Origin of the sequence: Deinococcus sp. AB2017081 (genome assembly GCF_034440735.1) — a bacterium.
GTDB lineage: Bacteria > Deinococcota > Deinococci > Deinococcales > Deinococcaceae > Deinococcus > Deinococcus rufus.
Genome location: NZ_CP140098.1, coordinates 1,942,778 through 2,057,823, shown reverse-complemented (window position 1 = coordinate 2,057,823; position 115,046 = coordinate 1,942,778). Strand labels below are relative to the sequence as shown.

The 115,046-nt window shown below is 69.9% G+C and carries 96 protein-coding genes, 2 tRNA genes and 1 riboswitch (2 of these 99 running past the window's edge); of the genes, 43 read left to right on the top strand and 55 right to left on the bottom strand.

Going from position 1 to position 115,046, the window contains the following annotated elements:
- Positions 1-1,481 carry the 3' portion of a signal peptide peptidase SppA gene (gene sppA, locus U2P90_RS09880; protein ID WP_322471965.1) on the top strand. It extends 133 nt beyond the left edge of the window, so only the last 1,481 of its 1,614 coding nucleotides appear in the window; its start codon lies off the left edge, out of view; the stop codon is at positions 1,479-1,481.
- A gap of 70 nt (positions 1,482-1,551) precedes the next feature.
- On the opposite strand, the gene U2P90_RS09875 is transcribed toward sppA, so the two are convergent.
- Positions 1,552-3,342 (bottom strand): M3 family oligoendopeptidase, encoded by a 1,791-nt coding sequence (locus U2P90_RS09875; RefSeq protein ID WP_322471964.1) that lies wholly within the window; start codon positions 3,340-3,342, stop codon positions 1,552-1,554.
- A gap of 80 nt (positions 3,343-3,422) precedes the next feature.
- The gene (locus tag U2P90_RS09870; protein WP_322471963.1) at positions 3,423-4,088 is read right to left on the bottom strand and encodes a phosphate signaling complex PhoU family protein; all 666 of its coding nucleotides are present in this window, start codon (positions 4,086-4,088) and stop codon (positions 3,423-3,425) included.
- A gap of 126 nt (positions 4,089-4,214) precedes the next feature.
- On the opposite strand from U2P90_RS09870, the gene U2P90_RS09865 reads away from it, so the two are divergent.
- The 4 genes from U2P90_RS09865 to U2P90_RS09850 all read left to right on the top strand — a co-directional run bounded on the left by U2P90_RS09865 (position 4,215) and on the right by U2P90_RS09850 (position 8,056).
- Positions 4,215-5,771 (top strand): ABC transporter ATP-binding protein, encoded by a 1,557-nt coding sequence (locus U2P90_RS09865; RefSeq protein ID WP_322471962.1) that lies wholly within the window; start codon positions 4,215-4,217, stop codon positions 5,769-5,771.
- Positions 5,771-6,823 carry an ABC transporter permease gene (locus tag U2P90_RS09860; protein WP_322474689.1) on the top strand — a complete coding sequence of 351 codons (1,053 nt, stop codon included), beginning with the start codon at positions 5,771-5,773 and terminating at the stop codon, positions 6,821-6,823. Before U2P90_RS09865 ends, U2P90_RS09860 begins: the two co-directional genes overlap by 1 nt.
- Before the next feature lie 72 nt (positions 6,824-6,895).
- Positions 6,896-7,789: an ABC transporter permease gene (locus tag U2P90_RS09855; RefSeq protein WP_295818513.1), complete on the top strand. Its 894-nt coding sequence runs from the start codon at positions 6,896-6,898 to the stop codon at positions 7,787-7,789.
- 69 nt (positions 7,790-7,858) lie between these two features.
- A complete protein-coding gene (locus U2P90_RS09850) occupies positions 7,859-8,056 on the top strand; it encodes a DUF2945 domain-containing protein (protein WP_295818515.1) in 198 nt (65 codons plus the stop codon).
- Here the strand turns inward: U2P90_RS09850 and U2P90_RS09845 are convergent.
- Both U2P90_RS09845 and msrP read right to left on the bottom strand, forming a co-directional pair.
- On the bottom strand, positions 8,053-8,709 hold the full coding sequence (locus U2P90_RS09845) for a protein-methionine-sulfoxide reductase heme-binding subunit MsrQ (RefSeq protein ID WP_322471961.1): 657 nt from the start codon (positions 8,707-8,709) through the stop codon (positions 8,053-8,055). The genes U2P90_RS09850 and U2P90_RS09845 overlap by 4 nt on opposite strands.
- Positions 8,709-9,662 (bottom strand): protein-methionine-sulfoxide reductase catalytic subunit MsrP, encoded by a 954-nt coding sequence (gene msrP / locus U2P90_RS09840; RefSeq protein WP_295818518.1) that lies wholly within the window; start codon positions 9,660-9,662, stop codon positions 8,709-8,711. Before msrP ends, U2P90_RS09845 begins: the two co-directional genes overlap by 1 nt.
- 196 nt (positions 9,663-9,858) lie before the next feature.
- Here msrP and U2P90_RS09835 point away from each other — a divergent pair, with 196 nt between their 5' ends.
- Both U2P90_RS09835 and U2P90_RS09830 read left to right on the top strand, forming a co-directional pair.
- A complete protein-coding gene (locus U2P90_RS09835; RefSeq protein ID WP_295818520.1) occupies positions 9,859-11,025 on the top strand; it encodes a BMP family ABC transporter substrate-binding protein in 1,167 nt (388 codons plus the stop codon).
- A gap of 89 nt (positions 11,026-11,114) precedes the next feature.
- The gene (locus U2P90_RS09830; RefSeq protein WP_295818522.1) at positions 11,115-11,678 is read left to right on the top strand and encodes a peroxidase-related enzyme; all 564 of its coding nucleotides are present in this window, start codon (positions 11,115-11,117) and stop codon (positions 11,676-11,678) included.
- 24 nt (positions 11,679-11,702) lie between these two features.
- Here the strand turns inward: U2P90_RS09830 and U2P90_RS09825 are convergent, their stop codons facing one another.
- The 9 genes from U2P90_RS09825 to U2P90_RS09785 form a co-directional block, all read right to left on the bottom strand.
- The gene (locus tag U2P90_RS09825; RefSeq protein WP_322471960.1) at positions 11,703-12,548 is read right to left on the bottom strand and encodes a hypothetical protein; all 846 of its coding nucleotides are present in this window, start codon (positions 12,546-12,548) and stop codon (positions 11,703-11,705) included.
- A gap of 67 nt (positions 12,549-12,615) precedes the next feature.
- Positions 12,616-13,734, bottom strand: coding sequence for a M50 family metallopeptidase (locus U2P90_RS09820; RefSeq protein ID WP_322471959.1), 1,119 nt, complete (start codon positions 13,732-13,734; stop codon positions 12,616-12,618).
- The gene (gene dxr / locus U2P90_RS09815; RefSeq protein ID WP_322471958.1) at positions 13,731-14,891 is read right to left on the bottom strand and encodes a 1-deoxy-D-xylulose-5-phosphate reductoisomerase; all 1,161 of its coding nucleotides are present in this window, start codon (positions 14,889-14,891) and stop codon (positions 13,731-13,733) included. The genes U2P90_RS09820 and dxr overlap by 4 nt, the downstream gene beginning before the upstream one ends.
- 42 nt (positions 14,892-14,933) lie before the next feature.
- The gene (locus tag U2P90_RS09810) at positions 14,934-15,767 is read right to left on the bottom strand and encodes a phosphatidate cytidylyltransferase (RefSeq protein WP_295818529.1); all 834 of its coding nucleotides are present in this window, start codon (positions 15,765-15,767) and stop codon (positions 14,934-14,936) included.
- An 88-nt stretch (positions 15,768-15,855) separates the two neighbouring features.
- A complete protein-coding gene (gene frr, locus U2P90_RS09805) occupies positions 15,856-16,407 on the bottom strand; it encodes a ribosome recycling factor (RefSeq protein WP_295818530.1) in 552 nt (183 codons plus the stop codon).
- A gap of 93 nt (positions 16,408-16,500) precedes the next feature.
- Positions 16,501-17,208: a UMP kinase gene (pyrH, locus tag U2P90_RS09800; protein WP_322471957.1), complete on the bottom strand. Its 708-nt coding sequence runs from the start codon at positions 17,206-17,208 to the stop codon at positions 16,501-16,503.
- 130 nt (positions 17,209-17,338) lie between these two features.
- Positions 17,339-18,133, bottom strand: a complete 795-nt coding sequence (tsf, locus tag U2P90_RS09795) for a translation elongation factor Ts (protein WP_295818533.1) — start codon at positions 18,131-18,133, stop codon at positions 17,339-17,341.
- Between the two features lie 105 nt (positions 18,134-18,238).
- Positions 18,239-18,988 carry a 30S ribosomal protein S2 gene (gene rpsB, locus U2P90_RS09790; RefSeq protein ID WP_322471956.1) on the bottom strand — a complete coding sequence of 250 codons (750 nt, stop codon included), beginning with the start codon at positions 18,986-18,988 and terminating at the stop codon, positions 18,239-18,241.
- 140 nt (positions 18,989-19,128) lie between these two features.
- Complete coding sequence (locus U2P90_RS09785) at positions 19,129-19,935, bottom strand: aminoglycoside phosphotransferase family protein (protein WP_322471955.1); 807 nt, start codon at positions 19,933-19,935, stop codon at positions 19,129-19,131.
- Positions 19,936-20,000: 65 nt separating this feature from the next.
- Between U2P90_RS09785 and U2P90_RS09780 the strand changes: the two genes are divergently transcribed.
- The 4 genes from U2P90_RS09780 (at position 20,001) to U2P90_RS09765 (ending at position 22,787) form a co-directional block, all read left to right on the top strand.
- Entirely contained in the window at positions 20,001-20,837 is an 837-nt protein-coding gene (locus tag U2P90_RS09780) for an undecaprenyl-diphosphate phosphatase (RefSeq protein WP_322471954.1), read from the top strand.
- A gap of 84 nt (positions 20,838-20,921) precedes the next feature.
- A complete protein-coding gene (locus U2P90_RS09775; RefSeq protein ID WP_322471953.1) occupies positions 20,922-21,920 on the top strand; it encodes a heme-dependent oxidative N-demethylase subunit alpha family protein in 999 nt (332 codons plus the stop codon).
- Positions 21,921-21,939: 19 nt separating this feature from the next.
- The gene (locus tag U2P90_RS09770; RefSeq protein WP_322471952.1) at positions 21,940-22,392 is read left to right on the top strand and encodes a ribonuclease domain-containing protein; all 453 of its coding nucleotides are present in this window, start codon (positions 21,940-21,942) and stop codon (positions 22,390-22,392) included.
- A complete protein-coding gene (locus U2P90_RS09765; RefSeq protein ID WP_295817031.1) occupies positions 22,389-22,787 on the top strand; it encodes a barstar family protein in 399 nt (132 codons plus the stop codon). The genes U2P90_RS09770 and U2P90_RS09765 overlap by 4 nt, the downstream gene beginning before the upstream one ends.
- Positions 22,788-23,588: 801 nt before the next feature.
- Here the strand turns inward: U2P90_RS09765 and U2P90_RS09760 are convergent.
- Positions 23,589-23,897 carry a hypothetical protein gene (locus U2P90_RS09760; protein WP_322471951.1) on the bottom strand — a complete coding sequence of 103 codons (309 nt, stop codon included), beginning with the start codon at positions 23,895-23,897 and terminating at the stop codon, positions 23,589-23,591.
- 154 nt (positions 23,898-24,051) lie between these two features.
- On the opposite strand from U2P90_RS09760, the gene U2P90_RS09755 reads away from it, so the two are divergent.
- Both U2P90_RS09755 and U2P90_RS09750 read left to right on the top strand, forming a co-directional pair.
- Positions 24,052-26,787: a PxKF domain-containing protein gene (locus U2P90_RS09755; RefSeq protein WP_322471950.1), complete on the top strand. Its 2,736-nt coding sequence runs from the start codon at positions 24,052-24,054 to the stop codon at positions 26,785-26,787.
- 268 nt (positions 26,788-27,055) lie between these two features.
- Positions 27,056-28,057, top strand: coding sequence for a hypothetical protein (locus tag U2P90_RS09750; RefSeq protein ID WP_322471949.1), 1,002 nt, complete (start codon positions 27,056-27,058; stop codon positions 28,055-28,057).
- Between the two features lie 54 nt (positions 28,058-28,111).
- Here U2P90_RS09750 and U2P90_RS09745 read toward each other — a convergent pair.
- Both U2P90_RS09745 and ffh read right to left on the bottom strand, forming a co-directional pair.
- Positions 28,112-28,187: transfer RNA gene (locus tag U2P90_RS09745), tRNA-Lys, on the bottom strand.
- 70 nt (positions 28,188-28,257) lie between these two features.
- Positions 28,258-29,595, bottom strand: a complete 1,338-nt coding sequence (gene ffh, locus U2P90_RS09740) for a signal recognition particle protein (protein WP_295817082.1) — start codon at positions 29,593-29,595, stop codon at positions 28,258-28,260.
- A gap of 49 nt (positions 29,596-29,644) precedes the next feature.
- Here ffh and U2P90_RS09735 point away from each other — a divergent pair, with 49 nt between their 5' ends.
- The 6 genes from U2P90_RS09735 to U2P90_RS09710 all read left to right on the top strand — a co-directional run bounded on the left by U2P90_RS09735 (position 29,645) and on the right by U2P90_RS09710 (position 34,259).
- Positions 29,645-29,926, top strand: coding sequence for a nucleoside triphosphate pyrophosphohydrolase (locus U2P90_RS09735; RefSeq protein ID WP_322471948.1), 282 nt, complete (start codon positions 29,645-29,647; stop codon positions 29,924-29,926).
- 33 nt (positions 29,927-29,959) lie between these two features.
- The gene (locus U2P90_RS09730; protein ID WP_322471947.1) at positions 29,960-31,141 is read left to right on the top strand and encodes a thiolase family protein; all 1,182 of its coding nucleotides are present in this window, start codon (positions 29,960-29,962) and stop codon (positions 31,139-31,141) included.
- Positions 31,142-31,145: 4 nt separating this feature from the next.
- The gene (locus tag U2P90_RS09725; RefSeq protein ID WP_322471946.1) at positions 31,146-31,460 is read left to right on the top strand and encodes a YciI family protein; all 315 of its coding nucleotides are present in this window, start codon (positions 31,146-31,148) and stop codon (positions 31,458-31,460) included.
- 451 nt (positions 31,461-31,911) lie between these two features.
- A complete protein-coding gene (locus U2P90_RS09720; RefSeq protein WP_322471945.1) occupies positions 31,912-32,748 on the top strand; it encodes a 3-hydroxyacyl-CoA dehydrogenase family protein in 837 nt (278 codons plus the stop codon).
- Positions 32,749-32,865: 117 nt separating this feature from the next.
- A complete protein-coding gene (locus tag U2P90_RS09715; RefSeq protein ID WP_295817097.1) occupies positions 32,866-33,114 on the top strand; it encodes a hypothetical protein in 249 nt (82 codons plus the stop codon).
- Positions 33,115-33,203: 89 nt separating this feature from the next.
- Positions 33,204-34,259, top strand: a complete 1,056-nt coding sequence (locus U2P90_RS09710) for a hypothetical protein (protein WP_322471944.1) — start codon at positions 33,204-33,206, stop codon at positions 34,257-34,259.
- 3 nt (positions 34,260-34,262) lie between these two features.
- Here U2P90_RS09710 and U2P90_RS09705 read toward each other — a convergent pair whose 3' ends face one another.
- Both U2P90_RS09705 and U2P90_RS09700 read right to left on the bottom strand, forming a co-directional pair.
- Positions 34,263-35,162 (bottom strand): rhodanese-related sulfurtransferase, encoded by a 900-nt coding sequence (locus tag U2P90_RS09705; protein WP_322471943.1) that lies wholly within the window; start codon positions 35,160-35,162, stop codon positions 34,263-34,265.
- Between the two features lie 9 nt (positions 35,163-35,171).
- A complete protein-coding gene (locus U2P90_RS09700) occupies positions 35,172-35,621 on the bottom strand; it encodes a hypothetical protein (protein WP_322471942.1) in 450 nt (149 codons plus the stop codon).
- Positions 35,622-35,733: 112 nt separating this feature from the next.
- Between U2P90_RS09700 and U2P90_RS09695 the strand changes: the two genes are divergently transcribed.
- Complete coding sequence (locus U2P90_RS09695) at positions 35,734-37,812, top strand: ABC-F family ATP-binding cassette domain-containing protein (protein ID WP_322471941.1); 2,079 nt, start codon at positions 35,734-35,736, stop codon at positions 37,810-37,812.
- 70 nt (positions 37,813-37,882) lie between these two features.
- Positions 37,883-38,338 (top strand): hypothetical protein, encoded by a 456-nt coding sequence (locus U2P90_RS09690; protein ID WP_295819035.1) that lies wholly within the window; start codon positions 37,883-37,885, stop codon positions 38,336-38,338.
- Between the two features lie 69 nt (positions 38,339-38,407).
- Here the strand turns inward: U2P90_RS09690 and U2P90_RS09685 are convergent, their stop codons facing one another.
- Complete coding sequence (locus tag U2P90_RS09685) at positions 38,408-48,223, bottom strand: translocation/assembly module TamB domain-containing protein (RefSeq protein ID WP_322471940.1); 9,816 nt, start codon at positions 48,221-48,223, stop codon at positions 38,408-38,410.
- 148 nt (positions 48,224-48,371) lie between these two features.
- Here U2P90_RS09685 and U2P90_RS09680 point away from each other — a divergent pair, with 148 nt between their 5' ends.
- On the top strand, positions 48,372-48,635 hold the full coding sequence (locus tag U2P90_RS09680; protein ID WP_322471939.1) for an acylphosphatase: 264 nt from the start codon (positions 48,372-48,374) through the stop codon (positions 48,633-48,635).
- Here the strand turns inward: U2P90_RS09680 and U2P90_RS09675 are convergent.
- The 3 genes from U2P90_RS09675 to U2P90_RS09665 all read right to left on the bottom strand — a co-directional run bounded on the left by U2P90_RS09675 (position 48,629) and on the right by U2P90_RS09665 (position 50,289).
- Positions 48,629-49,165 (bottom strand): AAA family ATPase, encoded by a 537-nt coding sequence (locus tag U2P90_RS09675; RefSeq protein ID WP_322471938.1) that lies wholly within the window; start codon positions 49,163-49,165, stop codon positions 48,629-48,631. The two genes, U2P90_RS09680 and U2P90_RS09675, sit on opposite strands and share 7 nt — an antisense overlap.
- 11 nt (positions 49,166-49,176) lie before the next feature.
- Positions 49,177-49,731 carry an AAA family ATPase gene (locus tag U2P90_RS09670; protein WP_295819042.1) on the bottom strand — a complete coding sequence of 185 codons (555 nt, stop codon included), beginning with the start codon at positions 49,729-49,731 and terminating at the stop codon, positions 49,177-49,179.
- Between the two features lie 120 nt (positions 49,732-49,851).
- On the bottom strand, positions 49,852-50,289 hold the full coding sequence (locus tag U2P90_RS09665; protein ID WP_322471937.1) for an OsmC family protein: 438 nt from the start codon (positions 50,287-50,289) through the stop codon (positions 49,852-49,854).
- Between the two features lie 93 nt (positions 50,290-50,382).
- On the opposite strand from U2P90_RS09665, the gene U2P90_RS09660 reads away from it, so the two are divergent.
- The gene (locus U2P90_RS09660) at positions 50,383-51,213 is read left to right on the top strand and encodes an alpha/beta hydrolase (protein ID WP_322471936.1); all 831 of its coding nucleotides are present in this window, start codon (positions 50,383-50,385) and stop codon (positions 51,211-51,213) included.
- 139 nt (positions 51,214-51,352) lie between these two features.
- Here the strand turns inward: U2P90_RS09660 and crtI are convergent, their stop codons facing one another.
- The 3 genes from crtI to U2P90_RS09645 all read right to left on the bottom strand — a co-directional run bounded on the left by crtI (position 51,353) and on the right by U2P90_RS09645 (position 54,739).
- The gene (gene crtI, locus U2P90_RS09655; protein WP_322471935.1) at positions 51,353-53,023 is read right to left on the bottom strand and encodes a phytoene desaturase family protein; all 1,671 of its coding nucleotides are present in this window, start codon (positions 53,021-53,023) and stop codon (positions 51,353-51,355) included.
- 58 nt (positions 53,024-53,081) lie between these two features.
- Positions 53,082-53,969, bottom strand: coding sequence for a phytoene/squalene synthase family protein (locus U2P90_RS09650; RefSeq protein WP_295819064.1), 888 nt, complete (start codon positions 53,967-53,969; stop codon positions 53,082-53,084).
- Positions 53,970-54,049: 80 nt separating this feature from the next.
- Positions 54,050-54,739: a class I SAM-dependent methyltransferase gene (locus tag U2P90_RS09645; RefSeq protein WP_380103401.1), complete on the bottom strand. Its 690-nt coding sequence runs from the start codon at positions 54,737-54,739 to the stop codon at positions 54,050-54,052.
- 79 nt (positions 54,740-54,818) lie between these two features.
- Between U2P90_RS09645 and U2P90_RS09640 the strand changes: the two genes are divergently transcribed.
- From U2P90_RS09640 to U2P90_RS09620, 5 genes are all read left to right on the top strand, one after another.
- On the top strand, positions 54,819-55,628 hold the full coding sequence (locus U2P90_RS09640; RefSeq protein ID WP_322471933.1) for a phage holin family protein: 810 nt from the start codon (positions 54,819-54,821) through the stop codon (positions 55,626-55,628).
- On the top strand, positions 55,625-56,275 hold the full coding sequence (locus U2P90_RS09635; protein ID WP_322471932.1) for a hypothetical protein: 651 nt from the start codon (positions 55,625-55,627) through the stop codon (positions 56,273-56,275). Before U2P90_RS09640 ends, U2P90_RS09635 begins: the two co-directional genes overlap by 4 nt.
- Before the next feature lie 79 nt (positions 56,276-56,354).
- Positions 56,355-56,750, top strand: coding sequence for a Fur family transcriptional regulator (locus tag U2P90_RS09630; RefSeq protein ID WP_295819060.1), 396 nt, complete (start codon positions 56,355-56,357; stop codon positions 56,748-56,750).
- Positions 56,751-56,929: 179 nt separating this feature from the next.
- A riboswitch (SAM riboswitch) is annotated at positions 56,930-57,039 on the top strand.
- 122 nt (positions 57,040-57,161) lie between these two features.
- Entirely contained in the window at positions 57,162-58,487 is a 1,326-nt protein-coding gene (locus tag U2P90_RS09625) for an O-acetylhomoserine aminocarboxypropyltransferase/cysteine synthase family protein (RefSeq protein WP_322471931.1), read from the top strand.
- A gap of 50 nt (positions 58,488-58,537) precedes the next feature.
- On the top strand, positions 58,538-59,482 hold the full coding sequence (locus tag U2P90_RS09620) for a homoserine O-acetyltransferase family protein (protein ID WP_322474688.1): 945 nt from the start codon (positions 58,538-58,540) through the stop codon (positions 59,480-59,482).
- Positions 59,483-59,558: 76 nt separating this feature from the next.
- Here the strand turns inward: U2P90_RS09620 and U2P90_RS09615 are convergent, their stop codons facing one another.
- On the bottom strand, positions 59,559-60,167 hold the full coding sequence (locus U2P90_RS09615) for a TetR/AcrR family transcriptional regulator (protein ID WP_322471930.1): 609 nt from the start codon (positions 60,165-60,167) through the stop codon (positions 59,559-59,561).
- Between the two features lie 309 nt (positions 60,168-60,476).
- Between U2P90_RS09615 and U2P90_RS09610 the strand changes: the two genes are divergently transcribed.
- The 5 genes from U2P90_RS09610 (at position 60,477) to U2P90_RS09590 (ending at position 67,449) form a co-directional block, all read left to right on the top strand.
- Positions 60,477-60,881 carry a VOC family protein gene (locus U2P90_RS09610; protein WP_322471929.1) on the top strand — a complete coding sequence of 135 codons (405 nt, stop codon included), beginning with the start codon at positions 60,477-60,479 and terminating at the stop codon, positions 60,879-60,881.
- Between the two features lie 102 nt (positions 60,882-60,983).
- A complete protein-coding gene (locus U2P90_RS09605; protein ID WP_322471928.1) occupies positions 60,984-61,460 on the top strand; it encodes a GNAT family N-acetyltransferase in 477 nt (158 codons plus the stop codon).
- A 223-nt stretch (positions 61,461-61,683) separates the two neighbouring features.
- Positions 61,684-62,394: a DUF1175 family protein gene (locus U2P90_RS09600; protein WP_322471927.1), complete on the top strand. Its 711-nt coding sequence runs from the start codon at positions 61,684-61,686 to the stop codon at positions 62,392-62,394.
- Between the two features lie 43 nt (positions 62,395-62,437).
- Positions 62,438-66,850, top strand: a complete 4,413-nt coding sequence (locus U2P90_RS09595) for an alpha-2-macroglobulin family protein (RefSeq protein ID WP_322471926.1) — start codon at positions 62,438-62,440, stop codon at positions 66,848-66,850.
- Between the two features lie 5 nt (positions 66,851-66,855).
- A complete protein-coding gene (locus U2P90_RS09590; RefSeq protein WP_322471925.1) occupies positions 66,856-67,449 on the top strand; it encodes a hypothetical protein in 594 nt (197 codons plus the stop codon).
- Positions 67,450-67,487: 38 nt separating this feature from the next.
- Here U2P90_RS09590 and U2P90_RS09585 read toward each other — a convergent pair whose 3' ends face one another.
- Positions 67,488-68,075, bottom strand: a complete 588-nt coding sequence (locus U2P90_RS09585) for a hypothetical protein (RefSeq protein ID WP_322471924.1) — start codon at positions 68,073-68,075, stop codon at positions 67,488-67,490.
- A 180-nt stretch (positions 68,076-68,255) separates the two neighbouring features.
- On the opposite strand from U2P90_RS09585, the gene U2P90_RS09580 reads away from it, so the two are divergent.
- Complete coding sequence (locus tag U2P90_RS09580; protein ID WP_322471923.1) at positions 68,256-68,687, top strand: hypothetical protein; 432 nt, start codon at positions 68,256-68,258, stop codon at positions 68,685-68,687.
- 28 nt (positions 68,688-68,715) lie between these two features.
- Here the strand turns inward: U2P90_RS09580 and U2P90_RS09575 are convergent, their stop codons facing one another.
- A complete protein-coding gene (locus U2P90_RS09575) occupies positions 68,716-71,859 on the bottom strand; it encodes a DEAD/DEAH box helicase (protein WP_322471922.1) in 3,144 nt (1,047 codons plus the stop codon).
- A 121-nt stretch (positions 71,860-71,980) separates the two neighbouring features.
- On the opposite strand from U2P90_RS09575, the gene U2P90_RS09570 reads away from it, so the two are divergent.
- The 3 genes from U2P90_RS09570 (at position 71,981) to U2P90_RS09560 (ending at position 74,529) form a co-directional block, all read left to right on the top strand.
- Positions 71,981-72,799, top strand: a complete 819-nt coding sequence (locus U2P90_RS09570) for a hypothetical protein (RefSeq protein WP_322471921.1) — start codon at positions 71,981-71,983, stop codon at positions 72,797-72,799.
- Between the two features lie 128 nt (positions 72,800-72,927).
- The gene (locus U2P90_RS09565) at positions 72,928-73,824 is read left to right on the top strand and encodes a C39 family peptidase (protein ID WP_322471920.1); all 897 of its coding nucleotides are present in this window, start codon (positions 72,928-72,930) and stop codon (positions 73,822-73,824) included.
- 51 nt (positions 73,825-73,875) lie between these two features.
- Positions 73,876-74,529 carry a DUF1345 domain-containing protein gene (locus tag U2P90_RS09560; RefSeq protein ID WP_295822066.1) on the top strand — a complete coding sequence of 218 codons (654 nt, stop codon included), beginning with the start codon at positions 73,876-73,878 and terminating at the stop codon, positions 74,527-74,529.
- Positions 74,530-74,598: 69 nt separating this feature from the next.
- On the opposite strand, the gene U2P90_RS09555 is transcribed toward U2P90_RS09560, so the two are convergent.
- From U2P90_RS09555 to U2P90_RS09505, 11 genes are all read right to left on the bottom strand, one after another.
- On the bottom strand, positions 74,599-75,393 hold the full coding sequence (locus U2P90_RS09555) for an FAD binding domain-containing protein (RefSeq protein ID WP_322471919.1): 795 nt from the start codon (positions 75,391-75,393) through the stop codon (positions 74,599-74,601).
- Between the two features lie 77 nt (positions 75,394-75,470).
- Entirely contained in the window at positions 75,471-77,861 is a 2,391-nt protein-coding gene (locus U2P90_RS09550) for a xanthine dehydrogenase family protein molybdopterin-binding subunit (protein ID WP_322471918.1), read from the bottom strand.
- Between the two features lie 105 nt (positions 77,862-77,966).
- Positions 77,967-78,464, bottom strand: coding sequence for a (2Fe-2S)-binding protein (locus tag U2P90_RS09545; RefSeq protein WP_295822057.1), 498 nt, complete (start codon positions 78,462-78,464; stop codon positions 77,967-77,969).
- 217 nt (positions 78,465-78,681) lie between these two features.
- The gene (locus U2P90_RS09540) at positions 78,682-82,590 is read right to left on the bottom strand and encodes a VWA domain-containing protein (RefSeq protein WP_322471917.1); all 3,909 of its coding nucleotides are present in this window, start codon (positions 82,588-82,590) and stop codon (positions 78,682-78,684) included.
- A 25-nt stretch (positions 82,591-82,615) separates the two neighbouring features.
- The gene (locus U2P90_RS09535; RefSeq protein ID WP_322471916.1) at positions 82,616-83,491 is read right to left on the bottom strand and encodes a DUF58 domain-containing protein; all 876 of its coding nucleotides are present in this window, start codon (positions 83,489-83,491) and stop codon (positions 82,616-82,618) included.
- 4 nt (positions 83,492-83,495) lie between these two features.
- Positions 83,496-84,512 carry an AAA family ATPase gene (locus tag U2P90_RS09530; protein ID WP_322471915.1) on the bottom strand — a complete coding sequence of 339 codons (1,017 nt, stop codon included), beginning with the start codon at positions 84,510-84,512 and terminating at the stop codon, positions 83,496-83,498.
- Positions 84,509-85,993: a hypothetical protein gene (locus tag U2P90_RS09525; protein WP_322471914.1), complete on the bottom strand. Its 1,485-nt coding sequence runs from the start codon at positions 85,991-85,993 to the stop codon at positions 84,509-84,511. Before U2P90_RS09525 ends, U2P90_RS09530 begins: the two co-directional genes overlap by 4 nt.
- Entirely contained in the window at positions 85,990-86,556 is a 567-nt protein-coding gene (locus tag U2P90_RS09520; RefSeq protein WP_322471913.1) for a hypothetical protein, read from the bottom strand. The genes U2P90_RS09525 and U2P90_RS09520 overlap by 4 nt, the downstream gene beginning before the upstream one ends.
- On the bottom strand, positions 86,553-87,281 hold the full coding sequence (locus U2P90_RS09515) for an ABC transporter ATP-binding protein (protein ID WP_322471912.1): 729 nt from the start codon (positions 87,279-87,281) through the stop codon (positions 86,553-86,555). Before U2P90_RS09515 ends, U2P90_RS09520 begins: the two co-directional genes overlap by 4 nt.
- Positions 87,278-88,099 carry an ABC transporter permease gene (locus tag U2P90_RS09510; RefSeq protein WP_322471911.1) on the bottom strand — a complete coding sequence of 274 codons (822 nt, stop codon included), beginning with the start codon at positions 88,097-88,099 and terminating at the stop codon, positions 87,278-87,280. Before U2P90_RS09510 ends, U2P90_RS09515 begins: the two co-directional genes overlap by 4 nt.
- 28 nt (positions 88,100-88,127) lie before the next feature.
- Complete coding sequence (locus U2P90_RS09505; RefSeq protein ID WP_322471910.1) at positions 88,128-89,096, bottom strand: ABC transporter substrate-binding protein; 969 nt, start codon at positions 89,094-89,096, stop codon at positions 88,128-88,130.
- 328 nt (positions 89,097-89,424) lie between these two features.
- Between U2P90_RS09505 and U2P90_RS09500 the strand changes: the two genes are divergently transcribed.
- The 3 genes from U2P90_RS09500 (at position 89,425) to U2P90_RS09490 (ending at position 92,738) form a co-directional block, all read left to right on the top strand.
- Positions 89,425-90,672 (top strand): helix-turn-helix domain-containing protein, encoded by a 1,248-nt coding sequence (locus tag U2P90_RS09500; protein WP_295821970.1) that lies wholly within the window; start codon positions 89,425-89,427, stop codon positions 90,670-90,672.
- A 50-nt stretch (positions 90,673-90,722) separates the two neighbouring features.
- Positions 90,723-91,886, top strand: a complete 1,164-nt coding sequence (locus tag U2P90_RS09495) for an MFS transporter (RefSeq protein ID WP_322471909.1) — start codon at positions 90,723-90,725, stop codon at positions 91,884-91,886.
- A gap of 78 nt (positions 91,887-91,964) precedes the next feature.
- On the top strand, positions 91,965-92,738 hold the full coding sequence (locus U2P90_RS09490) for a methyltransferase domain-containing protein (RefSeq protein WP_322471908.1): 774 nt from the start codon (positions 91,965-91,967) through the stop codon (positions 92,736-92,738).
- Between the two features lie 9 nt (positions 92,739-92,747).
- Here the strand turns inward: U2P90_RS09490 and U2P90_RS09485 are convergent, their stop codons facing one another.
- The 6 genes from U2P90_RS09485 to U2P90_RS09460 form a co-directional block, all read right to left on the bottom strand.
- On the bottom strand, positions 92,748-93,242 hold the full coding sequence (locus tag U2P90_RS09485; protein WP_322471907.1) for a hypothetical protein: 495 nt from the start codon (positions 93,240-93,242) through the stop codon (positions 92,748-92,750).
- A gap of 102 nt (positions 93,243-93,344) precedes the next feature.
- On the bottom strand, positions 93,345-95,843 hold the full coding sequence (hrpB, locus tag U2P90_RS09480) for an ATP-dependent helicase HrpB (protein WP_322474687.1): 2,499 nt from the start codon (positions 95,841-95,843) through the stop codon (positions 93,345-93,347).
- 14 nt (positions 95,844-95,857) lie between these two features.
- Positions 95,858-96,484 (bottom strand): HAD family hydrolase, encoded by a 627-nt coding sequence (locus U2P90_RS09475; RefSeq protein WP_322471906.1) that lies wholly within the window; start codon positions 96,482-96,484, stop codon positions 95,858-95,860.
- The gene (locus U2P90_RS09470) at positions 96,481-97,431 is read right to left on the bottom strand and encodes an NAD(P)/FAD-dependent oxidoreductase (protein WP_322471905.1); all 951 of its coding nucleotides are present in this window, start codon (positions 97,429-97,431) and stop codon (positions 96,481-96,483) included. Before U2P90_RS09470 ends, U2P90_RS09475 begins: the two co-directional genes overlap by 4 nt.
- On the bottom strand, positions 97,428-98,123 hold the full coding sequence (locus U2P90_RS09465; protein WP_322471904.1) for an SDR family oxidoreductase: 696 nt from the start codon (positions 98,121-98,123) through the stop codon (positions 97,428-97,430). Before U2P90_RS09465 ends, U2P90_RS09470 begins: the two co-directional genes overlap by 4 nt.
- Before the next feature lie 82 nt (positions 98,124-98,205).
- Positions 98,206-98,817: a hypothetical protein gene (locus U2P90_RS09460; RefSeq protein WP_322471903.1), complete on the bottom strand. Its 612-nt coding sequence runs from the start codon at positions 98,815-98,817 to the stop codon at positions 98,206-98,208.
- 777 nt (positions 98,818-99,594) lie between these two features.
- On the opposite strand from U2P90_RS09460, the gene metH reads away from it, so the two are divergent.
- Positions 99,595-103,293, top strand: coding sequence for a methionine synthase (gene metH, locus U2P90_RS09455; protein WP_322471902.1), 3,699 nt, complete (start codon positions 99,595-99,597; stop codon positions 103,291-103,293).
- A complete protein-coding gene (locus tag U2P90_RS09450; protein ID WP_322471901.1) occupies positions 103,290-104,045 on the top strand; it encodes a methylenetetrahydrofolate reductase in 756 nt (251 codons plus the stop codon). The genes metH and U2P90_RS09450 overlap by 4 nt, the downstream gene beginning before the upstream one ends.
- A gap of 325 nt (positions 104,046-104,370) precedes the next feature.
- Here U2P90_RS09450 and U2P90_RS09445 read toward each other — a convergent pair whose 3' ends face one another.
- The 7 genes from U2P90_RS09445 to secG all read right to left on the bottom strand — a co-directional run bounded on the left by U2P90_RS09445 (position 104,371) and on the right by secG (position 112,475).
- Positions 104,371-105,654 carry a DUF4139 domain-containing protein gene (locus U2P90_RS09445; protein ID WP_322471900.1) on the bottom strand — a complete coding sequence of 428 codons (1,284 nt, stop codon included), beginning with the start codon at positions 105,652-105,654 and terminating at the stop codon, positions 104,371-104,373.
- 102 nt (positions 105,655-105,756) lie between these two features.
- Positions 105,757-106,782 (bottom strand): ABC transporter ATP-binding protein, encoded by a 1,026-nt coding sequence (locus U2P90_RS09440; RefSeq protein ID WP_295823065.1) that lies wholly within the window; start codon positions 106,780-106,782, stop codon positions 105,757-105,759.
- Positions 106,779-107,825, bottom strand: a complete 1,047-nt coding sequence (locus U2P90_RS09435; protein WP_322471899.1) for an ABC transporter ATP-binding protein — start codon at positions 107,823-107,825, stop codon at positions 106,779-106,781. The genes U2P90_RS09440 and U2P90_RS09435 overlap by 4 nt, the downstream gene beginning before the upstream one ends.
- A gap of 63 nt (positions 107,826-107,888) precedes the next feature.
- Positions 107,889-109,034 carry an ABC transporter permease gene (locus U2P90_RS09430; RefSeq protein WP_322471898.1) on the bottom strand — a complete coding sequence of 382 codons (1,146 nt, stop codon included), beginning with the start codon at positions 109,032-109,034 and terminating at the stop codon, positions 107,889-107,891.
- A gap of 4 nt (positions 109,035-109,038) precedes the next feature.
- The gene (locus U2P90_RS09425; protein WP_322471897.1) at positions 109,039-110,019 is read right to left on the bottom strand and encodes an ABC transporter permease; all 981 of its coding nucleotides are present in this window, start codon (positions 110,017-110,019) and stop codon (positions 109,039-109,041) included.
- Between the two features lie 79 nt (positions 110,020-110,098).
- Entirely contained in the window at positions 110,099-111,862 is a 1,764-nt protein-coding gene (locus tag U2P90_RS09420) for an ABC transporter substrate-binding protein (protein WP_322471896.1), read from the bottom strand.
- Positions 111,863-112,250: 388 nt separating this feature from the next.
- A complete protein-coding gene (gene secG, locus U2P90_RS09415; protein ID WP_295821026.1) occupies positions 112,251-112,475 on the bottom strand; it encodes a preprotein translocase subunit SecG in 225 nt (74 codons plus the stop codon).
- Positions 112,476-112,937: 462 nt separating this feature from the next.
- Here secG and U2P90_RS09410 point away from each other — a divergent pair, with 462 nt between their 5' ends.
- A complete protein-coding gene (locus tag U2P90_RS09410) occupies positions 112,938-113,138 on the top strand; it encodes a hypothetical protein (RefSeq protein ID WP_322471895.1) in 201 nt (66 codons plus the stop codon).
- Between the two features lie 130 nt (positions 113,139-113,268).
- On the opposite strand, the gene U2P90_RS09405 is transcribed toward U2P90_RS09410, so the two are convergent.
- From U2P90_RS09405 to U2P90_RS09395, 3 genes are all read right to left on the bottom strand, one after another.
- A tRNA-Leu gene (locus U2P90_RS09405) sits at positions 113,269-113,350 on the bottom strand.
- 65 nt (positions 113,351-113,415) lie between these two features.
- Positions 113,416-114,663, bottom strand: coding sequence for a phosphoribosylamine--glycine ligase (gene purD / locus U2P90_RS09400; protein WP_322474686.1), 1,248 nt, complete (start codon positions 114,661-114,663; stop codon positions 113,416-113,418).
- Positions 114,663-115,046 carry the 3' portion of an MBL fold metallo-hydrolase gene (locus U2P90_RS09395; RefSeq protein ID WP_322471894.1) on the bottom strand. It continues 543 nt past the right edge of the window, so only the last 384 of its 927 coding nucleotides appear in the window; its start codon lies off the right edge, out of view; the stop codon is at positions 114,663-114,665. The genes purD and U2P90_RS09395 overlap by 1 nt, the downstream gene beginning before the upstream one ends.

The window sequence follows — 115,046 nt, the reverse complement described above, 5'->3', positions numbered from 1 at the left end:
CGCTCCTGAACCGCACCGACACGCTGGAGGCGCTGGAGGCCCGCATCGAGAAGCTGCGCGGGGCGGACTGGCTGCATGGTGTCCTGGTGAAGATCAGCGAGTTCACGGCGTCCCCCGCGACCGCGCACGCCATCCGCAATCTGCTGGCCTCCCTGAACGAGACGAAGCGCGTGGTGGCCTTCGTGCCGCAGCTGACCATGACCAGCATGATCGCGGCCAGTGGCGCGAAAGAAATTGCTGCGCCCGAGTCGGCCGACGTGATGCTGGGCGGCTTCGCGGTCGAGCCCACCTTCCTGGGCGAATTCCTGAAGAAGCGCGGCATCGAGTTCGAGAATCTGCGTATCCGTGAGTACAAGGCGGCCCTGACGCGCTTCTCGCAGGAGCACATGGACGACGCCAATCGCGAGCAGCTCCAGGCCTATCTGGACGGGCTGGAGGGCGCGTGGGTGCAGGACATGGCGCAGGCGCGAGGCGTGGAGGCCAGCGTGGCAGCCGGGTGGCTGTCGGGCACCATCACCAGTGCCCAGGGGGCGCTGGACGCCGGCCTGATCACCCGCGTGGCCTACGAGGACGAACTGGTTGGCCCGGCCACGCAGCCCATGATGGCGATCGTGGACTGGCTGGTGCCCGCGAGGCCCAGCAACCCTAAAGCCGGGCGGGTGGCGGTCGTACCTGTGATCGGTACCATCGTGACCGGTAAGAGCCGCACCAACCCGCTGCCCCTGCCACTGCTGGGCGGCCCGCAGGCCGGGTCAGATACCGTGGTCGCCGCCCTGAAGCGGGCCGTGGACGACAAGGCCACGAAGGCGATCGTGCTGTATGTGAACTCCGGCGGGGGCAGTGCCCTGGCGAGCGACCTGATGTGGCGCGAGGTGCAGCGCAGCAGTAAACCCGTGGTCGTCGTGATGGGCGAGTACGCCGCCAGCGGCGGATACTACGTCGCCACGCACGCGAAGCACATCGTGGCCAGCCCGTACACCCTGACCGGCAGCATCGGCGTGGTCACGGGCAAGCCGGTGCTGACCGAATTCAACCGCCGCCACGGCCTGAACCCCGAGCGGGTCGGCCGCAGCAGCGCCCTGCTGTACTCGGCCAGCCGGAAGTACACCGACGAGGAGCGCAATCACGTCGAGCGCGGGATCGAGGAGGTCTACGACCGCTTCACCTCCCGCGTGGCGGAAGGCCGGGGGCTCACGCAGGAGCGTGTGAACGAACTGGGCCGGGGCCGCATCTGGAGCGGCGCGGACGCCCTGGAACGCGGTCTGGTGGACGAACTGGGCGACCTCCGGCTGGGCCTCCAGCGGGCACGCGAACTGGCGGGCCTGCCCCACGACGCCCCCACCTGGAACGTCACCCCGAAGAACCGTGGCCCCCTGCCGGAATTCGTACAGGAGGCCGCCCAGGCCGCCACCGTGCAGGTCTGGCCGTTTGGCCGCGAGCGCGTCCTGACGTGGCTGGATCAGGATCTCAAGGTGCGATAGGGCGCCGACGCGCCCGCAGAGGGCAGAGAGCAGAGGGTGACGATCACAGGCGTCCTCTGCTGTCTGCTGTCTACGCCGTCAGCGCCTCGTACGCCGCGATCTGGCGCCGGATCACGTCCAGGCTGCCCTCCCAGAAGTCCGGGGCGTGCAGGTCGATACCGAAGGTGGCGGCGAGTTCCAGGGGGGTCGCCTGACCGGTGCTGGACAGCAGGTCGTCGTAGCGGCGCTGGAAGTCCCGCACGGCGGCCTCGCCCTGCTGGCGCGCCGCGTGGTACTGGGCATACAGGCCCAGACCGAACAGCAGGCCGAAGGTGTACGGATAGTTGTAGAACGGCAGGCCGTAGTAGTGGCCCTTGACCGCCCACATGTACGGGTGCAGGGTGCCGACCGCGTCGCCGTAGGTCTCGCGCTGTGCCCAGGTCATGAGTTCCACGAACTCCTGCGGGTTCAGGTCACGTTCGGCCCGCTTCTCGTACACGGCCCGCTCGAACAGGAAGCGGCTGTGGATGTCCACGACGACCTGCGCGTGCCCGAGCAGCTGCGTCTCCAGCGCGTACAGGCGCTCCTCGCCGCTGGCGCGCTCCAACGCGGCGTTCTGGATGATGGTCTCGCAGAAGATGCTGGCCGTTTCGGCCAGGGTCATGGGGGTCTCGCGCTGCAGGGGGGGCAGGTGGGCCAGCTGCACGTTGTGGTACGCGTGCCCCAGTTCGTGTGCCAGGGTACTCACCGAGTCCAGGCTGGGGTCGTGGTTCATCAGGATGCGGCTGCGGTCACCGTCCCAGCGCATACAGAATGCGCCGCTGCGCTTGCCGTCGCGGGGGCCGGCGTCGATCCAGCCCTCCCGGAAGGCGCGGGCCGCGAAGTCGCCCAGGGTCACGCTGTACGCGCGGAACTGCTCCTCGACGAAGCGGGTGCCGGCGTCGTAGGCCCAGTGCGTGTCGCTGCGGCCCACCGGAGCGAACAGATCCCACCAGTCCAGGGCTGGCTTGCCCAGGACGCGGGCCTTGGCGGCAAAGTAGCGCCGGAAGTCCGGCAGCGAGCGCACGACCGCCCCCTGCATGGCGGCCAGCGTCTGGGCATCGATGCCGTGGCTGAGCAGGCTCGGCCCGACCGGATCGGTGAAGCCGCGCCGCGCGGCCAGGGTGCCCTCCTCGCCCTTGACCCCATTCAGGCACGCGGCCATGACGACCTCGGTTCCCTTCCACGCCGCGATCTCGGCCTCGAAGGCGTCCTGGCGCACCGTTCCGTCCGGGTCGGTCGCCAGGGCACGCAGGGCCGTCACCGGCAGCGTCTGTCCACGGAACGTCCCGGTGAGCACAGAACTGACGTTGCCGTGCAGTTTCGCCCAGCCGCCGGCCCCACAGGGCCGCAGCCGGGCCGCGAGATCCTCCTCGTCTGGCGTCATCTGGTGGCGGGCATAGTCGGCCGAGCGGCGCAGCAGGTGCGCGTGCTCCCGCGCCGTGTCCGAGGCCCCGGCCAGGGCGTCCAGCGCGTCACCGTCCAGCGCCCCGATCCACGCCGTCACGCGCGAGCGCAGCGGGCCGAGCGGCAGCGTGGTGGTGGTCAGGGCGGACATCAGGCCCTGGGCCGGCGCGTTGCGGCTGTCGGTCGAGACGAAGGCGGAGAGGTACGCCCGGATGGTGGCCCCACGGCTGTACACGCCATTCATGGCGTTCAGGGCCGCGTCCAGACGATCCGGCGTGACTGCGGCCCCGTCCTTGCGGATCTCGAGCGTGTCCAGGAGCGTGCCGAGGGCCTCGACGTCGGAGGAAAGCGCTTTCAGATCGGCCGCGAGCGCCGGGTCATCCAGACCGCTGTACAGGTCGGTCGTCCGCCAGCGGGGCAGGTCGGTGAGGGTCATGCCCGGCAGTCTAGCGCCGGGCCGCTACACGGACGTTTCCGGCAGGACGGCTCCGCGGCGCGGGTCTCGCCCCGGCCGGTTCAGTGCAGCGGCAGCGTGGGCCGCACCACCAGGGTCTCCAGCCGCTCCGCGACGTTCACGAGGTGGTCGCCCAGCCGCTCGAGATTGCGGGCCATGCGGCCGGCGATCAGGGCGACCTCGGTGTCCTCGGGGCGCTCCAGCAGGCGGGTCAGGCTGGCCCGCTGCATCTGCTCGTACAGGGCGTCGACCTGCTCGAAATCCAGGTGCATGACCTCACGGGCCGCCGCCACGTCGCGCTCGGCAAACGCATACGACAGCCGCTCGACCATCTGTGACAGCAGCCGCACGATGGGCAGCGCGTCCTGCAACGTGGCTGAGCGCACACGCGGCGCGAAGGTCTCCAGGTCGCGGGCCACGGTGAAGGCGTAGTCACCGACACGTTCCAGGTTGGTCAGCGACCGGAAGACCATCAGGTGGAAGGCGAGTTCCGGTTCACTCAGGCCGGCGGCGAAGGCGTGCAGGCAGGTGTCCTCGATCTCGCGCTCCAGGGCGTCCGTCTCCCGTTCCAGCACGCGGGCCCGTGCGGTGAGGCCGGCATACTCGGCCCGCACATCGGCGTCGCGCACGGCGTCGAGCTGCTCCAGCACGATGCTGAGCATCCTGAGAAAACGGGCCGTAACCAGGGCCGTGCTGGCCTGGCCGGCCGGGGTGGTGCCGGACGTCATGGCCCCAGTATCGGCCGTCCGTGTGACGGTCCGGTCAGGGAACCTTCGGGGGGGCTTCACGCCGGAGGTCGCCCCCGGTCGTCATGGGCCTGTGCGCCGGGCGAAAGTGCTGTCAGGATACATGGCATGAGCGCCGCCCCCCCTCCGGCCCTGCACCTGCGGGGCATCACGAAACGCTTTCCGGGTGTGGTCGCGAACGACAGTGTCGATGTGATCCTGCACGCCGGCGAGGTGCTGGCCCTGCTCGGCGAGAACGGGGCCGGCAAGAGCACCCTGATCTCGATCCTGTACGGCCTGTACCAGCCCGACGAGGGCACCGTCGAACTGGCCGGGAAGCCCGTACGGATCGGCAGCCCAGCCCAGGCCCGCGCCCTGGGGATCGGGCTGGTGCCGCAGCACCCGCTGCTGGTGGCGCGGCACACGGTCGCGGAGAACCTCGCGCTGGGCAGCGGCGCGGCGCTGTTCCCGGCGCGCGGCGTGGCGGCCCGGATCCGCGAGCTGTCCGGCCGCTACGGGCTGGAAGTCGATCCGGCGGCGCGGGTCTCGGAGCTGTCGCCCGGCGAGAAGCAGCGGGTCGAGATCGTCCGGGCGCTGCTGGGTGGGGCGCGGGTGCTGATCCTGGACGAGCCGACCTCGGTGCTGACGCCCCAGGAGGCGCAGGGCCTGTTCCGCGTGATGCGCGAGCTGCGACAGGACGGCCGCTCGCTGATCTTCATCTCGCACAAGCTGGACGAGGTGCTGGACATCGCGGACCGCGTGACCGTGCTGCGGCGCGGCAAGGTCGTGGGCGGCGTGCCCACGGCGGGCGCGACCCGCGAGAGCCTGGCCGAGCTGATGGTCGGGCGCTCGGTGGACTTCACGCGCAAGCGCGGCACCGGGACGACTGGCAGGGACACGCTGCTGGCCGTGCGCGACCTGGCGGCGACCGGATCACGCGGCCTGCCCGCGCTGCGCGGCGTGAGCTTCGACGTGGCGCGGGGCGAGGTGCTGGGCGTGGCGGGCATCGCCGGGAACGGCCAGAGCGAGCTGGTCGAGGTGCTCGCGGGTCTGCACCCGGCCACGGGCACGGTGTCCCTCGACGGCGTGCCGCTACCCGCTGGTGCTCAGGCCCGCTTCCGCGCCGGCGTGGCCCACATCCCAGAGGACCGCATCCACTCGGGCACCGTGCCCAGCATGACCGTGGCCGAGAACGTGGCGCTGCGGCAGTACGACCAGCCGCCCCTGGCGCGCGGGCTGGCCCGTGACCTGGGGCAGGTGGACGACCTGGCCCGGCGCGAGGTCGCGGCCTACGACGTCGCCACGCCCGGCATCCACACCCCCAGCCGGCTGCTCAGCGGCGGCAACATCCAGAAACTGATCCTGGCGCGGGAACTGGCCGGGTCACCGAAACTGATCCTGGCCGTGCACCCAACCTACGGCCTGGACATCGGCGCGACCGATCAGGTGCACCGCGTGCTGCTGGAGCGTACGCAGGGCGGCGCGGGCGTGCTGCTGGTCAGCGAGGATCTGGACGAACTGCTCAGCCTGTCGGACCGCGTCGGCGTGATGGTCGGCGGGTCGCTGCTGGGGCCGTTCCCGGTACACGAGGTCACGCGCGAGTCGCTGGGTCTGCTGATGGGCGGAGCACACCCGCACTCGCTGCCCGGCGCGGAGCCGGGCGTGGTCGGCGGGGGCGCGGCGTGATGCGCTTTGTGGCGCTGCCCGCAACCACGGCCGCGCGGTCAGCGCTGGTCACGCTGGGCGCGGTGGTCGTGGCGCTGGCCGTGTGCGCTGTGGTCTTCGCGGTATACGGCGTGTCTCCCGGCGCGGTGTACGGCTCGATGCTGCGCGGCACCCTAGGCGACGCGACCGGCCTGGCCGAGGTGGGGCGACGCACCATCCCGCTGCTGCTGATCGGCTCGGGGCTGGCGCTGGCCTTCCGCGCCCAGTTCTTCAACATCGGCGCAGAGGGACAGCTACTGCTGGGCGCGGTGTCCGCGGCGGGCACGGCGCTGTTCTTGCCGCTGCCGGGGCCGCTGCTCGTGCCTGCCATGTTCGTCATGGGAATCCTGGGCGGAGGGCTGTGGGCCGGGATCGCGGCGTGGCTGCGCCGCCTGAACGTGAACGAGATCCTGTCCACCCTGATGCTGAACTACGTGGCGGTGGCACTGGTCACGTACCTGATCGCCGGGCCCTGGAAGGGAAAGGACGTGCGCGGGTATATCTACACCGACACCATCCCGCAGGCGGGGTATCTGCCGACCCTGCCGGGCACGCAGGTGCACTGGCCGACCCTGCTGCTGGGGATCGCCGTCGCGCTGGGGCTGCAGTGGCTGCTGTCGCGCTCGACGCTGGGCTACGCGCTGCGGGTCGTGGGTGAGAATCCGGGCGCGGCCCGCTATGCCGGCCTGAACGCAGCCGGCATTGCCACCGTGGTCGCCCTGATCACCGGGGGCGCCGCCGGACTGGCCGGCGCGGGCGAGGTGGCGGGCATCCACCACCGCCTGCTGGAAGCCGGGCAGCTGTCGCTGGGCTACGGCTTCACCGGCGTGATCGTGGCGTGGCTGGCGCGGGGCAACCCGGCCCTGTGTCTGGTCACCGCCCCGCTGATGGGCGTGATCCTGGCCGGCGGCGACCTGCTCAAAATCGACCTGAACATGCCCTTCCGCGTGGTCGATGTGTTCAGTGGCGTGATCCTGCTGTGCCTGATCGCCTCCGAGGTCTTCGTACGGCACCGCGTGGTGTGGGGGAAGTGATGCAGAGGGTAGAGGGCAGACAGCAGATGGCAGACGGCAGACGGCAGGGCACCGGGAACCGGGAGCGTCAGCATGGATAACGTCGTGGTCGAGGCGCTGGTGCGGGCGCTGGCGGTGGGGACGCCGCTGCTGCTGGCCAGCCTGGGAGCGGTGGTCAACGAGCGGGCAGGCATCGTGAACCTGGGTATGGAGGGGGTCATGGCCGTGGGGGCGCTCGCGGCCTTCGCGGTGGCGAGCAGCGCTCCGGACGCGAGCCTGTGGGCCGCCGTGGGCGCGTCCATGCTGGCCGGCGCGGCCCTGTGCGCGCTGCACGCGCTGGCGACCGTCACGCTGCGGGCCAACCAGTTCGTGTCGGGCCTGGCGCTGGCCCTGATCGGCACCGGTGCGGCGGGGCTGCTGGGCAAGAAGTACGAGGGCCTGCCGCTGTTCAACAAGGTGCCGGACTGGACGCTCGGCAGCTTCACCATCAGTCCCTTCACGGTCGGAGCGCTGCTGCTGGCGGGACTCCTGGCGTTCTACCTGAATTCCACCCGCGCCGGCCTGACGCTGCGGTCCGTGGGCGAGAACCCGGCCGCCGCCGACGTGCTGGGCGTCAATGTCGGCCTCGTGCGGGCGCTGGCGGTGCTGGGCGGCGGGGCGCTGGGCGGACTGGGCGGCGCGTTCCTGGCGCTGTCGTACCGCTCCTCGTGGACCGACAACATGGTGGGCGGGCTGGGCTGGATCGCGGTGGCGCTGGTGATCTTCGTCGCGTGGAATCCGCTGCGGGCCGTGGCCGGCGCCCTGTTCTTCGGTGTCCTGTACTACCTCCAGTTCCGCCTGCAGGGCAACAGCCCCATCCCGACCGAGGTCTTCAGCGCCATGCCCTTCGTGCTGGTGCTGATCGTCCTGGCCCTGGCCGGACGACGCGGACAGGCGGGATCAGCCCCGGCCGGCCTGGGCCGGGCATACGTTCGCGGCGAGCGGTAGCAGCAAGCCTCAAGGCCGTCTCAAGCGCCGTTGGTGCCGTCCATGCCGCCCCGAACCTATGCTCGGCGCATGACGATCAGGGTCGGGGACACGGTGCGCTGGCAGAGCCACGGCTCACACGCCGAGGGCAGGGTCGTGAAGATCGCCCACGAGGACGGCGAGGTCAGCGGCTTCCACTACCGCGCCAGCAGGGATGATCCGAGGTACATCGTCGAGGTGGACGGCAAGAGAACCGCCCACACCGAAGGCGCGCTGAGCAAGGTCTAGCCTGCTGCCCGCCCCGCTCCCGCCCTCCCCTGCCGACGGGGCCGGCGGGCCACCCAGCGGATCACGAACAGGACGGCGATGACCGCTGCGTAGATCAGCGGCGGCGTGTGATCCTTCTTCACGCCCCAGTAGTAGTGCAGCGTTCCCACGCTCACCGCCGCATAGACCAGACGGTGCAGACGCGTCCAGCGCTCGAACCCCAGCCGCCGCACCGAATCCCTGCGGCTCGTCAGTGCCAGCGGCACGAGCAGCAGCAGGGCGGTGAACCCGGCCGTGACGAAGGGGCGCTCCAGCACGTCTTCCGTGATCTGGCCCAGGTTGAAGCCGTGGTCGAGCAGATAGATCCCGAAGTGCAGGACGCCGTACCCGAACGCGAGCAGCCCCAGCGCCTTGCGGATCCGGGCGGGCCAGGTCCAGCCGGTCACGAGCCGCAGCGGTGTACATGCCAGCGACAGCACCAGCAGCGCCAGGGTCAGCAGACCGGTCTGCAGGGTGGCGCGCTGGATCGGGTTGGCCCCCAGGGCTCCGGTCAGCGCGTCCTGCACGAGCATCACGGCCGGCACCAGTCCACCCACGGTGACGGCCGGCACCAGCCACGGCAGGGGCCGGGCCGGGCGGGCGGTGGCGCGTGGGCCAGGCGACCGCGCCGACATCAGAAGTTCCGGCGCAGATCCATGCCCCTGTACAGTCCGGCCACCTGATCCGCGTAGCCGTTGAAGGGCAGGGTCGGACGGCGGCCCAGTTCCCCGATCCGCCGTTCGGTCGCCTGGCTCCAGCGGGGATGCGGCACGGCCGGGTTCACGTTGGCGTAGAAGCCGTATTCGTCCGGCGCGGCCAGGGCCCACGTGGTCTTCGGCTGCTGCGCCGTCAGCGTGATCCGCACGATGCTCTTGATGTTCTTGAAGCCGTACTTCCACGGCACGACCAGGCGCAGCGGCGCACCGTTCTGACCCGGCAGCACCCGGCCGTCCAGGCCGACCGCCATGAATGCCAGCGGGTGCAGCGCCTCGTCCAGCCGCAGCCCCTCCACATACGGCCAGTCAAGGACAGTGCCGCGCTGACCGGGGAACTGTTTCGGGTCGTACAGCGATGTGAACTGCACGTACTTCGCCTTGCTGGTGGGCTCCAGCCGGCGGATCAGGGCCGCCAGCGAGAAGCCCAGCCACGGCATGACCATGCTCCAGCCCTCCACGCAGCGCATGCGGTACACCCGGTCTTCCAGCGGGAACCAGCCCTGCAGGGTGTCGATGTCGACCGTCTGGGGCCTCTTGACCTCACCGTCGATCTTCACCGTCCAGGGCCGGGGCTTCAGACTGGCCGCCATCCGGGCCGGATCGCCCTTGTCGGTGCCGAACTCGTAGAAGTTGTTGTAGGTGGTCGCCTGTTCCCACGGTGTCACGGCCTCGCTCGTGTCGTATGGGCCCAGCGGGCGCTTCGGTCGGACAAAGGCGGTGCCCTGCGCCTCGGCGCTGCCGGCACCGGGGCGGCGCGTCAGCAGCTCCAGACCGCCCCCGAGGCCAGCAGCCGTGACGGTGAACAGGCCTGCGTTGCGCAGGAAGGCGCGGCGACCGGTGGTGGTGTCCTTCGGATCATCGGATTCGGGCATGGCGTTCTCCTGTCGATCAACTCGTGGCGTGAACGGAACCTCTCGTGAAGGTATACGGAGTCTGGCGCGGTTTGGATCAGCTCACCGTCGTCTCGGGCACGTCTGCGCTCTTGGCCGGCGCGCCTGCTCCTTGCCCTTTGCGTTTCGGCTGCCGCACGGCACAATGAAAGCGTCCCCACGCACCCGGAGGCTTTTCATGAACAAGACCCTGCTGACCGCCCTGCCCGTGACCCTCGCCCTGCTCTCGACCGCCGCCGCTCCAGCCCGTGCCCAGACCGACGCCAAGCTCCGCGCGTGCTTCGTGTACGTCGGCCCGGTCGGCGATATCGGCTGGACCTATGCCCACGACGTCGCCCGCAAGAGTGCCGAGAAGGCGCTGCCCTGGCTGGAGACCCGCTACGTCGAGAGCGTGGCCGAGGGTCAGGCCATGCCCGTGATCGACAAGCTGGTCAAGGACAGCTGCAAGGTGATCTTCACGACCTCCTTCGGCTTCATGGATCAGACGCTGGAGGCCGCCAAGAAATATCCGAACGTGATGTTCCTGCATGCCAGCGGCTTCAAGCGGGCACCCAACATGGGCACCTACATGGCCGACTTCTACCAGCTGTACTACCTCAACGGCATGATGGCCGCGGCCGTGAGCAAGTCGCCAAAACTGGGCTACGTGGCGGCCTTCCCCGTGCCCGAACTCAAGCGCCACATCAGCGCCTTCGCCCTGGGGGCACGCGCCGTGAACCCGGCCGCGACCGTCAGTGTGAAGTGGATCAATGCGTGGTTCGATCCCAACAAGGCCCGCGAGGCCGCCGAGGCCCTGATCAGTGAGGGCGCGGGGGCACTGGCCTTCACCGAGGACACCGCGACGGTGGTGCAGACCGCCGGGGCCCGCAAGGTGCCGGTGTTCGCGCACTACACGCCCATGTACAAGTTCGCGCCGGACTACGTGGTCAGCGGTCAGCTGGTGCACTGGGACAAGATCTACATCGACGTCCTGACCAAGGTGCGCAACGGCACCTATACCACCAAGAACCTCGACAAGGTGGACTACTGGAACCTGCTGCGCGGCGGCAGCGTCGAGCTGGGTGCCCAGGACGGCATGGCGATCAATCCCAAATGGGTGCCGGCCCTCAAGGCGAAGACCATCACCGTGGCGGGCAAGCAGGTCAGCGTGTATGACCGTGTCATGCAGCTCAAGGCCACCATGGAATCCGGCGGGAAGTTCGATCCCTTCACCGGCCCGATCAAGGATCGCAACGGCTTCCTGCGCGTGCCGGCCGGCAAGGTCGCCAGCATCGGTGAGCTGAACAGCATGGCCTGGGTCGTGCCCGGCGTGACCGGCGCGGTGGCCGACGAGCCGAAGAAGTAAGGACGGACCACACGGCGGCTCCCGGAGGCGATTCCGGGAGCCGCGTCTGCGTGCCTGTGGCCTGCCCCGTGTCGTAGGCTGTGGGCCTCATGACCGACATCTCCTGGCTGGCCGTGCCGGACACGTCGTCCGCGCCCGAGGGTGTGCTCAGACTGTGGCAGAAGTCCAGTGAAGCCCTGGGCTTCGTGCCGAACGTCTTCCGGGCGCAGGCGCTGAACGGTGAGCAGTTTCTCGCGTGGTGGGCGTACTTCAACCTGCTGGTCAACCGCGAGGGTCACCTCAGTCCGGCCGAGCGGGAGATGCTGGCCGTGGTGGTCAGCGCCGCCAACCGCTGCGTGTACTGCGAGGTCTCGCACGGGGCTGCGCTGCGCGGCCTGCTGGACGATCCGCTGAAAGCCGACACCATCGCCGTGAACTGGCGGCATGCCCGGCTGGACGCCCGGCAGACCGCCCTGTGCGCGTATGCCGAGAAACTGACGCTCCGGCCGGCCGAGATGACCCAGGACGATCTGGAGACGCTGCGGCAGGTCGGCCTGGACGACCACGCGATTCTGGAACTCGTGCAGGTCGTCGGGATGTTCAACCTGACCAACCGGGTGAGCGGCGCTCTGGGATTTGTCCCGAACGCCGAGTATCACACCCAGCACCGCTGACGCGACGTGCCGGGGCGGCAGCCCTCAGCTGCGGGTGTAGCCGGTTGCCCGCCACCCACAGCCGTCACGGACGAGGCTGACCGTGCCGCCGTACGTCCCGCTGACCCGCTCTCCGGTCGACCGCTGGGTGGCGCTGACCTTGACCTGGCCCGCGACCCGCGCCGAGTTGCCGTTGATGCTGACGTTCGTGATCGTCACCGTGTAGGAGATATCGCTGTACGCCGCCCGCACCGAGTTCGCGGCCGCCGACAGCCCCTCGTTGGCGGCCCCTGACGCAGTCGCCCGCGCCGAGGCGATGTCCTGCTCCTGCGTCAGCTTGCATTCTGCGGGGGCGGCGCCGGAGTAGGTGTCGGGCGTCGTGCCATCGTCCAGCGTGAGCGGCGCAGGAACGCTGCCCTGGACGTCGCCGAGGTTCATGCGGTACGTGACCCCCAGCGCGATACGGGGCCCGAGCACCGGGCCCAGGGCCGTGGTCGTCCGCTGCACTCCGGCTTCCAGGTACCCCTCCACGGGAAACAGGGCGACGCCATAGCGCAGGCCCAGGTCGCCGTGCAGCACCGCATTGCCGTCCTGGACATCGCCGCCAACCAGGGCATAGGTGGTCACATTGGACGTCGTGAACACGTCGAAGCTCACGCCACCGCCGAAGGTGGCACTGCCGCTCTGGCCCTGCACGTTGCTGGAGCAGTAGCCGACCTGTCCGTACACGCCGAACCTATCCGCCTGAATGCCGAGCCGACCGGCCACGACCGGGCAACCCAGCCCGGCCGAGGTGTTCAGACCCAGCTTGAGCTCTGCCGCGCCGGCCAGTCCGGTCGCGGCGAGACCCAGGGAGAAGACGGAGGTGAGCAGTCGGCGCAGTGTGGGCATCAGGGCCTGTTGTAACACACGGCTCGGCCAACTGTGATTTCACTCTCATGAGCCGTGCCACACGGGATCAGAAAAAGCGGCTCACGTCCCGGACGACCACGAAGACCATCAGGAGCATTACGAACGCGAACCCGGCCAGATTGATGGCCTGCTCCTGGGCGAAGCTCAGCGGGCGGCCCCGCAGTGACCCCACGAGCACCAGCAGGATGCGGCCACCGTCCAGGCCAGGAATCGGCATCAGGTTGAAGAAGGCCAGCGACAGGTTCAGCAGCGTGGCGACCTGTACGAGCGCCCACGGGCTCACACGGGCCGCCTGACTGACGATCTCGGCGGTGCCGATGGGCCCACTGACGTTCTCGTCGCGCGACAGATCCAGGGTCAGGAACCGGCTGAACAGACCGGCGAAGGACTGCACGACCTGCGGCACCGCCTGCGCCGTCACCTGCCACGACCGGACGAAGGCGGCCGGCAGCGTGGCCGGCATGACATCTGGCCCATACCGGATGCCGAGCAGCTGCCGCTCGCCGTTCACCGTGGGCGTCCACTCAAAGGTCAGGTCGACCTGTTGTCCAGCGCGGTCCACCGTGAACACGTGCGTCCCGGCACGCGTCAGCGTGTCGCGTACGGACTCCCAGCCCGCCGCCGGACGCCCCTGGACGGTCACCGTCTGCGGGATGTCACGCCCATCGATCGCCGTGATGACGTCGCCAGCGCGCAGTCCCAGGCGCTGGGCCGCCGAATCCGCGACGACCGACTCGATCCGTGCGCGGTCTGGGGCCGGCACGCCCTGGGCCGTGAAGGTCATCGTCATGAGCCCGATGGCGAGGAGCAGGTTCATGAGCGGCCCTGCAAGGAGTACCGCGATCTTGCCCCACGCGGGCAGCCGGGCGAAGCCGCGCTGGGGGGGCCGCGCCACACCGTCCTCGCCGGGTTCCGGGGCCATGCCGTCGATCTCGACGTAGCCGCCGATGGGCAGCAGGCTCAGGCGCCACTCGGTGCCGCGCCACTCGCGCCGGAAAACGACCGGCCCCATGCCCACGCTGAATGACTTGACCGCCACGCCCTGCCAGCGGGCCAGCGCGTAGTGCGCGAGTTCGTGCAGGAAGGTGGCGATCCCGATGATCAGGAGGGTCCAGATCAGCCCGGCGGGCGTCAGGACGGCGGCGAGGCTCTGGAAGAAACTCACGCCCTCACCCCGCACAGTTCACCCGCACGGATGCGGGCCCAGGCGTCGGTGGCGTGCAGCGTGTCCCACGTCAGGTCGCCGGCCGGGGTCTCGTCCAGCACGCCCCCGATCACGCGGGGGATGTCCAGGTAGCCGATTCTCCCGGCCAGGAAGGCGTCCACGGCGACCTCGTCGGCGGCGTTCAGGGCCACCGGCAGCAGGCGACCCCCGGTACCGGCGCGGTACGCCAGCGCCAGGCACGGGAACCGATCCAGATCCGGGTCACGGAACTGCCACTCGCCGCGCAGAGGCCACGCCACGTGCCCGGCGACCTCTGGCCCACGCCGCGTTCCCCGCACGTCGCCGGGGTGGGTCATGCCGGTCGGGGCGGCGTCCATGGCGTAGGCGATGGGCAGACGCATGTCGGTGGGGCCGAACTGCGCTTTCAGGCTGCCGTCCCGGAAACGCACGGCCGCGTGCATCAGGCTCTGCGGGTGGATCACCACGCCCACCTGCGTCATGGGCAGCCCGTACAGGCTGGCGCACTCCATGACCTCCAGCCCCTTGTTCATCAGGGTCGAGGAATCGATGGTCACCTTCGGCCCCATCGTCCATGACGGGTGCTTCAGCGCCTGCGCGGGCGTGACGCGCGACAGGTCGGCCGGGCCGTCGCGGAAGGGGCCGCCGGACGCGGTCAGGATCACCTCGGCCACGTCGCCGATGTGCTCGCCGGTCAGGCACTGGTACACGCCGGTGTGCTCGGAATCGACCGGCACGACGCGGCCCCCGCCCGCCGCGGCCGCCTCCCACATCAGGTGCGCGGCGGTGACCATGGCCTCCTTGGTCGCCAGCGCCACGGCCTGTCCGGCCAGCAGCGCGGCGCGCGTCGGTTCCAGCCCGATCAGGCCGCTCATGGCGTTCACGACCACATCGGCAGGCCGGACGGCGGCCCCGGACACGTCCGAGGTCACGATCACGTGCGGCAGCCGGTCGCGGGCGGCGGCATACACGCTGGCATCCACACTCACGACCTCCGGCCGGAACTCGCGCACCTGGGCGGCCAGCAGCTCCAGATTGCGCCCGGCCGCGAGCGTGCCCACGCTCCAGCCGCGTTCCCGCACGACGTCCAGCGCCTGCGTGCCGATACTTCCCGTACTGCCCAGAACCGTGACCTTCATGTGCCTCCCAGCATGCCGCACGCCGCCCCGGCAGAGTGTGCCCTACCGCGAGAACACGCTGATGTTCAGGAACAGGTACGTGGCGGGCACCGCGAAGAGCAGCGAGTCCAGCCGGTCGAGGAAGCCCCCGTGCCCCGGCAGGCTGCTGCCCGAGTCCTTGGTGCGCAGCGCCCGCTTGATCAGGCTCTCGGACAGGTCACCGAGTTGCGAGGCGCTCGCCACCAGGATCGAGTACAGCAGGCTCTCCAGCGGCGACCAGATGTGCGTCAGCGAACTGATCACGAGCACCGTCAGGAAGCTCAGGGCCAGGCCGCCCACCGCGCCCTCGACGGTCTTGCCGGGGCTGACCTCCGGCGCGAGCTTGCGCCGGCCGAAATAGTGCCCGCCGAAGTACCCGCCGATGTCGGCCGCGAAGGTCGCCAGGAGCGGAAGCGCGAAGTACAGCAGTCCGTCCCCGGCGTCCGGGCTGTAGCGCAGCAGCAGGAAATAGCCCAGCAGCCACGGGATGTACAGCAGCCCGAACAGCGAGTACACGATGCGCTCCAGCGGGCGCTCGCCGGGCCGCATGACCTCCATGACCAGCAGGTAGCCCAGCGCGACGGTCAGCACGACCTCACGCCACGAGCCGCCCGGCCACGGCGGCGTGGCCTGGATGGCCGGCAGGCTGGCGACGATGATCGCGCTCCCGAACACCGCCAGCGAGATCCGGCGCACGTCGATGTCGTTGCGGTCGAGCATTCGGATGTACTCGTACAGGCACATCACGGATACGAAGATCAGCGCCGGCAGCATGGCGTATGCGCCCAGCCACACCAGCACGCTGATGACCGAGAAGGCCACCACCGAGGTCAGGACGCGGGTGCTCAGACTTTCCATGCGGCTCCGTCGGCGGGCGGCGCGCACAGTGCGGCGCGGGCGTGGCTCGCCCGTGCCGCACTGCCGTGATGGCGCTCCCCGTGGATCGTCACCCGAGGATGTCCTGCTCCTTCTTCTGCAGGATCTGATCGACCTTCGCGATGAACTCGTCGGTGATCTTCTGGACGTCGGCCTCGCCGCGCTTGATCTCGTCGTCGCCCAGGCCCTCGACCTTCTTGACCTCGTCCAGCGCGTGCTTGCGCAGGTTCCGCACGGCGATCCGGGCGTCCTCGGCGTAGCCCTTGGCATTCCTGACCATCTCCTTGCGGCGCTCCTCGGTCAGCATGGGCACGGTGATGAAGATGGTGTCGCCCTTGTTGTTCGGGTTCAGGCCCAGGTCGCTGTCGCGGATGGCCTTTTCGATGGGGTTCAGGGCTCCACGGTCCCACGGCGTGATGACCAGCGTGCGGGCGTCCGGCGTGGTGACGCTGGCGACCTGATCGAGCGGCATCGTCGCGCCGTAGTAGTCCACGACGATCTTCTTGAGGATGCCGGGGTTGGCGCGGCCGGTGCGCAGGATGCCCAGATTGCTGTCGAGCGATTCGAGGGCCTTGCCCATGCGTTCGCGGGTATCGGCCTGAATGGATTTCATGTCAGCCATGGCGTGGCCTCCGGAGGGGATGAGGGGTGAGGAGCTGAAGCGATTGTACCGCCCGGCCCGGTCACAACGCGCAGCCGGGCCGTTGAGTGCCGCTCAGCTGTGGATCAGGGTACCGACGCGCTCGCCTGCAAACAGACGCTGCAGGTTGTCTCTCTTGAACAGGTCGAACACCACGATGGGCAGGCCCTTGTCCATGCACAGGGTCAGGGCGGTGGCGTCCATGACCTCCAGCCGCCGCTCCACGACCTCCTGATGCGTGGCCTCGGCGATGAACTTCGCGTCCGGGTTCCTGCGCGGGTCGCTGTCGTACACGCCGTCCACCTTGTTCTTCGCCATGAGCACCACGTCCGCGCCGATCTCCATGGCCCGCAGCGTGCTCGTCGTGTCGGTCGTGAAGAAGGGGGCGCCGTTCCCCCCACCGAAGATGACGACCCGCCCCTTTTCCAGGTGACGGATGGCGCGGCGGCGGATGTACGGCTCGGCCACGGCGGCCATGGGAATGGCGCTCATGACGCGGGTGGGCGACCCGGCGGTCTCCATGGCGTCCTGCAGGGCCATGGCGTTCATGACGGTGCCCAGCATGCCGATGTAGTCGGCCGTGGCCGGATCCATGCCCTGGCCGTTGCGAGCCCCGCGCCACAGGTTGCCCCCGCCGATCACGATGGCGAGCTGCACGTCCGTGCCCGTCAGGGCGGTGGTGATCCGCCGGGCGAGCTGGGCGGTGGTGTCCGGGCTGATCCCGAAGCCGTTCTCGTTGGCCAGGAACTCACCGGAGAGCTTGAGCAGGACGCGTTTGAACATGCATGACCTCGTTTGACAGGAAGCAGCGTCCGGCGGGGTGTGGGCCGCCAGACGCTGGGGGTGGTGCGGCCTGACTGTTCACGTCAGCAGGTTGGGCAGGAAAAAGGGCGGCCACGCCGCCCCGGGTGATTTATGCGCCGATCTCGAACCGGACGAATTTCTGTACCTTCGCGTCGCCCAGGTACTTCGCGACGGTCAGGGCGTTGTCCTTGACGAAAGCCTGCTCGGGGAGCACCTTCTCGGAGTAGAACTTGCCGATCTGGCCCTCGACGATCTTCTCGACGATCTGCGCGGGCTTGCCCTCGTTGATCGCCTTGTTCGTCAGGATCTCGCGCTCCTTGTCGATGTCGCCGCTGTTGACCTCGTCGCGCGACAGGTACTGGGGGCGCTCGGCCGCAACGTGCAGGGCCACGTCCTTGGCCTTCTGGCTGTCGCCGCCCGCCAGATCCACCAGCACGCCGATCTTGCCGTTGCTGTGGACGTACCCGGCCACGGTGTCGCCTTCCACGTAGGCCACACGGTTGAGCACCAGGTTCTCGCCGATCTTGCCGGCGGCGGCGGCCACGACGTTGCCCACCGTGTCGCCGTCGAGCGCCGCATTGCGGAATTCCTCGATGTCGCTGGTCTTCGCGCTCAATGCGGCCTGCGCGAGCTTCTCGACCAGGGCCTGGAAGTCGGCGTTGCGGGCCACGAAGTCGGTCTCGCTGTTCACCTCGACGATGGCGGCGCGGTTGCCGTCGACGACAAAGCGCACCAGTCCCTCGCGGGCTTCACGGTCGGCCTTCTTGGCGGCCTTCACGATGCCGCGCTCGCGCAGCAGGGCCACCGCCTTGTCCTCGTCGTTCCCGGCGTCGGCCAGGGCCTTCTTGACGTCCATCATGCCCGCACCGGTCAGTTCGCGCAGCTTCTTGATCGATTCCATCATGGGAGTGACCTCCTGGGTCGTGAGTGGTGAGCGTCAGGCGTGGCTCGGAAAAAAGGGAAGTCCGCGACTCGCGCCGGACTTCCCTCCCCTCCGGCTGGCTCTGTGTTAGTTGCTTTCCGCGAGTTCCGCGTCGTCGGCCTGATCGGCCGGGACTTCGGCGGCCACGTCCTCGCCGCCGCCACGCGCCTCGACCAGCAGGTCGCCGATGCGGTGCGTGATCAGCTGGATGCTGCGGATCGCGTCGTCGTTGCCGGGCACGATGTAGTCGATGACATCGGGGTCACTGTCGGTGTCGGCCAGGGCGATCACGGGGATGCCCAGACGGTTGGCCTCCTGCACGGCGATGACTTCCTTGGTCGGGTCGACCACGAAGATCGCGTCGGGCAGGCGGTTCATCTTGCGGATGCCACCCACGAAGCGCACCAGACGCTCGCGCTGGTTGCCCAGCTCGATGCGCTCGGCCTTGGGCCGGTCGTTGATGCGGCCGGACTCGAACAGGTCGTCGAGTTCGTTCAGACGATCCACCCGCGTGCGGATGGTCTTGAAGTTGGTGAGCATCCCGCCCAGCCAGCGGCTGGTGACAAAGGGCATGCCGGTGCGGCGGGCTTCCAGCTCGACGATCTCCTGGGCCTGCTTCTTGGTGCCGACGAACAGGATGACGCCGCCACGCTCGGCCAGATCCTTGATGAAGTCGAAGCTGCGGTCGACCTGCTTGAGGGTCTTCTGGAGGTCGATGATGAAGATGCCGTTGCGCTCGGCGAAGATGAAGCGCTTGAACTTGGGGTTCCAGCGCTTGGTTTCGTGGCCGAAGTGCACGCCGGCCTCGAGGAGCTGCTTCATGGAGATGTACGACATGTGGACTCCTGAACGTTGAAGATGGGAAGAAGTCTGCCGTCACTGTGCCAGCCCCGCGTCAGCGACACGTTCCGGGCCAGGCCGGGTGCGACGTTCCAGCACGCCCGGCGGGTCACAGGGGCACCCAAACGTGAAGTATATCAGTTCTGCCGGGCGCTGAGGAGACCTCCCGCGAGCCGCGACAGTTCCAGCGTCCGCGACGCGTGCCCGGTGTGCCCGTCCTGCGCCGACCACGCCGCCGACAGGCCCGCGTAGGCCTGCACCCACCCGAGCAGCTGCTCCGGCGGGGGGCCGCCCGCCTGCGCGACCACCGCGACCTGCCGCTCCAGCCGACCCGGACGCAGCGAGACCTCCAGCGACGGATTGCACAGCATGTTGGCGTAGTCGTAGCCGCTATCCCCAATCAGGCCCTTGGGGTCTATGACCACCCAGCCGCGCTCCCCCGACCACAGCACGTTGCCGTGGTGGATGTCGCCGTGCAGCGGGCGCACGTCCCTGGGGTCGTCGAGCAATGAGCGGGCCACCGCCCACGCCTCGGCCCACGCTCCCCCGCCGGGCGCGGCGGCCTCCAGTGCCCGGAACCACGGCCGCAGCGTGGGCAGTTCGGGCCACGGCGCGGGGCGGTCACGGTGCACGGCCTGGGCCGCCTGCACGAGAATCCGCGACGCTCCGTCGTCATCAGAGCGCACCATATCCACCAGCGAGGGCTCGGCATCCAGCCGTTCCATCAGCAGGGCGTCTCCCTCACGGCGGTACACCCGCGCCGCACCCTCGCCGTCCAGCCACATCATCAGATCGTGGCCGCGCGTCTCCTCGTCCACACGGGCGACCTTCAGCATGGCGGGGCGGCCCCCAGCGATTACCGGATAGACCTCGCTGGAGGCAGTGTGAATCGCGTCTCCATCGAGGTTCAGCTGCCAGCCGGCCATCAGGGCAGTTACATCCACCTCTCCAGTCTGCCCCTTTGGGCTGACGCCGCGCCCTGACATGGCAGTGTTAAGCTCCCCCCTGCATGGACGCTCTGTACTCGATCATCCTGGGCATCGTCGAGGGAATCACGGAATTCCTCCCGATCAGCTCGACCGGCCACCTCATCGTCGCAGGCGAGCTGCTGCGGGGCTCGCTGGCCCCGAACTGGACGAAGGAGATGAGCAGCGCGTTCGAGGTCATCATCCAGGGCGGCGCGATCCTGTCGGTGCTGGTGTACTACTGGAAGGACTTCCTGAAGGTGCGCGACATCCCCACCGACGCCACACAGCGCCAGCTGTGGACGAGCGTGATCATCGGCTGCATTCCGGCCGTCGTGCTGGGAGTGCTGTTCGGCTCGACCATCAAGCGGCTGCTGTTCACTCCCAGCGTGGTCGCGTGGGCGCTGATCGTGGGCGGCATCCTGATCTGGCTGGTCGAGAGCCGCCGCGTCACGCCGCGCGTGCACCGCGTCGAGGAGATCACGCCCATCAAGGCGCTGGGCATCGGGGCCGTGCAGTGCCTGGCGCTGCTGTGGCCGGGCTTCTCGCGCTCGGCCAGCTCGATCCTGGGCGGCATGATGATGGGTCTGGATCGCCCCACCGCCACGCAGTTCAGTTTCTACCTGGGCTTCCTGACCCTGGGCGGCGCGGCCCTGCTCGACCTGGTCAAGAGCCGCGAGGTGCTGGCCCAGATCGGCGTGCTGAACATGGCCCTGGGCATCGGCGTGAGCTTCATCGTGGCGTACCTGTCGATCGGGTGGCTGCTGCGCTTCGTGTCCACCAACGATTTCAAACCTTTTGCCGTGTACCGCGTCGTGGTCGGCGTCATCATCCTGGCCCTGATCGCCACGGGTGTGCTGAGCAACGCCAGCCTGGCATAAGGCGCGGCGCGCCGCAGAGGGCAGAGAGCTGACCGCAGAGCACGAAAGAGCTCAAGCTCCTCTGGTCTCTGCTCTAATTTGCCCATGCGCCCGCCCGTCATGTACCGCCCCTTCGCCAGCGGCAGGTACGAGGTCGCTGCGGGGCTGTACCGGCTGGGCGTACAGCCGATTCCGTGGCGTGAGGACGGCGCGGCCGAACACCACACTTTCGCGCTGGACAATACGTTTTCGCAGTTCGTGGCGAGCAAGGTCGCCGCGCACCGCCGTGCCCTGCACGAGTACGCGGGCGAGGCGAACCTGCGCCCGGCGCTGCGAGAGGCGGCGCTGTCGTTCATCGCACGGACACTTGCGGCCGACAGTGGCGGGGCAATCACCTGGGACGGCGCGTACCTCCACCACGCCCCGCTGGGCTGGACGGCGCGGCTGGATGTCGTGCGGGGCACCGTGGAGGGCCTGACCCGTGCTCCCGCACCACACGCGGCGCTGGTCGAGGACACCCGGCCGGTCAACGCGCTGGATGTCCTCGGCCTGTGCGCCCAGGAGGATCTGGCAATTATCTCGCGGGGGGAATCCGGCGACTGGCTGGCCGCCACTCACGTGCTGAGCCCGCAGCACTGGGATCCGCGCGACAAGCTGGGACGGGACTTCGTGGCCGTGCACGCGCCGGTGGCGGGCAGCGGCCCTATGAACGCCACCGCGCCACGTCTGGTGGACGCCGTGATCACGCGCGGCCCCTTCGTGCGCTTCGCGTGGGGCATCAGCATGACGGACCGCCTGGATCACCACCCGGCCGCGCCGCCCGACGCCGACCGGCACGCGGCCACCACCTTCGATGCGGCCCGCGCCTTCGTGCGCGTGGAACGCCAGACGCTGACCGGTTTCGCGGATGCCGACGGCGCGCTGTTCACCATCCGGCCCTACACGTACCCGCTGACGGCGGCGGTGCGGGAGCCGGCACAGGCCCGTGCCCTGGCCGCCGCGATCCGCACGATGACGCCGGAGCAGGTGGCGTACAAGGGCCTGAGCGGCCTGCGCCACGATCTGCTGACGTGGCTGGATGGCCGTGCTCAGACCCCGGCGTGAGCACCCTATGCTGAGCACCGTGTCCCGACTGCCGATAATCCTGGCCGCCCTGCTGCTGACGCTGTGCGCCTGTGCCGACCCCAGCGAGGCCAGACCGACCCAGACCACCGTTCAGACGCCTACCCAGACATCTGGGCAGACCGCCGGGCAGACGGCCCAGCCGACCCGTGATCCGCACAGCGGCCTGCGGTACATCCGGGCCAGCGACCTCCCGCGCGAGGCCCCACCGGTGCTCACGCAGATCGCGCGGGGCGGGCCCTTCCGCTACGAGCGGGACGGCGTGACCTTCGGCAACCGTGAGGGCATCCTGCCCCGCCAGCCCCGGGGCACGTACCGCGAATACACCGTGCCCACCCCCGGCAGCCGCGACCGTGGTGCCCGGCGGATCGTGTGCGCCGGGGCCAGCCGCAGCACCGACGAGTGCTACTACACCGCCGACCACTACGCCAGCTTCCGGAGAATCCAGCCATGATCCAGGTCTTCGACTCGGCCCCAGCCGGCCTGCAACCCGCCCCCAAGGATCCCCGGATGCTCGCCGCCGGCTACCAGGTCAGCGTGCGCGAGGTGAACTTCGGCACCGTGACGGATCGGGAGTCCCTGATGCTCGCCTTCCTGGGTGGGCTGGCACTCACGCAGTCGTTCGGGCGCAACTGGGACGCGCTATATGACGTACTGACTGACCCCGAGACGCGTCCCGCCCGCTTTGCGCTGCTCCTGTGCGGCTACGCACGATTCCGGAGCCGCCACGCGACCCTCGCCGCACCGCTCGAGGCGACCCTGATCGACGCGCAGGCCGAGGCGACCCGCCTGGGCCGCCAGCTGTGGCTCCTGATCGAGGAAGCCGACAGCGACCCGGACGCGTGGTGAGCTGACCACCCTCCTGAGCACGCCAACCCAGTTGCGGGCGCTCACAGACGCTCACAACCCATACCACGGCGATTCAGCGCTGACGACAGCTTTTTTCAGAATTGTCGTCAGCGCCCTGAACCGGCTGCCCCCCACCGGGCGAGTATGAGAACCCTGAACTGCACTTTAAGATGAACGTACCATGACATATCGTTCGACATAGAACCCAGATCGGCGTTCGACACCCCAATTCAGGCGTTCAAGCGCCTCCATGGGCCGCGACGACCTGTGTCCTGCAATGCCGGTCACCTCGGACACAGTGAGCGAGTGGTGAGACCCGCCCAGGAAAGGAGCCTCCATGAGGACAGGTAGACCCCTGGTTCCGATTCTTGCCCTGCTGGCCCTGGCTGGATGTGCACAGCAGACGGGCCCAACCCCAGCCGCCGGCCCAGCTGCCGTTTCGGAACCGGGAACGTTCGCGGCCCTGTCGACCGCAAATACGGTGAGTGGTGCAGGTGGCAGCAATACCGCGCCCGTCAATCTCTCGGGATGTGCAGGCACCACCGTTTCCAGGAACGTGGTCTACAGCATTTCCGGGCCACAGCAGGGCACCGCGAGGGTTCGGTTCCCCAGGGGATACAAGTTTGATGGCGCGGCGTGGATCGCCAATCCGCCATATGACGCGAGCAACCCGGCCTCGTACCGAGAATTCGTCCTGGGGCCCAATGCAGGTGGCAGCCTTCCGTGGGCTTCACTCACCATCCCGCTCACCCTGCTTGTTCCTTCAAACGTCACCGCAAACAAAACGGCAACGGTCACCGTTCAGTATTTCTTTCTCGACAATTCCAATCCGAACGGCGCGAAGCTGAGCTTTGCCAACTTTGCCAGCATGAGTACCAACATTGCCCTCTGCGCTCCACCGACACCGTCGAACACTGCACCGGAACTGACCATTCCCCAGGCGATCACCGTCGAGGCCACCGCCACCGACACGCCAGTCGCGTTCTGGCCACAACCGAGTGCCATCGACAAGGAAGACAACGCGCGGAACTTGTCATTGTCGATCACCTGCAATCCAGCCGACGGCTCAGCCTTCAAGATCGGGACGACCGATGTCAGCTGCTCTGTCACTGATTCCGGTCAGCGTATCGATGGAAGCACTGACCCGGCCGGCCCCCCCACCACGACACGCAGTTTCAGGGTCACCGTTGTCGACACCACCGCGCCGACCGTAACGCCCGAAAGCGTCACCAACGCGACATGGCGCAATACGCCGCTGAGTCAGGTGTTCACCGCCAGCGATGGCGGCTCGGGCCTTAAAGCCGATCAGGGTCTGAATGACGACAGCCAGTTCACCCTGACCGCGAGCGCCCAGTCAGCCAGCGCGGCGCAGCCCACGACGGTCAGCAAGACCATCGCAGACAACGCCGGCAACACCACCACCCGCACCGTGAGTGCTCTGATCGACACGACCCGACCCACCATCAGCGCCCAGACGTACGGCCTGAAGGCCGACGGCGTGACCCTGACCGACGACCCGATCTCACCCAACGAGAACGGCTGGTTCAACCGAACCGTGGTAATCCGGTTCACCTGTGCCGACGCACTGTCGGGCGTGGTCGCCAGCGGGCCAGGGGCGTGTCCCGCCGACGTGACGGTCGACAGTGACACGCCGGACGCCGGAGAGACCGTCACCGGCACGGTGAAGGACAACGCCGGGAACACCAGCCTGCCAGCCTCCGAGACCGTGCGGGTGGACACGGCCGCCCCCGGCATCTCGGCGGCCGTGTCGCCGGACGCGAACAGTGCGGGCTGGCACCGCAGCGACGCGATGGTGACGTTCACGTGCACGGGCCTGGGCACAGGCGGCCGCTGCCCCGCGCCGGTCAGCGTGACCCAGAACACCGATGCCGACGGCACCGTGGTCAGCGCGACCGCGACCGACCGCGCCGGCAACACCGCCAGCGCCACCGCGACCGTGAAACTCGACAGAACCTCGCCGGACGCGAGACTCGCGGCCAGCGGCACGCTGGGCCTGAACGGCTGGTACCGGGGCACGGTCAGCTTCAGCACAGCCGGCAGCACGGACGCCCTGAGTGGACTGGCCGGCTGCACAGCAGTGGCTTCCCTGGCGACCGACGACCCCAGCCACACCGTCGTGACCACCTGCACGGACGTCGCCGGCAACTCCGCCACCGCTTCCCTGACCGTGAAACGCGACGCCACCCCGCCGACCATCTCGGCCACGCCGGATCGTCCGGCAAACGCCAGCGGCTGGTACCGCGCGAACGTGACCGTCGCCTTCACCTGCGCAGACGCCACGTCTGGCGTGGGCACCTGCCCGGACAGCGAGGTCGTGAGCGACGAGGGCAGCACGCCGGTGAGCGCCACCGTCACCGATCAGGCGGGCAATCAGGCCACGAGTCCGGCCCTGACCATCCGCCTCGACCGCACGGCACCGGCAGCCCAGGTGGCCGCGACGACCACTCCGAACAGTGCCGGCTGGTACCGCACGGACGTTGCCTTCGCCACCACCGGCTCCGACGCGCTGAGTGGCGTGGAGACCTGCACCACACCCGCGACCCTGGACGACGACGCGACCGGCCATGTCGCCACCGGCACCTGCACGGACAGGGCTGGAAATACGAGCCCTGTGGCGTCCAGCGCCCCCGTGAACCGCGACACCGTGAAGCCGACTCTGGTATTGGCCGCGGCGAGTGCACCGAATGCGGCCGGCTGGTACCGACAGGATGTGGCCTTCGTCCTCACGAAGAGTGACGACCGCAGCGGCATCGATACCGCTTCGTGCACCGGCCCGGCTCCGATCACCGCCGAGGGCACCGGCCTGACCACCACCGCGTCGTGCTCGGATGTCGCGGGCAACAGCGCCAGCGTGACGTCGGCCGGCGTGAAAATCGACACCACCGCCCCCAGCGCCACCCTGACACCCAGCCCCGCCACGCCCAATGGAATGAACGGCTGGTACCGCAGCGGCCCGATCAGCTTCGCGGCCACCGGAACGGACATCGTCCCCGCCGGCGTGAACGGCGTGAGCGGCAGCGTGACCTGCAGCGCGGTCGACGCCATTGCCGGCGACACCTCCGGAACGACGGTCTCGACGACCTGCTCCGACGCGGCCGGGAACAGCGCGACCAGCGCTGCACTGACCGTCAGACTCGATTCGGCGTCCCCCACCGCGACCATCTCCCCCAGCCCGGCCGCGCCGGACGGCTTGAACGGGTGGTACAGAAGCGGCCCCATCACCTTCACCACCTCGGGCACCGACACGCTCAGCGGGAACGTGACGTGCACGGCTATCCCGGCCATCTCGGCCGACACGCCGGGCACCACGGTCACGACCACGTGTACGGACGAGGCCGGCAACCCGATGACGGCAAGCCTGCCGGTGAAACTCGACCAGACCGCCCCCACCCTGACCGTGCCCGCCAACATCACAGTGACCGCGACCGGCAACAGCCAGGCGGTGGTGAGCTTCGCCGCCGCGACGGCCTCGGACAACTTCACGTCGCCGGTCAGCGCGACCTGTGACCGGGTCAGCGGAGCGAGCTATCCGGTCGGCACGACCACGGTGACCTGCGCGGCCACGGATCAGGCTGGCAACACGACGACCCGAACCTTCACGATCATGGTGAAATACGCCTTCACCGGCTTCTTCCAGCCGATCGACATGAGCACGTCCGCGTCACTGGTCTACAACACCGTGAAATCCGGCAGCGCCATCCCGGTGAAATTCCGGCTCGGTGGCAACCAGGGCATGACCATCTTCTCGGCCAACTCCCCCACCTTCACCATGATCGCCTGTAACGCCATGGCACCTGTCGATGACCTCGAGGAACTGTCCACGGCCACAAACTCGGGCCTGACGTGGGATGCCGCCGCCCAGCAGTATGTGTACGTGTGGAAGACCAGCACGACCGCACAGCGGGCCGGATCGTGCTACCAGCTGACTGTGAAATTCCTGGACGGCACGTCACAGACCGCGTTCTTCAAGTTCCGCTAGTTGACCTCGCCAGCGGCCGCCGGATCGTCTGATCCGGCGGCCGCTGCGGTCTGGTCTCACGGTGGAAGCGAATCGGAAACGCCCAACATGAAATTCTTCTCACGTCGGTCGGAGCCAGGCGTCAGGCGTGGTCTCTACAGTGCGGCGCAGCACTCCCCGTTCCGGGGAGGCGGTTCAGGGCCGGTGGCCCGGGAGAAGGAGTGGGGCTATGACCGGAAACAGGATCCGCAGGACAGGACGTCGAACACTTGAGCGAACAGGAGCACTGTTGCTGACGGCCGTGCTGATGAGCTGTACCGGCGCGACCACCGAGCCGACTCCGGTGCCGACGCCGACGCCCGTTCCGGCACCATCGCCCACACCGACCCCGCTGCCGACCGTGACGGTCGCGGCGCAGCCGGATTCGCTGGTCTTCAGCAGCGTCAAGGGGCAGGTCAGTGCCGTGCAGCGCGTGACCCTCCAGAACACATCGACGAAGGCCGTGCAGGTCACCGCCCTGACGGTCAGCGGCACCGAATTTGAGCTGGTCAGTCCCCCGGCCCTGCCATTCACCCTGGCCGTGAACCAGTCGCTGCCCGTGCAGGTGCGCCTGCGGGCCACAGGTGCGGTGGGCGTCGTGAAAGCCGCCCTGCAGACACAGGGAGCGGCCGTGTCTGTCCCACTGAGCGGTCTGCGCGCTGTCGGTCTGGAGGGCGACGCCGAGCCGCCACTCGCCCAGATCGTGGAGACTCTGGGATTCCGGGTGACGGTGGGCACGCCGCCCGATCCGTCCAAACCCCTGGAACTTGGCACCGGCGCGGCTCCCATCGGGGATGAGATCCGGGCTCCGCTGTTCGTGAAGGCCGGGACGGAGACCGTGACCCTGACACCGGTGGCCCGCTACTCGCCCGACGGCGCGACACCCTTTGGATACTTCACGGTGTCGGGCACGACGGCCACGCGCAAGGTGACGGGCACCCTCGTCAAGGGGCAGTACCAGACGCTCAACCCGGCGATTTCCGGAGGCACGTCGACCACCAGCGTGACCTTTGATCCGGGCACGGCCGCATTCGGGATCTACATTGATCCGGGCGCCTACAACTACCCGCTGACCTACACGCAGGATGCCCTGAACACTGGCCGGACGGCACACGCGGTGCGCGTCTACCCCATGAAAGACAGCGCCGGTGTGGCGGTCGCCAACACCTACCTGCTGTGCTTCGAACCCAGCGTGAACGGCGACTACCAGGATGTGGTCTTCGTGATTCGGAATGTCAAACCCGCGCCCTGACCGACCATGCAATGAAGCGCCGCCCCCAGTCCGGGGGCGGCGCTCTGTTCGTTCTGGTGGGACGTGTAGGACTTGAACCTACAACCCGCTGATTAAAAGTCAGCTGCTCTACCGATTGAGCTAACGTCCCGCTCCGCGTGCCGGGCCACAGGAACGGCGTCTGGCAGCGGGAATGAGTATACGGACGGCTCTGGGGTCTGTCAACGCTTGAAGGTCGGGGGCGTGTTCGGTAGCCGGGGCATCTTGCCGCCGGGTTTGCCGCCCTGCATCCGGCCGAGCATCTTCATCATGTCCTTCATCTGCTCGTGCATCTTCAGGAGCCGGTTGATGTCCTGCACGGTGTGCCCGCTGCCCTCGGCAATACGCTTGCGGCGGCGGCCGTCGATGATCTTCGGATTGCGCCGCTCTTTCAGGGTCATGCTGCTGATCATGGCGTCAATGCGCTGGATCTGCTTCTCGTCGACATTGAAGCCCTCGGGCAGGGCACGGCTCATGCCGGGAATCAGCTTCATCAGATCGCCCAGCGGCCCCATCTTGCGGATCTGGCGCAGCTGCGTCAGCAGGTCTTCGAGGTCGAAGTCGCCGGGCTTCTTGACCTCCATGGCCTTCAGGTCGGCCTGCTGCGCCCGCTCGATCAGGCCCAGCACGTCGCCCATGCCCAGGATGCGCCCGGCCACCCGATCCGGGTAGAAGGGCTCCAGGCCGCTGATCTTCTCGCTGGTGCCCGCGAAGTAGATCGGCTTGCCGGTGACACTGCGGGCCGACAGGGCGGCCCCACCACGGGCGTCGCCGTCCATCTTGGTGATGACCAGTCCCGTCACGTTCACGCGCTGGTCGAAGGTCTGGGCCACGTTCAGCGCCTCCTGCCCGGTCATGGCGTCCACGACCAACAGGCTCTCGGTGGGCTTCATGGCGGTCTGGAGGTCAGCCAGCTGGCCCATCAGCGCCTCGTCGATCTGGAGACGACCGGCGGTGTCCACGATCACGAGGTCGCGGAAATCGGTCTTGAGGTGCTCGTCCACGCGGCGCTTCGTCTCGGCGGGGCTCTCGCCGTCGGCGACCTTGAGGATCGGCACGCCCACCTGCCGCGCCAGGACTTCCAGCTGGTCGCGGGCGGCGGGGCGCTGCGTGTCGGCGGCCACCAGCAGCACGCGGCGGCCCTTGCTCTTGTACAGCGACGCGAGCTTGCCCGTGCTGGTCGTCTTGCCGGCCCCCTGGAGCCCGACCATGAACCACACGTTGCCCTCGGTCTTTAGCTCGGGCTGGGCACTCTTGCCGCCCAGGGTCTCGATCAGCTCGTCGTGCACCAGTTTCACGACGGTCTGCCCGGCGTTCAGGCTGCCTTCCACCTGCTGACCCACGGCCTTCTCGGTCACGCGAGCCACGAAGTCCTTGGCGACGCCGAAGTTCACGTCGGCTTCCAGCAGGGCCATGCGAACCTCGCGCATTGCGGCCTTGACCTGCGACTCGGTCAGCTGGCGTTCCTTCCCGACCCGGTCGAGGATGTCCTGCAACTTGTTGCCCAGCGACTCAAACATACCCTGGAGGCTACCACGGGCGGCATATCCGGTCTGTCATCCTGGGCGCATGGGAAAACTCGTCCGTGACCGCATTCCAGACCTGTTCGGCGGCACCGCCCACGTGCTGGACGACGACGGATACCGCGCCGCCCTGCGCGACAAGCTTCAGGAAGAGGTCACGGAATATCTGGCATCCGGTGAGGTGCTGGAACTCGCGGACGTACTGGAGGTGGTGAACGCACTGGCGCCCCTCGACGGCATCTCGGCCACTGAACTGGACGGCATGAGAGGCCAGAAGGCTCAGGATCGAGGCGCGTTCCGTGACCGGCTGTGGTGGACGCCGACCTAACGCCCGTTAGGCGGGCCGCGCTATCCTGCCGGCATGTCCAAAGCAGTGATCGTCGCGGCGTCGCGGACGCCGACCGGGAAGTTTCTGGGAGCGCTGGAGAGCGTGGCTGCCGTCGAACTCGGTTCCATCGCCCTGCGCGAGACCCTGGCCCGCAGCGGTGTTCCAGCCGAGCTGGTCGAGGACGTCATCATGGGACAGGTCGTGCAGGCCGGGTGCGGGCAGAATCCCGCGCGGCAGGCGGTCCTGCGCGCGGGCCTGAGCAACGAGGTCGGGGCGCTGACCATCAACAAGGTCTGCGGGAGCGGCCTGAAGGCGGTGATCCTGGCGGCGCAGAGCATCCGCGCCGGGGATCAGTCAGCGGTGCTGGCGGGCGGCATGGAATCCATGAGCAACGCCCCGCACCTGCTGCCCGGTGCCCGCAAGGGCTACCGCCTGGGGCACGCGCAGGTGCTCGACGCCAATACTCAGGACGGCCTGTGGTGCAGCATCAACGACGAGGGCATGGGCCTGACCGGCGAGCGCGTGGCCGACAAGTACGCGATCTCGCGCGAGGAGCAGGACGCCTACGCCACCGCCAGCCACCGCAAGGCCATCGCCGCGCAGCAGGCCGGACGCTTCACGGACGAGATCGTGCCCGTGACCGTGAAGGGCCGCAAGGGCGATACGGTCGTGGATACCGATGAAGGGCCACGTGCCGACACCAGCGAGGAGACGCTGGGCAAGCTCAAGCCTGCCTTTAAAAAGGACGGCTCCGTGACCGCCGGAAACGCCCCCGGCCTGAATGACGGTGCCGCCAGCGTCATGGTCGTCAGCGAGGACTTCGCGCAGGCGCATGGCCTGACCCCCCTGGCTGAGATCGTCGACTACGCCACGGGCGGCCTGGCCCCCGAGTGGGTCATGATGACGCCCGTTCCCGCCACCAACAAACTGCTGAGTAAACTCGGCTGGAACGTGAACGACGTCGATCTCTGGGAACTGAACGAAGCCTTCAGTGTCCAGAGCCTCGCCGTGAGCCGCGAACTGGGCCTCGACCCGGAGCGCGTGAACGTGAACGGCGGCGCGGTCGCCCTGGGGCACCCCATCGGCGCGAGTGGAGCGCGAATTCTGGTCACGCTGCTGCACGCGCTCAGGGCGCAGGGGAAGGAGACCGGTGTCGCCACCCTGTGCATGGGCGGCGGCAACGGCCTCGCGCTGGCCGTGAGACGGGTAGGCTGAGGGCATGAGCACCCCGACCCTGTGGATCATCGAGAGCACGTACCTCAAGAGCGGCGACGAGCTGGCTGCCGTCACGCCCCGGCACCGCGCGTGGCTCGACCAGCACTACACCAGCGGCGTGTTCCTCACGAGCGGCCGCAAGGTCGACGGCACGGGCGGCGTGATCGTCGCGCAGGCCGAGGGGCAGGCGCAGCTGGAGGCGATCTTCGCCCAGGATCCCTTCGTGCTGGAGGGATGCAGCACGTACCGCTACACGGCGTTCACGCCCGTCAAGCGCGGCCGCGCGCTGGAACTGGACGGCGTGCCGCTGGTGGAGTGAGTGGGTTGAATGTACGAGGCGGCGTTCTATACACCTGAAGATCACGCGCACATCGCCTCTGAGGAGTATCTCGCGGTGTACACGAGCGCTGCCGGTGCAGGCGAGGCCGAGGCACACGCTGCATCGCTTGGGCACTGCCTGGCGGATTTAAACCTCTGGAGCGACTTGCCTCAATCTCCAGTGCATCGCGCAAAAATCGTCAGAGAAGTTACAGCGCAGAGGCTATCGCCCGGTGAACAGGGAGTTCTTCAACCAGTTCCGCTTGCAGAGTGGCACGCACGGGCACGGTATCGGATTGATGGTGTCCAGAATGGGCGCGATCACAGACTCTCAGCGGTCAAGAGTGGCTGGTCAGCGAGCCCAGACGTCCTCGAGGAGATCCTTGTCGGTCAAGGACAAGGCCTATGGATCGTCATCCGCTGGTACAGCACGGCTTGAGTAGGGAGACCACATGAACTTCGGAGTCATCGGAGCAGGACAGATGGGCGGCGGGATCGCGCAGGTCGCCGCGCAGAGTGGATTCGATGTGCTGGTGCAGGACGTGCAGCAGGCGTTCCTGGATCGTGGGCGGGCGACCATCGAGAAGTCGCTGGCGAAGCTGCACGAGAAGGGCAGGCTGGCGGACGCGCCGGACGTGGTGCTGGGCCGCATCCGCTTCACGATGGAGCTCCAGGACTTCGCGGACAGTGATCTGGTCGTGGAAGCCATCGTGGAGAACGAGGCCGTGAAGGCGGAGCTGTTCCGCACTCTGGGCGGGATCGTGAAGCCCTCGGGCATCCTGGCGAGCAACACCAGCAGCATCCCGATCACGGCGCTAGCGTCGGCGTCGGGCCGCCCGGAGCGCTTCATCGGGATGCACTTCATGAATCCGGTGCCGCTGATGCAGCTTGTCGAGGTCATCCGGGGCTACCAGACCAGCGACGAGACGGCCCGCATCGTCACCGAGACGGCTGAACAGATGGGCAAGACGCCGCTGCCCTGCAACGACTTCCCCGGCTTCGTGAGCAACCGCATCCTGATGCCCATGCTGAACGAGGCGATCCAGTGCGTCATGGAAGGCGTGGCGGAGCCGGAGGCGATCGACGGGATCATGAAGCTGGGCATGAACCACCCCATGGGGCCGCTGACCCTGGCAGATTTCATCGGGCTGGACACCTGCCTGAGCATCATGGAGGTGCTGCACAGGGGGCTGGGGGACGACAAGTACCGGCCCAGTCCGCTGCTGCGCAAGATGGTGCAGGCGGGCCTGCTGGGCCGCAAGAGCGGGCAGGGCTTCTACACGTACTGAGTTCCCGGGTGGGGCGTCGTCGTCGACGGCTCCGCCCCCGCCGGAGTTCAACACTTTATGAACATCTGAACCATTTTGGTGATGTCGACGTCAGTTGTCCTGCCCTATGCTGCTCTCATGAACGTCACCCGTCATTTCAGCGACACGCGGACGGAGCAGGGCCGCGTGCGGTTCCTGATCCACGCTGGCCGCGTGAGCATGACGGCCGAGGGGCCAGGCTGGCACCACAGTTCCACCCACGCCACGCTGGAGGACGCCGCGACGTTTCTGGCCGCTGTTCAGCACGTGCCAGGCGACCTGTACCGACAGGCCCTGGACGATCTGGATCGTCAGCTGAACTTCGAACAGAATCACCGCGCTGCGTGAGTCTGGCTCCCGGGTGACGCCCCCGATGCCATGAGCTGGGGGCGTCATCCTCTGCCCGTGTTCTGATCCATGTCCCCGTACACTGGGGCATGACCACCATGCCGCCGACCACCGGTCATCCGGCGCCCGTGGGCCTGTCCGACGAGAAGGTTCACCGGACAAGCACGCGGGAGCACATGATCACCATGCTGCTGGGCCTGTGGCTGGTCGGGGGGCTGTTTCTGGACGGCTGGGCCCACAACCAGCGCGGCGACACCATCGAGTCGTTCTTCACGCCGTGGCACGCGGTGTTCTACAGCGGCTTCGCGGCGGTGGCCGGGTGGTGTGCGCTGCTGGCGTCACGGGGGTGGCGGCGGGGACAGCGGGGGCTGGCGGCCTTCCCCGAGGGCTACGTGCTGGCGGCGCTGGGCGTGCCGCTGTTCGGCGTGTCCGGGGCCGGCGACCTGCTGTGGCACACGCTGTTCGGGATCGAGGTCGGAATCGAGGCACTGCTCTCCCCCACCCATCTGGGCCTGTACGCCGGAGCCATGCTGATCCTGGCCGCACCCCTGACCGCCGTGTGGCGGCAGCCGGTGGGCCGGTCGGCACCGGGCGCGCTGCGCTGGGTCGCCGTGCTGTCGGGCACGGCCATGCTGGCGACCACCGCCTTCATGCACATGTACATGTGGGGCCTGCTGATCGTGCCGCAGGGCCTGGGGTGGGTGCAGACGCGCGGCGAGCTGAGTGCCGTGCTGCTGACCGCGCTCCTGATGACTGCGCCGGTGCTGCTGCTCCTGCGCCGCTTTGCGCTGCCGTTCGGGGCGATCACGGTCATGTACGGGATCACCAACCTGGGGCTGTCGGTCATGCTGTCGCCGGGCGAGTGGCGGGTGCCGCTGCTGGCCGTGGTGTGCGGACTGCTGGCCGACGTGCTGCACGCCACGCTGCGGCCGTCGCCGGCCAGGATTCTCCACCTGCGGGCCTTCGCGTTCCTGCTGCCGCTGTGCGTGTGGGTGCCCTACCTGGGCGGCGTGGTGAAGCTGGGCCTGAGCAACCTGAGCCTGGAGCTGTGGCTGGGGCTGGCCGTCATGGCCGCGCTGGGCGGCGTGGGCCTGAGCGTGCTGCTGTTCCCGCCCGCGCTGCCGCCGGAAGCCGCACTCGAGTGATCCTCAGATCTGTCCGGCATCGAACTGGCGCTGCCGCTCGCGGAAGGCAGCCTTCTGGGCGTCGGTGGTCTGCCCGGCGCAGTGTGGACAGCTCACGCCCTCCTCGTAGGCCGGGTGCTGGCGCTCGTGCTCATCCAGTGGCCAGCCGCACGAGTGGCACATGACCGCGCCGCCCTGCGCGAGCCCATGCCCCACCGTCACGCGGCCGTCGAAGACAAAGCACTCGCCGTCCCAGCGGGTCTGCTCCTGGGGCACGTCCTCCAGATAGCGCAGGATGCCGCCCCGCAGGTGCAGCACGTCCGTGAACCCGCGCTGGAGCAGCAGGCTGGTGCTCTTCTCGCACCTGATCCCGCCCGTGCAGAACATCGCCACCCGCTTGCCCGCCAGGTCGTCCACGTGGGCATCGAGCCACGCCGGGAACTCGCGGAACGAGTCGATCTGGGGATTCACGGCCCCCTGGAAGGTGCCGGCCCTGACCTCGTACCGGTTGCGGGTGTCGATCACGACCGTATCGGGGTCGTCCAGCAGGGCATTCCACTCGGCGGAACCGACGTAGGTGCCCACCTGTTCACGGGGCGAGACCGGCACGCCCAGCGTCACGATCTCGGCCTTGAGGCGCACCTTGAACCGCCGGAACGGCCGGACGGCCGCCGTGGATTCCTTGTCCTCCAGCCGCGTGAAGCCCTCGCCGTGCAGAAACGCGCGCAGAGCGGTGATCCCCTCCCGCTGCCCGGCCACCGTACCGTTGAGGCCTTCGGAAGCCACGATCAGCGTGCCGCACAGGTCGTGTGCCCGGCCCAGTTCCAGCAGCCTGTCCCGCAGCGCCGCCGGGTCAGCGACCTCGCGGAACTGGTACAGCGCGGCGACGACGAAGGGGGCGGGGACGGGGGCGGCCTGGGACATCAGCCGAGATCATAGCCGCTGGAACACGTTGCGGGGCTCGCGCACCCAGGTCAGGTAGGCCCGGATGGAGGGGTGCCAGAGGAGCAGTACGGCACAGGCGAGGGAGCACAGAGCAGGAATCCCGAGGATCAGATACCCGTTAAACCCGGCCTCGGGGATCTGAGCGACCAGTGTCAGAGCCACTGCCAGAGCCCCGGCCCGAAGCAGCAGCCCAAGCACGAGCACGGCGCGGGCTCCCCAGAACCGGCTGGAGTAGGTCAGGGAGGCCAGATACGGCACGAGCAGGGCTGCCCCCATGCCAGTGTTTGAGAGCTCACGGAGATCAGGTAGGGCCGTCGGGCCGTAAGGAGGAACCAACGGCCTCAGTCCGAGGTCGATCAGCGGCAATGCCACAACCACGCCCAGGACAGCAAGCAGCAGCTTCCGTCCGTGTTCTATGCGGGCTCCGTCTCCGGTCACGACGACAGCGTACCGGACATCACTCATACCGTCCTCACACCTGAGTCGGGGTGGTGTCCTCTGCGCCATCCGGCTCAGTTCCTCTCCCCGGCCCTCTGCTAGCCTCGGGCTCGTGGGTACGCTGCTGGTCGCCGAGGACATCACCGTCGTGTACGGCGGACGGGCCGTGCTGGATGGCGTGTCGGTGTCGGTGACCTCGGGCGAGCGGGTGGCGCTGCTGGGGCGCAACGGAGCGGGCAAGACGACGCTGCTGCGGGTGCTGACGGGCGAGGCGGTACCGGACGAGGGCAGCGTGTGGCGCGCCGATGGCCTGCGGACGGCGGCGCTGGCGCAGCACCACGCCCACCCGGCGGGCGTGAGCGTACAAACGCTGATCGACGCCGCGCACCCCTACCGCGAGCTGGAAGCCGAGCTGCTGGCGCTGGAAGCCGATCTGGGCGACCCGGCGGTGCTGGACGCGTGGACGGCGCTGCACGCCCGGCTGGAGGCGGCGCAGGCGTATGCGTGGCCCACGCGGGTGCGGCGCATCCTGGGCATGCTCGATCTCACACGCTTTCTGGGGCGCGAGGCCGCGACACTCTCGGGCGGGGAGCGCACGCGGCTGGCGCTGGCCCTGGCCCTGGCCCGCGAGCCCGACCTGCTGGTGCTGGACGAGCCGACCAACCACCTGGACGTGCGGATGCGCGAGTGGCTGGAGGGCTGGCTGCGGGCCTTCGGAGGCGGCGTGCTGCTCACCAGCCACGACCGCGACTTCCTGGACGCCGTGGCGGGGCGCTCGGTGTGGCTGGAGGAGGGCGAGGGCATCGCCTACGCAGGCGGCTACTCGCGGGCGCGGGCGCAGCGCGAGCTGGAGCGCCGCACGCAGTCCCGCGCCTCGCGCCTGGGCGAGCGCGAGGCGGCGCGGCTGTCGGGCAGCGTGGAGCAGCTCGACCGCTGGGGCCGCCGTTCCCGCGCCATGAAATCCCGTGCCGGCCGGGTGGCCGTGCCCGAGGCGCCCCTGCCCGAACGGCAGATCCGCATGCGGTTGCTGGCGGGCACGTCGCAGGCGCGGCTGGTCGCGTGGGGCGAACACCTAGGGAAATCCTACGGGGGCCGGTCGGTGCTGTCGGGTGTGGCGTTCCGGCTGCGGCAGGGCGACCGCGTGGCCCTGATGGGCGCGAACGGCACCGGCAAGACGACCCTGATGCGGCTGCTGTCGGGCGAGGCGGCCCCCGACGCTGGCCCCCCGGAGCCGGTGCTGAGGCTGGCGGGCGGGGTCAGCGTGGCCAGTCTGGATCAGACGTGGCACGGCCTGACGCCGGGCGTGGGCCTGCACGCGCAGTTCGAGCGGCGCTTCGGACGCACGGCGGCCTCGGTGCTGGGCCGCGCCGGCTTCACGCCGGACGACTGGGGCAAGGTGCCCGAGGTGCTGTCGGGCGGCGAGCGGGCGCGGGCCGGACTGGCGCTGGTCAGTGCGCTGCGGGCCGACCTGCTGCTGCTGGACGAGCCGACCAACCACCTGGACGTCGAGGCCCTGCAGGCGCTGGAGGACGCCATCCATGCCTACTCGGGGGCGGTCGTGATCGTCACGCACGACCGGCGCTTTGCCCGCGAGGTCGCCAACCGGCTCTGGGTGGTCGAGGACGGGACGCTGCGCGAACCGCAGGGCTGGGGCAGCCGCGAGTACCGCGACCCGGCCGCGACGCTGCGCGGTGACCCGCCGCCGCCCCCGCCGCCGCCCACGCCCCGCCAGCGGCTGGTGCCCATCGAGAACCAGCTCATGGACATCCGGGCGCAGCTCGACCGGCCGGGCACCCTGACCGGGCGCGAGGAGGCCCGGCTGCGGTCGCAGGCGCACGCCCTGCAGGAACACCTGTATGACCTCTACGCCGCCGCCTACGACGCCCCCCAGTACGACGATCAGGTGCGCGAGCCGGGCGTGACCGTCCGCGCCCAGCGCTTCGGAGCCCACGGCGGCATGTTCTGGGCGGCGCGCGACGAGACCTGCCCCCACCTGGCGTGGGACGGCGCGACCCTGCGCTGGAACGGCGACCCGCCCACGTGGTTCGGTGAGGCCCTGCTCGGCGGTGCCCTGCGCCTCCTGTTCGAGCGCTGGAACGTGGGCCGCGTACAACTGGGCGAGGACGGTACGCAGCTCACCCGCCGCGAGTGGTTCGAGCGCACCGGCCTCATCCGCAGTGTCGGCCCCTGAGGGAACCGCGCCACCCGCCCTGTGCCGTCTGCGCTCTGCCGCCCTCCCCCCCTCCGCTATACTTCCGCGCATGGACGACCTCATCAAAGGACGCCTCGGGGGCGAGAGCGGATACGACATCCGCTGCGTCATCGACGGCGACACGATCAAGGGCCGCGCGGGCGGCAAGCTGCATGGCAAGGACATCGACCTCGAGATCACTGAGCGCGGCGTGCAGGGCACCGTGGGCACCGACTCCGTGAAGATCGAACTCGCCGACGGCGAACTGCGCGGCAACGTGGGCAGCCAGAAGCTCACGCTGCGCGGTGTGGATCGCGTGACCGGCTTCATGGGCGAGCCCATCGTCGGGTGGAACGTGGTGGCGCAGCAGACCGGCGAGACACTGGTCGGGCAGCTGGGCAGCACCGTGCTGGGCCGCCCCTTCGAGCTGGAACTGGGCAGCGCCCCCGGCTGGGTGGGTACCCTGGTGGCCGTGGTCGCCTTCTATGCCCTGGAGCCCCGCGCGAGCGTGACCGTCGGGCGCTGAGCCGCGTCTCCGCATGACCGCGTCCGGATCGTCCGGGCGCGGTTTCCGCGTCTTCCCCTCCGTCTACCCTTACTGCCCGAAGCGGTAGATCACGCCGAAGCGCACGCGGGTCGTCTGGGGCGTGTTCTCGACCCCGATGCTCACGCTGGTGCGCGGGCTGATGTTATAGGCGGTGCTGAAGTTCGGGCGCAGGGACTGCAGGTCGAGGCCCGTGATCGGCGTGCTGACCCGGAAGGTGAAGCGGTTGTCCGGGGTGTTGTAGGTCGCGTCGATCAGGCCCTCGCCGTTCAGGTTCACCTGGTACTGCAGATACAGGTTGCGGCCCAGGTACGAGCCGAAGGTCAGCGTGGCCCCCAGCGAGCCGTCGGCGTTGGCGAGCTGCGGCGTGAAGCGGAAGACGTCCAGCCCGAACGCGCGGGCAATGGTGCGCTCGACCTCGCCCAGCACGAAGACGTTGAGGGCCGTCTGGAGGGCGCTGGTGCCCAGCGAGCCCAGGTTCTGGGGCAGGGCCGTCAGGTTGGGCACGCCGGTGGCGACCAGGGCGTACAGTTCCGGCTCGGTGTAGGCGCGGCTGGTCGCGGGATCGCTGCACGCCGGCCCGGACTGGGTACACGACAGCGTGGTCGTGAGATCGAGCACCGTGTCGCCGGTCGGGCGGGTCACGAACTGTCCCTTCAGACTGACACCCACCGGGACGTTCTGGCCGGTCGTGGACGAGGGCACCGTACCCTGGGCGGCGATGTCGAAGGCAGGATACAGCCCGGAACCGTCGAAGGTGACAGTGGAGTCCTGCAGCGTGAACTCGTTCTCGCGCAGGTAGATGAAGCCGCGCTGCGACTGGATGGTGCCGGCCAGCAGCGGTCTGGCCCCCGTGCCGGACACGCGCAGGTTGCCGCTGAACTCGGCCCGCACCAGGTTCTCGTCCACGCGGATGCCGTTCGGCGCCCGGATGGGGATGTCCTCCAGCACCAGCCGCTGGAGGAAGGGCCGGGCGGCGGGCGCAGCCTGCTCCTCGGCGGGTCTGGGGAAGGTCGTGTAGGCCTCGGGCAGGGGGCTGGCGTAGTTGTCGGTGGTGCGGCCCGTCGTGGGGGCGGCGGTGCTCTGCCCCGGCGACGGGATGGTCGTGGGCGCGTCCACCCGGCCCAGCGTCAGGCGCAGGAAATCCGCCGCGCCCGTCACGCGGATCACGGTACCGTCGTCGACGGCGCTCAGATCGGCATTCAGCGCGCTGTCGCGGCCATAGACCACGGCCAGCGGCAGGTTGTAGTTGCGGGCGGCCAGACGCAGGTTCCAGCGCGGCGCGATGTCCCCGGTCACGCTCAGGGTACCGGTGCCGCTCGCCGCACTAGCGCTGCGGCTCTGGACGTTCACGCTCCAGCGGGAATCGCTCTCCTGGGCCAGAACCGCGGTGGTGTTCGGCAGGGCACCGAGCGCCTGTGGGGCGAGCAGGCCCTGGAAGGTCACGGCGGTACCGCTCAGCGTCCCGAGCGTCAGCTGGCCCCGGATCGTCACGGTGCCGTCCGTGCCCACGGCGCCGCCCGTGAGCACCCGTCCGCCGGCCGTGAACGCGCCGCTGTCCGGGAGATCCCCCGCGAAGCGCGGCACCTGCACGCTCAGGCCTGCGACGCTGCCGCTGACGTTCTGCACGCGCACAGCTGCCCTGGGCCGGTCGTAGGTTCCGGCCGCACTCAGGACGACCGTACCCTTGAAGGTGGTGTCCAGATCGGCCAGCGCCGGCACGAGCTGCAGCACCGGCGTGAAGGTCGTGTCGGTGAACTGGGCCGTGAGATCGACCTTCTGGCGGGTGTACTGCCCCCGGACGTCCCACGTGCCGGCTCCGGCGAGCTGGATGTTCACCGAGCGCAGTTCCCGCGCCGCGAAGTCCAGGGAACCGCTGCCGATCAGCGTGTCGGTCATGGGCACGCCGTTCTGCATGGAGGTCGCGCTCACACGGATGCGCTCGGCAACGACGGTGGCGCTGCCCGCCAGTGGGTCGCCCAGCGGGAAGCGGAAGCGCACCACGCCGGTCAGCACCCCCTCGCCGGGGGTCGTGCCGGCCACCGCACCGACCACCGCGCCCAGCGGCAGGGCCCGCAGGCTGCCCTGGCCGAAGACCTCGCCGCCGCTCAGGCCCGCCGTGAATTCAGATTCGCCCAGGAACCCGCGGATCCGCCAGTCGCCGGAGACCTGCGTGCCCTCGATGCGGGCGGGCAGTGTCCGGCTGCCGATGGTCAGCGGATCGGCCTGTACGACGAAGGTGCCGCCCCCGTCCCGCAGGGTGGCCTCACCGCTCAGGGGGCCGGAGAGGCCCGGCGCGAGCTTGAGGTCGCGGACCTCCAGACCGTCCAGCGTGGCCCGCACGCTGTAGCCCTGATCGGTGGGGGCCACCGCCAGCACCGACGACGCGGCGGGCAGCACGTCCGCGATCCCGCCCGAGGCGTCCACGCTGGCGCTGCCCACGCCGCTCGCGGCCGTCAGCGCGGCGGTGAAGGTCTGCCCGGCCAGGGTCAGGGTGCCGTCCAGCGCGAGGTTCTGTCCGGCGGCCTCGACCGGATAGTCGTTCAGGGTGGCCGTTCCGGTCAGTCCATTCGCGTCCGCCCCGATGTCCACGGCCAGGGTGCCGGCCTCTCTGGTCACCTGTCCCCCCACCCGCCCCGTCCAGCGACCTGCGACCTGCGCGGCGTCCAGCGTGAGGGTGCCAGCCGGCAGGGTCGCGGTGGCCCGGACGGCGGGCTGGCCACCGCTCAGGGTGATGTCCGCACGGACGTCGCCCGAGAGGTCGATGCCCAGGTACGGCACGTCCAGTGGGGTCTGCAGCCCCTCCAGGCGGACGTTCAGGGCGCCGGCCTGCCCGTCGGACTGCACCTGGCCCGAGGCGGTCACGGTGCCGTCGTAGCCGGGCAGGTTCAGGCGCGACAGGCGCAGGCCGGGCAGGGTCGCGGCGACCTGCGAGCCGTTCCACGTGACGCGGCCGTCGCGTTCACCGTCCGTCACGGTCAGGTCGGCGCTGCGCAGGCTGGCGGTGCCGGAGGCCCGCCACTCGCCCCGGCGCACGCTGAGCAGCACGCTGGGATCGGCCAGCGGGCCGCTGGGGGTCACGCTGATCCCCAGTTCCGGGCGGGTCAGCTGGGCCGCGCCGATCCACGACCACTCGCCCTGCCCATCCGGCCGCAGTTCCACGACGCCGCTGGCCGACGCACCGGGCCCATCGACGAGCCGCAGCTGCACGTAGCGCGCCGTGGCGACGATCCGGGCACCCGCCCCCAGCACGCCCGCCTGCGCGCCGACGCGGGGGAACGCGAGGGGCCCGCTGACCGTCAGTTCGGCCGGACTCGTGAGCACTCCGGCGGGCCCGCCGCGCACCTGGGCACCCCCATGCCAGCCGGTCAGTGGGTCGAGCCGAAGATTGACCGTGGCCTCCAGATCCTGCGGGCCGGTCACGCGGCCCTGCACGGCCAGCGCCCGTGCCGCGTAGGTGGCCCGCAGCGTGCCGTCCACCGTGCCACTGGCGGCCACGGTCACGTCGGCGGTGCCCGGAAGCGAGGCCCGTCCGCTCACGGCCACGCGGCTGCCGGCGACGTCCAGTGCCAGCCCCGAGAGGGTCACCGCACTGCCCTGTAGCGTGGCGACCGTCGCGCCGCGCTGGGCAAGGGTGCCGCTCAGGACGCCCTGCGTGAAGGCGACGGTGCCCGTGGTGTCGTTCAGGCCCACACCGGAGACCGAAGCGCCCCGCGTGGCGAGCTGCGCCGCAACGGTCGGAGCGGCCAGCGTGCCGCCCAGGGTGGCGTCCACGGTGGCGCTGCCGAGACCGCCGACCACAGGCAGCGGCGTGAGGCTCAGGGCACCACTCAGGGCAGGCAGGAAGCCAGCCGTGCGGGTCAGGGTCAGGCTACCCCCGCCCAGCGGCCCGGCGTCGAGCCGGTAGGTGCCGCGGCCGTCGCCAGCAAGGGTCACAGGCTGGGTCAGGCCCGCCACGCGGGCGGTCATGGTGCCGGCGAGCTGCGGCCACGTGCCGCGCAGATCCAGGTCGGCCTCAGTGCCGCCGCTGCCGGCTGTGCCGTAGACGTGGGCCGTCACGCGGCCCTGCGGAAGGTCGAGGTCGCTCAGATCGGCGTAGAGCGTGCCTCTGGCCGCCCCGAGCAGCGTGGCCCGCGCGGTCAGGTGGGGGTCGGCGGCGCGGCCGGCCACGGTCAGCAGGGCGTCCACGAGATCGGTGCGGGCACTGACGGTGCCCTCCAGGGTCGGGTCGGTGACCCGGCCACGCACGGTCACGCTGGCCCCGAGGGTACCCTGGCCCAGGCTGGCCGCACCGACATAGCTGGTCGCCAGATCGCGCACCGTGATCCGGACGCCGTCCGGCAGCGCGCCCTGGGCGCTCAGTACTCCGCCGCGCAGACTGCCGCTCAGGGCCGCGTCGATGCGCTGCGGGGTGTAGGTGGCGCTGCCGTACACGCTGAACGGCCCCGCCTGTCCCTGCTCGCCGCGCACGGCCAGCGAGCGCACGGTGACGCTCTGAGGGCCACCGCTCAGGGTGCCCGTGGCCGCGACCGTTCCCGCGATATCCAGTGTGGGGATGTTCAGGCCAGCGGGCAGCAGGCGGGCCACACGCACCGGCTGGGCACGCAGGGTCACGTCGTAGCGCCCCGCGTTCAGGCGGCCGCTTCCCGACACCCGTGGCCCGACGAGCCGCATGCCGACGTTCCCGGCGCGGTAGCTGAGGGACACGTCACCGCTCAGGTCGTCGCCGCTGTCCGCGACGGCGCCCTGGAAGGCGGCCTCCAGGGCACTCCACGTCCGGCCGCCCAGGGTGGCGGTGCCGCTCACGCGCAGCTGATCCGCACGGCCCCACAGCGCCCCGGCGTCCAGGGCGGCCAGGGTCACGGTGCCGCCGGGGCGGAAGGGCAAAGACGCGGGCAGGGTGCCGGTCACGCGGGCCTGCTGCGGGGGCAGGCCGACCATGCCCGCGAGCTTCAGGGCACCCGCGCCGTCCAGCACGGCGTCCAGCGGGCCACCGGGCACGGTGCCGGTGGCCCGCAGTGTTCCGCTCCAGCCCCGGCGCAGGTTCCAGCCGGGGGTACCGCGCAGATCGACCCGCGTGGGGCCGGCCAGATAGGTCGTGTCCAGCTTCAGCTGGGCGTCGAGCAGGCCGCCCAGGGCGTTCGAGCCGAGCTGGCCGCGCACGCTGCCGGCCAGCCGGGGGCCGGTCATGACGGCGCGGTAGTCCTGGCCAAGCAGGTGCGCACCCAGGATGGTGCCGGCGGCCTGGAGTCCCGCCACGCCTCCGCTCAGCCGGCCCTGCACCGATACGTCGGGCCGGGCGAAGGTGCCGCCGATCTGGGCCAGGTAGGTGCCGGGCACGCCGGAGGTCAGCGTGGCGCGGGCACTCAGGGCCAGATCGGGGAGGACGGTGCCGCTGGCCCGCACGGTGCCCAGGGGCAGGCGGGCGGTGGCCCCGGCCACGCGCAGGGAGCTGTCCCGGTACGACAGGGGCGCGGTGAAGGCCACCCCAGCAGCCTCGCCCCGCGCCGTCACGCGCAGGTCGGCCAGCGTACCGCCGACGGTCGCCTGGACGGTGCCGGCGCTCCCGGTCAGGGGCTTCAGATCGGCCAGCACGACGCTGCCGGTCGTCTTCCAGCCATCCAGGCCCGTGCCGGCACTGCGGGTCACGGCGAGGGTCACGTCGGCTCCGGCGGCGCGGCCCGCCACACGCAGGGCGGGTTGGGTGCCGGTCAGGCCGGTGGCGGTCGCGGTCAGGTTCACCGCCTGCTGCTGGTACGTGCCGGTCACGCGCAGGGTCAGGGCGGAGTCGGCCGCGCCGCGCAGCGTGCCGGTCAGGGTCTGGTACGTCAGGGTCGCGTCGGCGCTGGGGTACAGCGGGCCACGGACGCGGATCGGGACGCCGCCCAGGCTGCTCGTCAGATCCGCCGAGAGCTGCCCGCGTACGAGGCGGACACTGCCGGCGGCCCGCTGGCCCTGCGCCCGCAGGTCGACGCGGGCACGCGCACTGGCGCGGGCGATGTCCAGGCCCGGCACCTGCACGTCCAGCGTGGCGCGGCCCTGGGCCCCGGGCAGCACCGGCCGCAGGGCACGGGCGTCCAGCACGGCACCGGCGATGCTCAGGGTCTGACCGTCGTAGCGCACGGGCAGGCGGGTGCCGGGATGACTCAGGGTGCCGCTGGCCCGCAGACCACCCTGCCACGACACGCGGGCGTCCAGCCCCAGCGGGTCGCCCTGGTACCGCGTCCCCTGGAGCGCCAGCGTGGCCGAGGTCGGCGCGAGCTGCGCGGTGAGCTGCCCCGGCGTGATCTCGGGCCGCAGCGCCTCGGGGAGCAGTCCGGCGAAGGGAGAGAGGCTGGCCTGGAGGGTGCCTCCCAGCGCCGGCAGCACCGTGACGCGCCCGGTGACCGGCCCGCTGGGGACGGCGGCGAGTCCTGAACCCGTGCCCACCAGCCGCAGCGCCCCCGGCGTGCCCGCCAGCGTGTAGCGGGCCTGGAGTGCCCCGACCCACGTTCCGGCACGGTACGTCAGGCCGCCCACGGTGGCGCGGGCACCCGTCACGGAGGCTGTCAGGGGGAAGGTCTGGGCGGGCACGGTCACGCGGGCGGGATCGGTGCCGTAGCTCATGGCCTTCACGGTGACGGTGCCGCGCAGATCGGCGATCCCGCCCCGGGCATCGGCATCGAGATACGGGCCGCGCACCCGCACATTCAGGTCGGACACGGTCGCGGGCAGGGTCAGGCGGCCACTCGCGGTCACCGTGTGTGCGGCGAAGGTGCCGGTGGCTCGGATCCGCCCCCCGGCGGCGGTCACGGCGAGTGGCCCGGCGGTCAGGGCCCCGCTCAGGACGTTGGCCCGCGCCGACAGGTCACCGGTGAGCGTCTGCCCGGCCAGCGTGAGTCCCTGCGCCTGCACGTCGAAGTCCGAGAAGCCGCGCAGGGCGACGGTCGCCCGGCCGCCCACACCGTCCGTGACCGTGACCTGCCCACGCGGCTCGGTGCCCCGGCCCTCGATATGGCCGTCCACGTACAGTCCCTTCTGGCCGGTCTGTCCGGCGATGGGGCCACGCACATCCACCGTGTAGCGCCCGTCCGGCAGGGCCGCCGTGCCCCGCGCCTGGAGGCCCTCAGCGTCGGTCACGAGCAGGTTCAGGGCGTTCCACGGGCCGCTGGCGCTCAGGGTGTACTGGTCAAGTACCCCACTCAGGTCGACCGCACCCCGCCATGCCGCACTGCCAGCGGTCGGCGGCCCCCACGTGGCGCGGCCCTGCACACGCCCCGCCTGCCCGAAGGCGGTCAGCGCCTGCTGTCCGCTCACGCGGGCCAGACCCGTCGCGGCGTCGTAGGTGGCGCTCAGGTCGCCCCACGTGCCGCTGACCGCCAGCCTGGGCGTCAGGGTGCCGCGCAGGTTCACCGCCTGCGCGGGAATGGTCACGCCGCCGAAGGCGAGGTCGCCGGTGCGGCCGGTGGCCCGGGCACTGAGCGCACCGTAGGGTCCGCTGACGCCCACATTCAGCGTCTGACCCTGCGCGGTCACGGTGCCGGTCGTCTGCACGTCGGGGAACACGCGGCCGGTCACGCGGGCGACGGCTCCCTGGGCCCGGGCGGTCAGGGCGGCATTGACGGCTCCGGCGGCACGGGTCAGGGTGCCCGCCACCGACACGCCAGAGGCAGCTGCGTCCACGCGGGCCGTCCCGCCGGTGCCCGCCAGATTCAGGTCGAGGGTGCCCGCCAGATCCGGCACACGCAGCAGCGGGCGCAATGAGGCAAGGTTCACGCGCCCGGACGCAGTCACGTTCTGTCCGTCGATCACGCCCCGCGCCGTGTCGCCCCGTGTCGTCAGCGTGAAGCGCACGCCCTGATCCATGCTCAGGGTGCCCTGGATGTCGGCGCCCTGGACTCGGGCGGTCGTGTCGTAGGGCGCGCTCAGGCCCGTGTCGGCCAGCACGGTCACGCCCCCGGCCACGGCCCGCACGCTGGCGCGGGTGCCTCGCCCGGTGGCGGTCACCGAGAAGCCGTTCCCCTGCGCCGTCACGGTGCCGAACGCCTTCAGCGTGGTCGTGACGGTCACGTCGCCGTCCACGTTCAGGCCGCCGGTGGCCCGCAGGCCGCGCACACTGGCGCGGAACGCGTCGCCGGCCCATGTCAGGCGCTGCCCTCCCGGCGCGAAGGTGCCCTCCTGCCGAACGTAGTTCACGTCCAGCGGGCCGCGCAGCGTGTCGGTCAGACCGGGCACCCGCGCGGCCAGCGTGCCGGTCACGTCGCCGCCGGTCAGGTCGATGCGGCCTGCGCCGTCGAGCGTCAGCCCCGCGCCCTGGAGGTTCCGGGCCCGCCACGTGCCCCGGAACGACCGGTCGAGATCCACGGCGGCCGTGCCCAGATCCACGCGCAGGCCGCGCCCGTCCAGCGCGGCGGTACCGGCCAGCGGGAACGGCCCGGCCTGGCCATTCGTGATCACGGCCCGCAGGTCGGACGGCACCCCCGTGATCGCCACGCGGGCCTGTGCCGCGCCGTAGGTGGGGTTCAGGGCGGCGTTCAGCTTCAGGCCAGCCAGCGCCAGCGTGCCCCGCAGCGGCCCGCCCAGCCCCGAGCCGCTGAAACTCAGCGTGTTCTGCGCGTCGATGGTCGCCTGCACGTCCAGCGCCTTCTGCCCGAAGGTGCCGGCGACGGTGGCGCGCCCGGTGCGGTTAAAGGCCCAGCGGCCCTCGATGCGCTGGCTGGCCCCGGCCAGGGCGGTGTCCGTGCTGAAGGCCAGATCATTGGTCTGCGGGGCGGTCTGCCCGTTCTCGTTCAGGAAGGAGTACTCGGCGTTTGCCCTGCTGAACTCCACGCCTGCCAGCGTGCCGGCGCCCTTCGCGTAGGCCTTGACGCGCACCGTCGACCACCCACCGGCGGTGACCCGCAGCGTCAGGCCACCGCTGCCGGTGGTGCCCAGTGCCCGCGCCAGCCCGCCCACGGTGGGCGCGGCGTCGGCCGTGACCGTCCAGTGCTGGGCCTTCAGATCCACCCCGCCGGTCGCGGTCACCGGGCCGTTCCAGCCGGTGCCCGCCAGCTTGAAGGAGATGTTGTCGCCCCGGTGGGTCGCGCCGCCCGTGATGCCGGTCACCGTCACGAACTTCGCCTCGGGCACGGTCGCCACGCCGTCCGTGAGCTTCACGTCGCCCCGCAGCGGCCCGTCGCCGATCACGTACTGGCCAGCCAGACGTCCGCCACTCACGCCCGGCCAGTACTCCTGCGCGATCCGGGCATCGGCGTCGAAGGAGATGGTGAAGATGTTCCCGGCCGTACCTGGCGTGACGCGCACGTCCGCGTTCGCCGGGCCGTACTTCGTGGTGCCGCGTACCGCGAGGGTGCCGTCCGAACCGCGCTGCACCGTGAACTGCCCGTCCGGGATGCTCGCGCCCCCGCCGTCCACCGTCACGCGGGTGCGCTGCACGTCCAGCGTGCCGAGCTTCACCGTCCAGCCGGAGCCACCGCCCCCCGCCGGAGCACCCGACGACCCGAACAGCTGCTGGAGCTTCAGGTTCACCGTGGCATCGGCAGCGGCCACATCCAGCGTGACGACCCTGCGGGCCACATCGACCCCGCGCACCGTGACGCCGGCCATTCCCGCCGTGGCCTGTACGCCCGGCACGGCGACCTTCAGATCCTCGATGCGCGGTGCCCACAGGGTTCCGCCCACCCGCCCGGCGCTCACGCCCGCCGGGCCACCGAACTGCCGCACCAGCAGGCCACCCAGCAGCGTGGGCAGGAAGGCGACGACCAGCGCCAGGACGGTCAGGACGCCGGCGAGCACCCACGGCCACACGCGGCGCCGACGGGGTGGCGGAGCGGGTTCGGGAACCGGCGGGACAGCTTCGGGATCGGGCGGACGGAACTCGTCCGTCACGTGCCCACTCGCCCGATCCCTGTCCGCCTGCCGCGCCGCATCGCGTGCATTCTACGCGCCGCGACGTGAGCCACACCAGCACGCGAATCTCACGGAACCGTCAGCCAGCTCGCTGCATGGCCCATCCGGGGCCGCTACCATGCCGCCCATGCGCCTGACCGCTCTCGTCTCCGGCACCGTGCAGGGCGTCGGCTACCGCCAGTACGTGCAACGCCGCGCCCGCGACCTGAACCTCCACGGCTACGCCGAGAACCTCATCGACGGCCGGGTGGAGGTCGTCGCGGAGGGCGAGGAGGACGACCTGACCCGCCTGCTGCACTGGATCGGGCGCGGCCCCCCCCACGCCCGCGTGACCGAGGTGCAGACCCAGTACGCCGAGGCGACCGGCCTGAAGGACTTCCATACCTACTGAGCGAGGGTGGCGGCAATCCGGGCCGCCGTCTCCCCTGCCGCGAGCTGCGTGGTATCGATCACCAGCGCGTCCGGCGGCGGAGCCAGAACGCCTGACGTGGCGAGCGTCTGGCGCAGGATCAGCGGATCGCGCAGCTTGGCGCGTTCCAGGCGCCCGGGATGCTCAAGCCGCTCCTCCAGCACGGCCGGGTCGCAGGTCAGCCACACCGGCACATACCGGGCGGCACGCGCACCGGCCAGATCGCGCACGAGCTGGAGGGCCGCCGGGCCAGAGGGTTTTGTCGTCAGATAGCTGGTGAAGATGTGGCTGACGTCGGGCGGAGCACGTCTGGCCGCCTCCAGTCCCAGCGCCCGCACCTGTGATGCCAGCGCGTGGATCTCGGTCGGGATGGGCCGCAGTCCATCCGCGCCATACGGCCTGAACACGGCGTCATTGAACAGGTGATTGTCCAGCAGCACCGCCCCGGTCAGCCGCGCCAGTTCCAGCCCCACCGTGCGCTTGCCGGACGCGGGCGGCCCGACCAGATGCATGAGGAACGGCGTCAGAACAGCGCTCCCGCGTGTTGAGCGATCAGGAGCGCGGCGTCCGCTGGGCCGATCCGCGACGTGTCCAGGCGGATGGCGTCCGGCGGGGCGGGCAGGTTCCCCGCGTTCGTCATGAGGTCACGCAGCACCGCCGGGTCGCGCAGTTTCAGGCGCTCCAGCCGCTCGGGGAGCAGCATCCGGCGTTCCAGTTCGGGCAGCGGGCATTCCAGCCAGACCGGGACAAAGGGCACGCCCCTGGTCACGGCCAGCTCCCGCAGCCGCTCGACATTCGCCCACTCGCGTTCCTCGGCCGTCAGGTAGTTCGTGACGATGTGGGCCAGCCTGCGCGGCGCGTGCAGCATGGCCCGGCGCACGGCCTTCCTTACATCGAAGCACAGTTCCCAGATCTCGGCGCTGACGGTGGTATCGCTGCTCACCCCGGCCGCCAGAAACACCGGATCGTTCGTGAGGTGGTTGTCCAGCAGCGCCGCGCCCGTCAGCGCCGACAGCGCCTTGCCCACGGTGCGCTTGCCACTGCCCGGCGGCCCGACGAGGTAATAGAGGTGGCTCATGCGTCCAGTGTCCCCGGTCGCCCGGCCCTGCACATCGGCATGATGGCCTCTCCTCCGAGCCACCCCAGCAAAAAAAGGGGCCCCAGCACATGGCTGGGGCACCTCCGGATCACCTCTGATCTATTCGAGGATCGCTTCGTGGACGATCTCGACGTTGCCCTTCATGACGTTGCTCAGGGGGCACTTGTCGGCAGCGTCGCGGACGTGTTCCTCGAAGTCGGCCTGATCGCTGCCCGTGACCTTGCCGCGCACGGTCAGGCGCATGGTGCTGACCTTGAAGCCGGCGCCGTCGCGCACCATCTCGCAGGTGGCCTCGGTGTCGAGGGACTCGATGGTGTGGCCGTGATTCGCCAGCAGCGCCGAGAGCTGCATGGTGAAGCACCCGGCGTGGGCCGCTGCGAGCAGTTCCTCGGGGTTGGTGCCGACGCCGTTCTCGAAGCGCGTCTTGAAGCTGTACTGCGCGTCTTTCAGGGTGCCACTCTCGGTGCCGACCGTGCCGGTGCCGCTGCGCAGGTCGCCTTCCCAGTGGGCCGATGCCTTCCTTGCAATATCTGCCATGCCCCGAGTCTGCTCCGGGGACACCCCCACATGCCTTGATGAGAAGTTTAGGTGGGCATCATGCGTGACCGGCACGGCGATTACACTCGGGACATGCAACCTCAGAGATGGACGGTGCCGGGGGCACCTGTCGAGGGTTTCGTGTGGCCGGCCGCCACGCCACGTGGCACGGTGCTCCTGTCGCACGGCGTGGGCGAGTACGCGGGGCGCTATGTCGAGCGCTACCACGCGCTGATCCCCACCCTGGTGCAGGCGGGGTTCAGTGTGTACAGCTTCGACCAGCGCGGCCACGGCACGTCCGCGGGGCGACCGGCCGTGGTCGACATGGCGGTGCTGGTCGAGGATCACCTGAAGGCCCGTGAGGCGCTGCGTGGCCTCCCTGATCCGCTGTTCCTGTTCGGCCACTCGATGGGCGGTCTGGTCACGGCAGCCAGCGCGGCCCGCGATCCACGCGGCGTGGCGGGGGTCGTCCTGTCCAGTCCGGCCCTGCTGGTCGGCGAGCATGAGCCGGCCCTCGTGAAGCGGCTGGCCCCGCTGCTCGCACGCGTGGCCCCGGGATTGCCCGTCACCGATCTCGGGACGGGCCGCCTGTCCCGCCTGGCCGACGAAGTCGCTGCCTACGAGGCCGACACGGTCATGTACCACGGCAGGGTGCCCGCCCTGACCGGCGCGAGCATGCTGACCCTCAGCGCGTCGCTGTGGCCGCGGTACGCGCAGTGGACGCTGCCCACGCTGGTGCTGCACGGCACAGCCGACCAGATCACGAACCCTGCGGGCAGTCAACGCTTCACCGACACCATCCGCTCGGCCGACAAGACGCTGGTGCTGGAGGACGGCGGGTATCACGAACTGCTGAACGACGAGTGCCGGGGCCGGGTGCGCGGCGTGATCGTCGACTGGCTGCAGTCTCACGCCGCGGGCTGACGCACAGCGGTGTTCGGTTCCGCCCCGGGGCGGAACGGATGCCTCTCACTTCCACGTCCAACCGCTGCCGTGTCCGTCACCCGCTCCGCTCGATTCAGGGGGAGTGGGGAAACCCCCTCACTCCCCCTGAACCCTGCTGTCAGTCTGCTGCTCCCACCACCTCGGGAACGCCGTCGCGCACCTCGGGGTGGATGCCGAAGTCGTCGGCGATCAGGCGGGCGGTCATCTTGGCCGACATCATCACGCTGGGGGTGCCGCCACCGGGCTGCGCACCGGCGCCGACCATGTACAGGTTGCCCACGTCTTCACTGCGGTTGTGCGGGCGGAAGAACGCACTCTGGATCAGCACCGGCTCCGGGCCGAAGGCGTTGCCCAGGTACGAATCCAGGGTGCCCTCGAAGTAGTCCGGGGTGATGAACTCGCTGTGGGTCAGCCGTCCGCGCAGGTTCGGGATGTAGCCCCGTTCCTCCAGGAAGGCGTAGACGCGCTCCACCAGCTTCGGCCCCTCGACCGCCCAGTCGAGGCCGCTGGCGTTGTGTGGCACCGGCACCAGCGTGTACGCGGCGTGGTGCCCCTCCGGGGCCAGGCCGGGATCGGTCAGGGTGGGGATGTGCAGGTACTGGCTGAAGTCCTGGCCCAGCACCTTCTTCCCGAAGATCTCGGTCAGCAGCGCCTCATAGCGCGGCCCCAGGATGATGTTGTGGTGGCGCAGGTTCAGGTCGCTGCCGTCCTTGCGGAACCCGAAGTAGATGACCAGCAGGCTCATGCTCTGGCGGGCGGCCTTCACGCGCAGATCGTTGTTGACCAGCCGGGCGGCGGCCGGCACCCGCTTGAGGTAGGTGTTCGCCCAGTCGCCGTTGCTGACCACGATGTCCGCATGGCGCACGGTGCCGTCCTCCAGCCGCACGCCGGTGGCGACCCGTTTGCCGACCGGGAACCTGACGGGCCGGCCGCCGCCGTCCGTGACGAGAATCTCCTCGACCCCCCGCCCATACTCGATCGTGCCGCCGAGTTCCTCGAACTTCCGGACAAACGCCCGCACCAGCGCCCCGGTGCCGCCCATGGCGTAGTGAATGCCCCACGTCTTCTCGACGAAGTGGATCATGGCGTAGATGGCGGGCACGCTCAGCGGATTGCCGCCGACCAGCAGCGTCTCGAAGGAGAAGACCTGCCGCATCTTGGAGCTGGTGAAATACTTGGACGTGAAGCCGAACAGGGTGCGCACGGCGTCCAGGCGCATCAGGTCGGGCACGACACGCAGCATGCTGCCCACGTCGCCGAAGTGGGTGTACCCCAGTTCCAGAAACCCGCGCTCGAAGATGGCCTTTGCGTCGGCATGGAAGCGCTCGTAGCCCGCGAGATCTTCCGGGGCCAGGGCGCCGATCTGGCGGCGGGTGCTCTCCGGGTCGCCGTCGTAGTCGAAGTAGGTGCCGTCATCGAACCAGATGCGGTAGAAGGGCAGGATCGGCACGAGCGTCACGTAATCGCGGGTGCGCGGGCCACCGCTCTCGCCCTCGCGTACCCGCGCGTCGTCGGCCAGGGTATGGGGGGGATAGTCGGGCTCCCCCAGCATCCCCGCGCCGCGCTCCAATGCGAACAGCTCCTCGATGAAGTGCGGCACGGTGATCACGGTCGGCCCCATGTCGAAGATATAGCCGTCCGGCGTGCGCTTCTGGTAGGCCCGCCCGCCGGGCTGGTCGAGCCGCTCCAAGATGGTCGTGTGGAAGCCCAGGGCCTGCAGCCGGATGCCGAGGCTCAGGCCGCCGATGCCGGAGCCGATGATGAGGGCGGTCTTGTGGGAACTGGTCATGCTGGAAGAACCTCCCGCCGCTGACAGCGCGGCGCGTGGGCAGACACGGATGGACGACTCAGGACGTGAGGGCCGCTGTTCGCAGTTCCCACCACACGCGGGGCAGCATCATCAGTTTGCGGGGGCCGCTGACGTGGGCACGGCGGCCGAAGTTGTCGAAGTCGTTGCGGACGAGATCGTCCAGGATGCCCTCGTAGGCGCGGGCGGCGGTCGCCACGGCCAGGCTGGCGCTGCCGTGCAGCAGCGGGATGCCCCGGCGACCCTGCGTGTACCACGCCCGGGCCTGGGTCATCAGGTCGAGCATCATCGCCCGGTACGCGGGCGTGACCACACCGGCCCGCAACGTGGCCTCACTGACCCCGTGCCGGGCCATGACGCTGCGTGGCAGATAGATGCGCCCCCGGGCCAGATCCTCGCCCACGTCACGCAGGATGTTCGTGAGCTGCATGGCCTGACCCAGGTGCAGGGCGTGCTCCAGCGTGCGCTCGCCGCCGTGGTAGCCGCTGATGGGGGCGATCATGAACCCCACCACGCCCGCCACACGCCGGCAGTACAGCGCCAGATCGTCCATGTGCTCGAACTCGTGCCCGCGCACGTCCATCTGCAGGCCCTCGTGCAGTTCACGGAACGCCGACAGCGGGATGTCATACGCCTGCGCGGCCCACGCCAGGGCCCGGTCACCGGGCTGAGTCCCGGGCTGGCCCTGGAAGGCGCGTTCCGTGCGTTGCCACCAGTCGGCCAGCGCGTGTTCGGCGCGATCGCCACTGGTCTCGTCGGCGATGTCGTCGCCGTCGCGGCACGCAGCATAGACCGCCCACACCGCCTGCCGCTGCCGGGGCGGAAAGAACCGCGACCCCAGGTAGAAGGTCTTGGAATGTGCCCGTGTCACGTCCCGGCAATGCGCCACAGACGCCTTCAGGGTGGCGGGCGTGGTGGTGGCGGTCATCTCGTCAGTCACGGGTGTCCTTTCGGCCGAGTGTATGCGCAAGCGCTCTCCGGCAACTTCTCACTTTCTTACAGACTCGCTTACGAAGCCGTGTGCCGTCCAGCGGTGGTCTTCACATGCCGCTCGAACCGCACGGCTCCGACCGTCAGGCCGTGGGCCAGGTGCAGGCCGGGCAGCTGCCGCGCCACCCACGCGGGATCGGGAAACGTCAGGCCGCCGGCCGCCGGGTGGGCCAGCACGCCCTGCACGGGGCCGCCGGTGCGCCGCAGATACATCAGCCACACCTGCCCGCCGGGCCGCAGGACACGGGCGACCCCGCGCAGGAACCGCGCCGGGTCATGGGTCTCGTTCAGGGTCGCGCCGACCGTCACGCCGTCGAAACTGGCGTCTGGCAGGGCGCTGTCCTCGACGTTCAGCGCTGCCCAGTCGATCCCCGGGTGAGGATGCTGGCGGGCCGCCTCGGCGAGCATGGCGGGGCTCAGGTCGGCGGCCAGGACGCGGCATCCGGCCCGGGCCAGCACCTCCGCGTAGAAGCCGGTACTGGTGCCGGCGTCCAGCCACCACCCGCCACGCTGCGGAGCGCACTGCGTCAGGAAGAGCCGTTCCTCCCGTGCCAGGTCGAAGGGCTGGCCGGCCAGCAGGCTCAGGGAGCGGCGACGCCACGCCGTGTACGCGCGGGCGGTCATGGGCGAGAGGTTGCTGCGCTGGGCCACGGTCATGGCGGGCGCCGGCAGGTTCAGGTTTTCTTTGCGCTGCGCCGGGCCGTCCATGCAAGTCATTATGCTGTGGTGGTTCAGTCCGTCTGTACCCACCGCTGCGGTGCGAGGATGAACGGGAGTGGAGGACTGCATGGAAGAACGCAAGAGTATGGGGAGCGCCCTGGTCGATGTCTTCGACGCGGGCGTGACCCTCGTGAAATCGGAGATCAACGCGGTGGCGAGAAAGGCGGGCGACATCGCCAAGGCCAAGGGCATCGGGGTGGTGCTGCTGCTGGCCTCGGTCGGTCCGCTGGTCATGGCCCTGATCTTCCTGATCCTGGCCGTGTTCTACGGACTGATGCGGCTCGGGGCCGGGCCGTGGTTCGCTGCGCTGCTGATCGCGCTGTTCAGTTTCCTCGTGACCGGCGGGCTGATCTTCGTGGGCCTCAGACGTCTGGGGGCCGAGGTCAAGACCGACGAACCCCTGATCCGGAGGCATGCGATGAGCGACGACCACAGTGACGACTCCACCCCCCGTCCCGGCACCACCACCGACCGCACCAGCGATCCCGGCAAGGCTCCGGCGACGGCCGCCGGCCGCGGATGGCGCATCGATCAGGACGCGCCCGTGCCGACAGCGGCGGGCAGCCGACCCGGTGATTCGGTCGAGGTGCCGCGCGATCCCCAGCGGCACGCGGCCGGCGAGAACCGCGTCGTGCAGGAGCGACCCGGTCAGGCGACCGTGCGGGTCGAGAAGGGCACCAGCACCGTACCCGTGTACGAGAGTCAGCCGGACGGCACACCCGAGATGTACGGCAGCGGCCTGAACGAGAAACTGGAGGGCAAGGAGCACGACAGCCCGTCGCAGGGGGCGCCGGCCGCTCCGCGCAAGGTACCCGGCATTCCGGTCAGCACAGATCCCACCTTCCAGGACGACATGCGCCGGGGGAAAGACTCGTGAGCGACCGCGCCCCGCTGACGATGACCGAGCGCGAGGCCGCCCGCGAGCAGCTGCGGGCCAGCATCGACGCCCTGAGTGAACAGGCCAGTCTGCACGTGCAGATGCAGAAAGATCCTCTCAAGATGCTGGGCGGCGCATCGGCGGTCGGGGCCGTGATCGGCATGGTGGTCGGCCGTCAGTTCCGCCGCAGCCGCAAGATCTACGTGGATGCCGGCAGCCCGGAGAAGCACCAGAAGGCGCTGATCCGGGCCCAGAAGACGCACTCGGGCGGGGGTGGAGGCATCGGCGGCGCGCTGGTCGCCACCCTGGGCACCCTGGCCGTCAAGACCCTGACCGACAGGGTCATCACGCCGCGGCTGGAGGGCTACGCCAGCAGCCTGCTGGAGCGTTCCGGCACGGCACCCACGCCGGCGCGCACGACTCCGGCAGCCACGCCGGCTGCTCCGGCTGCGCCGACCCGGCCAGTCCCCCCCGTAGCAGCCTCGCCAGAACCGTCGAGAGCGGCCGCCGCTGCCCAGCCCGCAGCGCCTGCTGCCGGGCGGACTGCCCACCCCGGCGTCCTGCCGCACCCGCCCAGTGTGGTCGAGGCCAAGGCCGAGGGCAGCGTCATCCCGCCGGAGCAGATGGCGAACCCGAACCGGCGCTGATTCCGGTCTGAACGCCGCCCACCGCGACATGGTGGGCGGCTTTTCCATGCGTGCCGGACTGACCTGCTACCCTGCAGTGATGACGGTTTCGCCCACCACGAGGCGCAGCACCCGCCAGCGCGACGTGATCTCCCGTGTTCTGGACCATGCCGAGGGGCCGCTGTCTGTGGGCGATCTGCTCACCCGAACCCAGGCCGAGCTGCCCGGCGTGGGACTGGCGACCGTGTACCGTACCGTGAAACTGCTGTGCGACCAGGGCACCGTCCATCCCGTCACCCTGGACGGCGAGACCCTCTACGAGGCGAGCGGCCGCGGTCACCACCATCATTTCTCGTGCACGGCCTGTGGACGGGTCTTCACGCTGCACGCCTGCCCGGTGTCGATCCCGGCCGGCTCGGTGTATCCCGGTGGATTCGTGGTCGAGGCGCACGAGGTCACGCTGTACGGCCGCTGCCCCGCCTGCGCCGCGCCCTGAACGCGGTATCCAGTTCCGCCCTGGGGCTGAACAGATGTCCCCGAGCTCCACGTCCGATCCCTGTCGGACTCAGGTGCCGCTTCGCTCGATTCATATTCTGGTCTGAGGCTTGCCTTTCCCGGCGGCCCGGCGCTACCCTGATGCCGTGCTCCGCGCGTGACCCTGTCACCGCTGGAGCCACCCCATCGAGAGCGCCCGAGAGACCTGGCTCGTTGACGGCGCGGCAACCGGACTCCATTTCGTCACGGTGCCACAGCCAGCCCCCTGTGTTCCCGGTCAACGATGACCACCAGGCGGGATCGATCGGGAAGGTCACGCGTGTAACGATGTACGCCCCTTCTCGTGCCACCGAGAGGGGGTCTGCCATTGGCCGGCCCTCCCCGCCCCCCGTCCGGAGAGGAGCCCAGTTCCATGTCCCACAAGTTCGACACCCTGCAAGTCCACGCCGGCCAGAAGCCCGACCCGACCACGGGCGCGCAGCAGGTACCCATCTACCCCACGAACTCCTACGTGTTCGAGTCGCCGGAGCACGCCAGCGACCTGTTCGGCCTGCGCGCCTTCGGGAACATCTACTCGCGCATCATGAACCCCACCAACGCCGTGCTGGAAGACCGCATGGCCGCGCTGGAGGGCGGCGTGATGGCCCTGGCGGTGTCCAGCGGGCACGCCGCGCAGTTCCTGGCGATCACGACGCTGGCGCAGGCGGGCGACAACATCGTGTCCACGCCGAACCTGTACGGCGGCACCGTGAACCAGTTCCGCGTGACGCTGCGCCGCCTGGGCATCGAGGTGCGCTTCACCAGCAAGGCCGAGAAGCCCGAGGAGTTCGCCGCGCTGATCGACGACCGGACGCGCGCCGTGTACCTGGAGACCATCGGGAACCCGGCGCTGAACATCCCGGACTTTGAAGCCATCGCGGCAGCGGCGCACGCGCAGGGTGTGGCGGTCATGGTGGACAACACCTTCGGCGCGGGCGGGTACTACTGCCAGCCGCTGAAGCACGGCGCGAACATCGTGCTGCACTCGGCGAGCAAGTGGATCGGCGGGCACGGCAACGGCATCGGCGGGATCATCGTGGACGGCGGGAACTTCGACTGGGGCAACGGCCGTTACCCCCTGATGACCGAGCCCAGCCCCAGCTACCACGGCCTGGACTTCTGGGCGACCTTCGGCGAGGGCAACCCCCTGGGCCTGCCGAACGTGGCGTTCCTGATCCGCGCGCGCACCGAGGGCCTGCGCGACCTGGGCCCCACCCTCGCGCCGCAGCAGGCGTGGCAGTTCCTGCAGGGCCTGGAGACGCTGAGCCTGCGCGCCGAGCGGCACGCCCAGAACACCGCGGCGCTGGCGTCGTGGCTGGCCGCGCACCCCGACGTGAAGCGCGTAACGTACCCCGGCCTGAGCAACCACCCGCACTACGACCGCGCGCAGCACTACCTGCCGCGCGGAGCGGGCGCGGTGCTGACCTTCGAACTCAAGGGCGGCCGCGCGGCCGGCGAGGCCTTCATCCGCTCCGTGAAGCTCGCGCAGCACGTCGCGAACGTGGGCGACACGCGCACCCTGGTCATCCACCCCGCGAGCACCACGCACTCGCAGCTCGACGAGATCACGCAGGAGGCCGCCGGCGTCACGCCCGGACTGGTGCGCGTGTCGGTGGGCATCGAGCACATCGACGACATCCGCGACGACTTCGCGCAGGCGCTCGCCGCGGCGCTGGAACTCGCCGGGGAGGAGGCGTGACCGCCCTTCCCCACCCCGGCCCCGCCGCCCGCCACCTCCACCCGGACGACGTGGACGAGGCCGGCTGTCCGCAGCAGGAGGCCCTGCTGTTCCGCGACCGCCCCCTGCTGCTCGACAGCGGGCAGGTGCTGAGCGACCTCCGCGTGGCGTACCACACCTACGGCGAGGCGCGTGAGGACGCCACGCTGGTGCTGCACGCCCTGACCGGCACGAGCGCCGTGCACGAGTGGTGGCCGGACTTCCTCGGGCGCGGCCGGCCGCTCGACCCCACGACCGACTACATCGTGTGCGCGAATGTCCTGGGCGGCTGCGCCGGCACCACCAGCGCCGCGGAACTCGGCGACGTGCCCCTCACGCTCGCCGACATGGCCCGCGTGGGCCGCGCCCTGCTGGAACACCTGGGCATCACGCGCGTCCGGGTGATCGGCAGCAGCATGGGCGGCCTGCTGGCGTACGCGTGGCTGCTGGAGTGCCCGGACCTCGTCGAGCGGGCCGTGATCATCGGCGCTCCCGCCCGGCACTCGCCGTGGGCGATCGGCCTGAACACCGCGGCCCGCAGCGCCATCCGCGCCGCACCCGGCGGCGAGGGCCTCAAGGTCGCGCGGCAGATCGCCATGCTGTCGTACCGCAGCCCCCAGAGCTTCGCCGTCACGCAGACCGGCCAGCGGACCCGCGGCGTGGCCGCCATCACGTCGTACCTCGAATATCAGGGCGAGAAGCTCCACGCCCGCTTCTGCGAGAAGACGTACGTGACCCTGACGGCCGCGATGGACGCCTTCCAGCCCAGCGACGCCGACCTGCGCAGCATCCAGGCTCCGGTGCTCGCTGTGGGCATCTCCAGCGACGTGCTGTACCCGGCCGCCGAGGTGCAGGAGCACGCCGCCCTGCTGCCCCGCAGCACGTACTGGGAACTGGAGAGCATCCACGGCCACGACGCCTTCCTGATGGACGCCGGAGAGCTGCCGGACGTGGTGCGCGACTTCCTGCATCGCTGACCCGAACCTCGTGGAGTCAAGGAGGGTGCTCCGGCCTCCGTGGCTGGCCATGTCCGCCCGGACGGCGAGCTGCCGGTCAGGGCTGCACGGTTCCTGAATCGGCCGTGGCGACCAGATCCAGGGAGGTCATCGCCACGGCGGTGAGCTGCACCCGGCCGACACCCGCGCTGCCGAGAACCTCCATGCCACGGGTCAGAGCCAGGAACAAGGCCGCCAGGGCATCCGGATCCGAGCCTGGAGGGATTTCACCGTGCTCCTGCGCATCGACGATGCACTGACGGTATGACTGTTCAAGCCGCTCGAAGGTGTGCAGGGCAGAGTGTGCGACCTCGCTGTCATGCCCTGCACGTTCCACCGTGGCCTTGGTCAGCAGATCAGCCTCTGAATTCGTACCGCTGAACGCGATGGCCAGCTTGAGCAGGTGGGCGCGGATGCGTTCCAGTGGGGTCGCGCCGCTGTGATTGAGCGCTGCGTCGACCACAGTGACGGCCTCTGCGGCGCTGTCCGTGAGGGCACGGAGATAGAGTTCCCGCTTGCCGCCAAACGCGTTGTAGAGACTCTGTTTGCCCAGACCGGTGGCGGTCGTGAGGTCGTCGAGAGTCGTGCCGCCGAATCCCTGCTGCGTGAAGGTCTCTCGGGCAGCGGCGATCACGTCTGCATCACGGAATTTGCGGGGGCGGGGCACCAGGGTACGCTACTGTTTCTTGACTTTCTGGTCAAGAACCTCAATATTTGACCACATGGGATAAAACCCTGAGCCGCTCTCTCGGATAGCCGCTCTAGAGCACGCCACATGGAATTGCGGCCACCGCTGGACACCCCCGACGGGGTGCCGTCCCCGCCGTGTGCCCAATCTCCGGCGTCTGGTCGCTCCCGGACACATCTTCGCCCCGCTGCATCAGCAGTGACGCAGCCGCCCCTCCACGACGCCCGCGTCCAGAACAAAGGAAACGCCATGACGAGCCCACGATCCACGTCCCCTCTGTCCACCTCCGTGCACGTCCAGCTCCAGAGCATCGCCATCAGCGTCGAAGACCTCGACCGCGCCATCGACTGGTGGCACCGGATCTTCGGCTTTCAGGTGGTGACGCGGACGCACCTTGAGGCGCTCGGCGCTGACGTCGCCATCATTCAGGGCCTGGACTTCAGGCTTGAACTGATCCAGGTGCCTCATGCGCAACGCTTTGATGCCCTCTTTGCCGCGCCGCCGGCACACCTGCTCGCCATCGGTGCCAAGGCGCTGGTACTGGAAACCGGCGACCTGAGTAGCCTGACTCGTATACTGGAAGAGCACGGCGTGACCTTCCTCTGGCAGGAACTGGCGCTGGAGATTGGCGTCGCCACGGCCATCCGGGACAGCGAGGGCAACCTCATCAACATCTTCCAGAAGACGGCGTGATCCAGATCGCCCGGACTGACGTGCGGGACTGATGCCGGCGACCCTGGGTGAACCAGCGGTTCTGACCTTGCATGGCGCTGCGGCGCGTGTTTCTCTGGAGCAGTGCCCACCGTGATCGACGTGCCGCCTACCGACCCGCGTGTGGCCGCCCTGCTGGACGCGCAGGAAGCCGAACTCACCGCCCTCTACGACGGCGACCCCACGCAGAGCGAGCCCTTCGACCCCCGGACTCTGGCCGGCGAGGGCAGCGTCCTGCTGGCTGTGCAGCACGGCCCGGAGCTGATCGCGTGCGGCGCGCTCAGGCGCTGGGACGCGCACACCGCCGAGGTCAAGCGCATGTACACCCGCCAGGGCGACCGCGGGAACGGTCACGCCCGGCGCATCCTGCACGCCCTGATCGACCGCGCCCGCCGCCTGGGCTACGCGCGCCTGGTGCTGGAGACCGGTGACCGCCAGCCCGACGCCATCGCCCTGTACGAGCGCAGCGGTTTTGTCCGCATCCCCAACTACGGGTACTACGCGACCATCGAATCCAGCGTGTGCTACGAGCTGCCGCTCGCAGACGAGCAGACGGGCTGACCGCCGCAACGCTGAAGAGCCACTCACAGCCGGTAACGCCCGCTGCACCTTTGGGATGACCGGTGCCTCGTGGCGCCTCCATACACTATGGGTGAAGTGGCAGAAGTGGCCTCGGGGAGGGGCCTGCTATGGGAAGACCCGCGATCCGGACGTCGTCGTGTTCTGTTGCCCGTGTTCAGTGTTCGTGTCCGGATCGTGGTGTTCCTTGAGGTGGGGACGGGGTGTGGCCGCGTGCGCCCTGACGCTGCTGCTGGGCAGTCTGTCGGCCCTGGCCGCGCCGCCATCTGCGCTGGACGCCGACCGGGACGGCTACCCGGACGCGGCGGAACTGTATGGGCAGGATCGGGCGAGCTTTGCCGACTGGTTCGCCAGCATCGCAGAGAGCCAGTACTACGGCATCAGCGCCGACTGGGCGGCCCAGGATCAGGACTGTTCGGGGCTGCTGCGCTACGCCTTCGTGAACGCCCTGGCGCGACACGACGCGGCGTGGTTCGCCAAGTTCCGGTTTCTGCCAACGCCCGCGCTGCCGCCCGTGCAGCACCTCAGCTATCCCCTGCCGGTGATCCGCCGCTCGGTGTTCCGCGTGGCAGCGGGAGCGTACCGCGCTGATGATGTGGAGCAGGGCCGGCTGGTCGGGCGTACCGGGGCGCAGTTCCTGCTGCGGGACTCGATGACGCTGGTGTCGCGCGACCTGGCGCAGGCGCGGCGCGGGGACGTGCTGTTCTTCCTGCGCCCGCAGCTCTCCTCGTACCACTCGGTCGTGTACCTGGGCGGCGGCATGGTCGTGTACCACACCGGCCTCTCCCCCGCCGAGGGCGGCGAGGTGCGCCTGCTGTCGGTGCAGACGCTGATGAAGCACCCGGACACCGCCTTCCACCCGTCGGCCAGCAATCCGAATTTCCTGGGCGTGTACCGCTGGAAGATCATCCAGTGACGTCCATCCCCTGCCCCACCTGTCCCACCCAAGGAGCCCCGCTATGACCCGATTCCGACTCCATCCCCGCTGGCTGACCGGTGCCCTGCTGGGCGGCCTGCTGCTGGCCGACGTCGCCCCGGCGCAGGACATCTCGATCTACGGAGGGCGCTTCACGGCGGGCGAGCCGCTGAAGGTCGAGGCGTACGGCCCGGCAGGCACGCTGTTCACGCTGGATCGGGTGCTCGATCCGCAGGGCCTGTTCGCGGCGAGTAAAGACCCGCACGCCCCGGTGCTGCCGGCGGGTGCGGGCACCGTGCGGGTCGCGTCTGCCCGGCTGACGCGCAGCGGTGCCCTGAACTTCGGGCGGGTGCCGGTCGGCGTGTACCTCGTGCGGGCCGGGGCGGTGAGCCGCGTGGTGATCGTGACGAACCTGGGCATGGTCGTGAAACGCGACGCCGACTCGGCGCTGGTGTACGCCGCCGACCGCCAGACCGGCCAGACCCGCCCCGCGAAGATCTGGGCGCTGGGCCAGGCATCAGGCCAGGGCACGGCCACCGCCGATGCCAGTGGCCTGCTGCGCTGGAAGGGCACGCTGGACGACGAGCAGGTGTTCCTGGCCCGCTCGGGCAACGACTGGGCGATCACGGGCTCGGCGTGGAACCGCTACGCGGCCCCGAAGGTGCGCGGCTACGTGTACACGGATCGCCCGGTGTACCGCCCCGGCCACCACGTCGAGTTCAAGGGGGTGCTGCGGGCGGCCAGTGACCTGACACCGCTGGCGAACACGGCCATGTCGGTGAAGGTGCTGAACGACAACGACGAGGAGATCTTCCGCAGGACCATGACCACCGACGCGGCCGGCACCCTGCACGCGGGCTTCGACCTGTCGGCGGGCGCGGGGGTGGGGGGCTACCGCTTCGTGGTCACGTCCGGCCAATACGACCCGGAGGAACTGAGCGTGGCCGGATCGTTCCAGGTCGAGGCGTACCAGAAACCCGAGTATCAGGTCACGGTCACGCCGCAGCGCCCCGCCGCCGTGCAGGGCGACAAGATCAGCGTGCGGATCGGGGCCGCGTACCTGTTCGGTGGCCGCGTGTCCGGGGCGCGGGTGAACTACAGCGTGACCCGCGCCCCGTATTACCCGCCGGGCTTCGACACCGAGTCCCTGCCGCCCGATGACCAGGGCAGCGAGTACGGCTCGGATCTGGTGGTGCAGGAGGAGGCCCGCCTGGACAGGAACGGCGAGCTGGTGCTGGATCTGCCCCTGGAGAGAGACGCGGACGGCCGCCCCGTCAGCTACCGCATCGAGGCCGAGGTCGAGGACGAGTCCCGCCGCGCCGTGAGCGGCAGGGCGCGCGTGATCGCGTACCCGGCCGCCCTGAACGTGCAGGCCGAGACCGACGGCTACGTGTACGCCCCCGGCGACCGCGTGGCCGTGTCGCTGGACACCCGCGACCTGGGGCAGGTGGGCCGCGCTGCTCCGGTCACAGTGGATCTGGTGCGCCAGGACTACTCGCAGGTGCGCGGCAAGTGGGTGTTCCGCGAGGAACGGGTCGCCCGGCAGCAGGTCACGACCGGCCAGACCGGGGTGGGCCGCGCCAGCCTGCGGGCACCGCGCAGCGGCGGCTACGTGGTGCGCTCGACCGTGAAGGACTCGCGGGGCCGCGCCAGCACCACCGAGAACTGGGTGTGGATCACCCGCCCCGGCGACGACTGGGGCTGGAACTACCGCGAGATCTCGCTGACGCTGAACCGCAAGTCCTACCAGCCCGGCGACACCGCGACCGTGTTGGTGGGCAACCCCACGCCGGGCGCTCCGGTGCTGGTGACCATTGAGGGCCAGAAGCTGCGCCAGTGGGCCGTGCTGCGCGGGAAAGGTGCGACCCTGAGCTATTCCTTCCGGGTCACGGACGACATGACCCCCAACGCCTTCGTGACGGCGGCCTCGCTGGGCGACGGCAGTTTCCACGCCGCCGAGAAGCGGGTTCGGGTGCCGCGTGTTGGGGCCGACCTGACCGTGAAGGTGACCCCTGACCGGCCGCGCTACGCCCCCGGCCAGACCGGCAAACTGAACGTGCAGGTCACGGACGCGCAGGGCCGGGGCGTCGACTCGGACGTGGCGCTGGGCGTGGTCGATCAGGCGATCTATCTGGTGCGGCCCGACACCAGCCCCGCCATGCTGCAGGTGTACGACGCGCCGCGCGACAATGCCGTGGGCACCCAATCCAGCGTGGACTTCTACTTCGAGCAGACCGGCCCCCAGGCCGCCCGCCCCGCCGCCCCCATGACCGAGGCCGCGTTTGCCCAGAGCAAGGAGGGCGACCGCGCCGACGCCTCGTCGCCGGAGGTCACGCCGCGCCAGGACTTCCGCGACACGCTGCTGTGGGTGCCAAACCTCGTGACCGACGCACAGGGCCGGGCGACGGTGGACGTGACGTACCCGGACAACCTGACCACCTGGGTCACGACGGCCCGCGCCCAGACGACGGCCCCCCGCTTCGGACAGGCCACCGCGACCACGCTGGTCACGAAGGACGTGATCGCCCGCCTGAGCCTGCCGACCTTCCTGGTGCGCGGCGATCAGGTGACGGTGTCCGGCGTGGTGAACAACACGCTGGGCACGGCCCAGACCGGCCGCGCCACCCTGGCCGTCAGCGGCCTGAGCGCGGTGAGCGGCAACGCCCTGACAACCACTGGCACCGCCTTCCGGACAGAGGCGGGGGGCCGCGCCCGCGTGGACAGCGTGATCCGCGCCACGCAGCCCGGCACCGCGAGCCTGACCTTCACCGCCCGCACGCCCGGCGGCAGCGACGCGCTGAAACTTCCGCTGCCCGTCAAGGCCCGTGGCTACGCCGAGACCCGCAGCGTGACCGGCAGCGCGGGCACGGCCACGACCTTCACCGTGCCGCGTGACGCCGCCGCCGGAACCGTCCGCCTGAACCTGAACCTCACGCCGTCGCTGCTGTCGGCGGTCGCCCCGGCGCTGGATTACCTGGTGGGCTACCCCTACGGCTGCACCGAGCAGACCATGAGCCGTTTCCTGCCCGCGCTGCTGGCCCGGCAGGCACTGGGGGCAGAGGTGCTCCCGGACGGCGGCCAGAACCTCAGGGCGATCACCGAGCGCGGGCTGGCGCGGCTGGCCGACTTCCAGCACGACGACGGCGGCTGGAACTTCTGGCAGAACGACGACAGCACCCTGGAGATGACCGCCTACGTGACCGGCGGCCTGCTGCGGGCCAAGCAGGTCGGTGCCCCGGTGGACAACGCGGTGCTGGATCGCGGCCTGAAGTACCTGTCCGCCCACGTGGCCGACCCCGACGAGCGGCAGGCCGACCGCGCCACCGCGTACCGCGTGCTGGCCGACGCCGGGCGCGTGAACGTGGCGCAGCTGTCGACCTTCGCGCGGCGCAGGGAACTCACCCCGTACAGCCTCGCGCAGCTGAGCATGGCGCTGAACCGGGCCGGGCAGCGGCAGGCGGCGCAGGACACCCTGACCCGCCTGAAGGCCACGCGCCAGGGCACCACGCGGGGCGGACTGGTGTACTGGGGTTCCAGCCGTCAGGCCGACGACTGGTGGTCGTACTGGGACGACAACCGCATCCAGGTCACGGCTGTGGCGCTGGAGGCATTGGCGACCCTGGAACCGCAGAGCCCGCTGATTCCCGGCGTGTCGCAGTGGCTGCTCCAGAACCGCCAGGGGCCGCGCTGGGTGAGCACGCAGGACACGACCTCGGTCATTGTGGCCGCGCTGAGTCTGCCGAGAACGGGGAGCAGCACACCGGCATCCGTGGGCGTCACCGTGGACGGCAAGACCATCCGGACCGTGCAGACCGGCGCGCAGGCCGCCACCACCGTGGACGTCCCCACGTCCCTGCTCACTGCCGGCAGTCACACCATCCGCTTGAAGGGCGCTCCCGGCAGCCTCACATACTCGGGACAGCTGACGTACTCACTTGAGCCCGCCACGCTAAACGCGATCACGAACCGGGGCCTCACGCTGGGCCGCACCTACGAGCGCCTGACGCCGCAGTGGGACGCGAAGGAGAAGCGCTACACCTACGCCCGGACGCCGCTGCTCCGGGGCGGACAGCTCCAGCCGGTCACGGTGGGCGACCTGATCCTGGTCACGCTGACCGTGAAGCCCGACCAGACGGCGCGGTACGTGCTGGTCAGCGACCCGATTCCCGCCGGCATGAAGGCGCTGGACGAGCGCAGCCTGACGATTGCCGGGCTGAAGGAACGCGACGAATACGGCTGGGACACCTGGGACTACTGGTATGCGGGCCGCGACCTGCTGGACGACCGCGTGGATCTCTACGCCGACTACCTGAGCGGCCGCCAGACCATGACCTACGTGCTGCGTGCCCAGACGCCCGGCACCTTCACCGCCCTGCCTGCCCACGCCTTCCTGATGTACGACCCCGGCGTGGAGGGCTACGGCCCCGCCGCGACCTTCACGGTGCGCGACCGCTGATGCACATGGGCCGGTGGGCGGCTGCCCTGGTGCTGGGCGTGTCTGCCCACGCGGCCCCGGTCACCGTCACGCACGGCACCCTGACCGTGACGTACACCGACCCCCGTGACCGTGCCCACCTGGGGCTGGTGTTCCGCACGTGGGCGCAGGCCACGGCCGACCTGAAGGCGCTGGGGCTGAGTGTCCGGCCGGTGCAGCTCACCGCTGCCAGCAGCGCCACTGACTTCGCCCGCGTCACCGGCGAACCGGCCAGTATCGCCGCCAGCACGCGCGGGCAGACCATCACGACGCAGCGGCTGGGAGCGCTGGCCGAGCGGGGCCTACTGGCCTCAACCATCCGCCACGAGGGCTTTCACACCGCGCAGCCGCCGGGTCTCCCGCGCTGGCTGGCCGAGGGGCTGGCCCGGCTGTTCAGCGGCGAGGCGGCGGGGGATTCGGCGGAACCGACCGGTCTGACCGCCCTGAGCGGAGCGCAACTGGACGCGAGGCTGCTGGGGCGCGTGCCGGGGCAGGCGGGGGCGGCCTACCGCGAGGCGACCCGGCGGGCAAAGGTGCTGGTGGCGCGGGTGGGGTGGAAGGGGGCGCTGGGCGGGAAGTAGGTGTGCTCTCCATCCGGTTGTGCTTCAGTCAGCCTGCCTCACCCCCGCGTGAACAGCTGGCCCACCGCGCGGATGAACTCGTCGCGCCGCTCCAGCTGCTCTGGCGTATAGCGTTCGCGCAGTTTCGCTTCCTTGAACGCTGCCACGTCCTCGCCGGGATTCAGCGCCCACGTCTCCAGGGGCGTGCAGGCGATCTGCATGTCGTGGCCCCACTCGTTCGCCGGCAGGCCCGCCGCCCGCGCCGCCAGCGGCCACGTCGCGTCGATCAGGCGGTCGCCGCCGCGTTCGTGCAGCACGAGGTAATTGTGAACGTCGATGACCGGCTCGCCGTTCCACGCGGCCAGTTCAGGCGCAGAACCGTCCGGCAGGCGGATTTCCTGTGTGCAGGCGTAGATGGTGCTGGGCAGGCCCAGTTCCGCGTACAGCGCCGCCAGCAGTTCGTGCTTGGTCGAGCACGTGCCGCGCCACTCGGCTATGACGGTCTCGGGAGCGTGGCTGCTGGCCCGCGCATACGGCAGGTCGCGCACGAGTTCAAACAGTTCGCGCTCGTCGGGCAGCGGGTCGCCCGAGCGCAGGCCCCGGCGCACCGCTTCAGCATGGAGGAGGGAGGCGAGAGGACGGGTCATGGGGACATTGTGGCGGGTTTCCAGAGGATGCGACTACTATGCGGCAATTGTCCGTCCCCACCGCACAGCGGATCAACTGCGCGATAGCTTCTCTCCCGACAACCTCTAAATATGTCAAGCTGAAAATCCGGTGCGGAAACGTGCTCAAGATAGAGAATGTCCGAAATTCATGGAGCAGGGATGAACGATGATGTACCTCAAGAGGTGATCGACCACCTTTCTAAGTTCAGCGGAGCGCAAGCGCCCGAAATAAAAGCAGCGCAAGATTGCCTGATTGGAATTGGCTATCACTCCTTCGACCTAGCTATATACGTCACGAACTTGACTGAAGGCAAAAGGTTTGGCGGGAGCAAATTCCCCGTCTTATTTGACTGTCTCATTGGCATCAGCACACGAGAAGAGATTAAATGTATTGAGGATAAATTAGGTATTGCCCTCTTTCCTCTCGGCACAGCCCTTGATCTAGAAATTTATGTCGGATCAGACTCAGCGGTATATTTAATCGATGTTGAAGTCGAAATGTATTTTAAGCTGAAGAAGGGAATCTATGGGATTATAGACTTGATTAACGGTCAAATCGCACCTAAAATAAAACTTAAAGCCATCTTATAGAATCTCAGTCGAACGACAATGCCAAGCGTCACCCGAAATACCCCAGCAGCTCGATCAACGTCCGCGCGTAGTCATCCGGCTTGATCCCCCGCTTCTCGATCTTCACGCTGGGCGGGAAGGTCTGCACCTCGGTCTTGTGCGGGAAGCGCTTGAGGCCGGCGGCGTCGTAGTCCAGGGTCTTGTACGCGAAGGTGATCTGGAGTTCGGTCATGGTGCCGCCGATGGTAAGGACGCGTTTGGCGGCGGCGGTGAGCCGGAGTTTGGCGAGGTCGATGAAGTTCTGCACGTCCGGGGTGGGCGGGCCGTACTTCTTGCGCAGGTCGCGTTCCACGCGGGAGATGGCCTGGAGGGTGCGGCTGTCGCTGAGGCGGCCGTACGTGGCGATGCGGGCGTCCTCGTCGGGCTGCCCGCCTTCGCCGGTGAAGTACTCGGGGCTGAGGCGGGCGTTGACGGGCAGGTCGATGCTGATGTTGACCGGGGCCTCGATCTTCTCGCCTTTCAGGCGGGCGACGGCCTCGGCGAGCATCTCGGTGTAGACGTCGATGGACACGGCCTGCACGTGCCCGTGCTGCTCCTCGCCGAGGATGTTGCCGACGCCGCGGATCTCCATGTCCTTCTCGGCGAGCAGGTGCCCGCTTCCCAGGTCCTGCAGATCGGCGATGGCCCACAGGCGGCGCTGGGCGTTCTCCGTGAGGCGCGGCGGATAGAACAGGTACGCGTACGCGCTGACGCTGCGCCGGCCGACGCGCCCGCGGAGCTGGTAGAGCTGCGCGAGGCCCAGGCGGTCGGCGCGTTCGATCAGGATGGTGTTCGCCTCGGGGATGTCGAGGCCCGTCTCGACGATGGTGGTGGAGAGCAGCACGTCGAAGGCCCCCTGCTCGAAGCCGAGCATGATCTCCTCGAGTTCCTCCTCGTTCATGCGGCCGTGCGCCACGCCGATGCGCGCCTCGGGCACGAGGGTGCGGAGGTACAGGCTGCGGGCGGCGATGGACGCGATGCGGTCGTGGATGTAGAAGACCTTCCCGCCGCGCTCGATCTCCGAGACGATGGCGTCGCGCACCGTGATCGGGTCGAAGGGCGTGAGCACCGTCTGGATGGGGCGGCGGCCCTTCGGCGGCGTCTGGATACTGCTCATGTCGCGCAGGCCGACCATGCTCATGTACAGCGTGCGAGGGATGGGCGTGGCGGACAGGGCGAGGGTATCCACCGCCTTGATGCCCTCGGGAATCTCGATCTTCCCTTCCTTGGTGACGGGCGGCAGGCCGCGCAGGGCGCGCAGTTTCTCCTTCTGCGACACGCCGAAGCGGTGTTCCTCGTCCACGATGATCAGGCCCAGATCCTTGAACTCGATGTCGCCCGACAGCAGGCGGTGCGTGCCGATCAGGATGTCCACCTTCCCGGCCCTCAGGTCGGCCAGGATCTGCCGGGACTGCTGTGGGCTCGTGAAGCGCGACAGGCCCTCGACGCGCACGGGCAGGCCCTTGAAGCGCTCGACGAAGGTAGAGGTGTGCTGCTCGGCCAGCAGCGTGGTCGGCACGAGGATGGCGACCTGCCGGCCGTGCCCGACCACGCGGTGCGCGGCGCGCAGGGCGACCTCGGTCTTGCCGAAGCCCACGTCGCCGGAGATCAGGCGGTCGGCGGGGTTCGCCTTCTCCAAGTCGCGCATGGTGTCCTTGAGCGCCACGACCTGATCGGCGGTGAGGTCGAAGCTGAAGTTCCGCGCGATCTGCTCGTCCCACTCGGGCTGCGGCGGGAAGGCGTTGCCCGGCGTGACCTGCCGCGCCGCGTACTGCACGAGGAGCTTCCCGGCGACCTCCTCGGCGTTCTTGCGCGCCTTGTCCTTCGCCTTCGCCCAGTCCTTCTTGTCGAAACTGCTCAGCACCGGGGGGTCGTCGGTCGTGCCGGGGTGGCGGCGCAGCACCGGCAGCTGCTCGATGGGCACGCGCAGGTGCGCTCCACCGCGGTATTCCAGATCCAGGTAGTCGCGGGTCACACCCAGCACCGTCAGGGTCTCCAGACCCAGGAACTGCCCGATGCCGTGCTCCGGGTGGATCAGGTAGTCGCCGACGTGCAGGCCCAGTGCGTCCGTGACGGGTTTGCCGCCCAGCCGCTTGCCGCGCAGGGCGCTGCCGCCCTGGAAGCCATAGATCAGGTCCTCGGTCAGGACGACCGTGCGCGCCTCGGGAATGGCGAAGCCGCCCTCGCCGCCGGCGCGCAGGAAGCCCACGCGGCCCTCCTCGATGCGCGCGAACTTCAGCCACGGGATGTCCGGGGTGTTCAGCAGCTTGTCCGCCAGATACGCGGCGGTGCGGTCGTGCCGCACGAGGATCAGCACGCGGTACCCGGCCTCGCTCCACTCGTTTACGTCGCGTTCCAGGTCGTTCAGGCGGGCGCGGTAGAACGGCAGCGTGGTCAGCCCGGTGTCCAGCGTGGGCAGGTCGAGCGGCGCGCGGCCGAAGCTCGTCACCTCCCGCCCGGCCAGTTTCGGCCACAGCGTGTCCGTCAGGATGCCCAGGCTACTCGCGTAGAACTCCGGCGAGTCCAGAAACACGCGGCCCGGCAGCAGCTCCAGGCGCGTGGCGTCCCACTTCACCTCCGTCAGGTACTCGGGCGTGGGCTCCAGGATGAAAAACTGCGCCTTCTCGCCGGTCAGCTCGCCCGGGGCCAGCAGGCGCAGGGTATCCAGGTCGTCGCCGAAGAACTCGGCGCGCACCCACAGGCCCTGCTCAGCTTCGGCGGGCAGGCCCGCGCCCGGTTCCAGACGCAGTTCCAGCGTGTCGCCGCGCAGCTCGTAACCGGGTTCTTCCCCACGCTCGTAGCCCAGGCGTTCCAGGCGTTCCAGCAGCGCCTCGCGCGGGTAGCTGCTTCCCACGCGCAGGTTCAGGGCGTGATCCTCCGGCCTGGCCGGGAACAGGTCCAGCGCCGTGTTCACGTCCAGCACCACGTGGTCGTGTCGGGCGTCCCAGTCGCGCAGGCCGGGATTCACGGTCACGGGAGAGCCCAGCACGCCCGCCGTGGCGTACGCGCCGAGGCGATCTGCGGTGGTCAGCAGCACCGCCGGCCCCGGAAACGCCGCGAACAGCGCCGCCCGCGCCACCTGCGGGAGCAGCAGCAGGTTTCCGGGCGGAGCAGTGGGCAGCAGTTTCGACAGGTTGGGCGCGGCGACAGTCACCTGAAGAGTTTACGCGCCTGGGGTCACACGAACCGAGAGCGAAAAGACTTACGCAAGCCCCACGCGCCCTATCCGCTGACCTGCGCCGCCTCGGCCCCGCCCGGCATGGCAGGCTGGGGAGGTGCGCCGCGTCGTCGCCACCGGACTCCTGGCCGTCGGCATCGTGGGGGCGGTCGTGTGGGACGCCTCGGCCCCGCTGCCCTCGCCTGCCACGCCGCTGGAGGCGCGGCTCGACTTCACCGGCCCCGTCCGGCGGATGGTCAGCGTGCAGACACAGGAGGGTGGACATGCAGACCTGGGGGTCAGCACGCACCGCACCGTGACGGAGGTCGTGCGCGATGGTCGTTCCGCGACCGAGACCACGACCTCTACCTACCGAAAACGGAACGGCGAGGTGAGCGTCCGCACGTGGCACCAACGCTTCGCGCTGGCGGGCTCCAGCGACACGTTCACCCTGTCGGTCACCGATGACCAGGAACCCACCCGATCCGTCGAGACGGCGTCCTATCAGGGCCGCTGCGCCGTCCGGAGCGTGACCCGGCACGTCAACCCCCGTGGTCAGTACACCTCCGTGACCGTCCAGACCTGCGACTCGCGCGGCCGGGTGCTGACGGCATCGACCCGGCACGACGACCGGTTGATGCACTCCAGCACCACCTACTGGATCGGGAACCGGATCGGTGTGGGCAGGGCCTGGAATGCCGGACTCGAGCAGTTCCCAGCCCAGACGCACTGGGCGTTGATCGTGATCGACCGCTCTGGCAACAGCCAGATGTTCAGCCCCCTCGTGAACATCAGAACCGAACAACACTTCGACGCCAGGGGCAACTGGGTGTTTCGACATACCAGATTGATTCCCACGGCTCTTTCAGGAAATACCATTGAGACTCGCGAAACCTCGTACTGGGACGGCAAGACAGGGCCTGCTGAATCCAGATAGACCTCCAGTTCCCTCTCTGTGAGAAGTGCAGCCGGTCATTCAATCTGGGAAGCGGGTAAAGGCATGGCCGGGAGTTGATTCAGTCGTGCTGAAGGCGGTTTTGCCTCGATCACTCCACACTGAACCGTATGAACCGTGCCCTGTCCCTTACAGCCCTTCTGGTGATACCGGCACTGGCCGCGTGTACGTCTCAGGCACAGGCGGCGCTGCCTGCCCGGTTGAGCCTGAGCGGCGTGGGGTACGAGGCCCAGGGCTTCAACAACTGTGGCCCGGTGACGGCGAAGGTCATCCTGGGCTACCACGGCACGGTCGTGACCCAGGCCCAGGCAGCGAAGGCCCTGAAGGACGATTCCCGTGATGTCGAGGTCTCGACGCAGGAGCTCGCCGCGTATCTGGAAGAGAAGGGACTGAAGACCCAGATCCGTTACGCGGGAACGCCGGCCCTGCTGCGGTCGCTGATCGCCGCGAAGCTGCCGGTGGTGGTGCAGCAGCGGCTGAAGGTGAACGACAACACCTCGCATTTCCGGACGGTGTACGCCTATACGGCGGATTCGTTTACGGCGAGCGATTCGCTGCTGGGGCCGAAACTCACGCTGAACACGGGGCGCTTCACGGAGCTGTGGGACTATTACAACGGTGAATATCTGGTGGCGTACCCCGCCGCTCGGGAAGCCGACGTGAAGGCCATCCTGGGCCGCGACTGGGACGAGCGGGCCAACTGGACACGCCTGCGCGACGAGATGACGGCCCGCACCGGCAAGGGCACTGCCACCGCCTTCGACTGGTGGGGGCTGGGACAGGCGCGGCTGGCCCTGGGGGACAACGAGTCGGCGGCCCAGGCCTTTGACCGCGCCGTGGATATCGGGGTGCCCCTGCAGTACCACTGGTACCGGCAGGGAGCCCTGCTCGCGTGGAACCGCACCGGGCAGGGCGCCAAGACACGGGCGATTGCCGAGCGCATCCTGTCGCGGCAGCCGGGCATCAAGGAGATCGAGGCGGCGGTGCGTGGAGCAGGGGCGGAATAGGCGGAACCTGCGGACACCGGGCAGCTGCGCCCGGAACAGCTACTCTCAGGCATGACCCGGTCAGCCACCAGACCCCACGCCCTGCTCCGGCTGCTCGTGGGGGTCGCGGCCGGCCTTGCTGCCGGGCTGCTCACTCCCCGCGAGTGGTTTCTGGATGCCCGCCTGGTGATCGGCTGGATCACGTTCTGCATCACCCTGATGGCCCAGCTGTGGCCCATGATGATGCGGGCGGGCCCGGCCCGCACACGGGAGCTGGCCCGGCGCGAGGACGACTCGCGCGCCGTGGCCGGCTCGGTGACCCTGACGGCCGCCGTCGTGAGTCTGGTGGGCGTGGGTTTCCTGCTCTCGGACGCACACCGGACGACCGGAACGGCCGAGATCCTGCTGACCGGACTGGCGGTCGCGACCGTCGCGGCCTCGTGGCTGCTGGTACAGACGGAATACACGCTGCACTACGCCCGCCGGTACTACCGTGATGGCCGGGGCGTGCGCTTCGCCCACGGCGCCGGCGAACTCGACGAACCGACGTACTGGGATTTCGCGTATCTGGCAGTCACGATCGGCATGACGTATCAGGTCAGCGACACCGATCTGAACACACGGAACATGCGCCGCCTGCTGCTGGGCCACGCGCTGCTCTCGTTCATCTTCGGTACCGTCATCATCGCCGCGACCATCAACGGCATTGCCGGGCTGATCCAGTAGCAGCAGTTCTGCCCAGCCCAGCAAGCGAAAACCCCCGACCGGAGCCGGGGGCATGGGAACAGCAGTCGGTCAGCCCAGGCGCCCCACCGCCCGCGCCGAGAGCACATCGACCAGATGGGCGCGGTAGTCGGCGCTGGCGAAGCGGTCACCCAGCAGGTCGCTGGCCTCAACCAGTCCGGTCGGCGCGGTGTTGCCGTTGCGGACGGCCTCTTCCAGCTTCGTCAGGCGGTGGGCGCGCTCGGCGGCCCCGGTGTACGCCGCGCGGACTTCCCCGTCGGCATGCCGCGCAACCGCGACACCGACGACGGCGTAATGGCTGGCCGGGTGGCGGAACTTCTCGTAGGCCGAGGCCTGGATCGTCGCCGGAATACGGATGTGGGTCAGGAGTTCACCCGGCTGCACGGCGCTCTCGAACATGCCCTGGAACATGTCGTCGGCGTGGACGGTACGTTCACCGCCCAGACCACGGATGACGAACTCCACGCCCAGGGCCAGGGCAGCGGCGGGGTAGTCGGCGCTGGGGTCGGCATGCGCCAGCGATCCGCCGATGGTGCCCCGGTTGCGCACCATGGGGTCACCGACCCACCCGGCGACCTCGGGGAACAGGGGCAGTTCGCTGCGCAGGATGTCGGCGTGGGTGGTCATGGCCCCGACGACGAACATGTCACCGTCGCGCGTGATCCCCTTCATTTCCTGGATGCCCCACACGTCGAGCAGCGCGGGTGGCTGGGCCAGACGCAGTTTCATGGCGGGCAGCAGCGAGTGCCCCCCGGCGATGATCTTCAGGTCGGGATTGGCGGCAAGGGCCTGCAACGCCTGATCGACGCTCTCGGCTTTCTGGTAGTCGAAATTGGCTGGGTACATGGATCCCTCCGGGATAGGGCCGTGAGCGCCGGGCTGGGGGACGTGCTGTTGCGCCGAGCCCAGCGCTCAGAGGTGCTTCAGTCGTCGGCAGCCTGCGGCTGGGCGCCCCGCGCGTCACGGATGGCCTTCCAGACCTTCTCGGCGGTGTAGGGCATGTCCAGATGGGCGATCCCGCACTCATGCCACAGGGCGTCCATGACGGCGCTGGCGACGGCAGCGGTGCTGGCAATGGTGCCGGCCTCGCCGATCCCCTTCACTCCCAGGGGGTTGTGCGGGCTGGGGGTGACGGTGTGCCCGATCTGGAAGCTTGGCACGTCGTCGGCGCGGGGCATGGCGTATTCCATGTACGTGCCGGCCAGGAAGTTGCCCTCGTCGTCGTAGGCGGCATCTTCCAGCAGCGCCTGCCCCATGCCCTGGGCGATCCCACCGTGCACCTGTCCCTCGGCAATCAGGGGATTGATCAGGGGCCCGCAGTCGTCCACGCAGCCGTAGTTGCGCAGCTTCACGTGGCCGGTATCGGTGTCGATCTCGACCACAGCGATGTGCGTGCCGAAGGGATACACGAAGTTCTTGGGGTCGTAGAACGCGGTGGCTTCCAGGCCCGGCTCCAGATCCTCGGGATAGTTGTGGGCGAGGTGGGCCATCAGGGCGATGTCGAAGAAGGTCTTGCTCTTCTCGGGCGCGCCCTTGATGCGGAACACACCGCCCTCGTGCTCGACGTCGTCCACGCTGGCTTCCAGCAGGTGCGCGGCGATCTTCTTCATCTTGGTGGTGATCTTGCCCAGGGCCATCTTCAGGGCCGAGCCGCCCACTGCGGCCGAGCGGCTGCCGTAGGTACCCCAGCCGTAGGGCATGCGGCCGGTGTCGCCGTGGATCAGGTCGATGTCCTCGATGGGAATCTGGAGTTCGTCGGCGGCGATCTGCGGGAACGCCGTCTCGTGGCCCTGGCCGTGGCTGTGGCTGCCGGTGAAGAGCTCGACCTTGCCGGTGGGGTGCACACGCACCAGGCTCGATTCCCACTGCCCGGCCTGGGCCCCGAGCTGCCCCACGAGGGCCGAGGGGGCCAGACCGCAGGCCTCCAGGAAGGAGATCAGGCCCACGCCCAGGATCTTGTTCGACCCCTTCATCCGGGCCTGTTCCTCGCGCAGGGCGGGGTAGTTCATCATGCCCATGGCCTTGTCCAGCGCCGGCTCGTAGTTGCCGGAGTCGTACACCAGCGCGACCGGGGTCTGGTACGGGAATTCGTCTTCCTGGATGAAGTTCTTGCGGCGGAATTCGGCCGGATCCATGTTCAGTTCGTGGGCGGCCATGTCCACGATGCGCTCGATCAGGTACGTGGCCTCGGGGCGGCCGGCCCCGCGGTACGCGTCGACGGGCACGGTGTTGGTCATGACGCCCGTGACCTTGGCGTGGATGGCGGGGATCTTGTACACCCCGTTCAGCAGGGTGCCGTACAGGTACGTGGGCACGGCCGGGGCGAACAGCGTCTGGTACGCGCCCAGGTTCGCCAGGGTGTTCACGCGGAAGCCCAGGATCTTGCCGTCGTCACTGACGGCGAGCTGCGCGACGGTCTCGTGGTCGCGGCCCTGCGCGTCGCTGACGAAGGCCTCGCTGCGGCGCGCCGTCCACTTCACGGGGCGGCCCAGCAGGCGCGTGGCGAGCAGCACGATGACCTCTTCCTGGTACTGGAAGATCTTGGTGCCGAAGCCCCCGCCCACGTCCGGCGAGATCACGCGCAGCTTGTGCTCGGGGATGCTCATCACGAAGGCCGCGAGGATCAGGCGGTGGATGTGCGGATTCTGCGAGGTCGTGTACAGCAGATATTCACCGCTGGCGGGGGTGAACTGGGCCAGGCTGCTGCGCGGCTCGATGGGGTTGGCGACCAGCCGGTGGTTCTTGAGCTTGACACTGACCTTACGCGGCGCGGCGCCGAAGGCCTCGTTGGTGGCGGCCTCGTCCCCGATCTCCCAGTGGAAGGCGACGTTGCCGGGCACGTCGTCGTGCACCAGGGCCGCACCGTCCTTGAGGGCCGCGGAGGCGCTTGACACGGCCGGGAGCGCTTCGTAGTCCACTTCCAGCGCCGCGGCGGCGTCCTCGGCCTGGGCACGGGTCTCCGCGATCACGACCGCGACGATGTCACCCACGTGGTTGGCCTCGTCCAGCGCGATGGCGGGGTGGGCCGGCGTCTTGAGTTCCGGCAGCAGCCAGCCGACCGGAATGCTCCCCAGCCCGGCGTCCTTGACGTCCTGGCCGGTGAGAACCCGCACCACGCCGGGCATGTCCTTCACGGACTCCGTGTTGATCGCGCCGAGCTTCGCGTGGGGGTAGGGACTGCGCACCATCGCGGCGTGCAGCGTGCCGGGAATGACGACATCGTCGGTGTAGTTGCCGGTGCCGGTGATGAAGCGCGGATCTTCCTTGCGCTTCAGGGCCTGCCCGAAGTACTTCTCGCTTCTGGAGTCCGTCATGGGGTGGTGCCTCCGTGGGGATGGCCATGAGCTCTGGGCTCTGGGCGGTAGGGTCGAACCTGAGGACTGAGCGCTGAGCTCCCCGCTCAGTGCCCGGCACCCGCGTCAGTCGTCGGCGGCCTGACCGGGCGCTTTGGCGCCGGCCTGCATGGCGCTGGCCGCGTGCTGGACAGCCCTGACGATGTTGTGGTACCCGGTGCAGCGGCAGTAGTTGCCTTCCAGGTGATGACGGATCACGTCCTCACTGGGATCGGGGTTGTGCCTGAGCAGCTCGGCCGAGGCCATGATCATGCCGGGCGTACAGAAGCCGCACTGCAGGCCGTGCTCCTCCCAGAAGCCGGTCTGGAGGGGGTGCAGGTCACCGACCGTGCCCAGACCCTCGATGGTCGTGACCTCCATGCCGTCGGCCTGGACGGCCAGCACGGTGCAGCTCTTGACCGCGTCGCCGTTGACATGCACCGTGCAGGCCCCGCACTGGCTGGTGTCACAGCCGACGTGGGTGCCGGTCAGGGCGAGCTCCTCGCGGAGAAAGTGGACGAGGAGCGTTCTGGGCTCCACGTCGCGTGTGTAGGACTTGCCGTTCACCTGGAGCGTGACGTTCATGCGGGCCTCCCACTGAAAAGGTGGTGATGCAAAGCGCGGTGACAACCTGATTTTCTGACCGTCACCATTCAAACACATGAAGGTTGGAAAAGGGTGCCGTCTGGGTGAGCCCCGCTGCCGTGTGCCACGGCCTTTGCATTGCCCCGTCTCCATGGCGGCGCCCGCAGCCGGTGCCTCCGGATCCCTCACCTGGCGTACGGGACGGTTCAGGTCGTCCTCAGGCCCGCGTAGCGGTGGATTCCCCGAGGGCCGGCAGGTACCGCAGCGCCAGACCGGTCAGGAACGCCAGCACGGCCAGGATCGCCAGCACCGGCCACGCGGAGCGGAGCGCCCAGCCCGGAGCCCCCCGCCCCCCGGACGGCGGGCCCGTCAGCCCCAGGGACGCCACGTCGCGGGTCACGGTGGGCAGCCCCGCCGCCGCGTCCGGCGCACTGTATCCACCGGGCGGGGGCGCGTACAGGCGGGCAGTGTACGTGCGCCCCGCAGACCCCTGGAGGGCCACCGGCCACGCCCCGACCGGTGTGTCGAGCGTCACCCGGGACGTGGGTGCGGTCACGACCAGATCCGCTCCGTCCCGGGTCACGGTCACCCGGGCAGCCTCCACACCCGGCAGCGGCGTGCCGCGGATCAGGGGAGCCAGCCGCGCCGGAAAGTCACGCCATGCCCCCACCCCACTCCCGGCGGCGGTGGGGTGGAGTGCGAGTGCCGTGACGCTCCCCAGACCGACCCGCCACGTGGCAGCCAGCGGATCGGCGTCCGGGCCACTGCCGACCACGCCCAGCGGGGTCGCGCCCGGTTTCAGGGTGGTGCGGGTGTACTGACCGGCGGTGAAGGACGGGCCGGCGGGCCACTGCGCCGCGAATGCGCCGGTCCTCACCGCGCTCTCGCCCAGGTTCAGGGTGTCGCGCGCCATCAGGCTGGGCACGTCACGCCAGTCCTGCGCCTGGGCAAACCGGCCCTCGCCCCACCCGGCCATGCTGCGCATCAGGGGGACATGCATGCCGCTGCCCACGCTGACGGTGCTCAGGGTGATGCCGGTGGCCCGCATCCGGCGGATCTGCCGGCGGTACTCGTCCGGGCTGAAGATGCCGCCGTCCACGCCGTCGGTGAGCAGGATCAGGTGCTTGCGGGACGCCCCGGACTTCTGGAGCTCCTTCAGGGCCGCGTCCAGAGCACGTTTCACAACCGTGCCGCCCTCGGCCTCGATCCGGCTGATCTGGGCGCGGATCACGGCCGTGTCGGTGGCGCGGGTCAGCGGCACGGCGATCTTCGGTGAGGAATCGAAGGCGATCACGGTAACCTCGCTCTGTGGGGACAGCAGCAGCGCCGAGTTCAGCGCGGCGGATTTGATCAGGTCGAGCTTGGTGACGCCGCCGCCCACGGTCTCGTTCATGGAGCCGGACTTGTCGAGCACCAGGGCCAGTGCCAGCCGGGGCAGGTCGCGCGGCACGCGGCCCGACAGCGGCGACAGCCCCTCCAGGCTGGTGCCGACATACCCGCCCGGCCCGAAGGCCTGCGCCGCTCCGGCGATCAGCACGTGCCCCCCGGCCTCCACGCGCCCGGTCAGTGCGGCCCGCAGCGGTGGAGGGAGGGCGCCAGCGGGCGTGTCGAGCAGCACGGTCCGGGCCGACGCCTGCACGTCGGCAGCGCTCAGCCGGTCCGGCGTGACCGCCCGCGAGGCCAGCCCCTGCACCGCCAGGGCACGCGCCAGGGCGTCCCGCGCGGCCCCGGCGGCCCCGATGATCAGCACGGGACGCGGCTCTCCGATGCGGGTGGCGCTGACCGCCTGCACGGGCGGCTGCCCGTCCATGGTCGCGTTCAGGGTGTAGCCCGCCAGTCCTGGGACAGCCTCGCGCAGCGGCAGGGCCAGTCGGTTCAGCCCGGCCTGCACGGCCACCGGCCCGTCGAGCAGTGGCGTCTGGCCCCGCCGAAGCCGCAGGCGCACGGTGCCGGCCTCGCGGGCCGTCAGGACGAGCTGGGCCGCGAACGCCTGTCCGGGCTGGGCGGCGCCGGGCGTGTCGAAGGCGGTGATGGTCAGGGGCGGCGGCGCGGCAGCGGGCGCGATCTGTACCGCCACCCCCTGCTGCCGCAGCCGCGCCACCACCTCCGGCACGCGGGCCGAGGCCGTCCACGGGTCACCGGGCACGCGCAGCTGTGCGGGCGTGCCCGCAGGCATCCGTGCGGCAGCGACCTCCAGTGCGGCGGCCAGATCAGGGCTGTCGGCCGGGGTCACGGCGACCGGGCGCGGCGGCGTGGCCGGGCCGGGCAGCTTCACGTCCAGCACGGCCAGCAGCAGCAGGACGGCGCTGGCAGCGTGCAGCACCAGCATGCGGCGCTGCGGCGGGGTCAGTCCGGCCCAGCGGCGGCGGCGCAGGGCCGGTTCGCCGCGCAGCAGCACGGCGAGTTCCGCCAGCACCGCCAGCAGCGCCAGCAGCAGCAGGCCGCGCCACGCCGCCCCGAGCCACGATCTCCAGTCGGGGCCAGCGGTCGGCGCGGGCGAGGCAGAGGTGGTGTCGGTCGCCCGCAGGTCGGCGTCGTCACCCGCCAGCCGAGTCACGGCGAGGGGCTGACCGCCGACGCGGTAGAGGCCCGCCTTCCACGGAACGAAGCTCTCCCCCACCCCGCGCCGCACCGTCCCGTCCGGGAACTGGAGATCAGCGCCCGCCGGCAGGGCACACGGCAGGCCTACCCCGCAGGGCGGCACGACCTGAACCCCGGCCTCCGGCCGCGCCAGGGCCGCGAGGCGGGCGAACAGCACCGGGAACGCAGGCGAGTCCGTCCAGCCGCCGGACGCCGCAGACAGCGCGATCCGCACGGCGGTGTGACCCGGTGTGCGCCGCACCTCGATCAGGGGGCCAGCCGTGCCGGTCAGCAGCGCGGACGCGCCCGTCCATGCCGGCACGGTCACGCGGGACACGCGGCCCAGGTCACTCCACGCCACGCCGCTGCCCAGGGGATCACCCGCCGCCCACCCGAGTACGGCGTCCGGCGAGGTGGACGTGCCCGCTGTCGGCAGCCACACGCTGACTGGGGCCACGTCGTCGGGCAGATTCGCCGGGGCCGATCCGGTCACGACGAGCAGGTCAGCGGTGCCGGCGGCCGGGAGCGTCCGCGCCGACGTGACCACCGCGCCGGGCTGGGCCGCCAGCACGCGGCGCAGGGGATCATCGGACGCGGTGGCCGGGCCGACCAGTGTGACGCGCAGGGGGGTGGGCGTGGGGCGCAGGACGACCTGCGCCATGTCGTCGGCGGCGAGGACATCGGCGGCGTCCAGACGGGCCGTGAGCACCCCGCCGGTGCCGGGAGTGAAGCGCACGCTGAAGGTCGAGTCGCCGTCCTGGGCGAGATCCAGTGTCCGCACCGCAAGGGACACGTCGTCCAGCGCCACGGTGACGCGGCGCGTTCCGGGTGGCCCGGACTGGCGCACACGGCCGGAGACCGTCCACGGTGCCCCCGCCGTGCCGGGCAAGACGGTCAGGGCCAAGATCGCCGCGTTCGCCGCACGGGTACCGACGGTGCGGACATCGGGATTCAGACCGGCCAGGGCCTGCACGGCGCGGCCCCGCTCGCCGGGCGAGGTGTAGACGATGACGGGCACGCTGTTCGACCCGGTCACGGCCCGGAGCTGCCGCGCAGCCGCCGTCCAGTCCGGCTGGCCGTCGCTGGCCTGCGCCGCGTCGAGGGCGGCACGGATGCCCGCCACGTCGGCCCGCTGCACCGCCAGTGGGCGGGGCACGTCCGCCACGAGGAGCACCGTGCTCTGCCCCCCCAGGTCACGGGCGGCGGCGCGGGTCGCGGCGCGGAAGCGGTCAGGGCCGACGTCGGTGGCCTGCATGGCGCGCCCGGCGTCGATCACGACAACGACCTCACCGCTGCGGGCCGGTGTGGGTGAACCGGGCCGGGCCAGCGCCAGCGCCACGAGCAGCAGGGCCGCTCCCTGGAGCAGCAGCGCGGCGGTCACGCGGACACGGGGGCGGGCACGGGACGACGACTCCAGCGCCAGCCGCCGCCACAGGTGCAGGTTCCCGACCTCGGCGGCGCGGGCGGCGCGGCGCTGACGGTGGAAGTACACCAGCACGCCCAGCAGCAGCGCCAGCAGCAGCCATCCCGGCTGGGCGAGGGTCACGGCCGCGCCTCCTCAGACCGGCCCCTCACCGGATGATTCCCCGGGCCAGGAAGTCGCGCAGGATCAGGTGCTGCACCGCCTGATCGGAACGCACCTGCACCAGCCGGCCCCCGTGGCGCGCGAGCTGGCCGCGCAGGGCGGCGTTCCAGTCCTCCAGGGCGCGGCGGTACGCGCCGAGCGAGGCGTCGTCCAGCACGACGCTCACGCTGGCGTGGCCCTCGGGTTCCTCCAGGCGGGTCAGCCCCCTCCCCAGCGGCGCGGGGTCGAGTTCATCCGGGGCGAGCACCTGCACGGCCAGCACCTCCTGGGCGCGGCTGTGCGCGTGGGCGATGCCCTGCAGATCCGTATCGGCCAGGAAATCGCTGACCAGCACGACCAGCGCCCCGCGCGGAGCCGAGGCCGCCGCATGCCGCAGGGCGTCGTGCAGGGTGATGTTCCCGCCCGGCCGGGCCCGTCCCAGGAAGCCGAGGAGTTCCGCGCTGCGGTTCACGCCCTGCATCCGCCCGCTGGTGTGGATGTCCGTGCCGAAGGTCACGGCCTGCACGCTGTCGCCGCCCGACAGCCCCGCGTAGGCCAGGGCGGCGGCGAGCTGCTGGGCCAGCGCGAACTTGCCGGGCATGCCGGTCGTCATGCTGGCGCTGGCATCCAGCACGACCAGGATGGGCAGCTGCTGGTGCACCACGTACTCGCGCACGACCGGGGTGCCCAGCCGGGCGGTGACCTGGGCGTCCAGGGCGCGGATGTCGTCGCCGGGGGCGTAGGGACGGTGATCCGCGAATTCCAGCCCGGCCCCCTTGGCCCGCGAGGGCCGCTCGCCCGCGCCGCCCTGGGCCCGGGCCCGGCCGGTGGTGCTCAGGCGGCGGCGGGCGAGTTCCTGCTGCACGGCCGGGGGAAGCTGCACGGCGTCACAGCCCCTGGGCGTCCAGCAGTCGGAGCAGCAGGGCGTCACGGTCGATGCCGTCGGCCACGCCCTCGAAGTTCAGCTGCAGGCGGTGACGCAGCGCGGGCAGCAGCACGGCGCGGATGTCTTCCGGGGCCACGTGGGCGCGGCCCGTCAGCATGGCCTGGGCCTTGGCGGCCAGCACCAGCGTCTGGGCGCCGCGCGGCGAGACCCCGAAGCGCACGTACCTCCGCACCTCCGCGCCGCTCTCGGGGCGGGACGGCTGGGTGGACACGACCACGCGCGACACGGCCTGCACCACGTCCGGCGACACCGGCATGGCCCGCACGATCTGCTGAGCCTCCAGCAACTCAGCGGGCGTGAGGCACTGCGGGGCCTGTTCCTGGCGCAGCCCGGTCGTCTGCGCCACGATGCGCTCCAGCGTCCCGGCATCCGGGAACGGCACGTCCACCCGGAAGAAGAAGCGGTCCATCTGCGCCTCGGGCAGCAGGTAGGTGCCCTCCTGCTCGATGGGGTTCTGGGTGGCGAGCACGAAGAAGGGCCGGGGCAGGGCCCGCACGGTGCCGGCGACCGTCACGGTGCCTTCCTGCATGGCCTCCAGCAGCGCCGACTGGGTCTTGGGGGTGGCACGGTTCACCTCGTCGGCCAGCAACAGCTGCGCGAAGATCGGGCCGGGCATGAAGGTCAGCGCCGCGGCGCCGCCCTCCTGCGGGGCGAGCACCAGCGTGCCGGTGATGTCGGCGGGCATGAGATCCGGCGTGAACTGCACGCGGCCCAGATCCAGCCCGAAGGCGTCGGCGATCGTGCGCACCAGCAGGGTCTTGCCCATGCCCGGAGCCCCCTCCAGCAGCACGTGCCCGCCCGAGAGCAGGGCCACGAGCACCTGATCCACCACCCGCTCCTGGCCGACCACGACGGCGCTGATTGCCTCGCGGGCACGGTGCAGCGCAGCCAGCAGCGCGTCCAGACGGTTCAGGTGGGTGGCGGTGGTGGGGGGCAGGGCGGCGGTCGAGTCGGTCATGGCGCAGTCCTCGCGGGGTCTGGGGAAGTGGTGTCTGGGGGGGTGGTGCGGTCGAAGTACGATCGGACGGTGGCGCGCGTGTCCGGGGGGATGTCGGTGGTCGGGGTCGGGGCCTCGGACGCGGCCTGCCACCCGCCGGTGCCGGTGGCGGCGGCTGTGGACAGGGTGGTCGGAACACGCTCCGGCGCGGCGAGCACCTGGATGCGGTCGCCCAGCACGCCGGCCCCCCCGAGTTCCGTGACGGCCGAACTCTGGATGGGATTCAGCGTGCCGACCCCCAGGCCCACGCCGCTGCTCGATCCGGCCGCGCCGCCGCCGGAGTCGCTGGTGCCGCTCTGGGTCTCTCCACCGGGTTTCTTGCGGGCCGCGCCGGACGCCGGCTGCGCCCCGCGGTTCATGTCGTTGTTGGTCAGGCAGCCCTGCACGCAGCGGTCGGCTCCCTCGCTCTCGATGCCCCGCCCGCCCGACGCGGCCCGCAGTCCGGAGCTGCCGGGATCGGATTTCTGCTGCATGGCCTGCGCTCCGGGGGTCGTGGACGGATCGTAGGGGGCCGACGCCAGATTCTCGGCTGGCGTGACCGACTGGTTCTGGAACTGTCCGGATTCCCGCGATCCGAACGGCGTGTCCTGCGTGCGACCGCCCGGCACGGCGCTGACGCTGGAGGAGTCGCCGGCCGTGCCGGGGGTGACGCCCTGCCGGGCCTCGCGCAGCGGGCTGCGGGCCGCCGTGCCTCCAGTCCCCGCGACCGCGCCGGGTTGACCCGCCGGAGCCGCGACCGACGCGACGTCACTGGTCGGGCCACCCTGCGGGGCGGCCGTGGTCGCCGCCTGAGCCTCAGGAATCTCCGGCTCCGGCGTGGGCTCGTTCACGACCGGACTGGAGGTGTCGGTGGCGGCCTCCGGGGTAGATGGGGTCGCCAGGGATTCAGTTGGTTCGTCCACCGCCTGAGCCCTGGGCACCTCCGTGGCTGCTCGTTCCAACGTCACGGGAGCCGGCCACCACAGGCACGCGGCCACAGCGACCAGCGCGGCGGGCCACAGCCACACGCGGGCGGCGGGCACCGGCAGCAGCGTGGTGGGGTTCAGGGTCGCGGCGGCCTCGTGGGCACGGGCCTGCACACGGGCGTGCAGGGCTTTCTCCCACGGCTGGGTCGGGTGTTCGGGCAGGGTCAGGGCCGTCGTGAGCAGCCCGGACAGCGCGGCGCGGCGGTCGGCGGTGCGGGCCGCGTCCAGCGGGGTCGGGGCAGGCGAGCGCCACCAGTCGAGTAGGCCATAGACCGTGCCCACAGCCGCCGAGGCCATCACTGCGACCGTCAGCGACAGTGTGATCAGCCCCAGCAGCCGCCCCACCCCGAGCACCGTCAGGCCCAGGGCTACCCCCCACAGCGCGTGGCGCACCGAGGCGTGGACGCGGAGCAGCCGTGCCCGGCGCTGCACTGCACCGAGAGCGGCGCGCACGCCGGAGTCGGCCGCGAGGCTCATGAACTGCGCCCCAAGAAGGTGCGCGGCAGCAGCCGGCCGAGCAGCCGACCAACCACCGCGAAGGCCACGGCGACCAGCGCGGCGAGCACGATGTAGAACACCAGGTGGCTGACCTCGGTGTACAGCGCGAAAAAACGCACCCGGGCCCCCAGGCCATCCGTGCGTGACAGCAGTTCGGACGCGACCACCGCCACGAAGGCGTACCACAGGGCGCGCGACAGGTACGCGCTGCGGCGTTCCTCCAGCGTGCGGCGGCCCAGCGCGAAGACCTGCACGCCGCACGACAGCGCCGCGACGGTGATGGCGGTACTGTCCCGCACGCCCAGGCTGGGGATCAGGTTCATGGCCACCAGGATCAGCACCCACGGAACGGCCAGCAGGGTCAGCAGCCACGGCGTCAGAACGGCCTCGATGCGTGGCGACCGGCGCATCACGGCGGCCAGCAGCGCTCCACCGCCCAGGCCCAGGCCCAGCGACAGCAGCAGGCGACCCAGCGTGACCAGCAACGCCTGCACGGCCCCCGGCCACTCGGCAGGCAGCCACGAGAAATCCAGCGCGGTCATGCCCCCACCCCGGCCGGAGCGTCGGCGCGGCGCAGCAGGCCGCGCACCTCACGCAGCAGCGGCAGGGTCGCGGGATCGTCGGGATCGCGGGGGCGGGGCAGGTCGATGTCGAGCGTGCCGGCCACGCCCGTGGGGGCGCCGCCCAGCACCAGCACGCGGTCGGCCAGTTGCACCGCCTCGCCCGGATGGTGGGTCACGAGCAGGGTGGTCGCGGGCCGGCGGCGCAGCAGGTCGCCCAGCTCGGCGCGGAGTTCGGCGGCCGTCAGTTCGTCCAGTGCCCCGCAGGGCTCGTCGAGCAGCAGCAGATCCGGACGCACGACCAGGGCACGGGCCACCGCCGCCCGCTGCGCCATGCCCAGCGACAGCTGACCGGGGCGGTCGCGGTCGCGCCCGGCCAGTCCCACCAGGGCCAGCGTGGCCGGAATGTCGGCGCGGAACTCGGGCGGGCACACCAGCGCGAGGTTCTGTTCCAGCGTGAGCCACGGCAGCAGCCGGGCATCTTGGAACACGTACCCCACACGGGGCGGCGCAGCGGTCACGACCCGGCCACGGCTGGGCTCGGCCAGGCCCGCCGCCACGTTCAGCAGCGTGCTCTTGCCGCTCCCGCTGCGGCCCAGCAGCGCCAGGATGCCGCCGGGAGGGACGTGGGCACTCACGCCGCGCAGGATCTCGCGGGTGCCGTAGCGCACGCCGATGTCCTCGAAGCGCAGGTCGGTGCCGGTCATCCTTCCCCCGTGGGCCGGGGCGGTGTGCCCTGCCACGCGGCGGCGCGGGTGCTGGCCATGGCGATCGCGCCGTCCAGCGCCGACAGCACTGCGGTCATGACCAGTCCATACGCCAGAATCCCGCGCATCTCGAACTGCTGGAAGTAGAACGCGATCATGTACCCCACCCCGCTGGTGCGGCCGAAGACCTCCCCGAACACGACCATCTTCCACGCCAGCGACAGCGTGACCCGGGCGGTGCCCAGCAGCGTGGGCGTGAGCTGCGGCAGCGTGACCGAGCGCAGCGTGGCTGCCGGACTGAGCCGGAACGAACGCGCCATCTGGGCGAGTCTCGGATCCAGGCTCCGCACGCCCTCGCGCACCTGCACGGCCACGGTGGGGAGCAGGATCAGCGCGATCGAGAGGATGATCGCCCGCTCGTTCAGGCCCAGGATCAGGTACGCCGCGAGCAGGATCAGGATGCGCGGCACGGTCAGGCCCACTGCCAGCCACGGCGCGGCGAAGGCGGCGGCGGCCGGCACCCGCCCCAGCAGCAGACCCAGCGGAATCCCCACCACCAGCGCCAGCACGAAGGCCGCCACCACGCGCCACAGCGTGATCCCCACGTGCCCCCAGATCGCCCCCCGGCGCAGCTCGCGGCCCAGGAAATCCAGCGTGGCCCCCACGCCGGGGAAGGTGTCGGGCCCCAGCGCCCAGGACAGCGCGGCCCACGTGAGCAGCAGCGACACCGCCCCCAGCGCCGGCCACCGCCAGCGCTGTCCCGGCGACCGGCCGGCCAGCGCGGGGCGGGCTGTCACAGCGGGCCGGAGGTCGGTCACCAGGACTCCTGTGAACACGCGGCCATGCTCAGGGCTGATACGTCGTGGTGAAGGCGCGGGTGTCCAGGCGCGTCAGACCGACCACCTCCGGCCCCGCCACCGCGATCATCTTGCGCGTCAGGAGCAGCGTGGCGTTCAGGTCGGCCGCCGTCCAGCGGTTCGGCAGCCCGGCCGCCCACTGGGTGCGCAGGGCGGGCAGCTGCGAGCGGTCGGGGAGCACGTACAGGTTCTCCGCGAGCATGGCCGGCCAGTACGCGTCGTCGGTCTTCATGCGGTTCTCGGCCAGGCGCACGGCCTTCAGGAACAGCCCCAGCGTGGCGGGATCGGTGTCGGTGCGGGCCACGATGTACAGCAGCGGCACGTTCTGCGGCAGGCCCAGTCCCTTCAGGAGATCGGCGCTGGAGACGAGCTGCCGGAACTTCCCGCCGGAGACCATCCGGGCCGAGTGGTGCCAGAAGGGAATCCCGGCCTGGATCTCGCCCCGGTTCATGAACTGCTCCATCAGCGGGCTGGACACCGACACGACCTTCGAGGCGTCCTGCACGTCGAAGCCGGCGGTGGCGCGGGTGTAGGCCCGCAGGATCAGCAGGGTCTTGTCGGTCAGGCTGGTGGCTCCCAGGGTCTTGCCGCGCAGGTCGGCCACCGTCCGGACTGGACTGCCGTCCGGCACCACGACGCCCCCGGCGAGCAGGCTGAAGGGATACACCGCACTGACAGGAAAGCCCTTCTGCCGCAGCAGCGTGACCTCGATGAAGTCGTCCACGACGACCTGCGCCGCGCCCGAGCGCAGGGCCACGCGGGTGGCGTCCTTGCTGGCATACGTGGTGGCGTTCAGCGTGAAGCCGAGCTGCCGGTCGATACCGTAGCGTGCGATGGCATACGTCACCCACGACAGCGTGCCCCCCGCCTGGAGGCCAACGCTGATGGACTTCTGGGCACTGGCGGAACCGCCGAGCGCGAGGGCAGACGCGAGGAGCAGGACGTGCGGTCTGGACATGAGACTCCTTGCTGGAACGGTCAGGACGAACACCGGCAGAGGGCAGCGCCGTGGGGCGGCCGCATTCGGGACAGGGGTGGTGACCCTATCCTGCGCGGGCCAGGGTTGCTAAAAGGTTGTGTCGCTGTCCCCCCCATGGAGCCACCCGACCCCCTCCACGGCCACGGGGACACCGGTGAAACAGACCCGGGAACACTATTGGCGTATCGAATCGCCATGGTACCCTTGGTCACCAACACTTCCACGATCCGGCCAGCAGCGGTGCAGGGTTCAGACCGGAACCGGATCGACACCCTCACCGCACGTCCGCGAGGTACGGCAGGAGATGATGAACGAACGTCTGGCCCTCGAACGTCAGAAACTGGTGCGTGCGTGGTACCGCTACGTGACCCGGCAGGGCCCGGCGCTGGCGATTCCCGACGAGCTGTCGGATGAACCGGCCCGCCCCGAGGTGAACGTCGACGAGGAGGTCGCGGCGTCGTGGGCGCGTTCGGCGCTGACGGTGCCGCCCGAGCGGGTCAGCGCCCCGGTGGTCAGCGAGGCCGACGTGAAGCACTCGTGGCAGGAGTCGCCGCTTGAATACGGCGTCCGTGGCCTGATCCCCGAACTGCGCCGCCTGGCCGAGGAAGCCGACCTGATCGTCGGGATCGGCAACACCGACGGCACGCTGCTGTGGACTCAGGGCAGCGAGCGCATGGCCGATCTGGCCACCAGCATCAACTTCGTGCCGGGCGGGCAGTGGGGCGAGGGCAGCGTGGGCACGAACGCCCTGGCGCTGGCCCTGCGGACGCGCCAGCCCGTGCGCGTGTTCAGCGCCGAACACTACGTGCAGACCGTGCACGACTGGGTGTGCTACTCCAGCCCGATCCGCGATACCCAGACCGGGACGCTGCTCGGCGTGCTGGATTTCAGCACCACATGGGAGCACTCCACGCCGCTTGGGCTGGCGAGCGCCCGGCACTACGCGCAGCAGATCGAGCTGGCCCTGAGCGGGCGTCCGGCCGCGCCGGTCAGCGACCTTCAGCTGCGGTTCTGCGGGCCGCCCCAGGTCATGTTCGGCGGGCGGCGGCTGCACCTGACGCCCCGCCAGCATGAACTGCTGTGCGTGCTGGCGCTGCACCCCGGCGGCCTGACCCTGGACGCCCTGCACGCCCACGTGTACGGCGACCAGCCCATCAGCCTGAGCACCCTGAAGTCCGAGGTGAGCACCCTGCGCTCGCTGCTGGGCGGCCAGATCGCGTCGCGCCCGTACCGTCTGAGCGTGCCGGTGCAGCTCGACGTGCAGGAGATCGAGGAACGCCTGCTGGCCGGGCAGGTCAGCGCCGCCGCCGACGTGTACGATGGGCCGCTGCTGCCACACTCGGCGTCGCCGCTGCTGACCTACTGGCGCGAGTACCTCGACGCGGCGCTGCGCGAGGCGGTGTGCCGTTCCCGGAATGCCGATCTGCTGTGGCGCTACGCCTCGCGCTTCGATGATCCCGAGGTGCTGGAGGTGCTCGAGACCCTGCTCTCCGAGGACGACCACCGCCTGCCGATCGCGCGCGCCCGCCGCGCTGCCCTGGACGCCGCATTCTGACCACCCCGGCGACCACGACCCGCCCGTGGACCGCCCTGACCCTGCTGGGCGTGGCCGTGGTGCTGTGCATGGCCCCGTGGTTCTCGGCCGCCGCCGTGCTGCCCCAGCTGCGGGCCGAGTGGAACCTGAGCCCGCAGGCCGGCTCGTGGCTGGCGCTGGCCGTTCAGCTCGGCTTCGTGGTCGGCGCGGTGGGCAGCGCCCTGCTGAACCTCGCCGACCGGGTGCCCAGCCGCGTGCTGATCCTGGTCGGGGCGCTGGTCGCCGCCGGTGCCAACGCGGCGCTGCTGGTCATCAATGACGGTTCGCTGGCGTTCGTGCTGCGCGGGCTGGTCGGCGCGGCGCTGGCGCTGGTCTACCCACCGGCCCTGCGGGCCATGTCGGCGTATTTCACGACGGGCCGGGGCGTGGCGCTGGGCGTCATGGTGGGTGCCCTGACGCTGGGGTCGGCGTCGCCCCATCTGGTCAACGGTCTGGGCGGGGCACAGTGGCGCACCGTGATCGCCGTCACCAGCGTCCTGGCCGTGCTGGGCGGCGTGATCGCCTCCCGCGTCGGGCCGGGGCCGCACCGGTCGCCCGCGCCGCCGTTCCGGCCCGCGCAGGCGTGGCAGGCCCTGAGTGCCCGTGGCCCGGCCCTGGCGACCCTGGGCTACCTGGGCCACATGTGGGAGCTGTATGCGATGTGGACGTGGTTCGCGCTGTACTACTCGGGCGTCCTGCGGGCGGCCGGCGGCACGGACGTGACGCGAGTCTCGGCGCTGGCGACCTTCGCGGTGGTGGGCATCGGGGCGCTGGGCTGCGTGCTGGGCGGCGTCCTGGGCGACCGCTGGGGCCGCACCCGCGTGACCGAGCTGTCCATGTGGCTGTCCGGGGCGAGTGCCGTGGCCCTGGCCCTGCTGGTCAGCGCACCGCCGGGCGTGATCCTCGCGGTCAGCGTGTTCTGGGGCTTCTGGATCATCGCGGACTCGGCGCAGTTCAGCACCATCGTCAGCGAGGTCGCCGATCCCGCGTACGTGGGCACGGCCATGACCGCGCAGCTGGCCCTGGGCTTCACCCTGACCGCCGTGAGCATCGCGCTGGTGCCGGCGCTGGAGCCGCGCATCGGGTGGCCGGGCATCTTCCTGCTGTGGAGCGTGGGGCCGCTGCTGGGGGCCGTGACCATGCGCGTCCTGCGCGGGACGCCCGAGGCTGCCCGGATCGCCGGCGGACGGCGCTGAGCGGGAAGAATTCAGTCCAGCCGTTGTCACTACCAGAGTACGCACAGGCGACCACCATCCCCTGACTACACTTGTGGCATGACATGGAATCCGGAGCAGTACCACCGGTTCAGGGAGGCCCGCTCGGCCCCGGCCCGCGACCTCCAGGCCATGATTCCGGCGCACGACTACGGCCGGATCGTCGATCTGGGCTGCGGCACGGGCGAACAGGCCCTGGAGCTGGCGCAGCGCTTTCCGGGCGCGGCGGTGCTGGGCCTGGACAGCAGCGCCGAGATGCTCGCCCGTGCCCAGGAGCACGACGCGCCGAACCTGACCTTCGAACAGGCGGACATCCGGGAATTGAACGGCTCCTTCGACGTGATCTACTCGAACGCCGCGCTGCAATGGCTGCCGGATCATCCGGCGCTGCTGCGGAACCTGTGGCCGCACCTGAATCCGGGGGGCATGCTCGCCGTGCAGGTGCCGGCGAACCATGACCACGCCTCCCACCGCCTGCTGACCGAGACCGCCGAGGACTTCGCGGCGGAACTGGGCGGCTTCACGCGCTTCGGCACCGCGCAGGGGGCGTCCCCGGTGCTGACCCCGGCCCGCTACGCCGAGGTGCTGGACGGCCTGGGGGCGCTGGACATCACGGCGATCAGCAAGATTTACCCCGTCGTGCTGGACGGCGCGGATGGAATTGTTGACTGGACGCGCGGCACCGCGCTGGTGCCCTACCTGTCGAGACTGAGCGAGGCGGACGGCCAGCGCTTCCTGGCGGCCTACCGCGCCCGGCTGCGGGCCGAGTATCCCGGCGACCGCGTGTACTACGCCTTCACCCGCGTGCTGTTCGTCGCCACCCGAGCGGCCTGACTCCGGCGGTCACTTCAGGAAGTCGGAGGGGCTGAGCCTGCCTTCCATCACCTGCGGGGTCACGAGCATGACGACGCGCACGCGCCGGCCCGATTTCTCCACCCCTGTTCCATCCATGTAGTACAGACTCTTGAACGTGCCGTCCTCCAGCCGGTAGAGGTTCCACACGAGTTCCGGACGTCTGGGATCAGCCTGGCGGCCCAGCGACGTCACCGTCTTCGCTCCGAACAGCTCACGGGCCGGCGCGGCGGGTTCGACCGCCATCAGCGCCCAGTGCGCCTGACTGCGCTTCGGCATGTACAGGAACATGAGCCCCTCGACGGGCACACCCGCAGGCTTCACCCAGATCTGCATCACGACCTCGCCCATCAGGCGGGAGTCCATCGCTGGTGTGACCTTGCTCTGACCAGTCGCATACGCCCACATCACCTTGGAATAGTCGGCCGCTGCGGCATGACCGGACAGCATGACAGACATGGACAGCAGGGCTGCGAGTGGTTTCATGAAGCAAGTATGAAGACGTGACCGGCTCCATGCGGCTGAACTCCATCACCCACTGGGGGCCACCACCCCCCCGGCCGTTGTGGGCGGGCGCAGAAGCCCTCGCTACACGCCCCGCCGGGTCACGCCCTTCATGGGGCGGTGCGACCACGGATCGTCCGGCCACGGGTGTTTGGGGTAGCGCCCGCGCAAGTCCTTCCTGACCTCGAAATACGACGAGTTCCAGAACGACCGCAGATCCTGCGTGACCTGCACCGGACGGCCCGCCGGTGACAGCAGATGCAGCAAGACTGGCTGCCGCCCATGATCGACAGCCGGCGTGTCGGCCAGTCCGAACAGCTCCTGCAACTTCACGGCCAGGATGGGAGCCTCGCCCACGCGGTATTCCAGCCGGATGCGGCTGCCGGTGGGGACGGTCACGTGGGTGGGGGCACGGTCGTCCAGCTCGCGGGTCAGGTTCCACGGCAGCCGGGCGGTCAGACCGGAGCGGACGTCCACCCGGCCCAGGTCGTCGCGGGTACGGGCACGGCCCAGGGACGGCCCCAGCCACTCCTCCAGCGTGTCCAGCAGCGCGGCGTCGGACAGGTCGGGCCAGGCCTCGTCGGAGTGCCAGAAGCGCAGCGATCCGACACGGGCACGCAACTGCGCGGCGTCCGCCGGGAAGGTCAGGAGGTGCAGCCCCTCGGCGCGGATGGCGTCCGCGAGGGCCGTGACGCGCTGGGCGGGGGGCAGGTCGCGCAGCGGGCGGGTGTCCAGCACCAGCGCTCCCAGCCGCTGCTCCTGCTGGGCGATCAGGGTACCGGTACGGGTGTCCCAGCGCACGGCATCGACCCAGGTGGCGTGCCCTCGCAGCGCGGCCGGATCGAGGGGGGCGGCGAGGTAGATGCGGGCCTCGGCGTGGCGGGCATCGACGTGGGCGGCGGCCAGGGCCGGGACACCCGCCAGGGCGTCGCCCTCCGGCAGGGCCGCCCCCTGCCCACCGGCCAGCAGGAACCGGCCCGGCGGTCGGCCGGTCTGGGCCTCGCGGGCCAGGGCCACGCGCTCGGGGTACGCCAGCGCGACCAGTTCCCCGACGTCCCACGCGCCCGGCAAATCATTGTCCGGGGCCACCTCGAGCCCCTGCCGCCACTGACGTGACAGGCGCTCGACCCGCTCCAGCACGGCGGCGTCTCCCCGGTGGCCCCGGCGCTGTCGCCAGTTCCGCAGGGCCTCTACCCGCTCGGTCAGGTCGCTGCCGCTGCCCGGTGGCAGGGGATCGCGTTCCTCCAGCAGCGCGGCCACGTCGGCGGCCAGGGCACCGCGCCCCGTGGCATGGCCGGTGGCGAGCAGGTGAGCCAGCCGGGGGTGCGTGGGGAAGTCGAGCAGGCGGGTGCCCTCCGGGGTGATCCGGCCCGTGTCGTCCAGCGCGTCCAGGCCGCGCAGCAGCGTGCGGGCGGCCTCGATGCGCGGGGCGGGCGGCGCGTCCAGCCACTCCAGCGCAGCCGGGTCTGGACTCCCCCACTGCGCGAGTTCCAGGGTCAGGGGGGCGAGGTCGGCCTCCAGCAGCTCCGGCACGCGGGACTCGGGCAGCAGGGCGTGGGTGCGCTCGCTCCACAGGCGGTACGCAGTGCCCGGCGCGGTGCGGCCTGCCCGGCCTGCCCGCTGCGTGGCCGCGTCCCGCGTGACCCGCGTGGTGACCATGCTTGTCAGCCCGGTCGCCGGATCGAAGGCCTGTGTGCGGCTCTGGCCGCTGTCCACGACGATCCGCACACCGTCGATGGTCAGCGAGGTCTCGGCAATCGACGTGGCGAGGATCACGCGCCGCCGCCCGGCCGGATCGGGCCGCAGGGCACGCTGCTGGGCTTCCAGGGGCAGGTCGCCGTACAGCGGGAGCACGGCGGCGTCCACGTCCGCGAGTTGCCCCGCCGCCGCCCGGATCTCGCGCACGCCCGGCAGGAAGGCCAGGAGGTCGCCCGTGTCGGCCTCCAGCGCCCGGCGCACCGCCCGCGCCACGGCGTCCTCGATGCGGCCCGTGGGGTCGGTGGCGGCATAGCGGATCTCGACCGGGTACGCCCGACCCTCGCTGGCGACCAGGGGGGCTCCCAGGCGGCCGGGCAGTCCGGCGTCCAGCGTGGCACTCATCACCAGCACCCGCAGGTCGTCGCGTAGCGCTCCCTGCACCTCGCGCAACAGGGCCAGCGCCAGGTCAGCATTCAGGCTGCGCTCGTGGAACTCGTCGAGGATCACCAGCCCCACGCCGCGCAGCTCCGGGTCGCGTTGCAGGCGGCGGGTCAGGATGCCCTCGGTGACGACCTCCAGCCGGGTTCGGCCCGACACGCGGGACTCGAAGCGCACCCGCGAGCCTACCGTGCCGCCCACGGTCTCACCCAGGCCCTCGGCCAGGCGGGCGGCGACGGCGCGGACGGCCACGCGGCGCGGCTGGAGCATCACGATGCCCTGCCCGGCCAGCCATGGTTCATCCAGCAGTGCCAGCGGCAGCGCGGTGCTCTTGCCCGCGCCCGGCGGAGCCTGCACGACCACCAGTTGGTGTGCCGCCAGTGCCTCCCGCACGGCGGGAATCACCTCGGCAATGGGCAGGTCGGTCGGCGCGGTCACGCGGGGAATGCTACCGCTCCGGCCTAGCTCAGCGTGAGGACGTCCCGCAGGTCGCGCAGCGTGGCGTCCGGCACCTCGTCCGTCAGGACGTGCCCGGTCGGCAGGTACGCGGCCCGCAGACCGACCTGCTGCGACCCCCACACGTCGTTGCGCGGCGAGTCGCCCACGAACCACGCATCCGCCGCCGCCACGCCCAGCCGTTCCAGCGCCAGCGTATAGATGCGCCGATCAGGCTTGCTGAGGCCGACCTCCCGGCTGATGACGATGTCGTCGAGAAGATCAGTCAGGCCACATGCATTCAGGCAGCGGGTCTGCGCGTCGACCCAGCCGTTCGTCACCACTCCGACCCTCACACCGTTTGCCCGGAGCATCCGCAAGACGTCGTGCGCGTGGGGCATCGTGACGGCACTGTCTGGATGTGTCCAGAAATCGGCAAACAGCGCATCTGGATGATGGGACAACCCAAATTCCTGTACCAGCAGCGGCATGACTTCAGCCTTCGGGCGGTAGCCGAAGTCGTCCAGTTCCAGAAAACGGGCGCCGTAGCCCGGCGGCAGGTCGAAGCGCTGCACGTGCCCCTCCAGCCATGCGCGGATCGTGGCCGCCCGGTCATGCAGCGTGCCGTCCAGATCGAAGAGAACGGCCTTCACTCCGGCAATTGCCCCTTGTGGAAGGCCGCACCGCGCTGCGCGACCTCCTCGTGGATCAGGCTGGTGTTCAGGCAGGTCGCGGCGTGCATTCCCGCCGCCGCCGCCTGGACGACGTACTGCGGCGCACCGGTCATGTCGCCCACCGCCCACACGCCCGGTACGCTGGTCTGGCCCAGGTCGTCCACGACCACCCGCCCCGCCTCGTTCAGCGTGCAGCCCAGGCTCGCCGCCAGGGGACTGCCCTGCTGCTGCTCGGGCGACACGAACACGGCGTCCAGCGCCAGCGGCGGGGCCCCGTGGAAGCTGGCACACACCCCATCCTGACCCGTCAGGGCGCGGATGACGTGTTCGCGCACCTTCACCCCCACCCGGCGCAGGTCGGTCTCCTGTTCGGGGGTCAGCAGGGACGGCCCGTCGGTGAGCAGCGTCACGCGCTCCGACCACGCGCGGACGGTCAGGGCGAGGTGGTGGCCGCCCTGCCCGCGCCCGTACACGGCCAGCGCCCGGCCGTGGTGCTCCCAGCCGTCGCAGTACGGGCAGTGGTAGACGCCGTGGCCCCAGCGTTCGCGCAGACCCGCCACCGGGGGCAGGACGTCCCGCACGCCCGTGGCGAGCAGGAGCCGCCGGGCCGGCACCCATGACAGCCCCGCCCGCACGCAGAACCCGCTGGGCACCGCCCGCGCCTCGCGGGCCGGTTCGGACAGCACGGTCACGTCGTAGGGCTCCAGATCGGCCAGCCCCCGCGCCTTCAGGTCGCCGGGATCAATGCCGTCGCGGGTGAGCAGGCCGTGCGCGGCCCCGGACGCGGCGTTGCGGGGCGGGCCGCCGTCGAGCAGCAGCACGCGGCGGCGTGACCGCCCCAGGGTCAGGGCAGCGCTCAGCCCGGCGGGGCCAGCCCCCACCACGACCACGTCGTACCCGGCTGGATCGGGCGGGGCGACGGTCACGGACGCGGCCCCGGCCGGATCATCAGCTCCGTGAGGTCGGCGTCGTCCGGCGCGGCCAGCATGAACGCGATGGCGCGGGCCACGCTGACCGGATCGAGGTACTCCTGCGGGCGGTACTCGCCGCCCTCCTGGGATCGCACGTGTGACTGCATGGGGGTGGCCGTGCGGCCCGGATACACGGTGCCCACACGCACGCCATGCGGCGCCTCTTCGGCCCGCAGGGCGTCGGCCAGGGCACGCAGGGCGAACTTGCTGGCCGCGTAGGCTCCCCACCCAGGATTCGCCGTGCGGCCCGCGCCGGAGTTCACGAACACCACGCGGCCCCGTTCGTCACGCACGCGGGGCAGCAGCACGCGGGTCAGCTCGGCCGGCGCGACCGTGTTCACGGCCAGGATGTGTGTCCAGATGGCGTGGCCCACGTCCGCCACGGCCCCCAGGTCGCCCACGCCCGCGTTGTGAACGACGTTGGTCACGCGGCCCAGCCCGGCCACGGCGGCCTCGAAGGTCTCTGGCCGGGTCAGGTCGAGGGGCAGCACCGCGCCGCCGACCTCGGCCTGAAGGGTCGCCAGCCGCCCGTCGTCCCGGCCGCTGAGGATCAGGTCGTGCTGGGGGGCCAGCACGCGGGCCAGGGCATGGCCGATGCCACCGGCCGCGCCAGTGATGAGGGTGACGGGTCGCTGGGTGGCGGTCATGGCCTGACCTTAACGCACACCCGGACGCCCGGACTGCTGCCCCTCCAACAGAGTGCGGGGGATGCGAACCTCCCCCACCGGCCTACCGGACGGTCACGCGCACGGGCCGGGCCGGCACACGCACCGCCGCGCCGCCCACCCGCGCCGATAGCCAGCTCTCCAGCATGTATTCGCCCGCCGGAAGCGTCAACGTGCGGGTAAACGACACGTTGCCGCTGACCGCCGTGGACTTGGTGACGACCTCCTGCGTACACAGCCGCTGCTGTCCGGCCACCGGATACACGACCCGCTGGGTACCGACCTCGACGACCCGCAGCAGCGGCGCGAAAGCGCAGTTCTGGTCGTTGTCGCGCCGTACCCCGAACACCACCGGGGCCGGGCGGGTGCTGCGCACGGTGAAGGTGAGCTTCAGGGCTCCTGTGACCGTGCGCGGCACGAACAGCGTGGCGGTCACGCCGTCCAGGGCGACCGGGGGCCGGGTCGGAACCGGCCTGGAGGGCCGAGGCACCACGAGCGCCGGGGGCACGGTCTCGAGGGGGGCTGGCTCCAGGGGCACGGGGGCCGCCGGCTGGCCCTGCACGGGCGGCAGCTCCGGCGGGAGCGCGGGGATCTCGGGCGGGGCGGACTGGAGACTGGCCCCCGCCGCGCCGGCCAGGGCCAGCGCGGTCAGGAGCACCCGTGACGTGGAGAACATGATCCAGCCTACCCCGCGCCGCGACACGTCAGCGCTGGCCGGCGCCGGCACCGGGCACGTGCCCCAGGTGACCCGGGACGGCCTGCGTGTCGGCGACCCTCGGCCTCCCTCCGGTAACGATCCGGGCGTGGCCGGCGGCCCCAACACCCGCAGCCTCCCGCACCGCGCCAGCAGCGACCTGTGCCGACACACCGACGCTGCGGTGGCCTGCCAGGCGTCTGCCTGCAATGGCAGGAATCGTGACAGCCTGCGCGTCGTACGTCCTGGCGTAGCTGGGTTCCGCGCAGCACTGCGCCGGGCCGTCCGCAGGCGTCGCCCAGCAGGACTGCGGAGCGGCGACCATGGGCCGCCACCGGTCTGGTCGACGCCGAGCACATTGACCAGCCCCCAGCGGCTCCCGCCATCCGAGGCCCCGGCGCTGCTGTCCCCCAGGGGGCGAGGGCCGGGGCGTCCGGCGGTTCGTTCTCACCACTGGATGGCCGGGTGCAGCCCGCCGACCGCCCCCTGTCCACCCCACCCCCCTTTTGCCGCGCTGGGCGTGCGCTATCCTGCCCGTATCGTGCCCCCTGGGCGCGGTCATCCAGAGTCGCCGGAGGGCCTTTCCTGCCCTGTGATGGCGTGGCAACCGGCCCCCATTGCGGCAGCGGTGCTGACAGGAAAGACCCGCGTGGGTGCGCTGACGATGGCGCGAGCGGGGACGATGGCCAAGGGGCGGCGCATGAGCGCAACGACTACAGAGGCCGCCGAGGGGCGGCTTTTTTCGATCAGAGGTGGACGATGAGCACGGATATTCGCGCCGAGGCGCAACGACGGATCCTGATTCTCGATGGGGCGTGGGGCACGCAGCTCCAGCAGGCGGGCCTGACCGAGGCCGACTTCCGCTGGGACGGGGCCGATCCCCTGCGGATGTACCGGGGGAACTTCGACCTGCTGCAACTGACGAAGCCGGACGTGATCCGCGCCGTGCATCGCGCGTACTTCGAGGCGGGGGCGGATATCGCCAGCACGAACACCTTCAACTCCACAACCATCAGTCAGGCGGACTACGGAACGGAAAACATGGCGCGCGAGATGAACGTGCAGGGCGCGCGGCTGGCGCGCGATGTCGCCGACGAGTTCACCGCCCGTGACGGGAAACCCCGCTGGGTGGCGGGGAGCATCGGGCCGACGAACCGCACGGCGACCCTCTCGCCGGACGTGGAACGCCCGGAGTTCCGCAACGTCACGTACGACGATCTGGTGGCCGCGTACACCGAGGCCGCCGAGGGCCTGATCGAGGGCGGCGCGGATCTGCTGCTGCTGGAGACGGTGTTCGACACCCTGAACGCCAAGGCGGCGCTGTTCGCGTGCGAGGAGGCCTTCGCCCGCACCGGAAAGACCCTGCCGGTCATGCTGTCCGGGACGATCACGGACGCCTCCGGGCGCACCCTGAGCGGGCAGACGCCGGAGGCCTTCGCGATCAGCACGGGGCACGCGAATTTGTTCAGCCTGGGCCTGAACTGCGCACTGGGGGCGGATCTGCTGCGCCCGCACCTGCGCGAGATCGCCGCGAACACAGAGGCACTGGTGTCAGTGCACCCGAACGCCGGTCTGCCGAACGCCTTCGGTGAGTACGACGAGACGCCCGAGCACACGGCGAGCGTGCTGGCCGACTTCGCCCGCGAGGGCCTCGTGAACATCGTGGGCGGGTGCTGTGGCACCACGCCCGAACACATCCGCGCGATTGCCGACGCGGTGCGCGAGATCACACCGCGCGTGGCCCCCGAGCAGCCCGCCGTGCTGCGCCTCAGCGGCCTGGAACCGCTGAACGTCACGCCGGAACTGAACTTCGTGAACGTCGGCGAGCGCACCAACGTGACCGGCAGTCCCAAGTTCGCGAAGGCGATCCTGGCCGGGGACTTCGACGCGGGCCTGAAGATCGCGCGGCAGCAGGTCGAGAACGGCGCGCAGATCGTGGACGTGAACTTCGACGAGGGCATGCTCGACGGCGAGGCGGCCATGGTCAAGTTCCTGAACCTGCTCGCCGGCGAGCCGGACATCAGCCGCGTGCCGCTGATGCTGGACAGCAGCAAGTGGGAGATTCTGGAGGCGGGCCTCAAGCGCGTGCAGGGCAAGGCGGTCGTGAACTCGATTTCCCTCAAGGACGGCGAGGAGAAGTTCCTGGAACGCGCCCGCCTGCTGCGGCGCTACGGCGCGGCGGCGGTCGTCATGGCCTTCGACGAGCAGGGGCAGGCGGACAACCTGGAACGGCGTATCGAGATCACCTCCCGCGCCTACCGCCTGCTGACCGAGGGGGTGGGGTTCCCGCCGCAGGACATCATCTTCGACCCGAACATCCTGACCGTCGCCACCGGCATCGAGGAGCACGACCGCTACGCCATCGACTTCATCGAGGCGACCCGCTGGATCAAGGCGAACCTGCCGGGCGCGCTGGTGTCGGGCGGGATCAGCAACGTGTCGTTCTCCTTCCGGGGAAACAACCACGTGCGCGAGGCGATGCACGCCGTGTTCCTGTACCACGCGATCCGCGCGGGACTGGACATGGGCATCGTGAACGCCGGGATGCTCGCCGTGTACGAGGACATCGCCCCCGAACTGCGCGACGCCGTGGAGGACGTGATCCTGGCCCGCCGCCCCGACGCCACGGAACGCCTGCTGGAACTCGCCGACCGATACAAGGGCGTGAGGCGTGAGGTGGGCGCGGGCAGCCCGTGGCGTGACCTGCCGGTGCAGGAGCGGCTGAAGCACGCGCTGGTGCAGGGCATCGCGGACTTCGTGGACGCCGATGCCGAGGAGGCCTACCAGGAACTCGGCTCGCCACTGCTGGTCATCGAGGGGCCGCTGATGGACGGCATGAACGTGGTGGGTGACCTGTTCGGGGCCGGGAAGATGTTCCTCCCGCAGGTCGTGAAGTCCGCCCGCGTGATGAAACGCGCCGTGGCGTACCTCACGCCGTACATGGAGGCCGAGAAGCAGGAGGCGGGCGGCAAGGGCAGGGTGCTGATGGCGACCGTGAAGGGCGACGTGCACGACATCGGCAAGAACATCGTGGGCGTGGTGCTCGCGTGCAACGGCTATCAGGTCACCGACCTGGGCGTGATGGTGCAGACCGACCGCATCCTCGACGAGGCCACGCGCATCGGCGCGGACGTGATCGGCCTGAGCGGCCTGATCACGCCCAGCCTGGACGAGATGGTCACCGTGGCCCGCGAGATGACGCGCCGCGGCATGACCCAGCCCCTGCTGATCGGCGGCGCAACCACCAGCCGCGCCCACACCGCCGTGAAGATCGACCCGGCGTACCCCGGCCCGGTCGTGCACGTGCTGGACGCCAGCCGCGCCGTGACGACCACCGCCGACCTGCTGGCCGACCCGCGCGGCGTGCAAGAACGCATCCGCGAGGAGTACGACGCGCTGCGTGAACGGCACGGCGAACGCAACATCCGCCTGATTCCCATCGAGGCCGCCCGCGAGCGCGCCCCGCAGCTCTCCCCCACCGTCCCGCCAGCCCCGCGTGAGCCGGGTCGTCAGGTCATCGAGCAGCCCATCGCGGAGCTGCTGGACTTCATCGACTGGACGCCCTTCTTCATCGCGTGGGAGATGAAGGGCATCTACCCGAACATCCTCACCGACCCCCTGCGCGGCGAGGAGGCGCGGAAACTGTTCGCGGACGCGCAGGCCCTGCTGCACCGCGCCACCGACGAGGGCCTGCTGACCGCGCGGGGCGTGATCGGCCTGTGGCCCGCCACGCGCGACGGCGACGACATCGCCGTGCAGGTCGGCCAGGATATTCCGGCGGGCGAGACGCTGGATTTCGCCACGCACGAACTCGCCGCCGGGCGCGAGGCGCTGCCCGGCGTGGTGCACCTGCACACCCTGCGCCAGCAGCGCGAGCAGACCACTCCGAACGTGGCCCTCGCGGACTTCGTCGCGCCGCACGGCGATCACATCGGCGCGTTCGCGGTCGCCATTCACGGCGCGGACGAGCTGGCAGCGGTGTTCGAGGCGCAGCACGACGACTACAACGCCATCCTCGTGAAGGCGGTCGCCGACCGGCTGGCCGAGGCCTTCGCTGAGAAGCTGCACCGCGACGTCCGCACGAAGCACTGGGGCTACGCGCCGGACGAGACGCTGGGCAACGACGACCTGATCCGCGAGCGCTACGACGGCATCCGCCCCGCGCCCGGCTACCCCGCGCAGCCCGACCACACCGAGAAACGCACCCTGTTCCGCCTGCTGGACGCGCAGGAGATCGGCCTGGAACTCACCGAGTCCTGCGCGATGTGGCCTGCCGCGGCCGTGTCTGGCTTCTACTTCGCGCACCCCGAGTCCCGCTACTTCGCGGTGGGCCGCATCGGCCGCGATCAGGTGGAGGACTACGCCCGCCGCAAGGGCATGCCGCTGGACGAGGCCGAGCGCTGGCTGGGCCCGATCCTCGCCTACGACCCGGCGAAGGTGCCTGAGGTGGCCCGGTGACGGACTCGCCGACGACGCGCGTGTCCGTGGAACTCGTGCCCCGCTCCCGCTCCGGCCTGCGGGCCGAGATCGCGCAGGTGGTGGCGGCGCTCCCGGGCGTGGACACGGTGAACATTCCCGACCTGACGCGGTACTCGCTGCGGTCGTGGCTGGGATGCGCGTTCGCGCGGCCGCAGTACCGGGCGGTGCCGCACCTGCGCGCCGTGGACTTCGACCCGCGCGAGCCGCTGCCGTTCCTGCCCGCGCTGGACGAGCACGGCATCACGGAGGTGCTCGTCGTGACCGGGGACGCGCCCGCCGACATGAGCGCGAAGGTCTACGACCAGGACGCCGTCGACCTGATCCGCCGCCTGCGCCGGGACGCGCCGCACCTGACGGTCTATGCGGGCCTCGACCCGTACCGGCAGTCCTTCGCGCGGGAACGCGATTACCTGGAGCGCAAGCTGGACGCCGGCGCGGCCGGATTCTTCACGCAGCCGTTCTTCGACCTGCGCGTCATGGACGCCTACAGCGACCTGATCCCCGACGGCACCCAGGTCTGGTGGGGCGCGACGAGCATCCTGACCGAACCCAGCCTGAAATACTGGCGGGCGCGCAACCACGCGGTCTTCCCCCGCACCTTCACCCCCACCCTGGAGTGCAACCGCGCCTTCGCCGCCGACCTGCTGGCCTTCGCCCGCGAGCGCGGCCAGAACGCGTACTTCATGCCCGTGAAGGTGGACGTGCAGGAGTATCTGGCGGGGATTCTGTAGGGAAGGATGGGCCGCGCGGCAGCTGAAGTGCTGCCGCCTGAGCCTCGCAAATAAACCGTGGAGCCTGCCGAACCGTCCTACCCCTCGGCCCACCGCCCCTGGCCATGAGCCCCTGGACGCGCAGCATCCGGGCCTTCCACCTCGGCTGGGCATCGCGTCGAGGCCGGACACGCCAGCGCCCCACCCTCAGATGCGGCATCGAATGACCCTCTTGCCCAGCGCAGCGTTGCTCCCGCTCTGGGAGGGGGTTGGGGGGTGGGACGATCCGAGCCAGCACCACGAAAACGGCCTCCCCGACACGAGGAGGCCGCACCACACCCTGTTGTCAGTTGTTCGCGATCACGACCGTGAAGCTCCGGCTGATCTTGCCTTTCGCCGGGATCTCGACCTTCAGTTCCGCCAGACCCTGATTCTGGACAGGCGTGCGCGAGTCGATGATGATGATCCGCCCGCCGATGCGTTCGGTGATCTCGGCGCGGATGGCGCGGGCCTTGCTGCTCTCGAAGGCGTACGTGACCTTGTACGTGGTGCGCGTGACGTTCCCCTTGGCGTCCTTGTCCTGCTTCACGAGCTGCGCGGTGCGGGTGTACTCGACGTCGGGATCCTCGCCGAGGGTGAAGTCGATGGTGCCGCCCTGCCGGGTGTCGGGCAGCTGGGTCTGGCCGACGAGGCGGCCGTCCTCGCGGACGGTCAGGGGGCCGGCGGGGAGGCGCTGGTCGGCCTCCAGGCGGTAGAAGCGGTTCAGGGTGCCGTCCTGCGTGCCGGTGTTGAAGAAGGTCTCCAGGCCGACGTAGCGCTCGAATTTCGTCAGCTTGGGCGTCAGGAACGGCAGGGTGATGACGGAGTTGGCCGGCAGCGTGAACGGCGTGGTGAGGTCGTAGCGCGTCAGGCCGCGCAGTTCGCCCTGGGTGGTGATCTTGGGGGCGGGCGCGGCGGCGCTGGGCACGGCGCGCATGACGGCGTCGTTGGCGAATCCGGCAGCTTCTGCGGCAGGGTTCGCCTGCACGGTGACGTCGCCGGCGTACAGCTCGGTGTTCTTCACGTCGTACGGGAGCTCCGTGCCGTTGCGCAGGTCGGCAAGCGCAGCGAGCTGCGCCCCGGCGTCGCTGGCCCGCAGCGTGTAGCGCGGCGACCACGTGACGGCCCGGGTGAGGTACGTCAGGGTGCCGCTGCCGGCCTTCGGGAGCGTGTACGTGAGGGTCTGGCTGGGGCTCTGCGGGTTCAGGGGCGGGGGCGCGGTGAACGAGAGCTCCTCGAAGCGCACATTGAAGTACCGCCCCTGAGCGTCCTTGACGAGCAGGTCGCGGGCGCGCACGAGCGTGACGGGTTCGGTGGCGTCGCCCCGGCGCAGGTAGACCGTCTGGCCTTCCAGGCCCGCCAGCCAGTTGCTCTGGAGGGTCTGCGCGGCGCTCGTGAAGGGCAGGCCCTCCAGGTCGAGGGAGCCGGCGAGGACGTTCTCCCACGCGGCCTGCGGCAGCGTGACGTCCAGGGTGGTGCCGGTGGTCGTGACGGGCTGACGCACCTCGGTGAAGCTGGGGTAGATGCGCAGGTCGGTGGCGTGGGCGGTGGAGGCGAGCAGGGCGGCGGCGAGGAGCGCGCGTTTGGTCATGCCGCCATGCTGCGCCGGACTCAATTGTGAGATGTGAGAGGTTCAGTCAGAATCGGAACAGGAAAATCCCGCCCCAGAGGAGCGGGATGGACGTACCGGACGTCAGAGGATGTCGTCGCGGATGCAGGCCTTGAAGTGGTCGGGGCTGACCTCGCGCAGTTCCGGGACGGTGTGCGCGCACTCCTCGATCGCGTAGCGGCAGCGGGTGCGGAACACGCAGCCCGACGGCGGGTTGATCGGGCTGGGAATGTCGCCTTCCAGGATGATGCGCTGGCGCTTGACGGTCGGGTCGGGCACCGGAGCAGCGGACAGCAGCGCCTCGGTGTAGGGGTGCTTGGGCGCGGTGTTCAGCTCGCGGCTGGGCGCGATCTCCATGATGCGGCCCAGGTACATCACGATCATGCGGTCGCAGATGTATTCCACGACATGCAGGTCGTGCGCGATGAACAGCACGGTCAGGCCCAGCTCCTCCTGCAGATCCTGCATGAGGTTCACGACCTGCGCCTGGATCGACACGTCGAGCGCCGAGACGGGCTCGTCCGCGACGATGAAGGTGGGGTCGACGGCCAGGGCGCGGGCGATCCCGATGCGCTGGCGCTGGCCGCCGGAGAACTCGTGCGGGTAGCGGCGCATGTGCTCGGGCCGCAGGCCGACGCGCTGGAGCAGCTCCGCAATCCGGTCGATGCGGCCCTTGCCGGGGTGCAGGTTGTGGATCTGCATGGCCTCGCCGATGATGTCCGAGACGGTCATGCGGGGGTTCAGGCTGGCGAAGGGATCCTGGAAGATAATCTGCATCTCGCGGCGGTAGTCGCGCATCTGCGCCTTGGACAGCTTGGTGATGTCCGTGCCGTTGAAGATGACCTGCCCGCCGGTCGGTTCGATCAGGCGCAGGATGGCGCGCCCGGCGGTGGTCTTGCCGGAGCCGGACTCGCCGACCAGACCGACGACCTCGCCACGCTTGACGGTGAACGAGATGTCGTTCACGGCCTTGACGTTCGCGACCACGCGCGAGAGCAGGCCGCCGCGGATCGGGAAGTACTTCTCGAGGTGCTGGACGTCCAGCAGGGTGTCGCCCTTGGCGGCCATGCCACGGTCTTTGCCGGTGTAGGTGCTGGGGGCGGCGGTCATGCGGTCACCTCGGCCTGGGCCTGCTCGAATTCCTTCCAGCGGATACAGCGGGCCATGTGCCCGTGTCCGGTGTCCTCCAGCGCAGGTACGGCCTTGGAGCACTCCGGCACGGCGAATTTGCAGCGCGGCTCGAAGGAGCAGCCGGGCGGCAGGTTCAGCGGGTTGGGCACGTTGCCGGGGATGGCCTCCAGGCGGGGTTTGGGCTGGCCGGGAATGTGCTCGTACTCGCCGGGGCGCGGGATGGAGTTCAGCAGGCCCATCGTGTACGGATGGCGCGGGGCCTTGAAGATCTCGACCACGTCGCCCTCCTCGACCACACGACCGCCGTACATCACGACCACACGGTCGGCCATCTCGGCGACCACGCCGAGGTTGTGTGTGATGAACAGGATGCTCATGCCGATGTCGGTCTGGAGCTTGCGCATGAGATCAAGGATCTGCGCCTGGATGGTCACGTCGAGCGCCGTGGTGGGCTCGTCGGCGATCAGCAGGGCGGGGTTGCAGCTCAGGGCCATGGCGATCATGACGCGCTGACGCATCCCGCCGGACATCTGGTGCGGGTACTCGTGCACGCGCTTCTCCGGGGCAGGGATGCCCACGAAGCGCAGCATGTCGGTGGCGACGCCCAGGGCCTCTTTCTTGTTCTTGCCCTGGTGCAGCTGCACGGCCTCGGCAATCTGATCCCCGACGGTATACACGGGGTTCAGCGAGGTCATCGGCTCCTGGAAGATCATGGAGATGTCGTTGCCCCGGATCTTGCGCATGTCGGATTCGGGCAGCGTCACGAGGTTCTTCTGCACGCCGTCCTTGCCGGTGAACAGGATCTCGCCCTCGACGATCTTGCCCGGCGGCATGGCGATCAGGCGCATGACGGACAGGCTGGTCACGGACTTGCCGGAGCCGGATTCCCCCACCACCGCCAGCGTCTCGCCCTTCTTGATGTGGAAGGTCACGCCGTCCACGCTCTTGACGACGCCGTCGTCGGTGTAGAAGTAGGTCTTCAGGCCGTTCACGGCCAGTAGGGTCTCGCCCTGATGGGTCATGGTTCCTCCGGGAAATGCACGTCACGCATCATACATTTCGAATTGCCTATACTGGAATATTGGTTACTGGCGCTTGCGGGGGTCGAAGGCGTCGCGCAGGCCGTCTCCGAGCAGCTGGAAGCACCCTACCGTGAACACGATGAAGAAACCCGGAATGAGCACCCATGGCCGGGAGTTCAGGCTGGAAAGTCCGCCCTCCTGCGCCTGGCTGAGCAGGCTACCCCAGCTCACGTAGGGCTCGACGGCCCCGATGCCGATGAAGCTCAGGCCCGACTCGGTCAGGATCGTGGCTGGAATGCCCAGGCTGAGGCCCACGATCACGTAGGTGGTCATGGTGGGCAGCATGTGGCGAATCATGATCCGGTTGTCGCTCGCACCCAGAGACTTTGCCGCTGCGACAAAATCCAGTTCCCGGACGCTGAGCAGTTGCCCCCGCGTGACCCGGGCTAGACCGCCCCAGCTGATAAAGGCCAGGATGCCCAGGATGACGTATAGCGCCAGGATCGGGTTGATGTTCTTGGGGAAGATTGAGCGCAGCAGGATGATTAGGAACAGGTAGGGAATTGCGGCGATCACCTCGACCATTCGCATGATCACCGTGTCTACTATGCCGCCGAAGAACGCGGCCATGGCCCCCATGAACAGCCCGATGATTGTGCTCAGCACGACCGCGCCCACACCGATGGTCAGGCTGATCTGTGACGCATAGAGAATGCGCGTGAACAGGTCGCGGCCCAGGGCCTCGCCGCCCATCAGGTAGACCTTGCAGGTCGGGACGTCCACGCCGGTGCCGAACAGGTGCAGAGATCCGGGAATGAACCCCAGGATCTTGTAGGAATCACCGCGCACACCGAAGTAGATGGGGCACTTCTGGTTGGTGGGCCTGTACTCGTTGACGAAGGTGTCCAGGTTCAACTGTTGCGTGTACTGGTACACGAAGGGCCGGGTGAATGCCCCGGTCTGCGGATCGCGGATGTGCACCGGGGTGGGCGGGTGGAATTTAGTGATGTTACTCGTCGAGTAGTTCGACAGGCCGTCTGGCGCGATGAAGGGCGCAAAGATTGCCATCAGGTAGAGCAGGATGATCAGCACGCCGCCGGTCTGTGCGAGCCGGTTCTTCCGGAACTGGCCCCACGCGACGGCGAACTGCGACTGCCCACGGGGGCGGCTGGTGCGGGCGACGGGCGTACTGGGAGTGGTGGTCGTCACCTCCTCACCCGACCTTGATGCGTGGATCAACGACCGCTAGGAGAATGTCGCTCAGGGCATTGCCGACGATCAGCAGGATCGTGACGATCACCGTGAATCCGGCGATAAGGTACAGATCCGATGTGTTGATGGCAGTGAGCAGCATGGGCGTGATACCGGGGTATGCGAACACGACCTCGGCGAAGCCCGCGCCGCTGACGGCCGCCGGCAGAAGGCCACCGATGCCGGCGACGATGGGCACGATGGCGTTCCTGAACGTATGTTTCCAGATGGCCGTACGCTCTGACACGCCTTTGGCCCGCGCGGTGCGGATGTAGTCGGCGTGCATGACCTCCAGCATCTGCCCCCGGATGACACGCGTCAGCCCAGCGGCGTCAGTGACGGCCAGCACCAGCGCGGGAATAATCAGGTGCTTGAGCACGTCCAGCACCTTCTGAACCGCATTCAGGCTGTCGAAGTTGTCGCTGGTCATGCCGTTCAGGGGTATGTCGATATTTGTCTTGTTGCGCAGCAGCAGAATGCCGTAGATCACGATCAGCGACAGGAAGAAGCTGGGAAAGCCCAGCAGGAAGTACAGCACGACGTTCACGGCCTTGTCGCCCACCGAATTCTGCTTGACCGCCCCGAACACTCCGACCGGAATGGCAATGGCATAGAACAGCACGATATACAGCAGTACCAGCCACACCGAATTCACGATGCGCGGCCAGATCACGTCCAGCACCGGCTGGGTGTACTGGAACGACAGCCCAAAATCGCCACGCAGCATGTTGCCCATCCACAGCAGGTACTGCTGCCATACGGGGCGGTCAAGGCCGAAGTTCTGAGAGAGGTTGGCGAGTTGCTGCTCGCTGATGCCGGGGTTCAGACGGGCCGGCGTGAGGAAATCACCGGGTGCCAGCTGTATCACGAAGAAGATCAGTACGCTGGCCAGGAGCAGGGTCGGAATGGACTGGACGACCCGCCTCAGCAGGAATGGGATCATGGGGACTCCGGGAGGTCATGCGCTGGGGGGCAGTCCGCGCGAGCAGACCACCCCCCTGGGAGCTGGGTGAGGCGGGAGCTTACTTGACGAAGGTCAGCGCGGTATCACGCGACAGGTAGTAGGAGTTCTGCAGGTTGGTCGGGTACTCGCCGCCCACACGCTCGTTGTAGGTCACGTGGTAGGACCCGCCGACGAGATAGATCACCGGCTGGAGTTCGCCTTCGGCCTTCATGAGCTGTGCACCGATGGCGAGGCGCTTGGCCGTGTTCAGCTCGGCGTCACCCTGGTAGAACAGCTTGGTCATGAGCTGTTCCTGGCTGGTGGCGCACTTGCCGTCGGTGGGGTTGTTGTACGAGTGCAGGTTGGTGCCGCAGGGCACGACGTTGCTGCCGAACGACCAGATGTTGTCGCCACCCGACAGGCCCAGCAGGATCGCGTCAAAGGGTCGGTTTTCGCCCTTGGCGGTCAGCTGCCCGACCAGGGTGTTGAAATCGATGGGCGTGAAGTTGACCTTGACGCCAGCCTTCTTGGCCTCATCAGCGAAGATGCGGCCCAGCTGCTCGCGGGTGGTGTTCCCGGCGTTCGTGCTCAGCGTAAACTCCAGCACCTTGCCGGCCTTGTCAACAAGGTAGCCGTCGCTGTTCTTCTTGGTGTAGCCCAGCTGCGCCAGGAGCTTGCCTGCGGCGGCCAGATCGTACTTGTACTGCGGCGCGCCGGCGGACAGGCCTGCGTCGATCTGGTTCTTGAAGATCGGGTAGGTGCTGAAGTAGGTCTCCTGGCCCAGGCCGCCCAGAGCGAGCTGCACCATCGCCTGACGGTTGGCGATGTGGCTCATGGCGCGGCGGAAGCGCACGTCGCGGAACAGCTTCTGTTTGGCGGGGTCGCTGGCCTTGTTCCAGTTGAAGGTGATCCACTGGCTGGACGCCTGCGGGCTCACGTTCGCCTTGAGGTAGGCCTTGAGGTTACCGCCGTCGATGGCCCGCTTGATCTGGGCGAGGTCGTCGGCATTGCGCGGGCCGTAGGCGTCGAGCTGCCCGGCCAGGTACGCGGCCAGGGCGGCGTTCAGATCCGCCACGATGCGGTAGGAGTAGGTGGCGAGGTACGGCAGGGCCTGACCACGGCTGTCCTTGTTCCAGTCACCGTAGCTCTTGTTGGCCGACAGCACCGCACGTTCACCGGCGCGGTAGCTGGAGAGCACCCACATGCCCGGCGACACGATCTGTGCCGGAGCGGTACCCAGACCCCACAGCTTCTTCACGCCCTCTGCGCCGCCCGAGCGGTACGCGGCGCCGAACACGTGGTCGGGCCAGGGGGTGTAGCTCATGGTGGCGTAGGCGGTGGCGCTCACGGCGGGGAAGTCGAACTGCACGGTGTAGGTGTTGATCTTCTTGACCGTGATCGGCTTGTCGTTCAGGAAGAACGAGTCGTAGGAGTTGCTGCCGACCTTGTCGTCCGTGTGGATCTTAAAGGTGGTCACCCAGTCGTCAGCCGTAATTTCCTGGCCGTCGCTGAACTTCATGCCCTGACGGATCTTGACCACGAAACGCTTTCCGTTGTTGCTGACCGTGGCGGGGCCATCAGCCATCTTCGGGATGAACTCGTCGTTGCGGGGATCCTGCGTGAACAGGCCAGCTCCGGCACCCATGGTCAGCGGGATGCTGGTCGCCTCGGCGCTGGTGAAGGGGTTGAAGGTCTTGAAATCGCTGATCGTGTAGTCGCGGAACTCGCCGCCACGCTTGTTGGCGGTGTTCTGCTCGGCAGTCCACGCTGCCGGGTAGACAAACGGAGCAGCAAAGGCACTCGTGCCCATCAGGGCCAGAGCGAGGGTCAGGGCTTTCTTCATGGGAACCTCCGAAGTCCTACAGGAACCCGTTCAGCGAGTCACTGGCGGGCGATTGGATCAAGGGGTGCTGTTTCCTGCGCGATCAATATATGGATCGGCCTAGGTTAGGTCAAGGGTTCCTTTTGAATTGTGCGTAATTTTCTAATCAAGAAATCCGATCAGCTTACGCCCGTAAGGCGAATCTCCCAGTCAGTTATCAATTCAAAATAATTAAGGTACACTAATGAGATGTATCCCAGTTTCACAGTTTTATCTAATGGTGAGTGGAGTGTGCCAATTCAGAACCGTGCTGGCTCTCCAGAAGCCCAGCCAACTGACCGGTCAGGCTCTCATGGCATCAAACATTCGGCCGCACCCAGTGGCGCGGCCGAAGGGAACGGATGGTGATTCAGCGGGAGATGAACGAGATCAGGATCGCCAGGAGCATGAACAGGCCGCCCAGGACACTGGTCACGCGCACCAGCCCCCCCTCGACCCCGCGGCCGCCCAGCAGCGACCCACCGGACGCCATGCTGGCCGACAGTCCGGCCTGCTTGGGCACCTGCAGCAGCACGAAGAACACCAGTGCCAGGCAGGTGATGGCGAAGAGCACGAGAAACAGATTCAGAATCAGGGTCATGGCAGGCCTCGGAACACGGCGCTCGGCCGCTGGGGTCGTGGAGGGTCAGATCGGTGGTCGGACGGGGCGCGCGGGCGCCCGGACATCCCGCCGGATCGACCGGCAGCACTGATGCACCCGGAAGTATACACACCCGGCGTTCGCCAGTTCAGTCCTGTCGTAATCCTCCGGATGGGGAGGAACCACGAGGCAGTCCGGCCCGCGCACCGGCCTGGCCGCGTGGCTGTCCCAGACCGCGGGACGGCTCTACTCGGCGCCCTCGGCGTCTGCCAGGGTCGCCAGCCCCATCCACAGGGGCCGTCCGGAACACCAGAGCAGGAATCGTCTGAACCTCGTCATGGTGCCAGGATGCACGCCGCCCCGTGATCAACCCGTGATCGGGCGCTCACCGGTGTCCAGACCCGGATCTTGACGCCTCTCTCATCGGGCCGCCACACCGGGGAGGCACGCTGGGGCATGACCCGCCACACGGATGACCCCAGTCTCGGCACCGCCCTGACGGACAAGGACGCCACCGCCCTGGAGGCCGTGCCCGGACGCGGCGCCCACCCTGAGCCCGGAGCTGGCGAGCCCGTGCCGGAAGACGCGGATGCGCTGGAACCCGCCACCTCGTCGGAACGCCTTGCTGAGGGAGACGATCCGAAGACCCCAGACTGACGGGTCGGAGCAGTGGAGGGGAGCACGGTGACTGGGATCACCGTCGACCGGACACCGAGTCCCGCCCGCTGCCGGCCGAGCGCCAGGGCCCCGAGGATTAAAACCCCCGTCCAGGACGGGGGGTGTGCTGTGGTGCCGGTGAGGGGACTCGAACCCCTACGGTCTCCCGCTCGATTTTGAGTCGAGTGCGTCTACCATTCCGCCACACCGGCCGGTGCGACCACGCAGGTCACGGTCTGGGATGCTACCGTGCCCGCGCAGCCGGGTCAAACGCCGGTCACGCCGGTTCCGGCACGACGCCGATGCGCCCACCGATGTCCGTACGCCGCTGGGCTCCGGGAAAGTCCACCCGGTCTGCCAGAGTGTAGGCCGCGCCCAGGGCACGGGCCAGGGTGGGGGCGGTGGCGGTCACGGCCAGCACGCGGCCACCGTTCGACTCCAGGCCGGCCGGGCCCAGGCGCGTGCCGGCGTGATAGATCACCTCTCCATCCGACACGGGCGGCAGCGTCAGGTCGATGCCCTTCACCGGATCACCGGGATAGCCCGGTGCCGCCAGGATGATGGTCGCGCTGGCGCCGGGACGGAAGGTCACGGTGGCCGGGTCGAGCTGGCCACGGGCCGCGTCCAGCGCATGCTGCCCGAGATCCGAGGTGAGCAGCGGCAGCACGGCCTCGGCCTCGGGGTCGCCGAAGCGGGCGTTGAATTCCACGACCTTCGGGCCCGTGGGCGTGAGCATCAGGCCGGCGTAGAGCACGCCCCGGTACTCCAGGCCCTCGGCACGCATGCCGGCCAGGGTGGGCTCGACGATCTCGCGGCAGATGACTTCCATGCTGGCGTCGTCCACGGGGAAGGGACAGATCACGCCCATGCCGCCGGTCATGGGGCCGGTGTCGCCGTCGAAGATGGTCTTGTGATCCTGGCTGGGCGGGGTCAGGGCGTAGCGCTCGCCGTCGCAGATCGCCAGTACGGTGACCTCCTGTCCGGTCATGAAGTCCTCGACGACCGCCTGGGCCCCCTCCTGGGTGAAGATCTCCCGCAGCGCCTCCCGGGCCTCGTCGACCGAGTGGGCGATGGTCACGCCCTTGCCCGCCCGCAGCCCCGCGTCCTTGACCACGATGGGCACCGGGAGGCTCTGGACGTGATCCAGGGCGTCGCCGAGAGCGCTGAAGGCGACATGCTGCGCGGTCGGGATGCCGTGGCGCAGCATGAACGCCTTGCTCCACGCCTTGTCTCCTTCCAGGCGGCTCGCGGCCCGGGTCGGGCCGAACGCGGGGATGCCGACCTCGCGGCACGCATCCACCACGCCCGCCGCGAGGTACGCCTCGGGGCCGACGATCACGACATCCACGCTCTCGCGCTGCGCGAGGCTGGCGATGGAGCGTGCATCCTGCGCGCTGTCCACAACGCGGGCCAGCTGAGCGATGCCCGGATTGCCCGGCGTGCACAGCACCTCGTGGCCGCTGCGGGCACACGCGTGGACGATCGCGTGCTCACGCCCGCCACCACCGACGACCAGCACGCGCATCACGCGCCCCCCGCCTGGGCGCGGGCCGCGCGGCGCTGCCAGTAACGCATCAGGCCCTGCACGCTCATCCACGGCGGGCACGCGAACTCATAGCGGGCGGGCAGGGCGGGATCCTCGGCGGCCAGGGCGTCCAGCGTGGCGGCCGTGAAGGTGGCCGCGATGGCGTCGTAGGCCTGCCCGGCCTCCAGCCCGGCGCGGACGAGGGCGGCGTCGGTGTCCATGGCAGCCAGCAGGCCGTCCCAGTGTGCGCCAGTGGCCTCATACGACCCGAAATGGGCGAGGTGCACCCGCCCGGCGTCCTGGCCGCGCAGGGTGTCCACGCTGGCGCGCCACACCTCCAGATCGATGTCCGGTGGCGGCGTCGGTGCCCGTGGTGTCTGCGC

Excerpts from the sequence above, each read along its gene's own strand:
- U2P90_RS09875 (WP_322471964.1), bottom strand. The coding sequence starts at position 3,342 with ATGACCCTCACCGACCTGCCCCGCTGGCGGACGACCGACCTGTACAGC.
- U2P90_RS09870 (WP_322471963.1), bottom strand. The coding sequence starts at position 4,088 with ATGACGTCCGGCACCACCCCGGCCGGCCAGGCCAGCACGGCCCTGGTT.
- U2P90_RS09865 (WP_322471962.1), top strand. The coding sequence starts at position 4,215 with ATGAGCGCCGCCCCCCCTCCGGCCCTGCACCTGCGGGGCATCACGAAA.
- U2P90_RS09860 (WP_322474689.1), top strand. The coding sequence starts at position 5,771 with ATGCGCTTTGTGGCGCTGCCCGCAACCACGGCCGCGCGGTCAGCGCTG.
- U2P90_RS09855 (WP_295818513.1), top strand. The coding sequence starts at position 6,896 with ATGGATAACGTCGTGGTCGAGGCGCTGGTGCGGGCGCTGGCGGTGGGG.
- U2P90_RS09850 (WP_295818515.1), top strand. The coding sequence starts at position 7,859 with ATGACGATCAGGGTCGGGGACACGGTGCGCTGGCAGAGCCACGGCTCA.
- U2P90_RS09845 (WP_322471961.1), bottom strand. The coding sequence starts at position 8,709 with ATGTCGGCGCGGTCGCCTGGCCCACGCGCCACCGCCCGCCCGGCCCGG.
- msrP (WP_295818518.1), bottom strand. The coding sequence starts at position 9,662 with ATGCCCGAATCCGATGATCCGAAGGACACCACCACCGGTCGCCGCGCC.
- U2P90_RS09835 (WP_295818520.1), top strand. The coding sequence starts at position 9,859 with ATGAACAAGACCCTGCTGACCGCCCTGCCCGTGACCCTCGCCCTGCTC.
- U2P90_RS09830 (WP_295818522.1), top strand. The coding sequence starts at position 11,115 with ATGACCGACATCTCCTGGCTGGCCGTGCCGGACACGTCGTCCGCGCCC.
- U2P90_RS09825 (WP_322471960.1), bottom strand. The coding sequence starts at position 12,548 with ATGCCCACACTGCGCCGACTGCTCACCTCCGTCTTCTCCCTGGGTCTC.
- dxr (WP_322471958.1), bottom strand. The coding sequence starts at position 14,891 with ATGAAGGTCACGGTTCTGGGCAGTACGGGAAGTATCGGCACGCAGGCG.
- U2P90_RS09810 (WP_295818529.1), bottom strand. The coding sequence starts at position 15,767 with ATGGAAAGTCTGAGCACCCGCGTCCTGACCTCGGTGGTGGCCTTCTCG.
- frr (WP_295818530.1), bottom strand. The coding sequence starts at position 16,407 with ATGGCTGACATGAAATCCATTCAGGCCGATACCCGCGAACGCATGGGC.
- pyrH (WP_322471957.1), bottom strand. The coding sequence starts at position 17,208 with ATGTTCAAACGCGTCCTGCTCAAGCTCTCCGGTGAGTTCCTGGCCAAC.
- tsf (WP_295818533.1), bottom strand. The coding sequence starts at position 18,133 with ATGATGGAATCGATCAAGAAGCTGCGCGAACTGACCGGTGCGGGCATG.
- rpsB (WP_322471956.1), bottom strand. The coding sequence starts at position 18,988 with ATGTCGTACATCTCCATGAAGCAGCTCCTCGAGGCCGGCGTGCACTTC.
- U2P90_RS09780 (WP_322471954.1), top strand. The coding sequence starts at position 20,001 with ATGGACGCTCTGTACTCGATCATCCTGGGCATCGTCGAGGGAATCACG.
- U2P90_RS09775 (WP_322471953.1), top strand. The coding sequence starts at position 20,922 with ATGCGCCCGCCCGTCATGTACCGCCCCTTCGCCAGCGGCAGGTACGAG.
- U2P90_RS09765 (WP_295817031.1), top strand. The coding sequence starts at position 22,389 with ATGATCCAGGTCTTCGACTCGGCCCCAGCCGGCCTGCAACCCGCCCCC.
- ffh (WP_295817082.1), bottom strand. The coding sequence starts at position 29,595 with ATGTTTGAGTCGCTGGGCAACAAGTTGCAGGACATCCTCGACCGGGTC.
- U2P90_RS09735 (WP_322471948.1), top strand. The coding sequence starts at position 29,645 with ATGGGAAAACTCGTCCGTGACCGCATTCCAGACCTGTTCGGCGGCACC.
- U2P90_RS09730 (WP_322471947.1), top strand. The coding sequence starts at position 29,960 with ATGTCCAAAGCAGTGATCGTCGCGGCGTCGCGGACGCCGACCGGGAAG.
- U2P90_RS09725 (WP_322471946.1), top strand. The coding sequence starts at position 31,146 with ATGAGCACCCCGACCCTGTGGATCATCGAGAGCACGTACCTCAAGAGC.
- U2P90_RS09720 (WP_322471945.1), top strand. The coding sequence starts at position 31,912 with ATGAACTTCGGAGTCATCGGAGCAGGACAGATGGGCGGCGGGATCGCG.
- U2P90_RS09715 (WP_295817097.1), top strand. The coding sequence starts at position 32,866 with ATGAACGTCACCCGTCATTTCAGCGACACGCGGACGGAGCAGGGCCGC.
- U2P90_RS09710 (WP_322471944.1), top strand. The coding sequence starts at position 33,204 with ATGACCACCATGCCGCCGACCACCGGTCATCCGGCGCCCGTGGGCCTG.
- U2P90_RS09705 (WP_322471943.1), bottom strand. The coding sequence starts at position 35,162 with ATGTCCCAGGCCGCCCCCGTCCCCGCCCCCTTCGTCGTCGCCGCGCTG.
- U2P90_RS09690 (WP_295819035.1), top strand. The coding sequence starts at position 37,883 with ATGGACGACCTCATCAAAGGACGCCTCGGGGGCGAGAGCGGATACGAC.
- U2P90_RS09680 (WP_322471939.1), top strand. The coding sequence starts at position 48,372 with ATGCGCCTGACCGCTCTCGTCTCCGGCACCGTGCAGGGCGTCGGCTAC.
- U2P90_RS09675 (WP_322471938.1), bottom strand. The coding sequence starts at position 49,165 with ATGCATCTGGTCGGGCCGCCCGCGTCCGGCAAGCGCACGGTGGGGCTG.
- U2P90_RS09670 (WP_295819042.1), bottom strand. The coding sequence starts at position 49,731 with ATGAGCCACCTCTATTACCTCGTCGGGCCGCCGGGCAGTGGCAAGCGC.
- U2P90_RS09665 (WP_322471937.1), bottom strand. The coding sequence starts at position 50,289 with ATGGCAGATATTGCAAGGAAGGCATCGGCCCACTGGGAAGGCGACCTG.
- U2P90_RS09660 (WP_322471936.1), top strand. The coding sequence starts at position 50,383 with ATGCAACCTCAGAGATGGACGGTGCCGGGGGCACCTGTCGAGGGTTTC.
- crtI (WP_322471935.1), bottom strand. The coding sequence starts at position 53,023 with ATGACCAGTTCCCACAAGACCGCCCTCATCATCGGCTCCGGCATCGGC.
- U2P90_RS09650 (WP_295819064.1), bottom strand. The coding sequence starts at position 53,969 with ATGACCGCCACCACCACGCCCGCCACCCTGAAGGCGTCTGTGGCGCAT.
- U2P90_RS09645 (WP_380103401.1), bottom strand. The coding sequence starts at position 54,739 with ATGGACGGCCCGGCGCAGCGCAAAGAAAACCTGAACCTGCCGGCGCCC.
- U2P90_RS09640 (WP_322471933.1), top strand. The coding sequence starts at position 54,819 with ATGGAAGAACGCAAGAGTATGGGGAGCGCCCTGGTCGATGTCTTCGAC.
- U2P90_RS09630 (WP_295819060.1), top strand. The coding sequence starts at position 56,355 with ATGACGGTTTCGCCCACCACGAGGCGCAGCACCCGCCAGCGCGACGTG.
- U2P90_RS09625 (WP_322471931.1), top strand. The coding sequence starts at position 57,162 with ATGTCCCACAAGTTCGACACCCTGCAAGTCCACGCCGGCCAGAAGCCC.
- U2P90_RS09595 (WP_322471926.1), top strand. The coding sequence starts at position 62,438 with ATGACCCGATTCCGACTCCATCCCCGCTGGCTGACCGGTGCCCTGCTG.
- U2P90_RS09590 (WP_322471925.1), top strand. The coding sequence starts at position 66,856 with ATGGGCCGGTGGGCGGCTGCCCTGGTGCTGGGCGTGTCTGCCCACGCG.
- U2P90_RS09585 (WP_322471924.1), bottom strand. The coding sequence starts at position 68,075 with ATGACCCGTCCTCTCGCCTCCCTCCTCCATGCTGAAGCGGTGCGCCGG.
- U2P90_RS09580 (WP_322471923.1), top strand. The coding sequence starts at position 68,256 with ATGAACGATGATGTACCTCAAGAGGTGATCGACCACCTTTCTAAGTTC.
- U2P90_RS09565 (WP_322471920.1), top strand. The coding sequence starts at position 72,928 with ATGAACCGTGCCCTGTCCCTTACAGCCCTTCTGGTGATACCGGCACTG.
- U2P90_RS09560 (WP_295822066.1), top strand. The coding sequence starts at position 73,876 with ATGACCCGGTCAGCCACCAGACCCCACGCCCTGCTCCGGCTGCTCGTG.
- U2P90_RS09555 (WP_322471919.1), bottom strand. The coding sequence starts at position 75,393 with ATGTACCCAGCCAATTTCGACTACCAGAAAGCCGAGAGCGTCGATCAG.
- U2P90_RS09550 (WP_322471918.1), bottom strand. The coding sequence starts at position 77,861 with ATGACGGACTCCAGAAGCGAGAAGTACTTCGGGCAGGCCCTGAAGCGC.
- U2P90_RS09545 (WP_295822057.1), bottom strand. The coding sequence starts at position 78,464 with ATGAACGTCACGCTCCAGGTGAACGGCAAGTCCTACACACGCGACGTG.
- U2P90_RS09530 (WP_322471915.1), bottom strand. The coding sequence starts at position 84,512 with ATGACCGACTCGACCGCCGCCCTGCCCCCCACCACCGCCACCCACCTG.
- U2P90_RS09525 (WP_322471914.1), bottom strand. The coding sequence starts at position 85,993 with ATGAGCCTCGCGGCCGACTCCGGCGTGCGCGCCGCTCTCGGTGCAGTG.
- U2P90_RS09520 (WP_322471913.1), bottom strand. The coding sequence starts at position 86,556 with ATGACCGCGCTGGATTTCTCGTGGCTGCCTGCCGAGTGGCCGGGGGCC.
- U2P90_RS09515 (WP_322471912.1), bottom strand. The coding sequence starts at position 87,281 with ATGACCGGCACCGACCTGCGCTTCGAGGACATCGGCGTGCGCTACGGC.
- U2P90_RS09505 (WP_322471910.1), bottom strand. The coding sequence starts at position 89,096 with ATGTCCAGACCGCACGTCCTGCTCCTCGCGTCTGCCCTCGCGCTCGGC.
- U2P90_RS09500 (WP_295821970.1), top strand. The coding sequence starts at position 89,425 with ATGAACGAACGTCTGGCCCTCGAACGTCAGAAACTGGTGCGTGCGTGG.
- U2P90_RS09490 (WP_322471908.1), top strand. The coding sequence starts at position 91,965 with ATGACATGGAATCCGGAGCAGTACCACCGGTTCAGGGAGGCCCGCTCG.
- U2P90_RS09485 (WP_322471907.1), bottom strand. The coding sequence starts at position 93,242 with ATGAAACCACTCGCAGCCCTGCTGTCCATGTCTGTCATGCTGTCCGGT.
- U2P90_RS09465 (WP_322471904.1), bottom strand. The coding sequence starts at position 98,123 with ATGACCGCCACCCAGCGACCCGTCACCCTCATCACTGGCGCGGCCGGT.
- U2P90_RS09460 (WP_322471903.1), bottom strand. The coding sequence starts at position 98,817 with ATGTTCTCCACGTCACGGGTGCTCCTGACCGCGCTGGCCCTGGCCGGC.
- metH (WP_322471902.1), top strand. The coding sequence starts at position 99,595 with ATGAGCACGGATATTCGCGCCGAGGCGCAACGACGGATCCTGATTCTC.
- U2P90_RS09445 (WP_322471900.1), bottom strand. The coding sequence starts at position 105,654 with ATGACCAAACGCGCGCTCCTCGCCGCCGCCCTGCTCGCCTCCACCGCC.
- U2P90_RS09440 (WP_295823065.1), bottom strand. The coding sequence starts at position 106,782 with ATGACCGCCGCCCCCAGCACCTACACCGGCAAAGACCGTGGCATGGCC.
- U2P90_RS09435 (WP_322471899.1), bottom strand. The coding sequence starts at position 107,825 with ATGACCCATCAGGGCGAGACCCTACTGGCCGTGAACGGCCTGAAGACC.
- U2P90_RS09425 (WP_322471897.1), bottom strand. The coding sequence starts at position 110,019 with ATGATCCCATTCCTGCTGAGGCGGGTCGTCCAGTCCATTCCGACCCTG.
- U2P90_RS09420 (WP_322471896.1), bottom strand. The coding sequence starts at position 111,862 with ATGAAGAAAGCCCTGACCCTCGCTCTGGCCCTGATGGGCACGAGTGCC.
- U2P90_RS09410 (WP_322471895.1), top strand. The coding sequence starts at position 112,938 with ATGACCCGCCACACGGATGACCCCAGTCTCGGCACCGCCCTGACGGAC.
- purD (WP_322474686.1), bottom strand. The coding sequence starts at position 114,663 with ATGCGCGTGCTGGTCGTCGGTGGTGGCGGGCGTGAGCACGCGATCGTC.